The 115,343-nt window shown below is 55.4% G+C and carries 102 protein-coding genes (1 of these 102 running past the window's edge); 41 read left to right on the top strand and 61 right to left on the bottom strand.

From position 1 onward, the window contains the following. Positions 1–294: 294 nt before the first annotated feature. Positions 295–855: a D-glycero-beta-D-manno-heptose 1,7-bisphosphate 7-phosphatase gene (gene gmhB / locus AAE045_RS16480; protein ID WP_455548654.1), complete on the bottom strand. Its 561-nt coding sequence runs from the start codon at positions 853–855 to the stop codon at positions 295–297. 189 nt (positions 856–1,044) lie between these two features. Here gmhB and metN point away from each other — a divergent pair, with 189 nt between their 5' ends. The 6 genes from metN (at position 1,045) to proS (ending at position 6,636) form a co-directional block, all read left to right on the top strand. Further along, complete coding sequence (metN, locus tag AAE045_RS16485; protein WP_455548655.1) at positions 1,045–2,076, top strand: methionine ABC transporter ATP-binding protein MetN; 1,032 nt, start codon at positions 1,045–1,047, stop codon at positions 2,074–2,076. After that, positions 2,069–2,722: a methionine ABC transporter permease MetI gene (locus AAE045_RS16490; protein ID WP_202301073.1), complete on the top strand. Its 654-nt coding sequence runs from the start codon at positions 2,069–2,071 to the stop codon at positions 2,720–2,722. The genes metN and AAE045_RS16490 overlap by 8 nt, the downstream gene beginning before the upstream one ends. Before the next feature lie 44 nt (positions 2,723–2,766). Next, positions 2,767–3,582 carry a methionine ABC transporter substrate-binding lipoprotein MetQ gene (metQ, locus tag AAE045_RS16495; RefSeq protein ID WP_202301074.1) on the top strand — a complete coding sequence of 272 codons (816 nt, stop codon included), beginning with the start codon at positions 2,767–2,769 and terminating at the stop codon, positions 3,580–3,582. 113 nt (positions 3,583–3,695) lie between these two features. Continuing rightward, positions 3,696–4,100: an Rcs stress response system protein RcsF gene (rcsF, locus tag AAE045_RS16500; protein ID WP_455548656.1), complete on the top strand. Its 405-nt coding sequence runs from the start codon at positions 3,696–3,698 to the stop codon at positions 4,098–4,100. Further along, positions 4,097–4,804 (top strand): tRNA (N6-threonylcarbamoyladenosine(37)-N6)-methyltransferase TrmO, encoded by a 708-nt coding sequence (gene tsaA / locus AAE045_RS16505; RefSeq protein WP_455548657.1) that lies wholly within the window; start codon positions 4,097–4,099, stop codon positions 4,802–4,804. Before rcsF ends, tsaA begins: the two co-directional genes overlap by 4 nt. 113 nt (positions 4,805–4,917) lie before the next feature. After that, entirely contained in the window at positions 4,918–6,636 is a 1,719-nt protein-coding gene (gene proS, locus AAE045_RS16510) for a proline--tRNA ligase (protein WP_455548658.1), read from the top strand. Between the two features lie 166 nt (positions 6,637–6,802). Here the strand turns inward: proS and nlpE are convergent, their stop codons facing one another. From nlpE to AAE045_RS16525, 3 genes are read right to left on the bottom strand one after another with little or no spacing between them, the layout of a single operon-like run. Continuing rightward, positions 6,803–7,498 (bottom strand): envelope stress response activation lipoprotein NlpE, encoded by a 696-nt coding sequence (nlpE, locus tag AAE045_RS16515; RefSeq protein WP_455548659.1) that lies wholly within the window; start codon positions 7,496–7,498, stop codon positions 6,803–6,805. Positions 7,499–7,534: 36 nt separating this feature from the next. Then, entirely contained in the window at positions 7,535–7,954 is a 420-nt protein-coding gene (arfB, locus tag AAE045_RS16520; RefSeq protein ID WP_455548660.1) for an alternative ribosome rescue aminoacyl-tRNA hydrolase ArfB, read from the bottom strand. Continuing rightward, entirely contained in the window at positions 7,954–8,496 is a 543-nt protein-coding gene (locus AAE045_RS16525) for a YaeQ family protein (RefSeq protein ID WP_455548661.1), read from the bottom strand. The genes arfB and AAE045_RS16525 overlap by 1 nt, the downstream gene beginning before the upstream one ends. A 203-nt stretch (positions 8,497–8,699) precedes the next feature. On the opposite strand from AAE045_RS16525, the gene AAE045_RS16530 reads away from it, so the two are divergent. Further along, positions 8,700–8,900: a YaeP family protein gene (locus tag AAE045_RS16530; RefSeq protein ID WP_435955140.1), complete on the top strand. Its 201-nt coding sequence runs from the start codon at positions 8,700–8,702 to the stop codon at positions 8,898–8,900. Next, the gene (rof, locus tag AAE045_RS16535; protein ID WP_455427015.1) at positions 8,887–9,147 is read left to right on the top strand and encodes a Rho-binding antiterminator; all 261 of its coding nucleotides are present in this window, start codon (positions 8,887–8,889) and stop codon (positions 9,145–9,147) included. Before AAE045_RS16530 ends, rof begins: the two co-directional genes overlap by 14 nt. Positions 9,148–9,198: 51 nt before the next feature. On the opposite strand, the gene AAE045_RS16540 is transcribed toward rof, so the two are convergent. The 21 genes from AAE045_RS16540 to rpsB form a co-directional block, all read right to left on the bottom strand. Next, positions 9,199–9,510, bottom strand: a complete 312-nt coding sequence (locus AAE045_RS16540; protein ID WP_455548662.1) for a c-type cytochrome — start codon at positions 9,508–9,510, stop codon at positions 9,199–9,201. After that, the gene (tilS, locus tag AAE045_RS16545) at positions 9,507–10,817 is read right to left on the bottom strand and encodes a tRNA lysidine(34) synthetase TilS (RefSeq protein WP_455548780.1); all 1,311 of its coding nucleotides are present in this window, start codon (positions 10,815–10,817) and stop codon (positions 9,507–9,509) included. Before tilS ends, AAE045_RS16540 begins: the two co-directional genes overlap by 4 nt. A 63-nt stretch (positions 10,818–10,880) precedes the next feature. Then, entirely contained in the window at positions 10,881–11,270 is a 390-nt protein-coding gene (locus AAE045_RS16550; protein ID WP_455548663.1) for a VOC family protein, read from the bottom strand. A 60-nt stretch (positions 11,271–11,330) separates the two neighbouring features. Next, complete coding sequence (locus AAE045_RS16555) at positions 11,331–13,469, bottom strand: lysine decarboxylase LdcC (RefSeq protein WP_455548664.1); 2,139 nt, start codon at positions 13,467–13,469, stop codon at positions 11,331–11,333. A gap of 116 nt (positions 13,470–13,585) precedes the next feature. Beyond that, positions 13,586–14,545: an acetyl-CoA carboxylase carboxyltransferase subunit alpha gene (gene accA / locus AAE045_RS16560; protein WP_455427011.1), complete on the bottom strand. Its 960-nt coding sequence runs from the start codon at positions 14,543–14,545 to the stop codon at positions 13,586–13,588. Between the two features lie 12 nt (positions 14,546–14,557). After that, complete coding sequence (gene dnaE, locus AAE045_RS16565) at positions 14,558–18,040, bottom strand: DNA polymerase III subunit alpha (protein ID WP_455548665.1); 3,483 nt, start codon at positions 18,038–18,040, stop codon at positions 14,558–14,560. A 38-nt stretch (positions 18,041–18,078) separates the two neighbouring features. Beyond that, positions 18,079–18,675 (bottom strand): ribonuclease HII, encoded by a 597-nt coding sequence (gene rnhB / locus AAE045_RS16570; protein WP_455548666.1) that lies wholly within the window; start codon positions 18,673–18,675, stop codon positions 18,079–18,081. Continuing rightward, positions 18,672–19,820, bottom strand: coding sequence for a lipid-A-disaccharide synthase (gene lpxB / locus AAE045_RS16575; RefSeq protein WP_455548667.1), 1,149 nt, complete (start codon positions 19,818–19,820; stop codon positions 18,672–18,674). Before lpxB ends, rnhB begins: the two co-directional genes overlap by 4 nt. Next, entirely contained in the window at positions 19,821–20,609 is a 789-nt protein-coding gene (lpxA, locus tag AAE045_RS16580) for an acyl-ACP--UDP-N-acetylglucosamine O-acyltransferase (protein ID WP_455548668.1), read from the bottom strand. Between the two features lie 3 nt (positions 20,610–20,612). Further along, a complete protein-coding gene (fabZ, locus tag AAE045_RS16585; RefSeq protein ID WP_271121920.1) occupies positions 20,613–21,068 on the bottom strand; it encodes a 3-hydroxyacyl-ACP dehydratase FabZ in 456 nt (151 codons plus the stop codon). A 239-nt stretch (positions 21,069–21,307) separates the two neighbouring features. Beyond that, positions 21,308–22,333 (bottom strand): UDP-3-O-(3-hydroxymyristoyl)glucosamine N-acyltransferase, encoded by a 1,026-nt coding sequence (lpxD, locus tag AAE045_RS16590; RefSeq protein ID WP_455548669.1) that lies wholly within the window; start codon positions 22,331–22,333, stop codon positions 21,308–21,310. A 3-nt stretch (positions 22,334–22,336) separates the two neighbouring features. Then, entirely contained in the window at positions 22,337–22,837 is a 501-nt protein-coding gene (skp, locus tag AAE045_RS16595; RefSeq protein WP_455427005.1) for a molecular chaperone Skp, read from the bottom strand. A 117-nt stretch (positions 22,838–22,954) separates the two neighbouring features. Beyond that, positions 22,955–25,360, bottom strand: a complete 2,406-nt coding sequence (gene bamA, locus AAE045_RS16600) for an outer membrane protein assembly factor BamA (RefSeq protein WP_455548670.1) — start codon at positions 25,358–25,360, stop codon at positions 22,955–22,957. A gap of 33 nt (positions 25,361–25,393) precedes the next feature. Next, entirely contained in the window at positions 25,394–26,746 is a 1,353-nt protein-coding gene (gene rseP / locus AAE045_RS16605) for a sigma E protease regulator RseP (protein WP_455548671.1), read from the bottom strand. An 11-nt stretch (positions 26,747–26,757) separates the two neighbouring features. After that, positions 26,758–27,615, bottom strand: a complete 858-nt coding sequence (gene cdsA / locus AAE045_RS16610; protein WP_455548672.1) for a phosphatidate cytidylyltransferase — start codon at positions 27,613–27,615, stop codon at positions 26,758–26,760. Positions 27,616–27,633: 18 nt separating this feature from the next. Continuing rightward, positions 27,634–28,386 (bottom strand): (2E,6E)-farnesyl-diphosphate-specific ditrans,polycis-undecaprenyl-diphosphate synthase, encoded by a 753-nt coding sequence (gene ispU / locus AAE045_RS16615; protein WP_455548673.1) that lies wholly within the window; start codon positions 28,384–28,386, stop codon positions 27,634–27,636. Between the two features lie 186 nt (positions 28,387–28,572). Then, positions 28,573–29,772, bottom strand: a complete 1,200-nt coding sequence (gene ispC / locus AAE045_RS16620; RefSeq protein WP_455548674.1) for a 1-deoxy-D-xylulose-5-phosphate reductoisomerase — start codon at positions 29,770–29,772, stop codon at positions 28,573–28,575. Positions 29,773–29,903: 131 nt separating this feature from the next. Continuing rightward, positions 29,904–30,461, bottom strand: a complete 558-nt coding sequence (gene frr / locus AAE045_RS16625) for a ribosome-recycling factor (protein WP_455426999.1) — start codon at positions 30,459–30,461, stop codon at positions 29,904–29,906. Positions 30,462–30,623: 162 nt separating this feature from the next. After that, positions 30,624–31,349 (bottom strand): UMP kinase, encoded by a 726-nt coding sequence (gene pyrH, locus AAE045_RS16630; protein WP_034460858.1) that lies wholly within the window; start codon positions 31,347–31,349, stop codon positions 30,624–30,626. A 144-nt stretch (positions 31,350–31,493) separates the two neighbouring features. After that, positions 31,494–32,345 carry a translation elongation factor Ts gene (gene tsf / locus AAE045_RS16635; protein ID WP_455426997.1) on the bottom strand — a complete coding sequence of 284 codons (852 nt, stop codon included), beginning with the start codon at positions 32,343–32,345 and terminating at the stop codon, positions 31,494–31,496. 149 nt (positions 32,346–32,494) lie between these two features. Further along, entirely contained in the window at positions 32,495–33,220 is a 726-nt protein-coding gene (gene rpsB / locus AAE045_RS16640; protein ID WP_167610893.1) for a 30S ribosomal protein S2, read from the bottom strand. Positions 33,221–33,530: 310 nt separating this feature from the next. Between rpsB and map the strand changes: the two genes are divergently transcribed. The 4 genes from map to AAE045_RS16660 all read left to right on the top strand — a co-directional run bounded on the left by map (position 33,531) and on the right by AAE045_RS16660 (position 38,422). Continuing rightward, on the top strand, positions 33,531–34,325 hold the full coding sequence (map, locus tag AAE045_RS16645) for a type I methionyl aminopeptidase (protein WP_455548675.1): 795 nt from the start codon (positions 33,531–33,533) through the stop codon (positions 34,323–34,325). A 62-nt stretch (positions 34,326–34,387) separates the two neighbouring features. Beyond that, positions 34,388–37,060: a bifunctional uridylyltransferase/uridylyl-removing protein GlnD gene (gene glnD, locus AAE045_RS16650; protein ID WP_455548676.1), complete on the top strand. Its 2,673-nt coding sequence runs from the start codon at positions 34,388–34,390 to the stop codon at positions 37,058–37,060. A gap of 37 nt (positions 37,061–37,097) precedes the next feature. Beyond that, positions 37,098–37,922 carry a 2,3,4,5-tetrahydropyridine-2,6-dicarboxylate N-succinyltransferase gene (gene dapD, locus AAE045_RS16655; RefSeq protein WP_455548677.1) on the top strand — a complete coding sequence of 275 codons (825 nt, stop codon included), beginning with the start codon at positions 37,098–37,100 and terminating at the stop codon, positions 37,920–37,922. A 110-nt stretch (positions 37,923–38,032) separates the two neighbouring features. Continuing rightward, on the top strand, positions 38,033–38,422 hold the full coding sequence (locus AAE045_RS16660; protein ID WP_202301116.1) for a DUF3461 family protein: 390 nt from the start codon (positions 38,033–38,035) through the stop codon (positions 38,420–38,422). A gap of 84 nt (positions 38,423–38,506) precedes the next feature. On the opposite strand, the gene cdaR is transcribed toward AAE045_RS16660, so the two are convergent. From cdaR to dgt, 3 genes are all read right to left on the bottom strand, one after another. Further along, positions 38,507–39,664, bottom strand: a complete 1,158-nt coding sequence (cdaR, locus tag AAE045_RS16665) for a DNA-binding transcriptional regulator CdaR (protein WP_455548678.1) — start codon at positions 39,662–39,664, stop codon at positions 38,507–38,509. A 173-nt stretch (positions 39,665–39,837) separates the two neighbouring features. Continuing rightward, complete coding sequence (gene degP / locus AAE045_RS16670) at positions 39,838–41,277, bottom strand: serine endoprotease DegP (protein ID WP_455548679.1); 1,440 nt, start codon at positions 41,275–41,277, stop codon at positions 39,838–39,840. 141 nt (positions 41,278–41,418) lie between these two features. Beyond that, the gene (dgt, locus tag AAE045_RS16675; protein ID WP_455548680.1) at positions 41,419–42,933 is read right to left on the bottom strand and encodes a dGTPase; all 1,515 of its coding nucleotides are present in this window, start codon (positions 42,931–42,933) and stop codon (positions 41,419–41,421) included. Positions 42,934–43,027: 94 nt separating this feature from the next. Here dgt and mtnN point away from each other — a divergent pair, with 94 nt between their 5' ends. From mtnN to AAE045_RS16690, 3 genes are read left to right on the top strand one after another with little or no spacing between them, the layout of a single operon-like run. Continuing rightward, positions 43,028–43,726 (top strand): 5'-methylthioadenosine/S-adenosylhomocysteine nucleosidase, encoded by a 699-nt coding sequence (mtnN, locus tag AAE045_RS16680; protein WP_455548681.1) that lies wholly within the window; start codon positions 43,028–43,030, stop codon positions 43,724–43,726. Continuing rightward, a complete protein-coding gene (gene btuF / locus AAE045_RS16685; RefSeq protein WP_455548682.1) occupies positions 43,719–44,519 on the top strand; it encodes a vitamin B12 ABC transporter substrate-binding protein BtuF in 801 nt (266 codons plus the stop codon). The genes mtnN and btuF overlap by 8 nt, the downstream gene beginning before the upstream one ends. Positions 44,520–44,541: 22 nt before the next feature. Beyond that, the gene (locus AAE045_RS16690; RefSeq protein WP_455548683.1) at positions 44,542–45,162 is read left to right on the top strand and encodes a TRIC cation channel family protein; all 621 of its coding nucleotides are present in this window, start codon (positions 44,542–44,544) and stop codon (positions 45,160–45,162) included. Between the two features lie 49 nt (positions 45,163–45,211). Here AAE045_RS16690 and erpA read toward each other — a convergent pair whose 3' ends face one another. Next, positions 45,212–45,556, bottom strand: coding sequence for an iron-sulfur cluster insertion protein ErpA (gene erpA / locus AAE045_RS16695; protein ID WP_455548684.1), 345 nt, complete (start codon positions 45,554–45,556; stop codon positions 45,212–45,214). A gap of 81 nt (positions 45,557–45,637) precedes the next feature. Further along, complete coding sequence (gene clcA / locus AAE045_RS16700) at positions 45,638–47,083, bottom strand: H(+)/Cl(-) exchange transporter ClcA (RefSeq protein WP_455548685.1); 1,446 nt, start codon at positions 47,081–47,083, stop codon at positions 45,638–45,640. A gap of 138 nt (positions 47,084–47,221) precedes the next feature. Here clcA and hemL point away from each other — a divergent pair, with 138 nt between their 5' ends. Next, a complete protein-coding gene (gene hemL / locus AAE045_RS16705; RefSeq protein ID WP_455548686.1) occupies positions 47,222–48,502 on the top strand; it encodes a glutamate-1-semialdehyde 2,1-aminomutase in 1,281 nt (426 codons plus the stop codon). Positions 48,503–48,563: 61 nt separating this feature from the next. Here the strand turns inward: hemL and fhuB are convergent, their stop codons facing one another. The 6 genes from fhuB to hrpB form a co-directional block, all read right to left on the bottom strand. After that, complete coding sequence (gene fhuB, locus AAE045_RS16710; RefSeq protein WP_455548687.1) at positions 48,564–50,549, bottom strand: Fe(3+)-hydroxamate ABC transporter permease FhuB; 1,986 nt, start codon at positions 50,547–50,549, stop codon at positions 48,564–48,566. After that, positions 50,546–51,445, bottom strand: a complete 900-nt coding sequence (gene fhuD / locus AAE045_RS16715) for a Fe(3+)-hydroxamate ABC transporter substrate-binding protein FhuD (protein ID WP_455548688.1) — start codon at positions 51,443–51,445, stop codon at positions 50,546–50,548. Before fhuD ends, fhuB begins: the two co-directional genes overlap by 4 nt. Then, positions 51,445–52,242, bottom strand: a complete 798-nt coding sequence (fhuC, locus tag AAE045_RS16720) for a Fe3+-hydroxamate ABC transporter ATP-binding protein FhuC (protein WP_455548689.1) — start codon at positions 52,240–52,242, stop codon at positions 51,445–51,447. The genes fhuD and fhuC overlap by 1 nt, the downstream gene beginning before the upstream one ends. Before the next feature lie 51 nt (positions 52,243–52,293). Further along, on the bottom strand, positions 52,294–54,498 hold the full coding sequence (gene fhuA, locus AAE045_RS16725; RefSeq protein ID WP_455548690.1) for a ferrichrome porin FhuA: 2,205 nt from the start codon (positions 54,496–54,498) through the stop codon (positions 52,294–52,296). Between the two features lie 210 nt (positions 54,499–54,708). Next, positions 54,709–57,252 carry a bifunctional glycosyl transferase/transpeptidase gene (gene mrcB, locus AAE045_RS16730; protein ID WP_455548691.1) on the bottom strand — a complete coding sequence of 848 codons (2,544 nt, stop codon included), beginning with the start codon at positions 57,250–57,252 and terminating at the stop codon, positions 54,709–54,711. A gap of 79 nt (positions 57,253–57,331) precedes the next feature. After that, positions 57,332–59,764, bottom strand: a complete 2,433-nt coding sequence (gene hrpB / locus AAE045_RS16735) for an ATP-dependent helicase HrpB (protein WP_455548692.1) — start codon at positions 59,762–59,764, stop codon at positions 57,332–57,334. 73 nt (positions 59,765–59,837) lie between these two features. Here hrpB and thpR point away from each other — a divergent pair, with 73 nt between their 5' ends. From thpR to panD, 9 genes are all read left to right on the top strand, one after another. Next, complete coding sequence (gene thpR / locus AAE045_RS16740; protein ID WP_455548693.1) at positions 59,838–60,377, top strand: RNA 2',3'-cyclic phosphodiesterase; 540 nt, start codon at positions 59,838–59,840, stop codon at positions 60,375–60,377. Next, positions 60,378–61,082, top strand: a complete 705-nt coding sequence (gene sfsA / locus AAE045_RS16745) for a DNA/RNA nuclease SfsA (RefSeq protein WP_455548694.1) — start codon at positions 60,378–60,380, stop codon at positions 61,080–61,082. 193 nt (positions 61,083–61,275) lie between these two features. Beyond that, the gene (gene dksA, locus AAE045_RS16750) at positions 61,276–61,731 is read left to right on the top strand and encodes an RNA polymerase-binding protein DksA (protein ID WP_121266913.1); all 456 of its coding nucleotides are present in this window, start codon (positions 61,276–61,278) and stop codon (positions 61,729–61,731) included. Positions 61,732–61,794: 63 nt separating this feature from the next. Continuing rightward, positions 61,795–62,691, top strand: a complete 897-nt coding sequence (gluQRS, locus tag AAE045_RS16755) for a tRNA glutamyl-Q(34) synthetase GluQRS (protein WP_455548695.1) — start codon at positions 61,795–61,797, stop codon at positions 62,689–62,691. 57 nt (positions 62,692–62,748) lie between these two features. After that, entirely contained in the window at positions 62,749–64,146 is a 1,398-nt protein-coding gene (gene pcnB, locus AAE045_RS16760) for a polynucleotide adenylyltransferase PcnB (RefSeq protein ID WP_455548781.1), read from the top strand. Then, a complete protein-coding gene (gene folK, locus AAE045_RS16765) occupies positions 64,143–64,622 on the top strand; it encodes a 2-amino-4-hydroxy-6-hydroxymethyldihydropteridine diphosphokinase (protein ID WP_455548696.1) in 480 nt (159 codons plus the stop codon). Before pcnB ends, folK begins: the two co-directional genes overlap by 4 nt. Positions 64,623–64,679: 57 nt before the next feature. Continuing rightward, a complete protein-coding gene (panB, locus tag AAE045_RS16770; RefSeq protein ID WP_455548697.1) occupies positions 64,680–65,474 on the top strand; it encodes a 3-methyl-2-oxobutanoate hydroxymethyltransferase in 795 nt (264 codons plus the stop codon). Between the two features lie 13 nt (positions 65,475–65,487). Then, positions 65,488–66,342 (top strand): pantoate--beta-alanine ligase, encoded by an 855-nt coding sequence (gene panC, locus AAE045_RS16775; RefSeq protein ID WP_455548698.1) that lies wholly within the window; start codon positions 65,488–65,490, stop codon positions 66,340–66,342. A gap of 94 nt (positions 66,343–66,436) precedes the next feature. Then, entirely contained in the window at positions 66,437–66,817 is a 381-nt protein-coding gene (gene panD, locus AAE045_RS16780) for an aspartate 1-decarboxylase (RefSeq protein ID WP_455426972.1), read from the top strand. Between the two features lie 101 nt (positions 66,818–66,918). Here the strand turns inward: panD and AAE045_RS16785 are convergent, their stop codons facing one another. The 4 genes from AAE045_RS16785 to AAE045_RS16800 all read right to left on the bottom strand — a co-directional run bounded on the left by AAE045_RS16785 (position 66,919) and on the right by AAE045_RS16800 (position 70,493). Further along, positions 66,919–68,169: a polysaccharide deacetylase family protein gene (locus AAE045_RS16785; RefSeq protein ID WP_455548699.1), complete on the bottom strand. Its 1,251-nt coding sequence runs from the start codon at positions 68,167–68,169 to the stop codon at positions 66,919–66,921. Between the two features lie 83 nt (positions 68,170–68,252). Further along, on the bottom strand, positions 68,253–68,684 hold the full coding sequence (locus AAE045_RS16790; protein ID WP_455548700.1) for a PTS sugar transporter subunit IIA domain-containing protein: 432 nt from the start codon (positions 68,682–68,684) through the stop codon (positions 68,253–68,255). Between the two features lie 118 nt (positions 68,685–68,802). Then, on the bottom strand, positions 68,803–69,573 hold the full coding sequence (locus tag AAE045_RS16795; RefSeq protein WP_455548701.1) for an ABC transporter permease: 771 nt from the start codon (positions 69,571–69,573) through the stop codon (positions 68,803–68,805). After that, on the bottom strand, positions 69,570–70,493 hold the full coding sequence (locus tag AAE045_RS16800) for an ABC transporter ATP-binding protein (RefSeq protein ID WP_455548702.1): 924 nt from the start codon (positions 70,491–70,493) through the stop codon (positions 69,570–69,572). The genes AAE045_RS16795 and AAE045_RS16800 overlap by 4 nt, the downstream gene beginning before the upstream one ends. Positions 70,494–70,598: 105 nt before the next feature. Between AAE045_RS16800 and can the strand changes: the two genes are divergently transcribed. Next, positions 70,599–71,279: a carbonate dehydratase gene (gene can / locus AAE045_RS16805; protein ID WP_455548703.1), complete on the top strand. Its 681-nt coding sequence runs from the start codon at positions 70,599–70,601 to the stop codon at positions 71,277–71,279. A gap of 53 nt (positions 71,280–71,332) precedes the next feature. On the opposite strand, the gene hpt is transcribed toward can, so the two are convergent. Further along, the gene (hpt, locus tag AAE045_RS16810) at positions 71,333–71,869 is read right to left on the bottom strand and encodes a hypoxanthine phosphoribosyltransferase (RefSeq protein ID WP_455548704.1); all 537 of its coding nucleotides are present in this window, start codon (positions 71,867–71,869) and stop codon (positions 71,333–71,335) included. 193 nt (positions 71,870–72,062) lie between these two features. Between hpt and AAE045_RS16815 the strand changes: the two genes are divergently transcribed. Further along, the gene (locus AAE045_RS16815) at positions 72,063–74,447 is read left to right on the top strand and encodes a glucose/quinate/shikimate family membrane-bound PQQ-dependent dehydrogenase (protein ID WP_455548782.1); all 2,385 of its coding nucleotides are present in this window, start codon (positions 72,063–72,065) and stop codon (positions 74,445–74,447) included. A 74-nt stretch (positions 74,448–74,521) separates the two neighbouring features. On the opposite strand, the gene cueO is transcribed toward AAE045_RS16815, so the two are convergent. Beyond that, positions 74,522–76,105: a multicopper oxidase CueO gene (gene cueO / locus AAE045_RS16820; RefSeq protein ID WP_455548705.1), complete on the bottom strand. Its 1,584-nt coding sequence runs from the start codon at positions 76,103–76,105 to the stop codon at positions 74,522–74,524. Between the two features lie 144 nt (positions 76,106–76,249). On the opposite strand from cueO, the gene AAE045_RS16825 reads away from it, so the two are divergent. The 3 genes from AAE045_RS16825 to speD all read left to right on the top strand — a co-directional run bounded on the left by AAE045_RS16825 (position 76,250) and on the right by speD (position 78,380). Next, positions 76,250–76,597 (top strand): YacC family pilotin-like protein, encoded by a 348-nt coding sequence (locus tag AAE045_RS16825; protein ID WP_455426964.1) that lies wholly within the window; start codon positions 76,250–76,252, stop codon positions 76,595–76,597. A gap of 107 nt (positions 76,598–76,704) precedes the next feature. After that, positions 76,705–77,571: a polyamine aminopropyltransferase gene (gene speE / locus AAE045_RS16830; RefSeq protein ID WP_455548706.1), complete on the top strand. Its 867-nt coding sequence runs from the start codon at positions 76,705–76,707 to the stop codon at positions 77,569–77,571. Between the two features lie 14 nt (positions 77,572–77,585). After that, complete coding sequence (gene speD, locus AAE045_RS16835) at positions 77,586–78,380, top strand: adenosylmethionine decarboxylase (protein WP_455548707.1); 795 nt, start codon at positions 77,586–77,588, stop codon at positions 78,378–78,380. 30 nt (positions 78,381–78,410) lie between these two features. On the opposite strand, the gene yacL is transcribed toward speD, so the two are convergent. The 6 genes from yacL to pdhR all read right to left on the bottom strand — a co-directional run bounded on the left by yacL (position 78,411) and on the right by pdhR (position 91,019). Then, positions 78,411–78,773, bottom strand: coding sequence for a protein YacL (gene yacL, locus AAE045_RS16840; protein WP_455548708.1), 363 nt, complete (start codon positions 78,771–78,773; stop codon positions 78,411–78,413). Positions 78,774–78,949: 176 nt separating this feature from the next. Continuing rightward, entirely contained in the window at positions 78,950–81,547 is a 2,598-nt protein-coding gene (gene acnB / locus AAE045_RS16845; protein WP_455548709.1) for a bifunctional aconitate hydratase 2/2-methylisocitrate dehydratase, read from the bottom strand. Between the two features lie 2,358 nt (positions 81,548–83,905). Then, the gene (gene lpdA, locus AAE045_RS16850; RefSeq protein WP_202301171.1) at positions 83,906–85,330 is read right to left on the bottom strand and encodes a dihydrolipoyl dehydrogenase; all 1,425 of its coding nucleotides are present in this window, start codon (positions 85,328–85,330) and stop codon (positions 83,906–83,908) included. Between the two features lie 218 nt (positions 85,331–85,548). Beyond that, complete coding sequence (aceF, locus tag AAE045_RS16855) at positions 85,549–87,432, bottom strand: pyruvate dehydrogenase complex dihydrolipoyllysine-residue acetyltransferase (RefSeq protein ID WP_455548710.1); 1,884 nt, start codon at positions 87,430–87,432, stop codon at positions 85,549–85,551. Positions 87,433–87,447: 15 nt separating this feature from the next. Next, complete coding sequence (gene aceE / locus AAE045_RS16860) at positions 87,448–90,111, bottom strand: pyruvate dehydrogenase (acetyl-transferring), homodimeric type (protein ID WP_455426955.1); 2,664 nt, start codon at positions 90,109–90,111, stop codon at positions 87,448–87,450. A 143-nt stretch (positions 90,112–90,254) separates the two neighbouring features. Continuing rightward, complete coding sequence (gene pdhR / locus AAE045_RS16865) at positions 90,255–91,019, bottom strand: pyruvate dehydrogenase complex transcriptional repressor PdhR (RefSeq protein ID WP_455548711.1); 765 nt, start codon at positions 91,017–91,019, stop codon at positions 90,255–90,257. Positions 91,020–91,573: 554 nt separating this feature from the next. On the opposite strand from pdhR, the gene aroP reads away from it, so the two are divergent. The 3 genes from aroP (at position 91,574) to AAE045_RS16880 (ending at position 95,492) form a co-directional block, all read left to right on the top strand. Beyond that, positions 91,574–92,947, top strand: coding sequence for an aromatic amino acid transporter AroP (aroP, locus tag AAE045_RS16870; RefSeq protein ID WP_455548712.1), 1,374 nt, complete (start codon positions 91,574–91,576; stop codon positions 92,945–92,947). Between the two features lie 164 nt (positions 92,948–93,111). Next, positions 93,112–94,518, top strand: a complete 1,407-nt coding sequence (locus AAE045_RS16875) for a glycoside-pentoside-hexuronide (GPH):cation symporter (RefSeq protein ID WP_455548713.1) — start codon at positions 93,112–93,114, stop codon at positions 94,516–94,518. Then, positions 94,518–95,492, top strand: a complete 975-nt coding sequence (locus AAE045_RS16880; protein WP_455548714.1) for a glycoside hydrolase family 43 protein — start codon at positions 94,518–94,520, stop codon at positions 95,490–95,492. Before AAE045_RS16875 ends, AAE045_RS16880 begins: the two co-directional genes overlap by 1 nt. Here AAE045_RS16880 and ampE read toward each other — a convergent pair. Next, positions 95,489–96,343 carry a beta-lactamase regulator AmpE gene (ampE, locus tag AAE045_RS16885; RefSeq protein WP_455548715.1) on the bottom strand — a complete coding sequence of 285 codons (855 nt, stop codon included), beginning with the start codon at positions 96,341–96,343 and terminating at the stop codon, positions 95,489–95,491. The two genes, AAE045_RS16880 and ampE, sit on opposite strands and share 4 nt — an antisense overlap. Beyond that, complete coding sequence (gene ampD / locus AAE045_RS16890) at positions 96,340–96,903, bottom strand: 1,6-anhydro-N-acetylmuramyl-L-alanine amidase AmpD (protein ID WP_455548716.1); 564 nt, start codon at positions 96,901–96,903, stop codon at positions 96,340–96,342. The genes ampE and ampD overlap by 4 nt, the downstream gene beginning before the upstream one ends. Before the next feature lie 81 nt (positions 96,904–96,984). Here ampD and nadC point away from each other — a divergent pair, with 81 nt between their 5' ends. The 4 genes from nadC (at position 96,985) to hofC (ending at position 101,105) form a co-directional block, all read left to right on the top strand. Beyond that, a complete protein-coding gene (gene nadC / locus AAE045_RS16895) occupies positions 96,985–97,875 on the top strand; it encodes a carboxylating nicotinate-nucleotide diphosphorylase (RefSeq protein ID WP_455548717.1) in 891 nt (296 codons plus the stop codon). A 188-nt stretch (positions 97,876–98,063) separates the two neighbouring features. Beyond that, a complete protein-coding gene (gene ppdD / locus AAE045_RS16900; RefSeq protein ID WP_455548718.1) occupies positions 98,064–98,519 on the top strand; it encodes a prepilin peptidase-dependent pilin in 456 nt (151 codons plus the stop codon). A gap of 2 nt (positions 98,520–98,521) precedes the next feature. Then, complete coding sequence (gene gspE / locus AAE045_RS16905; protein WP_455548719.1) at positions 98,522–99,907, top strand: type II secretion system protein GspE; 1,386 nt, start codon at positions 98,522–98,524, stop codon at positions 99,905–99,907. Then, the gene (gene hofC / locus AAE045_RS16910) at positions 99,900–101,105 is read left to right on the top strand and encodes a protein transport protein HofC (RefSeq protein WP_455548720.1); all 1,206 of its coding nucleotides are present in this window, start codon (positions 99,900–99,902) and stop codon (positions 101,103–101,105) included. Before gspE ends, hofC begins: the two co-directional genes overlap by 8 nt. 30 nt (positions 101,106–101,135) lie before the next feature. Here the strand turns inward: hofC and AAE045_RS16915 are convergent, their stop codons facing one another. Further along, positions 101,136–102,179, bottom strand: a complete 1,044-nt coding sequence (locus AAE045_RS16915; protein ID WP_455426944.1) for a guanosine monophosphate reductase — start codon at positions 102,177–102,179, stop codon at positions 101,136–101,138. A gap of 273 nt (positions 102,180–102,452) precedes the next feature. Between AAE045_RS16915 and coaE the strand changes: the two genes are divergently transcribed. From coaE to yacG, 3 genes are read left to right on the top strand one after another with little or no spacing between them, the layout of a single operon-like run. Continuing rightward, complete coding sequence (gene coaE / locus AAE045_RS16920) at positions 102,453–103,073, top strand: dephospho-CoA kinase (RefSeq protein WP_455548721.1); 621 nt, start codon at positions 102,453–102,455, stop codon at positions 103,071–103,073. Then, complete coding sequence (gene zapD / locus AAE045_RS16925; protein WP_455548722.1) at positions 103,073–103,816, top strand: cell division protein ZapD; 744 nt, start codon at positions 103,073–103,075, stop codon at positions 103,814–103,816. Before coaE ends, zapD begins: the two co-directional genes overlap by 1 nt. 9 nt (positions 103,817–103,825) lie before the next feature. After that, entirely contained in the window at positions 103,826–104,023 is a 198-nt protein-coding gene (yacG, locus tag AAE045_RS16930) for a DNA gyrase inhibitor YacG (RefSeq protein WP_455548723.1), read from the top strand. Between the two features lie 140 nt (positions 104,024–104,163). Here the strand turns inward: yacG and mutT are convergent, their stop codons facing one another. From mutT to secM, 3 genes are all read right to left on the bottom strand, one after another. After that, complete coding sequence (mutT, locus tag AAE045_RS16935) at positions 104,164–104,553, bottom strand: 8-oxo-dGTP diphosphatase MutT (protein ID WP_455548724.1); 390 nt, start codon at positions 104,551–104,553, stop codon at positions 104,164–104,166. 64 nt (positions 104,554–104,617) lie between these two features. Beyond that, positions 104,618–107,323, bottom strand: coding sequence for a preprotein translocase subunit SecA (gene secA / locus AAE045_RS16940; RefSeq protein ID WP_455548725.1), 2,706 nt, complete (start codon positions 107,321–107,323; stop codon positions 104,618–104,620). A 66-nt stretch (positions 107,324–107,389) separates the two neighbouring features. Further along, on the bottom strand, positions 107,390–107,893 hold the full coding sequence (secM, locus tag AAE045_RS16945; protein ID WP_455548726.1) for a secA translation cis-regulator SecM: 504 nt from the start codon (positions 107,891–107,893) through the stop codon (positions 107,390–107,392). 22 nt (positions 107,894–107,915) lie between these two features. On the opposite strand from secM, the gene AAE045_RS16950 reads away from it, so the two are divergent. Continuing rightward, positions 107,916–108,425, top strand: coding sequence for a DUF721 domain-containing protein (locus AAE045_RS16950; protein WP_455548727.1), 510 nt, complete (start codon positions 107,916–107,918; stop codon positions 108,423–108,425). A gap of 15 nt (positions 108,426–108,440) precedes the next feature. On the opposite strand, the gene lpxC is transcribed toward AAE045_RS16950, so the two are convergent. From lpxC to murG, 7 genes are all read right to left on the bottom strand, one after another. Further along, positions 108,441–109,358 (bottom strand): UDP-3-O-acyl-N-acetylglucosamine deacetylase, encoded by a 918-nt coding sequence (lpxC, locus tag AAE045_RS16955; RefSeq protein ID WP_455426937.1) that lies wholly within the window; start codon positions 109,356–109,358, stop codon positions 108,441–108,443. Positions 109,359–109,458: 100 nt separating this feature from the next. After that, on the bottom strand, positions 109,459–110,616 hold the full coding sequence (gene ftsZ / locus AAE045_RS16960) for a cell division protein FtsZ (RefSeq protein WP_455426936.1): 1,158 nt from the start codon (positions 110,614–110,616) through the stop codon (positions 109,459–109,461). Between the two features lie 63 nt (positions 110,617–110,679). Next, positions 110,680–111,936, bottom strand: a complete 1,257-nt coding sequence (ftsA, locus tag AAE045_RS16965) for a cell division protein FtsA (RefSeq protein WP_455426935.1) — start codon at positions 111,934–111,936, stop codon at positions 110,680–110,682. Positions 111,937–111,938: 2 nt separating this feature from the next. Then, complete coding sequence (ftsQ, locus tag AAE045_RS16970) at positions 111,939–112,775, bottom strand: cell division protein FtsQ (protein WP_455548728.1); 837 nt, start codon at positions 112,773–112,775, stop codon at positions 111,939–111,941. Between the two features lies 1 nt (position 112,776). Then, a complete protein-coding gene (locus AAE045_RS16975) occupies positions 112,777–113,697 on the bottom strand; it encodes a D-alanine--D-alanine ligase (RefSeq protein ID WP_455548729.1) in 921 nt (306 codons plus the stop codon). After that, complete coding sequence (gene murC / locus AAE045_RS16980) at positions 113,690–115,165, bottom strand: UDP-N-acetylmuramate--L-alanine ligase (protein WP_455548730.1); 1,476 nt, start codon at positions 115,163–115,165, stop codon at positions 113,690–113,692. The genes AAE045_RS16975 and murC overlap by 8 nt, the downstream gene beginning before the upstream one ends. Before the next feature lie 74 nt (positions 115,166–115,239). Beyond that, a protein-coding gene (gene murG / locus AAE045_RS16985; protein ID WP_455548731.1) for an undecaprenyldiphospho-muramoylpentapeptide beta-N-acetylglucosaminyltransferase crosses the window boundary here: on the bottom strand, positions 115,240–115,343 show its 3' end. 964 nt of this gene lie beyond the right edge of the window; only the last 104 of its 1,068 coding nucleotides appear in the window; the start codon falls outside the window, past its right edge — the gene reads right to left on this strand; its stop codon occupies positions 115,240–115,242.

Raw genomic sequence — 115,343 nt, forward strand, 5'->3', positions numbered from 1 at the left:
TTTGCATCCGGAGATGCTGAGATATCAATCCTGCGAGTGCCCACACAGATTGTCTGATAAATTGTTAAAGAGCAGTGAGTTACGCGCTTTCGCTTGCTAACTCGAGGTGGCGTATATTACGCTTTCCTCTTTCAGAGTCAAGCGTTTATTTTCGCTTTCGTCTGACTGACGGGCCGGTTTGTAAGCCGTTGTGCCGTGTCAGTGGAGGCGCAGTATAGGGATTTTTCGGAGGCTGACAACCCCTATTTTCAAAATAATATTCAACCGCGTGTTTTTTAATCGTTACGTTGATTTTTAGCGCGATTTGATGGCTTTCGGCAGGTCGGCAAGGCTATTAATGACTAGATCCGCTGCTGCTTCACCTTCCTCAGTGACTGGTTTACCGGTACGCACCAGCACTTTAGTGCCAACCTGGGCTGCCGCGGCCGCCTGCATATCTTCCAGTTTGTCACCAACCATATAAGAAGAAGCCATATCGATGTTCAGGTACTCGCTTGCGGTCAGTAACATGCCCGGCTGCGGCTTGCGGCAGTCGCAGCTCTGACGGAACTCTTCTACTACGGCTTCCGGATGGTGCGGACAATAGTAGATGCCATCGAGATCAACACCTCGGTCGGCCAGAGACCAGTCCATCCACTCGGTCAGGTTTTCGAAATCATCTTCTGTGAACATACCGCGTGCGATGCCGGACTGGTTAGTAACCAGCACCAGCGCGTAGCCCATCTCTTTTAATTCACGCATCGCATCAATGACGCCATCGATGAATTCAAACTGGTCAACTTCATGCACGTAGCCATGATCGACATTAATAGTGCCATCACGGTCGAGAAAAATAGCGGGAACGGACTGTGCCACGGGGTAACTCCTGAAACTGAATAATTGCGCCTAGTATCGCATGATTTCGGTATTCGGGAACAAGAGAGCATCACGCCCCGATTGATTTAGACGTCTGGATGCCTTAACATCCATATCGATGACGGTCATCACCCGCCATCGGCAGAAGAAAATGCCACGGCTAACCTATATACGATAATAAATAACCTAATGATTAAACTTTCAAACATCACCAAAGTGTTCCAGCAGGGGAATCGCAGCATACAGGCGTTGAACAACGTCAGTCTGCACGTGCCTGCCGGGCAAATTTATGGCGTGATTGGCGCATCCGGCGCGGGTAAAAGTACCCTGATCCGTTGTGTGAACCTGCTTGAACGTCCAACCGAAGGTTCCGTTCTTGTTGATGGTCAGGAGCTGACCGCGCTGTCTGAAGGTCAATTGACCAAAGCGCGTCGCCAGATTGGCATGATTTTCCAGCACTTCAATTTACTGTCATCACGCACCGTGTTCGGCAACGTGGCTTTGCCGCTGGAGCTGGACAATATGCCGCGTGAAGAGATTAAGCGTCGCGTTAGCGAACTTCTGGATCTTGTCGGCTTAAGTGAAAAGCATGACGTCTACCCTGCCAATCTTTCTGGCGGCCAGAAGCAGCGAGTTGCAATCGCCCGTGCGCTGGCGAGCAATCCTAAGGTTCTGCTGTGTGATGAAGCCACCAGCGCGCTGGATCCTGCAACCACCCGTTCAATTCTTGAATTGCTGAAAGATATTAATCGTCGTCTTGGATTAACGATTCTGTTAATCACCCATGAAATGGACGTCGTGAAGCGCATCTGTGACTGCGTTGCGGTCATCAGCGACGGCGAGCTGATTGAGCAGGATACGGTGAGCGAAGTGTTCTCCCATCCTAAGACTCCGCTTGCCCAACAGTTTATCCAGTCCACGTTGCATCTGGATATCCCTGAAGACTACGCCAGACGTCTGAGCGCAGAAAAGCGCGATGACGTTGTGCCTTTACTGCGTATGGAGTTTACAGGTCAGTCAGTAGATGCTCCTCTGCTTTCAGAGACGGCCCGCACTTTTAATGTAAACAGCAATATTATCAGCGCGCAGATGGATTACGCCGGTGGCGTGAAGTTCGGCATCATGCTTTGTGAAATGCACGGTGCGCAAAACGACACGGAAGCCGCTATTGCCTGGCTGAAAGAACAACATGTAAAAGTAGAGGTGCTGGGCTATGTCTGAGCCAATGATGTGGTTGCTGCTTAAGGGCGTTTATGAAACGCTGGCGATGACGTTTGTATCCGGTTTCTTCGGCTTTGTGATTGGCCTGCCGGTTGGCGTACTGCTGTATATCACCCGCCCGGGGCAGATTAGCGCGAATGCGAAGCTGTATCGCAGCATGTCGGCGCTGGTGAACATCTTCCGTTCGATCCCTTTCATTATCTTGCTGGTATGGATGATTCCGTTTACCCGCGCTATCGTCGGAACCTCCATTGGGCTACAGGCCGCTATCGTGCCGTTAACCGTAGGCGCCGCACCGTTCATCGCTCGTATGGTGGAAAACGCGCTGCTGGAGATCCCCTCAGGCCTTATCGAAGCCTCCCGCGCGATGGGAGCAACACCTATGCAGATTATCCGTAAGGTTCTGCTGCCTGAAGCAATGCCGGGTCTGGTGAACGCCGCGACCATTACGCTCATCACACTGGTTGGCTATTCCGCAATGGGCGGTGCCGTAGGCGCTGGCGGTTTGGGTCAGATTGGTTATCAGTACGGTTATATCGGTTATAACGCCACCGTAATGAATACGGTATTAGTGTTATTGGTGGTATTGGTGTATTTAATTCAGCTATCTGGCGATCGTATCGTCCGGGTCGTAACTCACAAATAAGACGTTCAACACAACATCGTTTTTTACTCAAGTAAGGAAGGGATATGTCTTTTAAATTTAAAACCTTTGCAGCTGTTGGTGCTTTGATTGGTTCGTTGGCTCTGGTGGGTTGTGGTCAGGACGAAAAAGATCCGAACCACATTAAAGTGGGCGTTATCGTGGGTGCCGAACAGCAGGTTGCTGAAGTTGCTCAGAAAGTCGCTAAAGAGAAGTATGGCCTGGACGTTGAGCTGGTCACCTTTAACGACTACGTGCTGCCAAACGAAGCGCTGAGCAAAGGCGATATCGACGCGAATGCCTTCCAGCACAAACCTTACCTGGATCAGCAGATCAAAGATCGTGGCTATAAGCTGGTTTCCGTGGGCAGCACCTTCGTTTACCCAATCGCCGGCTATTCCAAGAAAATCAAATCTCTGGATGAGCTGCAGCCTGGCGCGCAGATTGCCCTGCCAAACGACCCAACCAACCTTGGCCGTTCTCTGCTTCTGCTGCAAAAACAGGGTCTGATCAAACTGAAAGATGGTGTTGGTCTGCTGCCAACCGTTCTGGACGTAACCGAGAACCCAAAAAACCTGAAGCTGGTTGAGCTGGAAGCACCGCAGCTGCCACGTTCACTCGATGACGCGCAGATTGCTCTGGCCGTTATCAACACCACTTACGCAAGCCAGATTGGCCTGACGCCTGCGAAAGACGGCATCTTCGTAGAAGATAAAGATTCTCCATACGTTAACCTGATCGTTGCTCGCGAAGACAACAAAGACGCGGAAAACGTGAAGAAATTCGTGCAGGCATACCAGTCTGACGAAGTTTACGAAGCGGCAAACAAAGTCTTCAACGGCGGCGCGGTGAAAGGCTGGTAAGTTTCCTTTCTGCCCTTTTTGCGTAAATAATCTAAGACGGGCTCATGCCCGTCTTGTTATTTGTGCAAGAGATTGCTTCAATAATCCCGGTTTTCATTCATTGAGGAAAAATTATGCGTGCTTTACCGATCTGTTTAGTAGCAGTCCTGCTGAGCGGCTGTTCTGTGTTAGACAGATCCCCCGTTGAACCCGTCCAAAGCACTGCAACCCCAGCCAAAGCAGAACCTGCTAAACCTAAGGCCACGCGCCCGGCTCCGGTAAAAATCTATACCAATGCAGAAGACCTGGTCGGCAAACCATTCCGCGACTTGGGTGAAGTAAGCGGTGACTCCTGTCAGGCGACCAACCAGGACTCACCACCGAATATGCCCACTGCGCGTAAGCGCCTGCAGATTAACGCCTCTAAAATGAAGGCTAACGCCGTTCTGCTGCACAGCTGTGAAGTCACCAGCGGCACGCCGGGCTGTTACCGCCAGGCCGTTTGCGTCGGATCTGCCCTGAACGTTTCGGCTAAATGACAGCATTTAGCTTTGAGCAAATTGGTGTCATCCGCTCGCCTTATAAAGAGAAGTTTGCCGTTCCGCGCCAGCCCGGTCTGGTAGCGGATGGCGGCGGCGAGCTGCATCTCCTGCCGCCGTACAACCAGGCTGATGCCGTACGCGGTCTGGAAGGTTTTAGCCACCTGTGGCTGCTCTTCGTCTTCCATCAAACGATGGAAGGCGGCTGGCGTCCTACCGTGCGCCCTCCCCGTCTGGGCGGCAACGCGCGTATGGGCGTGTTTGCTACCCGCTCAACCTTCCGTCCAAACCCAATCGGCATGTCGCTGGTCGAGTTAAAGGGCGTTCGCTGCCATAAAGATCAGGTGATTCTGCAGCTTGGCAGCCTGGATTTAGTCGACGGCACGCCGATTGTCGACATCAAGCCTTATCTTCCCTTCGCAGAAGCGCTACCGGATGCCGTTGCGGGCTATGCTCAAAGCGCCCCGGAAGCAGATATGCCGGTTTATTTCACGGCTGAAGTCGAACACCTACTGGCAAAGCACGACAAACGTTACCCTAATATTGCGCGTTTTATCTCCCAGGTACTGGCGCAGGACCCACGCCCGGCTTATCGTAAAGGTGAGGACGTGGGGAAAACCTATGCCGTTGCGCTGCTGGATTTCAACGTTCGCTGGCGCGTCACCGAGCAGGGTTCTGAAGTGTTTGCCGTTGAAGCACGCTAATTTATCGCCCTTCTCTTTTGACATCCCTGCCACACTGGTAAACTAAACCACTTTTTTTGAAGCAGGCTGCTCGTGCAGCCGGTTATCCGTCGTTCAAATGGAACCGTAACAACATGCGTACTAGCCAATATCTGCTCTCCACGTTAAAGGAGACACCAGCCGACGCCGAAGTCATCAGCCATCAGTTGATGCTGCGCGCCGGGATGATCCGCAAACTGGCCTCCGGTTTATACACCTGGCTGCCGACAGGTTTGCGCGTTCTGAAGAAAGTCGAGAACATCGTGCGTGAAGAGATGAACAACGCCGGTGCCATCGAGCTATGTATGCCCGTTGTTCAGCCCGCAGATTTATGGCAGGAGAGCGGACGCTGGGAGCAGTACGGCCCGGAGCTGCTGCGCTTTGTCGATCGTGGCGATCGTCCGTTTGTACTCGGCCCAACTCACGAAGAAGTGATCACCGACCTGATCCGTAACGAGCTGAGCTCCTACAAACAGCTGCCGCTGAACTTCTTCCAGATCCAGACCAAATTCCGCGACGAAGTTCGCCCACGCTTTGGCGTGATGCGCTCCCGTGAATTCCTGATGAAAGATGCTTACTCTTTCCATACCACTCAGGAATCACTGCAGGAAACTTACGACGCGATGTATCAGGCCTACAGCAAAATCTTCACCCGCATGGGTCTGGATTTCCGTGCTGTTGAAGCCGATACCGGCTCTATCGGCGGCAGCGCCTCCCATGAGTTCCAGGTTCTGGCTCAGAGCGGCGAAGATGACGTTATCTTCTCTACCGAATCTGACTTCGCGGCGAACATCGAATTTGCTGAGGCAGTTGCTCCGGCAGCGGGTCGCGCGGAACCGACTGCGGAAATGACGCAGATCGATACCCCTAATGCAAAAACCATCGCTGAGCTGGTCGAGCAGTTCAACCTGCCGGTTGAGAAAACCGTCAAGACGCTGATGGTTAAAGCAACCGAAGGCAGCGCCTACCCGCTGGTTGCGCTGCTGGTTCGTGGCGATCACGAATTGAACGAAGTGAAAGCAGAAAAACTGCCGCAGGTTGCCAGCCCGCTGACATTTGCTACCGAAGCAGAAATTCGTGCCGTGGCCAATGCAGGCCCTGGTTCTCTTGGCCCGGTTGGCCTGTCTATTCCTGTGGTGGTTGACCGCACCGTTGCTGCGATGAGCGATTTCGCCGCAGGTGCAAACATCGATGGCAAGCACTTCGTGGGCATTAACTGGGAGCGCGACGTCGCCCTGCCAGAAGTCGCGGATATCCGTAACGTGGTGGAAGGCGATCCAAGCCCGGACGGTAAAGGCACGCTGCTGATTAAGCGCGGTATCGAAGTGGGTCACATCTTCCAGCTCGGCACCAAGTACTCTGAAGCGATGAAAGCTTCGGTACAGGGAGAAGACGGTCGTAACCAGACGCTGACCATGGGCTGCTACGGTATTGGGGTAACCCGCGTTGTGGCTGCGGCTATTGAGCAGAACAACGACGAGCGCGGCATTCTGTGGCCGGACGCCATTGCACCGTTCCAGGTGGCCATTCTGCCAATGAACATGCACAAATCTTTCCGCGTGAAAGAACTGGCGGAAGAGCTGTACGCGACCCTGCGCGCCAAAGGCATTGACGTGCTGATGGACGATCGCAAAGAGCGTCCGGGCGTGATGTTTGCGGATATGGAGCTGATTGGCATTCCGCATACCGTGGTTATCGGCGACCGTAACCTCGATAGCGAAGAAGTTGAATACAAAAATCGCCGCGAGGGCGAGAAGCAGATGATTAAGACCGGCGAAATCATTGATTTCCTGCTGGGCCAGATCCAGCGCTAACTCTCTCTTCACAAACAAAAAGGCCCTGCTATGCAGGGCCTGATTCAGCGGTGGATGGCGCTTACGCTTATCCACCCTATAAAACCCAGGCTCTAACTCTTTATCGTAGGTCGGATAAGCGTAGCGTCATCTTCCCCCACAAAACCTGAGCTTCCACTCTTTATCCTCAATTTGAGCAATCTTTCCCGGCTTCAAACTTCGCGGACTTATCGGCCACCAGCGTTTTTTGCAGTTCGCCGCTGTCCGGGTTGGCCTCAAGCGTGAAGTGCGCCTCTACTTTCAGCAGCACCGGCTGCATATCTTTGCCACGGGCGGCAGCATAACCACGTTCCAGCTCAGCGTTGCTGGTTACCGCAAAAGTACGGCCTGTTGCGCAGTCCTGGAAGATAGCGGCGTCAGCCATGTATTTGTACATCCCTTTCATAGCCATTGGCGTAGCTGGTAACGCATCACGCGTTGGCTGCAGCGTGTAGTTAAGCTGGGACTCTATCGGATTACCTTCGATGTCGAGCATCTCCAGCGCGTCACCCTTCGGACGGAAGTAGCGTTTTTCACCGTCACTTTCGGTCAGCACTAGTTTATCTGCCGTACGCGCCCAGCTTCCGTAAGAAGCAAATACCGAAGGAGATGCCGCGCCCTGATATCGCTGATTCATGACCCAGGTGCCGTCCTTCTCGAGGAACAACGACGTTTCTATTCCTTCGCAGTCTGCACAGGGCAGTAAGCCTTTATAGCTCTGCTGCATTGGCTTGAGTTCAGCGGCCTGAGCTGGCTGCAGCGTCTGGACTTCGGCGCGGTTGTTACAGCCAAAAAGCGCAAACAGGCTAAAAGCAGCCGCTGCGGGTAAGAGTAATTTCTTCATCGTCTGTTCCTTATGCTGATGACCTGACAGCCCCTGTCATTCTGGGCGTCGGACTTTACCGCGTAATGATTTTGTCGTCGACTTCTGCGACTTTGAGGCCAGCCTGCGCTCTTTTGAGGCCCGCGTTGGCCGGGTCGCCCTGCGGCTTTTCTGCTCTGCGGTTAATTCTTTTATCAAAGAGACCAGGCGGGCAACGGCGGCCTCGCGGTTCATCTCCTGACTCCGGTATTCCTGTGCTTTTATGACCACCACGCCGTCCGGCGTAATCAAATGGTGGCTGGCCGCAAGCAGCCGCTCTTTATAATATTCAGGCAGGCTGGAGGTGCGAATGTCAAAACGCAGGTGAATCGCCGTCGAGGTTTTATTCACGTGCTGACCACCCGCTCCCTGCGCCCGAATAGCCGTGATCGTCACTTCCTGATCGGGAATTTCTACCGATCGTGAAATCGCGATCATTAGTGGCGAAGCCAGGGAGTGAAGTGAATTTCGACGTTATTCTCCGCGTCCGACAGCCAGATAGCCCCGTCCTGAATCGTTGCCTGCAGATTCATGCTGCGGGTGCCGAATGCGCTCAGCTGTGCCAGCTGTTCGTCGTCCAGATACCAGATGCTGAGATTTTTAAACTGGCTCAGCTTGTTCTGGTTTTGCTGCCACCAGACCTCCGCTGCACGACTATTGTAGGTAAAAAGCGCCACCTCAGCCGACTGGCTACAGGCTTTTTTTACACGGCGTTCGTCAGGCAGGCCGAGCTCAATCCACAGATCGATACCCATGTGGTCATTACGCTGCCAGATTTCCGGCTCTTCTTCGGCACTTAGCCCACGGGAGAAGACCAGCCGCTCGTCGGCGTATTTGATCCACGCCAGCAGGCGCAGCATCATGCGTTCCTGAGTTTCAGAAGGATGGCGCGCCAGCGTCAGGTTGCTATCCATGAACTTGTTGCGATCGAGGTCGGCCACGTTGACCAACGCTTTATAAATTGTCGCTTTTAACGCCATCACACTTCTCCACACTGATTTGGCGCTCATTGTAACGAAAAGCTCGCTAAAACGCTGTTATCTATTAGCCCCGCCGAAGATATGCACAACTGATATCGGTTTCATGGCTGTGGTATAGTCACCTTGCTAAACAGAGTTTATCCTCGTAGGCTTAAGTTGCATCCACGAGTAAGTCTGAAGTCGAGACTCTGACAGGAGGGCATGTGGAAAAGTATTGTGAACTCGTTCGACAACGCTACGCGGAGATCGCGAGCGGTGATTTAGGTTATATTCCGGATGCGCTAGGTTGCGTCCTGAAGGTGCTGAATGAAGTGGCCTGTAATGAAGCACAGCCAGAATCAATCAGGGAACAGGCGGCCTATGCTGCCGCGAACTTACTGGTGAGCGATTATGTCAATGAATGATGCCTATCAACCCATCAATTGTGATGACTATGACAATCTCGAGCTCGCCTGCCAGCAGAATTTATTACTGACGCTGGAGTTAAAAAGCGGGGAAGTACTGAAAGCGAAAGCAAGCGACCTGGTGTCTCGTAAAAACGTCGAATATCTGATTATCGATGATGCGGGTAGCACGCTTGAGGTTCGCCTCGATAAGATTGCCAGCTTCAGTAACCCTCAGATTGGCACTGTTGTGGTGAGCGAAGAGTAAAATATTCATCGCTAAAATACCAAGCGGGCGGCCTGATGGCTGCCCGTTTTTTTATGGTTTCATGGAAGAATAGTACGCCGCCAGGTTGCTGATATCCTCATCGGATAAACCGCTGACGTAGGCCTTCATAATTTCCGCCTGCCCGCCGCTGCGCTCGCCTTTTTTGTACGCCTGGAGCGAGTGCTCGAGATACTTTTCGTTTTGCCCGGCCAGGTTTGGATACATTGGCACAGAGACTTTACCGGTTGCGCCATGGCACGCGACGCACATTGCTGCTTTCTGCTCGCCGGCCTGGGCATCGCCGTTCGCCAGCGCAGGCAAACTGCACGCCATCAGCCCGATCAGCATTACTGCTTTTTTCATTGCTGCTTCTCCTTTTGCCAGTCTATATGCCAGCATGATTGATTCGTTGCCTGACCCTCGCGGGTGACAAATATGCCCGGGGCGGTGATGAGCCGTTCGCCGTAAAAGATCAGCGGCGTGGTGTCCCGCTGCCAGGAGGGAATTTGCAGCTCCTGCCAGATTTTTTTCAGCGTTCTGCCCCGCTCGCGCCCGACGATGTGCAGATTGCCGCTCGCTCTGAATCTTACGCTAACAGGCTCATCAGCAAGCGGCGCGCGAACAGCCTGCCCTGTCTCACCAATATTTAGCGTACCTAGACCTGCGGGAAGCACTAACGGTGCAAATGGAGTTTTCCAGTTCAATACCGTATCCCCCTGCCCGTCGACCAGCGGCACCCAGTATAGCGCTCCTTGAAAACGGCGCACCTCGTGCTCGCCCAGTCTTAAACGCGGATTGGCATCCTCGCGGCTTAAGGCAATTTCATCCCAGACGCGCAGTAGCGCCGCACGGGAAGGCATTACGGCCCGGTGAAATGCAAACCAGCGCCGTATGAGCGCCGCGCGGCGAATGTCGCTAAGCCCGGTAAGTGGCGCAACAAGCAGAGCACCATCGGGCAGCATCATGGACGAGAGCTGTTCCGCGAGCAGTTCATCAAGCAACGCCTCCTGCTCTCCGCAAAGTTCAGCGCTGCGCACAACGCTGCGGGAGAAGTGCGGCCAGCGCTGCTGAAGTACCGGCAGGACGCGCAAACGCAGGAAATTCCTGTCATAGGCATCATCCTGATTGCTTTCATCTTCGATCCACGCCAGCTGATGAGCATTCGCCCATGTTTCCAGCTCCTCCCTGCTCTGGCCGAGCAGGGGCCGCAGCAAGCTGGTGCCTGAAAAGTCGAGTTTCGCAGGCATGGCCGCCAGCCCGGCCGGGCCGCTACCGCGCTTAAGCGCCAGCAGGAACGTTTCGCACTGATCGTCCTGGTGCTGCGCTGTCAGCAAAACTTCCCCCGGCAGCAACGCTCCCGAGAGCGCCTGATAGCGTGCCGCACGAGCCTGAGCTTCTGTCCCCTGTCCGTCATCCGCCAGCTGCACATGGGCCACCTCCAGCGGGACATTCCAGCTCGCGCACAACCGCCGGCAATGCTGTACCCATTCGTCCGCGTTCGGGCTGAGCCCATGGTGGACATGCATAGCGCGCAGATTGAGTTCAGCTGCGAGGGTGTCGCGAAGTGTGACCAACTGATGCAGCAGAACGGTGGAGTCCAGCCCACCGCTAAACGCCACCAGCAGATTGCGGTGCGGATAGAGTGATGAAAGTAACGGACGCAGATCCATAGTCAGCAATTTACGTAAGGGTTTGCCCGGCACGTTACCGGGCAACGGCAAGAGAGGCAAGCGTTACTGCTGGTAAAGTTCCAGCGGCAGGCCGTCCGGGTCGGCAAAGAAGGTGAAACGTTTGTCGGTGAACGGATCGATGCGAATCTCTTCGCAGTTCACGCCATGCTTTTCGAGATGCTCCACGGCCCGATCCAGATCGTCAACGCTGAATGCAAGATGGCGTAAGCCGCAGGCTTCCGGGCGGCTTGGCCGTGCCGGGGGGAACGGGAAAGAGAACAGCTCGATGACATACTGGCCGTTCAGCGCCAGGTCGCCCTTCCAGGAGTCTCTTGCCTCCCGGTAGGCTTCAGCCTCAAGCGTAAAGCCCAGGATATCGCAGTAAAAATGCTTACTGAGCTGATAATCCGAGGCGATGATAGCGATGTGATGAACCTGCTTTAAACCCAGCATAGGTGCTCCTTTGTCTTTTGGGGCACGTTAACCAGCGCGCCCCGGCAAATCAAGAGGCTACTAGTTTTTTAAGACTCGTACCCTGTAGATGCCATCCTCACCCAGCTTCGCGCCGTGAATGTCGGTTTCGAAGCCTGGGTAATGTTCGCCTACGGAGCAAAGCATCAGCAGGAAGTCGAGCACCGCCCGGCTTTCGCTGGTGATCATCTCCCCCGGCATAACGACCGGTACGCCCGGAGGATACGGCAGGATCATGTTGGCGGACACCCGGTTAATCAGCTGTTCGATCTCCACGGTTTCCACGTTTCCCTTGACCTGCTGCTGGTAGGCCTCGTGCGGCGTGAGCTTCATCTCCGGCAGAACGTCAAACGCCCGCAGCATCAGGTCTGGCAGATTATGCTGTTTGATAAGCTTATGGATCCCCTGCGCCAGATCCTGAATACGCATGTTGCGATAAAAATCAGGATCCTCCGCATAAAGATCCGGCAGCATGTTTTTGACCCGCAGATTAAGATCGTAGGATCGTTTGAATTCCGTCAGGCCACGCAGCAGGCTGAGGGCTTTGGTTTTATCGATCCCAATGCTGAACAGAAACAGAAGGTTATACGGCCCGGTTTTCTCGACCACCACGCCACGCTCGTCCAGGAACTTCGCCACCAGCGCGGCGGGGATCCCTTCGTCAGCCATTTCACCCAGCTCGCTCATGCCCGGCGTCAGAATCGTGACTTTAATCGGATCGAGATACATATGGTCGGCATCGGCATCTTTGAAACCATGCCAGTCTTCTTCGCCCGGGGAGATGGGCCAGCAGGCCGCTTCGTCCACGTGTTCCGGCTGCCAGATATCAAAGAACCAGTCTTCCGACTCCTCGCGCAGCCGCTGCACTTCACGACGAAAATGCAGCGCGCGCTCTACGGAGCGGTTAATAAGACGCTTACCCGGGTTGCCACGCAGCATGGCGGCGGCGGTTTCAATCGATGCGACTATCGGATAGCTCGGCGAAGTGGTGGTGTGCATCATGTACGCTTCGTTAAACGTATCCTCGTCGTAATCCCCTTTGATATGGATAAGCGAGGCCTGCGATAGCGCCGCCAGAAGTTTATGGGTGGACTGCGTCTCGTAGATCACTTTTCCCGGCACGCGGTCGCCGCTCATGCCGCTTTTACCCTGATAAATCGGGTGGAAGTTGGTGTACGGCACCCAGGCGGAGTCAAAGTGGATGGAGGGAACGTCCAGCGTATGTTTGATAAACTCGGTGTTGTAGAGCAGGCCGTCATAGGTGGAATTAGTAATTACCGCATGAACGGGCCACTGGGCATCCGGCGTGGCGGCCACCTTCGCTTCAATACTTTCACGAAGGAATTCGCGCTTCGGTATGCCGCCTAATATCCCCAGCGCGTTGCGCGTCGGCTTCAGCCAGATGGGCACCAGGTCCGTCATCATCAGCAGATGCGTGAGGGATTTATGGCAGTTACGGTCGATTAATACGGTGCTGCCGGACGGGGCGGCATACATGCCGACAATCTTGTTCGAGGTAGAAGTCCCGTTGGTCACCATGTAGCTCTGCTCCGCGCCAAAGGTGCGGGCAATGTACTCTTCGGCCTCAAGGTGCGGGCCGGTGTGATCCAGCAGCGATCCCAGTTCGGTCACAGAGATCGACACGTCCGCCTTTAACGTATTGCCGCCGAAGAAATCATAGAACAGGCAGCCAACCGGGCTTTTCTGGTAGGCCGTCCCCGCCATGTGTCCGGGCGTACAGAAAGTATATTTACCCTCTTTCACGTAGGTGAATAAGGCTTTGGTCAGCGGCGGAGTGATGTTGTCGAGATACTCGTTGGTGTACTGCTTAATGCGCTGAGCAATATCTTCCGCCGCGCTGAGGGCATATTCGAAGAACCACAGCGCCATGCGCATTTCGTTAACGCTGACGTCCAGCGACGAGTGGGTGTTGATAAACGCGTACAGCGGCAGGTATTCGTTCAGCAGGTTGATGTCGCTGCACAGGTCGAGACTGTATTCGTCCCAGTCAAAAATCACGCCGCAGACGCGCGGATTATGTTCAATTAGCTTAAGCAGGTCGGTGCTGTTGGTGGGGTAGATGGGCTGAAAGCCTTGTTTTTCAAGCTCCTGGTGCAGCTCTTTGATCGGCTCATCCTTATAAAAAACGCCCTGCGGCCCCATGATGGCAATGATATTCACAGCTTACCTCCTGGAAAAAGTCTCTGGTAAGCATAGCGTAATGCGTTTTTCATTGTTTCTTAAAACGCAAAAAGGGCCGGAAAATCCGGCCCTTAACGTCATTCTGGCTAATGAGATCAGGCGTAGCCGTAGCTCATCAGGCGCTGGTAACGACGGTTAAGCAGCTCGTCTTTGTTCAGCACGTCGAGATCCGCAAGGTCGGCCAGCAGCTGCGCTTTCAGAGACGCGGCCATAGCCTGCGGGTTACGATGCGCGCCGCCCAGGGGTTCAGGGATAACGGTATCGACCAGCTTCAGCTCTTTCAGGCGCGGGGCAATAATGCCCATCGCTTCTGCGGCCAGCGGTGCTTTATCGGCACTTTTCCACAGAATAGAGGCGCAGCCTTCCGGGGAGATAACGGAATAGGTGCTGTACTGCAGCATATTCACTTTATCGCCCACGCCAATCGCCAGCGCGCCACCGGAACCGCCTTCGCCGATTACCGTACAGATGACCGGCACCTTAAGGCGGGACATTTCACGCAGGTTGCGTGCGATAGCTTCGGACTGACCGCGCTCTTCCGCGCCCACGCCAGGGTATGCCCCAGGGGTGTCGATGAAGGTGATGATGGGCATATTAAAACGCTCAGCCATCTCCATCAGGCGCAGCGCTTTACGGTAGCCTTCTGGTGCTGGCATCCCGAAGTTGCGGCGAATTTTTTCTTTGGTTTCACGCCCTTTCTGGTGGCCGATGATCATCACCGGACGGCCATCAAGACGCGCGATACCGCCGACGATAGCTTTATCGTCGGCATAAGCACGGTCACCCGCCAGTTCGTCAAACTCATCAAAAGCCAGACGAAGATAGTCGAGGGTGTACGGGCGCTGTGGATGGCGCGCCAGCTGAGCAATCTGCCATGCTCCTAAATCGGCGAAGATCTTACGGGTGAGCTCTACGCTTTTTTCACGCAGACGCTGCACTTCTTCGTCCAGATTAATATCCAATTTTTCATCCTGACGGCTAACGGCGGTCAGGGAATCGATTTTCGCTTCCAGCTCTGCAATCGGCTGTTCGAAATCAAGGAAATTCAGACTCATAGTATTCCTGTATTAGTCAAACTCCAGTTCCACCTGCTCCGAACCTACCAGCGTTCTGAGATCGTTAAGTAAACGATCGCTGGGGGAAACACGCCACGCCGCGCCAAAACGCAAACGTGCTCGTGCATCCGCCCTCTGATAGTAGAGATGTACTGGAATTGTCCCCGAACGGTGGGGTTCCAGAGACTGACGGAGACGGTTTAAAAGCTGGTCATCAATTTGCCTGTCCGTCAGCGAGATAGCAAGCCCGCGCGCATACTTTTCACGGGCCTCGTCAATGTCCATCAATTCGCGAGCGGTCATTTTAAGGCCGCCGCTGAAGTCATCAAAGCTGACCTGTCCGCTGACGATCAGGATACGGTCTTTTTCCAGCAGATGCTGGTACTTTTCTAACGCATCTGTGAATAACATCACTTCCAGACGACCAGAACGATCGTCGAGAGTACAGATGCCAATGCGATTGCCTCTTTTGGTCACCATGACCCTGGACGCAATCACCAGACCCGCAGCCGTGGTCATTTTACCACGTTCTGTCGGGTGCATCTCTTTCAGGCGCATGCCACCGACATAGCGCTCAATTTCTTTCAGGTACTGGTTGATGGGGTGCCCGGTCAGATACAGCCCCAGGGTTTCCCGCTCACCGTCCAGCACCGTGTGTTCCGGCCACGGGATGACGCTGGCGTAAGACTGCTCAACGACCTCCGGCTCATCGGCCAGCACACCGAACATGTCTGCCTGCCCGATAGCCTCTGCTTTCGCATGCTGATCGGCGGCCTTCAGCGCATCGCCCAGCGCGTTCATCAGCGCGGCGCGGTGCGGTCCCAGGCGGTCAAACGCCCCGGACATAATCAGTTTTTCCAGCACCCGGCGGTTGAGCTTTTTGGTATCCGTACGGGCGCAAAGATCGAACAGCTCCCGGAAGTAGCCGCCTTCGTTACGCGCTTCAATAATCGCTTCGATAGGGCCTTCGCCCACGCCTTTAATAGCGCCGATACCGTAAACAATCTCGCCTTCGTCGTTGACGTGGAAATGGTACTGCCCGGAGTTAATATCCGGCGGCAGAATTTTCAGCCCCATGCGCCAGCACTCATCCACCAGGCCCACGACCTTCTCGGTGTTGTCCATATCGGCGGTCATTACCGCCGCCATAAACTCAGCCGGGTAGTGCGCTTTCAGCCATAACGTCTGGTACGAAACCAGCGCGTAGGCGGCGGAGTGAGATTTGTTAAAGCCGTAACCGGCGAATTTCTCTACCAGATCGAAGATCTTAATCGCCAGCTCGCCGTCGATGCCGTTCTCTTTCGCTCCGTCTTCAAAACTGGAACGCTGCTTGGCCATCTCTTCGGGTTTCTTTTTACCCATTGCGCGACGCAGCATATCCGCGCCGCCGAGGGTATAACCCGAAAGAACCTGGGCAATCTGCATGACCTGTTCCTGATACAGGATGATGCCATAGGTCGGCTCCAGCACCGGCTTCAGGCTTTCATGCTGCCACTGAATATCAGGGTAAGAGATGGCTTCGCGACCGTGCTTACGGTCGATAAAGTTATCAACCATGCCGGACTGCAGCGGGCCCGGACGGAACAGGGCCACCAGGGCGATCATATCTTCGAAGCAGTCGGGCTGCAGACGTTTGATCAGATCTTTCATGCCGCGGGATTCAAGCTGGAAGACCGCGGTGGTCTCCGAGCGCTGTAGCATATCGAAGCTTTTCTTATCTTCGAGCGGGATGGCGGCGATATCTATCGGCTCCAGCCCCTGCTTTTCCCGGCGCGGGTTAATCATCTTCAGCGCCCAGTCGATGATGGTCAGCGTACGCAAGCCGAGGAAGTCAAACTTCACCAGGCCCGCGTATTCCACATCGTTTTTATCGAACTGGGTGACCGGGTTTTGCCCCTGGTCGTCGCAATATAGCGGCGCGAAATCTGTAATTTTGGTTGGCGCGATAACCACGCCACCGGCGTGTTTACCGGCGTTACGCGTGACGCCTTCGAGCTTGCGCGCCATGTCGATCAGCGCTTTAACTTCTTCGTCTGCTTCGTAGATTTGCGGCAGCTGCGGTTCGGCTTCAAAAGCCTTCGCCAGCGTCATACCCGGATCCGGTGGGATCAGCTTAGAGATACGATCGACAAAGCCGTACGGGTGACCCAGCACGCGTCCCACGTCACGGATAACAGCTTTCGCCGCCATCGTACCGAAGGTGATGATCTGCGATACCGCGTCACGACCGTACATTTCGGCTACGTGATCGATTACGCGGTCACGCTTCTCCATGCAGAAGTCGATATCGAAGTCGGGCATCGAGACACGTTCCGGGTTCAGGAAGCGTTCGAACAGCAGGTCAAACTCCAGCGGATCCAGATCGGTAATCTTCAGCGCATAGGCGACAAGCGACCCCGCACCGGAACCACGGCCAGGACCTACGGGCACGCCGTTATCCTTCGACCACTGGATGAACTCCATGACGATCAGGAAGTAGCCCGGGAAGCCCATCTGGTTGATAACCTGAAGTTCGATATCCAGACGCTCGTCATAAGGCGGGCGTTTTTCAGCACGTACTTCCGGGTCCGGGAACAGAAATTCAAGGCGCTCTTCCAGACCTTCTTTCGATTTCACAACAAGGAAATCTTCGGTGGTCATCTCGCCCGTAGGGAACTGCGGCAGGAAGTATTCGCCGAGCCTGACGGTAACGTTACAGCGGCGGGCAATCTCTACGCTGTTTTCTAACGCTTCCGGGATGTCCGAGAACAGCTCGCACATCTCTTCTTCGCTGCGCATATATTGCTGCGTGGAGTAGTTGCGCGGACGTTTCGGGTCGTCAAGGGTGAAGCCGTCGTGGATCGCCACGCGGATCTCATGGGCGTCGAAGTCGGTCGCATCGATAAACCGCACATCGTTTGTTGCCACCACCGGCAGGCCGCGCTCTTCGGCAAGCGCGACGGCAGCGTGCAGATAGTTCTCTTCATCGGCACGGCCGGTACGGATCAGCTCGAGGTAGAAGCGATCGGCAAAATACTGCTGGTAAAACGCCAGGCACTGATCGACCTGAGCATGATTGCCACGCAACAAGTTTTTGCCAATATCCCCCATCCGCCCGCCGGAAATCAGGATCAAACCTTCATTCAGTTCGGCAAGCCAGCCACGGTCGATAATCGGACCGGCCGCGCCGTATCCGCGCTGATAGGCCTTTGAAATTAAAAGGGTCAGATTCTGATAGCCAACGTTGTTGGCCGCAAGCACGGTCAGATGGCTGAGCTCATCGCCCAGCAGTTCGTTGGCTACGTTAAAGTCCGCGCCAATAATCGGCTTGATCCCCGCACCGTGGGCTCCGCCATAGAACTTAACCAGGCCACACAGGTTGGTAAAATCGGTGATCGCCAGCGCAGGCATGTTCAGCGCCGCGACCTTTTTGACCAGCGGCCCGATTTTTGCCAGCCCGTCGATCATGGAATAGTCACTGTGCACCCGCAGGTGTACGAAACGTGGTTCAGCCATTTCTCATTCCGATTAAGTGTGTGCCAGAAACCCGCAGGTCAGGACGCAAGCCCAAGGGCGCGTTTGACCGGGGCGAAGCTGCGGCGATGATGCTCGGTGGCACCATGCTCTGCAAGCTTTTCGAGATGGAAGGCGGTTGGGTAGCCCTTGTGCTGCGCAAACCCGTACTGCGGGAAGCTAAGATCCAGCGTCGCCATTTCCCGATCTCGCGTGACTTTAGCAAGGATGGAAGCGGCGCTGATTTCTGCCACCCGGCTGTCGCCTTTGACAACCGCCAGGGAAGGCATCGGTAGCGCAGGGCAGCGGTTACCGTCGATCAGCACATACTCAGGCACAACGGCCAGGCCGGCCACCGCGCGCTGCATTGCCAGCATCGTGGCATGCAAAATATTGAGCTTATCAATTTCTTCCGGCTCGGCGCGTCCCAGGCTCCAGCATAATGCTTTTTCGACGATCTCGTCATAAAGGGCGTTGCGACGCTTTTCGGAAAGCTTTTTGGAGTCTGCCAGCCCGACAATGGGTTTTGCCGGGTCGAGAATGACCGCTGCCGTAACGACAGCGCCAACCAGCGGGCCACGGCCCACTTCATCCACACCCGCAACCAGCTGCGTGTGCGGATAAATGAATTCTATCATTTTGCTAACTCCAGCACGGCGTCTGCCGCCTGTTCGTCCGCGTTACAGCGAATTTGTTCGTGCAGATGGCGGAAGGTATCGTGCATCTGGTGGCTCTGCGCCCCATCTTCCAGCAGCGGCTCAAGCGCGGCGGCAAGCCCGACAGGCTCACACTCCTCCTGCAGCAGCTCTTTTACCAGCTCACGTCCGGCCAGCAAATTTGGCAGCGAAACGTAATCGGTTTTCACCAGCCGCTTTGCCAGCCAGAAGGTGAACGGCTTCATGCGATAGCCAACGACCATCGGGCATTTCGCCAGCATACATTCCAGCGCCGCCGTGCCTGAAGCCAGCAGCGCCGCATCGCTGGCGACCATCGCCTCGCGGCCCATCCCGTCGAGCAGATGAGCATGAAGCTCGGGAGCAATTTCTGCTTTGATGCGTTCGAACTGCTCGCGTCGTTTAGCGTTGACCAGCGGAACCACGATTTCGAGATCAGGGAAGCGCTTGCGCAGCAGCTGTGCCGTACGCAGAAAATCTGCGCTCAGCATTTCGACTTCCGCCCCGCGGCTGCCCGGCAGCAGGGCCAGGCACTTCACGTCAGGGGAGATACCCAGCGTTGCGCGCGCCGCGTTTTTATCCGGATCCAGCGGCATGGCATCCGCCATGGTGTGGCCGATAAAGCGGCAGGGAACGTTGAATCTGTCGTAAAACGCTTTTTCGAAAGGCAGAAATGCGAGCACCAGGTCGGTGGCTCTGCCAATTTTGAAAACGCGTTTTTGACGCCAGGCCCAGACGGACGGGCTGACGTAATGAATCGTGCGAATGCCCTGCTTCTTGAGGTTACCTTCCAGCGTGATGTTGAAATCAGGCGCATCGATGCCCACAAAGACATCGGGTGCAAGCTCGGTGAAGCGGCGGGTAAGATCGGCGCGAATAGTTAACAGACGACGCAGACGACCGAGCACTTCAACAATGCCCATTACCGCCAGCTCCTCCATCTCATACCAGGCTTCGCAGCCTTCTGCCTGCATGCGCGGCCCGGCGACACCCACAAAGCGGGCGTCCGGGTGGCGAGCTTTCAGCGCGCGAATCAGACCGGCACCAAGAATATCGCCGGAAGTTTCTCCGGCGACCAGGGCAATCGTGAGGGGACGACCAGGCTTCATTTAGCGAATCAGGCCGCGCGTGGAGCGGGCAAAAAATTCAACAAATGCGTTTACTTCCGGATGCTGTTTAGCAAGCTCAGCGATTTCCGGCTTAGCCTCGTCGAGGGTTTTGCCGCTGCGGTACAGCAGTTTGTAGGCGTTGCGAATAGCATGCAGCGCTTCTTTACTGAAGCCGCGACGCTTCAACCCTTCGAAATTGACGCCAAACGGCGTCGCGTGGTTGCCCTGTGCGATAACGTACGGTGGAACATCCTGTGCTACACCGGAGCAGCCGCCAACCATCACGTGCGCACCAATAATGCAGAACTGGTGCACCGCGGTCATGCCACCGATAATCGCGAAATCATCGACGGAAACGTGGCCAGCAAGCGTTGCGTTATTTGCGAGGATACAGCGATTTCCTACGGTGCAGTCATGCGCCACGTGGGCGTTGATCATCAGCAGGTTATCGCTGCCCACCTTCGTCAATCCACCGCCCTGCTCTGTACCACGATGGATGGTGACGCTTTCGCGGATGCGGTTGCGATCGCCAATTTCCACGCGGGTCGGCTCACCGGCATATTTAAGGTCCTGGTTAACTTCACCAATGGAGGCGAACTGATAAATCTCGTTGTCACGGCCAATGGTCGTATGACCATTCACCACGACGTGAGACTTCAGAACGGTACCCTCACCGATCTCAACATGCGGACCAACCACACAAAACGGGCCAATGTGGACGTTGGCGCCAATGACGGCACCCTCTTCCACAATGGAGGATGGATGAATAAAGGCGGATTTATCAATCACGTATCAGCTCTCCCGGCTGCGGGCACACATCATGGTTGCTTCGCAGACAATTTTACCGTCAACGGTTGCCACGCCTTTAAAGCGCGTCAGACCACGGCGGGTTTTCTCGAAAGTTACTTCCATGATCATCTGATCACCAGGCACGACCGGGCGCTTAAAGCGCGCTTCATCGATACCTGCAAAGTAATACAGTTCGCCAGGTTCCAGTTTACCAACACTTTTAAACGCCAGAATGCCTGTGGCTTGCGCCATTGCTTCCAGAATCAAAACGCCCGGGAAAATGGGTTTGCCAGGGAAATGGCCCTGGAAAAATGGCTCGTTAACGGAGACATTTTTTACTGCGCGCAGAAAACGACCTTCTTCAAAATCCAGCACGCGATCAACCAGTAAGAACGGGTAACGGTGCGGCAGAAGCTCTAAAATCTCTTCAATGTGCAGAGTATGAGTGTCGGTAGTCAAAATACTCTTCCTGTCCAAATGTACTAAATGACAATAATAACACGGCCTGCGGCTATCAGAGATAGCTTGCAGGCCGCAAATCACTCTACTCGTCATACTTCGAGCTGCAGGGGTAATGGCTGCACTCACTTACCCGAATCACTTACTTGAGTAAGCTCATCGGGATAAGCTCCCTGGCCGCCTACCTGCAACTCAAATTATTTAGAGTAGGTTCAAGATGCATCAAGGGCTGGTGACGATCAGTCTTGTTGATTGACCTTACGCTCGATGGCTTTTAAGCGTTTGCTCATCTCATCGATATTCATCACCAGCGCGGCGGTTTTACGCCACGCTTTATTCGGCTGCAGCGGGATGCCCGAAGAATAGACGCCGGGCTCCGTGATTGGGCGCATAACCATACCCATACCGGTTACGGTGACCTTATCGCAGATCTCCATATGCCCGTTGATGACGCTGGCCCCGCCAATCATGCAGTAGCGCCCAATTTTGAGGCTGCCTGCCATGATGACGCCGCCCGCGACGGCAGTATTGTCGCCAATCACAACGTTATGTGCAATCTGGCACTGGTTATCAATGATAACACCATTACCGATAATCGTATCATCCAGCGCGCCACGGTCGATGGTGGTACAGGCGCCGATCTCAACGCGATCGCCAATAATCACCCGGCCTAACTGAGGGATCTTCACCCAGTTGCCGCGATCGTTCGCGTAGCCAAAACCGTCTGCACCGATAACCGTGCTTGACTGGATTAGGCACTGCTCACCAATCTGGATTTCATGGTAAACGGAAACGTTCGCCCACAGGCGGGTTCCGGCCCCAATTTTGGTGTTTTTACCGACAAAGCAGCCGGGACCGATAATCACGTTATCGCCCAGCACAACGCCGGATTCGATAACGGCATTGGCGCCAATCGCTACGTTGCTGCCCAACGTCGCAGTCGCATCTACCACCGCGCTTGGCGCGATGTTTTGTGCCGGCTGCGGCGTAGAGTCTAAAATTTGTGCCATACGGGCATAGGTCAGGTAGGGATTCTTCACTACCAGTGCCGCACCTTTCGCGAAAGGTAAATCGGCTTCAGTCATTACGACGGCAGAAGCCTGGCAAGAAGCCAGTTGCTCATGATAACGCGGGTTAACAATGAACGTGATGTGGCCTGCCTGGGCCGTTTGCATAGATGCAACGCCGGTGATGACGAGATCGCCATCACCGTGCAATTCTGCATCCAACTGCTGGGCTAATTCAGCCAGTCGAATTGAAGACATTACTTATTTAACCTGTTTCAGTACATCTGCAGTGATGTCTTTCACGTCGCTACCAGCATAAGCAACGGTGCTGGTGTCCAGCACAACGTCGTAGCCTTTGTCGTCAGCAACTTTCTTCACTGCGCTCTGGATACGAGTAACCAGTTTACCGCGCTCTTCACCAGAACGACGCTGACGATCCTGCTCAAAAGCCTGCGCTTTTGTGGAGAACGCCTGGCGCTGGGCCATTACGTCTTTTTCCAGTTTGCTACGATCGCTGGCTTTCATGGTGGAGCCATCGCGCTGCAGACGTTGCATTTTGGTTTGCAGGCTGCTTTCCATACCCTGAAGCTCAGAGGCACGGCCTTTGAACTCGTTTTCCAGAGTTTTGGAGACACCGGTGTTTTGTGCAACTTGTTGGAACAGGTTGCCCATGTTTACAACAGCGATACTTTCAGCAGCCTGAACGCTGGCTGAGGCCGCCATAGCGAGGCCAAGACCTGCAGCAAATAACCACTTTTTCACAATAAACTCCTTACCATCCCATATGTGTCCGAAGACACTGTTTTTTGCGTGTACCAGCCGGGTAAACCGACCGGTATCATCGCGTCACTGCGTATCGCATTCCTTCGCGCCGAACAATTACCAGGTTTTACCAATGTTAAACTGGAACTGTTCCGCTTTGTCGCCATCGTATTTCTTGAACGGCTGGGCATAAGAGAAGACCAGCGGTCCTAATGGTGACATCCATTGCAATGCTAAACCTGCGGACATGCGAATGTTGCTTGGGTCGCCGTAATCCGGTACGCCAGCCGCTTTCGTCTCTGCGGTATTTTCCCAGTTGGTATCCCACACGGTACCCGCATCCACGAAGAGCGAAGTACGAACTGAGTTAGCGTACTTCTCGCTCAGGAATGGCGTCGGGGTGATCAGCTCAAGGCTTGCCACACCCATGGCGTTACCGCCCACCGCATCGTCGGAGTTACAGACGTTGCCCGTTCCGCAGTTGTCCTGGTTTGGTCCGTAGTAAACCGCTTTCGGACCGATGTTGTTGGACTGGAAGCCACGAACCGTGCTGGAACCACCGGCATAGAAGTTTTCATAGAACGGCAGCTCTTTACCGCCAAGCCCGTCACCGTAACCCCAGCGGGTACGGCCCAATACGACCCAGGTATGGTCTTCATCAATTGGGAAGTAGCTCGCCGTGTCCAGCGTCACTTTATAGAACTCGTTGTCGGAGCCCGGTACGGTCACTTTACCGTTCAGGTTGACGCGTGAACCCTGGGTCGGGAAGAACCCGCGGTCCAGTTTGTTGTACGTCCAACCATAGTTCAGGGTGAAGTCATCTGCCGCAAAACTGTTGTCGTCAGACGTCTTATCCGTGTTCTGGCCCACAGAATCGAGATAACGCCACATCGCAACCTGCGGCTGCATGTTGGACAGGTCGTTATGCACGTAGCCCAGGCCCAGACGCAATGTGTTGTACTCGTTGACCGGGAAGCCCAGCGTGCCGTCTACACCGTAACTCTTGTTGGTGTAGTCAGACAGATCTGCGTCATCCGCTTTAAAGTCGTTGTAGAACACGCGTCCACCGAGGCTTACGCCATCAACGGTGAAGTACGGGTCCGTAACGGACAATTCAGCATAGGTCTGGTAGTCGTTTTTGGTGCCGTTGATGCCAACAGAGTAGCCGGTACCTAACCAGTTATCCTGCTGTACACCCACCTGGAAGCTTACGCCGCTTTCAGTACCGTAACCGATACCGAAGTTGAAGCTACCGGTGTTACGTTCTTTAACCTTGTAAACAACGTCCACCTGGTCCGGGCTACCGGATACGCGCTGGGTGTCGACATCGACGGTTTCGAAGTAGCCGAGACGGTTAAGACGCTCTTTACCGGCATCAACCATATCGCTGCCCAGCCAGGCTCCTTCCATCTGACGCATTTCACGACGCAGAACGGAGTCTTTACTGGTGTCGTTACCCTCGAAGCGGATTTTACGCACGTAGTAACGGTTACCGGAATCAACGCTGACGTGCAGCTTAACGGTCTTATCTGCATCGTTGATTTCAGGCTGAGTTTGCACGCGCGGATAGGCATAGCCATAACGACCCAACAGTTTCTTGATGTCGTCTTCCATCTTGGTGACTTTGGTGCCGTTGTACAGCTCACCCGGTTTCATCTTGGTCAGGCTCTCGATTTCCGCTGAGTGCCCTGCCAGATTACCGTTTACCGAAACGCCGGCAATTTTGTATTGCTCGCCTTCGGTGATGTTAATCGTCACGTAGATGCTTTTCTTGTCCGGCGTCAGGCTGACCTGAGTGGAGTCGATGTTAAAGCGTGCGTAACCGCGATCCAGGTAGTAGCTGCGCAGGGTTTCGAGGTCGCCCGCCAGCTTTTGCTTCTGGTATTTACGGTCGCCCACCACGTTCCACCACGGCACTTCATCGCGCAGCTGGAAGTGGGAGATCAGTTCGTCGGTGGAGAACGCATGGTTGCCAACGATGTTGATCTGCTGAATTTTGGCGGAGACGCCTTCCTGGAAGACCAGTTTCAGATCGACACGGTTACGCGGCAGCGGCGTGACCACGGCTTTCACGCTGGCACTGTACTTACCAACGCTGTAATAGAAATCTTCCAGCCCTTTCTCGATATCGGCAAGGGTGGTTCTGTCCAGTGATTCACCGACACGCACGCCAGAAGCCTCAAGGTTCTGCTTAAGCATGTCGTCCTTCACGGACTTGTTTCCAGAGAAGGTAATACTCGCAATTGTTGGACGCTCTTTTACCTGAACGACCAGCGTTTCACCGTCACGCAACACGCGAACATCTTCGAAGTTCCCGGTGGCAAACAGTGAGCGGATAGTATTACTGATATCCTCGTCAGAGACAGTGTCGCCTACGCGAACCGGCATGCTGAGGAGGGCCGCACCGACGGCGACTCGCTGCAGGCCTTCGAAATGAATGTCCTTCACTACGAACCCGTCTGCACCGTATACGGTGGCGCTGCTGAACAGCAGCGACGCTATGAGCAACTTTTTCATCGCCATCGTTGTTATGCGTTCTTCCTAACCTAATTCTCTCTAAATCCGAGAGAAATCATTGAAAAGTGCAAGCCCCATCAACAGCACCAGCAAAATAGAGCCAATGCGGTAACTAAAGTCTTGAACTCGCTCGGAAACCGGCCCGCCCTTCAGTTTTTCAATCGCCAAAAAGAGCAGATGCCCACCGTCCAGAACGGGGAGCGGAAACAGATTGATGATGCCCAGATTGACGCTGATCAGCGCCAGGAACATCAGGTAGTAAATCAACCCGAATTCCGCCGACATACCTGCCCCTTGAGCTATGGAGATTGGCCCACTGAGGTTATTCAGTTTTACGTCACCGGTTATTAATTTCCCCAACATGTTGACCGTCAGCTTCATCAGGTTCCACGTTTTATCCGTGGCTTCTGCTACAGCAACAAACGGCCCATACTGGCGCACTGTCTTGTACTCAGCTGGCAGCGGGATAACCTTTGGTACCACACCCGCAAACCCTTCAGCCTTCGCTTTACCCGGTTTTGTATCCGGTATCAGCGTTAAAGACAAGGACTGCCCCTGTCTTTCTACTTCAACAGCCAGAGATGTGGCTGGGTTATCACGAACCAGAGTGACAAACTGGGTCCACTGGTTGATAAGCGCACCGTTGACTTTAACGATCCTGTCCCCGGCTTGCAAACCCGCCTTACTGGCTGCTGATTCAGGTTGTACTTCTTCCAGCACCGTTTCGACCTGTGGACCTTTCGGCCTGATACCTATCGAAACAATGGGATCTTCTTTATCGGGCTCAAACTGCCACTGACGTAGATCGAGCGTTTTCTCGCTGCTCAGATTCGTCCCGAAAGGCGCCAGCGTGACGCGCGAGCTTTCGTCACCAATTTTGGCGACGAGAGCGAGACGAACTGCATCCCAGTCAGGCGTTTCGATGCCATCTATCGCTTTAAGTTCCATGCCTGGTGCAATTTGTGCTGTCGCCGCTATCGAATTGGGCGTTATTTCGCCAACAACCGGACGAATACCAGGGACGCCGATGATAAACACCAGCCACCAGGCAAACACGGCAAAGATAAAGTTGGCAATAGGACCGGCGGCAATAATGGCCGCGCGCTGAGAGACAGTTTTATTGTTAAAGGCGTAATGGCGCAGTTCCGGAGTGACGGACTCAACGCGCTCATCAAGCATTTTGACATAGCCGCCCAGCGGGATCAGGGCAATGACAAATTCTGTGCCGTGACGATCGGTACGGCGCCACAGCGCCTTACCAAAGCCGATGGAAAAGCGCTCAACGCGGACGCCACAGCGGCGGGCTACCCAGAAATGGCCAAACTCGTGCACGGTAATCAAAATGCCCAGTGCAACGATAAATGCTGCCAGATTCCAGAGTATGCTCAGCATAAAACCTTCCGTTAAATCGTCCTGAAAACTAACAAAAGCAGACAGGCAAACACCGGCACTGCCGCTGTCAGACTGTCGATGCGATCCAGAATACCACCATGTCCGGGGATCATGTGACCGCTATCTTTAATCCCTGCTTCACGCTTAAACATACTTTCGGTTAAATCGCCCAGCACCGAAGCCAGTGCGGCAACAATCGAACACACCAGCAGAATGACCGGCGCGACGTCCAGATTCGCCCACAGGCTAAACAGCACGGAGATGACGGCTGAGGTAAACAGGCCGCCAATAAAACCTTGCCAGGTCTTACCCGGAGAAACCTTCGGCGCAAGTTTATGCTTGCCGAACATTTTACCAAACAGGTAAGCGCCGGAATCAGCTCCCCATACGAGGATCATCACGTACAGCAACCACATGGCACCCGTGTAGTGGTTAACGTCGTAGTGCCAGTTACGCAGCACGATCATACCCCAGAAGAAAGGTACGATGGTTAGCAGGCCAAAAACAAGCCGCAACGTCTTAGAATTGCGCCACATAGCGGCAGACTCCGGATAAAACAGCACTAACAGCAGCGCCGCTATCCACCAGGCCAGGGAGGCCCAGAGTGAGTACTCAATTACCGGGATATGCACCGTGCGGTGGTATTCCGGCAGGGCGAAAAGCATCGCCGCCAGCAATAGGCCACAAAGAACCGCCAGCCAGACCCGCTGTGAACGCGCTTTAAAACCGGCCAGCTGTCCCCATTCCCAGGCGGCCAACATGCAAACAACCAGCGTGGCGATAGCAAAACCGACCGGCGGCAGTAAAAACAGCGCGGCAATCACCACGGGTATTAAGATCAACGCGGAAATCAGGCGATACTTCAGCAAAAGTGACCCCCAACAGGCTTATTCGCCACCAGGTGCTGTGCCACCAAAACGACGCTCTCGATTCGCAAAAGCATTTAGCGCACCTTCAAAGTCTTGTTCATCGAAATCAGGCCAAAGAACATCGGTAAAGTAAAGCTCTGCATAGGCGATCTGCCAAATCAGAAAGTTACTGATGCGATGCTCCCCACCTGTCCTAATAACTAAATCTACAGGGGCCAACTCATTCATGCAGATTTGCTGACTCAGCATCTCTTCATCAATTTCATCCGGGCGCAATACACCTTCGCGCACCTGTTCAGCAAGATGCCGGACGCCCTGAATAATATCCCAACGGCCACCATAATTCGCGGCAATGTTGAGCGTTAAACCGGTATTAGCTCCGGTCATTGTTTCGGCTTTTCTGATACGTTCCTGCAGACGAGCGTTAAACCGGCTGGTATCACCGATAACCCGCAGACGGACGTTGTGACGATGCAAGCTTTTGACTTCACTGTCTAAAGCCCAGACGAACAACTCCATCAGTGCGGTCACTTCCTGCGCCGGACGATTCCAGTTTTCACTGCTGAAGGCATAAAGCGTGAGCGCCTCAATACCGTTATTTGCTGCAAAACTGACGGCACGGCGGACGGACTTCGCTCCCGCTTTATGACCAAAGACTCTCATTTTCCCTTGTCGTTTAGCCCAACGACCATTGCCATCCATAATAATGGCAACATGGCGTGCGCCATGCGCGGATTCGGTTTCGCTTAATTGTTGGTTTGCAGACAACATAACGCGTAATAATTCCCTGAAAAGAATTTAGCGGTACTTGAGAATGACTTCAGCCTTCGCACAAAAAAGCCGTGCTTTGACACGGCTTACCACCCTTCTCTCTGCCTTAAGCGAGGGAAAGGTGGCGCAGACTATATCACTGAAGCACAACGCTAACAAATAGCGGCAACCCAGCCGATTGAATAATCACCGGTAAGCGACGCGCGTCACCAGACTTCTGGCAACCTCTCGTGCTGTTGCATCCACCGCCTGCACCTCGTCGACACTTTGTGGCTCTGTCAGGTCAACCTGTTCCAGCACCGCCCGGTTAAGTGCAGCAATATCCGTGAAACGCAGACGATCGTGCAGGAAAGCCTCCACCACAATCTCATTTGCTGCGTTCAGTACGGTCGTTGCTGCCTGTCCCTGTTCGAAGGCCTCAATGGCCAGTTTCAGACAAGGATAGCGGTGATAATCTGGCTCCATAAAGGTAAAGGTGCCAATTTTACAGAAATCCAGCGGCGCAACGCCTGAGACAACGCGCTCCGGGAACGCCATCGCATGGGCGATTGGGGTTCGCATATCCGGCGCGCCGAGCTGTGCCAGCACGCTCCCATCGCGGTAGCGCACCATAGAGTGGATAACCGATTGCGGATGGATCAGCACTTCCATTTGTTCCGCGCTGGCGTTAAACAGCCAGCGTGCTTCAATGTACTCAAGACCCTTGTTCATCATGGTGGCAGAGTCGACGGAAATTTTACGCCCCATCGACCAGTTCGGATGGCTGCATGCCTGGTCCGGCGACATCGTCGCCAGCTCGCCTAACGGCGTTTCACGAAATGGGCCACCTGACCCGGTGAGAATAATTGACGATACGCCATTATCTTCCAGCTCAGCGTATCCCAGGTTCTGCTGGATTGTTTCCGGCATACTCTGAAAAATCGCGTTATGTTCGCTGTCGATTGGTAATAATTGCGCGCCGCTACGCTGCACGGCGTCCATAAACAGCCGGCCGCAGGTGACCAGCGACTCTTTGTTGGCCAGTAGCACCTGTTTGCCCGCAGCTATCGCCGCAAGCGTAGGCAGAAGCCCTGCCGCACCTACAATGGCCGCCATCACCTGATCGACCTCATCAAGGGCGGCCATGTCGCAGGCTGCCTTCTGCCCTGAGAGCACTTCCGTCCTGCATCCCTGCTGCTGCAGGATGCGTTTCAGCTCACCAGCAGAAGCTTCATCATCCATTACTGCCCAGCTCGGTCGGAACTCCAGGCACTGCTCAGCCATGCGCGCCACGTTCTTCCCGGCCACCAGAGCCTTGACGGAGAACTGTTGAGGATTATGACGAACGACGCTTAGGGTACTGGTGCCGATAGAACCGGTGGAACCGAGGATGGTCAGCTGCTTCATGAGGGACTCTGAATTGTAGTGGGAATGGTCGGGCAGATAAATCTACACCTGTTCGCGGAAAGCAAAACGCCGTAAACAAAACCCGTGACGTTGATCACGGCCTGTGTACGGCGTTGTCATCAAAAGAGAGCTTAGAACTGCATCAGCTCGGCTTCTTTCTCAGCCAGTGTCGCATCCACTTTCTTGATGGCAGCGTCAGTCAGTTTCTGAACGTCGTCCTGAGAGCGGCGATCGTCATCTTCGCTGATCTCTTTCTCTTTCAGCAGGGCTTTAACTTTATCGTTCGCATCACGACGGACGTTACGTACCGCAACGCGAGCGCCTTCAGCTTCGCCACGCACAATTTTGATCAGATCTTTACGACGTTCTTCGGTCAGCGCTGGCAGCGGTACGCGGATGTCGGTACCGGCAGAGCTTGGGTTCAGGCCGAGGTCGGAAGCCATAATCGCTTTCTCAACGGCCGCGCTCAGAGAGCGGTCAAAAACGTTGATTTTCAAAGTACGGGAATCTTCAACGGTCACGCTTGCCAGCTGGCGCAGCGGCGTTGGCGTACCGTAGTACTCGACGACAATGCCGTCCAGCAGAGAGGGGGATGCACGGCCAGTACGGATTTTACCGATCTGGTTTTTGAAGGCTTCTACGCATTTTTCCATACGTACTTCAGCGTCTTTTCTGATATCGCTAATCACGTTACGAATCCTTGAAAGCAGGTATTTGGGCAGGCCACACAGAGCTCGCGTTGTTTTGCTGCTAAGTATAGCCCTGTTTATTCATGGCGCCCCATCAGGGCTGCCGGGTCTGTGAAGACAGGTATAAAGGTGAATCTTACCCTGAATAGGCCAGCACTGAAATTATTCAGTGATCAGAGTGCCTTCTTTTTCACCCATTACCACGCGGCGCAGTGCGCCAGGCTTGTTCATGTTGAAAACACGAATCGGTAATTTGTGGTCACGCGCAAGCGTGAAGGCGGCCAGATCCATCACTTTCAGCTCTTTATCCAGCACTTCCGTATAGGTCAGCTGCTCGTAAAGAGTCGCGGTTGGATCTTTAACCGGGTCGGCGGTAAACACGCCGTCAACTTTGGTGGCTTTCAGCACCACGTCCGCTTCGATTTCGATACCACGCAGGCATGCGGCGGAGTCAGTGGTGAAGAACGGGTTACCGGTACCAGCAGCCAGGATAACTACGCGGTTGTTGCGCAGCAGGCTGATCGCTTCGGCCCAGCTGTAGTTGTCGCACACACCATTCAACGGAATGGCGGACATCAGGCGGGCGTTCACATAGGCGCGATGGAGCGCGTCACGCATCGCCAGGCCGTTCATCACGGTAGCCAGCATGCCCATGTGGTCGCCCACAACACGGTTCATGCCGGCTTTCGCCAGGCCCGCGCCGCGGAATAAGTTGCCACCACCAATTACCACCCCGACCTGAATACCCAGTTCAACCAGCTCTTTAATTTCCTGAGCCATACGGTCCAGTATGCTCGCATCAATACCGAAACCTTCGGTGCCCTGCAGGGCCTCGCCACTCAGTTTAAGTAGGATGCGTTTATAGACGGGTTTTGCATTGGTAGCCATGTTTCTTTCCTGAGAACAGTCAACGAATGGGGATGGATAAATCTGGCGACATTGTGTCGCATATCAGCAAGAACTGTATCAGATCAGACTGATATTTAAGGCTGGATAAAAAGGAACCGCCAACTGGCGGCTCCTTTTTTAACATTAAGACTGCTTGGACATTGCAGCAACTTCTGCTGCGAAGTCAGTCTCAACTTTCTGGATGCCTTCGCCCACTTCAAAGCGGATGAAGTTAGTTACGTCTGCATTGTGCTCTTTCAGGAACTGACCAACAGTTTTGCTTGGGTCAATAACGAAAGGCTGGCCAGTCAGAGAAACTTCGCCGGTGAATTTCTTCATGCGGCCTTCAACCATTTTCTCTGCGATTTCTTTTGGCTTGCCAGACTGCATCGCGATATCCAGCTGAACCTGGTACTCTTTCTCAACAACTTCAGCAGACACGTCTTCTGGCTTAACGAATTCTGGCTTGCTTGCTGCAACGTGCATTGCAATCTGCTTAACCAGCTCTTCGTCAGCGCCTTTAGCGGCAATCAGAACACCGATGCGAGCGCCGTGCAGGTAAGAACCCAGCACTTCGCCTTCAAGGGAAGCAACGCGACGGATGTTGATGTTCTCACCGATTTTAGCAACCAGGGCAACGCGTTCTTCTTCGAACTGTGCTTTCAGAACTTCAACGTCAGTGATTTTGCCAGCCAGAGCGGCATCCAGCACTTTGTCAGCGAACGCCTGGAAACCACCATCTTTAGCAACGAAGTCAGTCTGGCAGTTAACTTCCAGAATCACACCGTAGTTGCCTTCGATTTTGGTTTTGATCACGCCGTCAGCAGCTACGTTGCCTGCTTTCTTAGCAGCTTTGATCGCGCCAGATTTACGCATATTTTCGATTGCCAGCTCGATGTCGCCGTTAGCTTCAGTCAGTGCTTTTTTGCAATCCATCATGCCTGCGCCAGTACGCTCACGCAGTTCTTTTACCAGAGCAGCGGTAATTTCAGCCATTCTTTAATCCTCGGTTATCTCGTGAAGAGAGATAAGCCCTGGTTCACGTGTGGGCGAACCCTGGCTCAAAATAAAAAGGGGGCCTGAGACAGGCCCCCTAACCAAACTATGCAATACCTGGTTAATAAGGGCTCAGCAGAGCGACCTTATTATTCAGCTTCTACGAAGCTTTCTTCTGCCTGAGCAGCCAGATCCTGAGAACGGCCTTCACGCACGGTAGCTGCAACAGCACCCAGGTACAGGGTAACAGCGCGGATTGCGTCGTCGTTACCTGGGATTACGAAATCAACGCCATCTGGATCGGAGTTGGTATCAACGATAGAGAATACTGGGATACCCAGGTTGTTCGCTTCTTTGATAGCAATGTGTTCGTGATCGGCATCGATAACGAACAGAGCATCCGGCAGGCCGCCCATGTCTTTGATACCGCCCAGGCTGTTTTCCAGCTTGTCCAGTTCACGGGTGCGCATCAGCGCTTCTTTCTTGGTCAGTTTGTCGAAGGTACCGTCCTGGGACTGAGTTTCCAGATCTTTCAGACGTTTGATGGACTGACGAACGGTTTTCCAGTTAGTCAGCATACCGCCCAACCAGCGATGGTTCACGAAGAACTGATCGCAGCTCAGAGCAGCTTCTTTTACTGGTTCGCTTGCAGCGCGCTTAGTACCAACGAAAAGGATTTTGCCTTTACGAGAAGAAATCTTGCTCAGCTCAGCCAGGGCTTCGTTGAACATTGGAACAGTTTTCTCAAGGTTGATGATGTGAACTTTGTTACGAGCGCCGAAGATGAAAGGCTTCATTTTCGGGTTCCAGTAACGGGTCTGGTGACCAAAGTGAACACCAGCCTTGAGCATGTCGCGCATGGAAACAGTTGCCATGATTAAAACCTCTATAAGTAAATTGGGGTTAAGCCTCCACGTATCCCATATTACCGACCCCTGAGGGCACCCCGGAATATGTGTCGATACGTGTGTGTTATTTACACAAAGTGAGAGTGTTGGCCGTACACCGAAAATCGGAGTACAAGTCCGGCGCGCTTTATACCATAAAAGCTGGACGGACTCCAATAGTTGTTCGCGAATGCAGCGACTTCCCATTCTCAATTTGGCAGGGTTAGTACGCCCTGATAACATTGACGTACACCTGCTCAATTATTGTCGAAAAAGTCGACCCCTGCGGACCGAATTAATGGCTATCTCAATTAAAACACCTGAAGAAATCGAAAAAATGCGCGTTGCGGGCGCGCTGGCGGCTGAAGTGCTGGAAATGATCGAAGAGCACGTTAAGCCTGGCGTCACCACTGGTGAACTCGACCGTATCTGTAGCGATTACATCATCAATAAACAGCAGGCCGTTTCTGCCTGTCTGAACTACCACGGCTTCCCGAAATCCGTCTGCATCTCGATTAACGAAGTGGTTTGCCACGGTATTCCGGACGACGCGAAAGTGCTGCGCGATGGCGATATCGTCAATATCGACGTCACCGTTATCAAAGACGAATACCACGGCGATACGTCCAAAATGTTTATCGTCGGTAAGCCGACTATTCTGGGCGAGCGCCTGTGCCGCATCACTCAGGAAAGCCTCTACCTGGCGCTGCGTATGGTGAAGCCAGGCATCCGCCTGCGCACCCTGGGCGCGGCAATCCAGAAATTTGTTGAAGCGGAAGGTTTCTCCGTGGTGCGCGAATACTGCGGTCACGGCATTGGACGCGTCTTCCATGAAGAGCCACAGGTTCTGCATTACGATGCGGATGACGGCGGCGTGGTGCTGCAGGCTGGCATGACGTTCACCATCGAACCTATGGTTAACGCGGGCGACTACCGCATTCGCACCATGAAAGACGGCTGGACGGTGAAAACCAAAGATCGCAGCTTGTCTGCACAATACGAGCATACTATTGTGGTGACGGATAACGGCTGCGAAATTCTGACGTTACGCAAGGATGACACCATCCCGAACGTCCTTTCGCACAGCGAATGATTTGTCTTTAAGACAGCAATCGAAGCCGGCCCTGCGCCGGCTTTTTTTATGGGTGGCTAATAATGAGTCCAACTTTACCCGAGCAGTTTGCCAACACGACGGAACCTGAGATTTCCGGGCAGCCGGACTACCCCAACAGCTGGTCAGACGCCGAGCTGACCTGTCCACAGATCAAAGCCCACTTAGATATTTTCCAGCGCTGGCTGGGAGAGGCCTTTGACAACGGAATTTCCGCTGAGCGGCTGATGGACGCCCGTACCGAATTTATCGACCAGCTCCTGCAGCGCCTGTGGCTCTCATACGGCTTTGGCGAACTGCCGGATGCAGCGCTTGTGGCGGTAGGCGGCTACGGACGCGGCGAGCTGCACCCTCTTTCTGATATCGATTTATTGATTCTGAGCCGCAAACGTTTGACCGACGGCCAGGCGCAGAAAATCGGCGAGCTGCTCACCCTGCTGTGGGACGTGAAGCTGGAAGTCGGCCACAGCGTGCGCACGCTGGAAGAGTGTCTGCTTGAAGGGCTGTCGGATTTAACCGTAGCCACCAACCTTATTGAATCGCGCCTGCTGATTGGCGACGTCGCCCTGTTTCTCGAGCTGCAAAAGCACATCTTCAGCGACGGCTTCTGGCCGTCGGCGAAATTCTTTGCCGCCAAAATCGACGAGCAGAACGAACGCCACCAGCGCTACCACGGCACCAGCTACAATCTGGAGCCGGACATTAAAAGCAGCCCCGGCGGCCTGCGCGATATCCATACCTTACAGTGGGTCGCCCGCAGGCACTTCGGCGCGACCTCCCTGAGCGAAATGGTCGGCTTCGGCTTCTTAACCGAGGCCGAGCGCAACGAGCTGGACGAATGCCAGCACCTGCTGTGGCGCATCCGCTTTGCCCTGCATCTGGAAGTGAATCGCTACGATAACCGGCTGCTGTTCGACAGGCAGCTCAGCGTTGCCCAGCGCCTCAACTACAGCGGCGAGGGTAACGAGCCGGTTGAAAACATGATGAAGGACTTCTATCGCGTCACCCGGCGCGTGGGAGAACTGAACCAGATGCTGCTCCAGCTGTTCGACGAAGCCATTCTTGCGCTGGATGCGAGTGAAAAGCCCCGCCCTCTGGACGATGATTTTCAGCTGCGCGGCACGCTAATCGACCTGCGTGACGAAACGCTGTTTATGCGCGAGCCCCAGGCGATTCTGCGCATGTTCTACACGATGGTGCGCAACCGCGACATTACCGGTATTTACTCCACAACCCTGCGCCACCTGCGCCACGCGCGGCGTCATCTGTTACAGCCGCTCTGCTATATCCCTGAAGCGCGCGAGCTGTTCCTGGTCATTCTTCGCCACCCGGGCGCGGTAAGCCGTGCGCTGCTCCCCATGCACCGGCACAGCGTGCTGTGGGCGTATATGCCGCAGTGGTCGCATATCGTCGGGCAGATGCAGTTTGACCTGTTCCATGCCTACACGGTGGATGAACACACCATCCGCGTGCTGCAAAAGCTGGAAAGCTTCGATAAAGAAGAGACGCGCCAGAAGCACCCGCTTTGCGTTGACCTCTGGCCGAGGCTGGCTCACCCGGAGCTGCTGCTGATTGCCGCCCTCTTCCACGACATTGCCAAAGGGCGTGGCGGAGACCACTCCGTGCTGGGCGCGCAGGACGTATTAAAGTTTGCCGAGCTGCACGGCCTAAACTCAAGGGAAACGCAGCTTGTTGCCTGGCTGGTTCGCCAGCACCTGCTGATGTCCGTGACGGCCCAGCGCCGTGATATTCAGGATCCGGAAGTCATCAAGCAGTTTGCCGAAGAAGTGCAAACCGAAAACCGCCTGCGTTATCTGGTCTGTCTTACGGTTGCGGATATCTGCGCGACTAACGAAACCCTGTGGAACAGCTGGAAGCAAAGCCTGCTGCGCGAACTTTATTTCGCCACCGAAAAACAGCTACGCCGGGGAATGCAGAACAGCCCGGACATGCGCGAACGCGTGCGCCACCATCAGCTTCAGGCGCTGGCACTGCTGCGCATGGATAATATTGACGAGGAAGCGCTGCACCATATCTGGCGTCGCTGTCGGGCAAACTACTTCGTGCGCCACACGCCAAACCAGCTGGCCTGGCACGCCCGGCATCTGCTGAAACACAACCTTAACGAGCCGATGATTCTGTTAAGCCCGCAGGCGACACGCGGCGGTACGGAAATATTCATCTGGAGCCCGGACCGCCCGTATCTGTTTGCCGCGGTTTGCGCGGAGCTGGACAGGCGTAACCTGAGCGTTCACGACGCGCAGATCTTCACCACGCGCGACGGCATGGCGATGGATACGTTTATCGTGCTGGAGCCGGACGGCAGTCCGTTATCGGGAGATCGCCACGAGCTCATTCGCCATAGTCTGGAGCAGGCCATCTCCCAGACCAGCTGGCAGCCGCCGCAGCCGCGCCGTCAGTCGGCCAAACTTCGCCACTTTACGGTCGATACCGAAGTGAACTTCCTGCCGACGCACACCGACAGAAGAACCTTCCTTGAGCTGATTGCGTTAGATCAGCCAGGCCTGCTGGCGCGGGTAGGTGAAGTGTTCGCCGACCTGAATATTTCCCTGCACGGGGCGAGAATTACAACAATTGGCGAGCGAGTAGAAGATTTATTTATAATCGCCACCGCAGACCGGCGTGCTCTTAATAATGAGCTGCAACAAGAGGTGCAACAACGGTTGACAGCGGCCCTTAATCCAAACGATAAATAACAATCTGTTATTTTTGTCACAATCAGGAAATTTATTTATGCAGCAGCTACAAAACGTCATTGAAACCGCTTTCGAGCGTCGCGCCGAAATCACTCCGGCAAACGTAGACACCGTCACACGTGAAGCGGTAAACCAGGTTATCTCCCTGCTCGACAGCGGCGCGCTTCGCGTTGCGGAAAAAATCGACGGCCAGTGGGTGACCCATCAGTGGCTGAAAAAGGCTGTTCTGCTCTCTTTCCGCATTAATGACAATCAGGTCATGGAAGGCGCAGAAAGCCGCTATTTCGACAAGGTGCCGATGAAATTCGCCAACTATGACGAAGCCCGTTTCCAGAAAGAAGGCTTCCGCGTTGTGCCACCTGCGGCGGTTCGTCAGGGTGCATTCATCGCCCGTAACACCGTGCTGATGCCTTCTTACGTGAACATCGGTGCCTACGTGGACGAAGGCTCCATGATTGATACCTGGGCCACCGTCGGCTCCTGCGCGCAGATCGGTAAAAACGTTCACCTGTCCGGCGGCGTGGGCATCGGTGGCGTTCTGGAGCCATTACAGGCGAACCCGACTATCATTGAAGATAACTGCTTCATCGGCGCGCGTTCAGAAGTTGTGGAAGGCGTTATCGTAGAAGAAGGTTCCGTTATCTCTATGGGCGTCTACATCGGTCAGAGCACCCGTATTTACGACCGCGAAACTGGCGAAGTCCACTATGGCCGCGTACCAGCGGGCTCCGTGGTGGTTTCCGGCAACCTGCCGTCGAAAGATGGCAAATACAGCCTGTACTGTGCCGTTATCGTGAAAAAAGTGGATGCCAAAACCCGCGGAAAAGTGGGCATTAACGAGCTGCTGCGCACCATCGACTAAATAAAAATGTTTAAAAGGCGGGGCAACCCGCCTTTTTTGCATCCGGGAGTGGCGGGAAAGGAATTTTCCGTTGATTATCTATAGGTTAATGATATCGAAAAGGTAACGCTATGTACGATAACCTGAAAAGTCTGGGTATTACCAATCCTGATGAAATCGATCGTTACAGCCTCCGGCAGGAAGCCAACAACGATATCCTGAAAATCTATTTCCAGAAGGATAAGGGCGAGTTCTTTGCCAAAAGCGTGAAGTTTAAATACCCGCGCCAGCGCAAAACCGTCGTCGCCGATGGCGTAGGACAGGGTTACAAAGAAGTGCAGGAGATTAGCCCCAACCTGCGCTACGTGATTGACGAATTAGATCAGCTCTGCAAACGCGATCGCACCGAGGTGGATCTGAAGCGTAAGATCCTCGACGATCTGCGTCATCTGGAATCGGTCGTAACCAATAAGATCAGCGAAATTGAATCCGATCTGGAAAAGCTAACCCGCAATAAATAAAGACGCCGTGCCCGATGACGCTTCGCTTATCAGACCTCTATAACCTGGTTATCGGGTCTGATAAACGGTAGCGTCATCTTTCTTTTATCTCTGCTCATCTAACTGCAGCGCCACGTACAGCAGCAGGCGATCGTCGAAGTTCCCCAGATCTAATCCCGTTAATTCTGAGATGCGATTAAGCCGGTATTCCAGCGTGTTACGGTGGATAAACAGCGCTTTTGAGGTCGCAAGCGGCTGAACGTTGTTACGGAACCAGGCGCTAAGCGTTCGGCGTAATAATCCGTTGTTATCCATTGCCTTAAGTCTTGTCAGGGGGCGAGCAAGTTCATTGGCCTGCCAGCCGCCGCGCAGGCTGTCCAGCAGCACGGGCAGCATCAAATCCTGATAAAAATAGCTGCGGCTTTCCGGCATGCGCTGTTTGCCGACCATCATGGTGGTACGGGCGGTGCGGTAAGAGCGGGCGATGCTGCCAGGGCCAGTAAAGAAGTTGCCGAGCGCCACGCGGAATCGCAGCTGGCCGTTCTCTTTCAGGCGGCTGATAAGCTGTTCCACGCGTTTGCGATGGTCCTCCGCGTCCCAGCGGCCAAACTGGTTGAGCGCGGGCTTAAGCACCACCATTTCTGTCAGCGAAACGATGGCAATCAGATTGTTGCGCTCCGGCGTCGTGAGGGCATTCTGCAGCTGCTGAAGCTCCTCCATTGCGCTGTCCACACCGAGCTGACCGCTGTCCACTTCAACCACCGCCACCACGCGGGGCTGGTTGAGGTCGATGCCCAGCCGCTGCGCCCACTCGGTCAGCGCCGGGGTGTGCTCCTCCGCCTGAATCAGGTTCATGACCAGCTCTTCACGCAGGCGACTGTCCTGAGCCAGCAGGTGCATCAGGCGGGACTGCTCCAGCATCATCTCGGCGGTCATACAGACCAGCTCGCCGTATTTACGCAGCGACTCCGGCTCCCCCGTCAGGCCAATGACCCCGACGATTTCGCCTTCAATCCGCAGCGGCAGATTGATCCCCTGGCGCACGCCATGAAGATGGCGGGCAACCGCGTCATCAATATCCACCACGCGCCCCTGCGAAAGCACCAGCAGCGCCCCTTCGTGCAGCTCTCCGATACGCTCTTTATCGCCGCTGCCAATGATTCGACCCCGGGCATCCATGACGTTGATATTGGTATCAATGATGGTCATGGTGCGCGCCACAATATCCTGCGCCATTTTGGTATCAAGATGCCAGCCGGCCATGGTTTACTCCCGTCATCGTGCTAATGGCCCAGCATAGGCGAGATGAAAGCCCCCGGCATTGTGCAAATGCCCAAAGCAGCCGATGAGTATGTGGAGTTGTGGAAAGGCTCACAAAAAAATAGGGGCCGCGATTGCGGCCCCTGGCTACATGGACTAACTCAGTCCGAAAGGGATTACTGCATCAGCAGATAGATGGTGGAGTCACCACGCTGAATGTTCAGCGCCATCACCGACGGTTTGGCATCCAGAATCTTGCGCAGCTCGGCGATATTGTTTACCGCCTGCTGGTTGATACCGATAATAATGTCGCCTTTTTTCAGGCCGATACGGGCAGCCGGGGTGTTTCCTTTCACGGAGTTCACAATGACGCCCTTCTCGTCTTTACCGCTGCGGTTGCTCATTTCAGCGCCCTCAATGCCGGTAAAGATAGTGGCGGAATCCACCTGAGTCTGGCTGCTCTGCTGCAGCTGCAGGCTGACGGAAACTGGTTTGCCATCGCGCAGCAGTCCGAGGGTAATTTTGCTGCCAACCGGCATGGAACCCACTTCCGCACGCAGCGCCGCGAAGCTGCTGATCGCCTTACCGTTCATGGAAACCACAACGTCACCAGCCTTCACGCCTGCTTTCGCAGCGGAAGAGTTAGCCATAACCTGGCTTACGAACGCGCCGCGCTGTGCATCAACCTTCATGGCCTTCGCCAGCTCGGAGTTCAGCTCGGTACCCATTATGCCCAGCTCGCCGCGGCGTACCTGGCCAAATTCCACCATCTGCGCGGTCAGGTTTTTCACCATGTTGCTCGGGATCGCAAAGCCGATACCGATGTTGCCGCCGTCCGGTGCCAGAATCGCAGTGTTAATGCCGATCAGCTCACCGTTCAGGTTAACCAGCGCGCCGCCGGAGTTACCGCGGTTGATCGCCGCATCCGTCTGGATGAAGTTTTCGTAATTTTCGATGTTCAGGCCGCTACGACCCAGCGCAGAAACGATACCGGAAGTCACGGTTTCGCCCAGGCCATACGGGTTACCGATTGCCACGGTGTAGTCACCGACACGCAGCGCGTCGGAGTCCGCCATTTTAATCGCCGTCAGGTTTTTTGGATCCTGAAGCTGCAGCAGTGCGATATCGGAACGAGGATCTTTGCCTACAACCTTGGCGTCAAATTTACGGCCGTCGCTCAGGGAAACCTGAATTTTGGTGGCGTTATCCACCACGTGGTTGTTGGTCACGACATAGCCTTTGGCTGCGTCAATGATGACGCCCGACCCCAGGGCCGCGAATTTTTGCTGCTGGGAGCTGCCGTCACCGCCTGCGCCCGGTCCAGCCTGGCAGAACGGAGAGCTCTGGAACGGAGAACCTTCCTGGCAGAACGGCGAGTTGTCGCCAAAGAACTGCTGGAAGTTGCGTCCCATACGCGGGGTATTCACCGTAGTGCTTCCCTCAACGTTAATGCTTACCACTGAAGGCATTACCTTCTCCAGCATCGGAGCAAGGCTCGGCAGCGGCTGAGCGGCAGAAGCAGAAGAAGCCGTTTCGGCGGCGAAGGCGGACATTGGTCCCAGCGCCAGACCCAGACTTAAAGCCAGCGCACTCATTGCTAAAGTGGTTTTTTTCATGTTGTTCAGTCTCAATTTATAAGTCACGCATAATTACTGTGTAGGCCAATATAGAGTGGCATTGTTAGCGCTTAGTTCCGCCCATAACCCGCTGGAAAAAGTAAAAAATTATTGAGCGTCTTTACAAAACTAAACGGCTTGTTACTCCACTGCCATCAATCGGCGATACTCGTCCCAGGCATATAAATCGGTCATGCCGCTGATATAGTCCTGAATAAGGCGGCAGCGGTAATAGTACTCCCACACCGCATATTCAGGGCCCGCAGGCGCTAAATCACTTACCGCTTCGACATAGGCCAGCCGGTGTTTGGTGGACAGTTTGTGGAAAAGCCGCGTCTCGATTGGCATACGGCGCAGGCTCTCTTTTTCCACCAGTTCGGCAAAATCCTCAGCGGCTATATTGAGCAGCGGACTGTAAATTTCAAGTAAGCCACTGATGACGCGATAGCCCTGTAGCTCAAGCTGTTCCACTTCAGGATGGTTGAAAACATGCTGTACCGCCACCTGCTTATAGAGTTCCAGCAGGCGCGCGAAGGGGCTGTCGTCCTCAAGCAGGGCGTGATTGAACTCGCCGCTGAATATCTCCGGCAGATTATCGATAAAACGCTGCGCGGCGTACGGCACCAGCTGATTAAGCGTGTTGACCCGCAGGTACATAAAGAACTGATCTTCGGTGTTACGGCTCATCTGATTAGTGCTGGATTTGCGCCACGCCTCGTTAACCACCTCTTCAAAAAGATCGCCAGGCTGATGCTCCCCCCAGGCGTCACGCAGATGCTGGTAGAGCTGCTCCACGCTGAAGATCCTCTTTTCCACCGCGTCTTCCAGGTCGGCCACGCAGTAGGAGATATCGTCCGCCGCCTCCATAATCCAGGTCAGCGGGAAGCGGCTGAACTCGCCCAGCTCCAGCTCGGCCCGCAGCCGCCGGATATAAGCCTCTTCAGAAAGGTAGAAGCCCGGTTTCTTCATCAGATAGGCATGGCTTTCCGGCGGCTTACCCACCAGCCAGGCCGGGCGGGTATATTTCAGAATGCAGCCAACCTGCGCCCAGGTGAGGTTCATGCGCAGCAGGCTGTGCACCAGACGAATCCCCTGGGCATTGCCCTCAAACTGGCAGAGATCCTGCCGCACGTTGCGACGCAGCTCGTTCAGTTTGTCCTCCCCTTCCCGCAGGCGCAGCGCATCGACCCTGCAGCGGTCATCGCTGCGCGGCTGGCTGCCCGCATCCGCAGGAAACAGGCGCTGGCGGAACCAGTCGTTAATCGCCGATTCACCAAAATGGCCGAAGGGCGGATTGCCGATATCGTGCATCAGGCAGGCCATCTCAACGATGCTTTCAAACGGCCCGGTCAGTTCGTCCAGCCCGTATTTTTCAAGGCTTTGTTGCTCTTTAAGACGGCTCAGGACCTCTTTGGCGATGTATCGTCCTACCTGCTGCACCTCCAGCGAATGGGTCAGGCGGGTGCGTACCGCAGCATTGCGCTCCAGCGGGAATACCTGGGTTTTCTGCTGCAGGCGGCGGATGGCCGGAGAGTTGACGATGCGGCCACGGTCGCTTTCAAATATGCGCAGGATCTCATGTTCGTTCTTTACGCCCTCGGGCGAGCGGAAGCGACGGTGCCAGTTAATTTTCCTGCGGAAATCGATTTCACTCATGTCTTCTCCCTCGCCCGCGTAAATCGCGGATTAATTCCTGCCTGTCTGCCATGATAGACTATGCCCCTGAACTAACACATTAGCGAGTATCTCTATGAAAGCAGGCATTATTGGTGCAATGGAAGAAGAAGTTACGCTGCTGCGTGACAAAATCGAAAACCGTCAGACGCTGAAGCTTGCCGGGTGTGAAATCTACACCGGCACCCTGAACGGCGTGGAAGTGGCGCTGTTGAAATCCGGCATCGGTAAAGTCGCGGCTGCTCTGGGCGCAACCTTACTGCTCGAGCATTTCAAGCCTGACGTGGTGATCAACACCGGCTCCGCAGGCGGCCTGGCGCCAACGCTGAAAGTAGGCGATATCGTCGTCTCTGACGAAGTTCGCTATCACGATGCCGACGTCACCGCTTTTGGCTATGAATATGGCCAGCTGCCCGGCTGCCCGGCGGGCTTTGCCGCTGACGCGAAGCTGATTGCCGCGGCCGAAGCCTGCATCAGCGAGCTGAACCTGAACGCGGTACGCGGCCTGGTCGTAAGCGGCGATGCGTTCATCAACGGCTCCGTTGCGCTGGCTAAAATCCGCCATAACTTCCCGCAGGCCGTAGCCGTGGAAATGGAAGCAACCGCCGTGGCCCACGTTTGCCACAACTTCGGGACACCGTTCGTTGTTGTTCGCGCCATCTCAGACGTAGCCGACCAGCAGTCCCATCTGAGCTTTGACGAGTTCCTGGCCGTTGCCGCTAAGCAGTCTACCCTGATGGTGGAAAACCTGGTGCAGAAGCTGGCTCGTGCATAACAGGACGTTCTGGCGTGCGGCAAGCGCGCTTGTGTTCTGCCTCCCGGCGCTGCTCTTTGCCGCGCCGCGGGTGATCTCCCTGTCGCCGAGTAACACCGAGCTGGCCTATGCCGCAGGGATTACGCCGGTGGCTGCCAGCGCCTGGTCGGACTATCCGCCGGAGGCGAAAAAGCTTGAACAGGTGGCGAACTGGCAGGGGATGAACCTGGAACGCATCGTGGCGCTTAAACCTGATGTGGTGCTGGCGTGGCGTGCCGGAAACGCGGAGCGCCAGGTCAACCAGCTGGCCGCGCTGGGCATCAGGATTGTCTGGCTGGATCCCACCACCGTGGACGGCGTAATTTCAGCGCTGCGCGAGCTGGGCCAGTACAGCCCCACGCCCGCAAAGGCCACGGAATCAGCCGATAAGCTGGCAGCAGAGTTTGCACAGCTAAAATCGCAGTATGCCCGCAGCGCGAAGAAAAAAGTGTTCCTCCAGTTTGGGCAACATCCTCTCTTTACCACCGGTACAGGCTCCCTGCAGAACGAAATTGTGGAGGTCTGTGGCGGACAAAATATCTTTGCCGACAGCCGCGTTCCCTGGCCGCAGGTCAGCCGCGAGCAGGTACTGGCCCGTAAACCTCAGGCTATTATTATCGCGGGCGATACGGCCCAGGTCCTGGCAGTGCAGCAGTTCTGGCAAAGCCAGCTAAAAATTCCGGTTATTGCCATCAATGATGACTGGTTTAGCCGCTCCGGCCCGCGTATTATCCTCGCCGCAAAACAGCTCTGTCAGGAGCTGGCGCAACAATAACGTCTTGATTTGAGGGTAATCAATGCTGGTCTACTGGCTGGATATTATCGGCACCGCGGTGTTTGCCATCTCCGGAGTGCTGCTGGCAGGGAAGCTTCGAATGGATCCGTTTGGCGTGCTGGTGCTGGGCGTGGTCACGGCCGTTGGCGGCGGGACGATCCGCGATATGGCGCTGGATAATGGCCCGGTATTCTGGGTTAAAGATCCTACCGATCTCGTGGTGGCGATGGTGACCTGCCTGCTGACAATCCTGCTGATACGCCAGCCGCGCCGCTTGCCTAAGTGGATCCTGCCGGTGCTCGATGCCGTCGGCCTTGCCGTGTTTGTCGGTATCGGGGTGAACAAAGCGTTTCTGGCGGGCACCAGCCCTTTGATTGCCATCTGTATGGGCGTGCTGACCGGCGTGGGCGGCGGGATTATTCGCGATGTGCTGGCCCGCGAAATCCCCATGATCCTGCGCACCGAGATTTACGCCACCGCCTGCATTATCGGCGGCATCGTTCACGCCACGGCCTTTTATACCTTCAGGGTACCGCTGGAACAGGCAAGCATGATTGGGATGACGGTCACGCTGGTGATACGCCTGGCGGCTATTCGCTGGCACCTGAAACTGCCAACCTTTGCCCTGGAAGACAAATCCTGAACATAAAAAAGCCGGGTTAACTAACCCGGCTTTTCTTTTCCCGCAGCGGTTACACGCTGAAGGAGGAACCGCACCCGCAGGTGCTTTTGGCGTTCGGGTTGCTCACGATAAAGCGAGAACCTTCCAGACCTTCAGTGTAATCCACCGCTCCGCCCACCAGATATTGCAGGCTCATCGGATCGACGACCAGCGCAACGCCCTGCTTCTCGATGGTCATGTCGCCTTCGTTGATCTGGTCATCAAAGGTAAAACCGTACTGGAAGCCGCTGCACCCACCACCGGTGATGTAGACGCGCAGTTTCAGATTCGGGTTCTCTTCGTCTGCGATCAGGCTCTTAACTTTACTGGCTGCGGCTTCGGTAAACTGCAGGGGCAGCGCTACGTCATCACTCATTTTTTGCTCCCAACGAAATAAGAAATCGGGCAAAGATTAACCCGATCTTTAGGGCCATTATCTAATACCCTGGTAAATCGTTCAAGTATTCTCCCCGCCCGGCGTTAGCTGGGCCTTAGCCTGCTGCTCAGCCTGTTGTTTTGCCTGCTGTTCGGCTTCCTGTTTCGCCAGCGTTCGCTCAAGGATCGAAGAGTACAGAGGCTTGCCGCCGAGGAACTGGGCTAACAGTGTCGCGCCAAGACAGGTAATGATCATTGGCAAAATGAGCTGATAATTGTCCGTCATTTCCAGCACCAGCACGATGCCGGTCAGCGGCGCGCGCACCGAGGCGGCAAACAGCGCCCCCATGCCCGCTATCGCAAAGGTGCCTACTTCAAGATGATAGGCAGGGAACCATGCCGTACAGGCCAGGCCAAACGCCGTGCCGAGCAGCGTACCGAGCGCCAGCATTGGGGCGAATATCCCGCCCGGCGCGCCCGAAGAGAAGCACAGCAGCGTGGTGAGCACGCGGGCAATAAAAATAAACAACAGCATGCCCACGGTGTAGTTACCGGCAGCCGCGATTGGAATGAGATTAAAACCGCCGCCCGCCGCCGCGGGCTGAATCAGCCCCAGCACGCCGCAGACGCCGCCCAGCAGGCCGCCAATCAGCACCCATTTTTTAATATCGCCGCCGTGAATACGCTGGAACAGATCCTGAGTGCGGAAAATCAGCCTGTTAAACAACACGCCAACCACGCCGAATACCATGCCCAGCATCAGGTACAGCCAGAGCGTATTGACGGGAGCATTAGAAAGCTTGCCCACTTCTATAACGGCGCTTTCACCGTTGAAGATGCGGAACACCACGCTCGACATGATAACGCCGATAAACACGGCCTTGATGGAGATAAGGTTGTAGCGAAACTGCGGGCGCATCTCTTCGATGATAAACAGAATCCCCGCCAGCGGCGCGTTAAAGGCCGCCGACAGGCCAGCAGCCGCACCCGTAGCCAGTAAAGAGTGACGAGCTTCGGCACCGCGCAGCCGGAAAATATCCAGCACCATGCGGCCAATGTTTCCGCCCAGCTGTACCGTCGGCCCTTCGCGGCCCAGCACCATTCCTGCGCCGAGCGTTCCCATGCCGCCGATAAACTTCACCGGAATAACGCGCCACCAGCGAACCGGACGAAGTTCTTCCAGCGCGCCTTCGATTTCAGGGATACCTGAGCCTCCCGCTTCCGGCGCAAAACGCCTGACGAGGTAGTAACCCACCATCGCCAGCAGCACCGAGCTGATAAACGCCAGCGGCCAGACAATCAGCGAATAGTCCGCCACGTGAGCGAGCATCGCCAGGCGATTTTGCTGCACCCAGGTCACTGATTTTTCAAACGCCACGCCGACCAGACCGGCCAGAGTTCCAACGATCGCTGCCATAAAAAGAATTGCCACCGGGGTTTTATCCCGGCGGATCAGGCGACGCACCATGTCGCCCCTACGTAAGCGCACGACTTCCTGTGCTTCAAAAGAGGGGTGGGAAGGGTTCATTGGAGTCATCATTAATAAGTATTACAAATTGAGCGGGCATTCTACCCGCTCCGCGCGTTCGGGCAAAACTTTCATAACCGTGAAGGTTTCCCTTAGAATAGCGCGTTGTCCCTATTTCCACGAATCAGGAGCCGATTCATGAGTAAGTCAGAAAACCTGTACGATGCCGCCCGCAAAGTCATCCCCGGCGGGGTGAACTCGCCGGTCCGTGCTTTTACCGGAGTCGGCGGTGTCCCGCTGTTTGTTGAACGTGCCGACGGGGCCTACCTGTACGATGCGGACGGCAAAGCCTATATCGATTACGTCGGCTCCTGGGGCCCGATGGTGCTGGGACATAACCACCCGGCTATCCGCAACGCGGTGATTGAAGCGGTTGAGCGCGGCCTGAGCTTCGGTGCGCCGACCGAAATGGAAGTGAAAATGGCGGAGCTGGTGTGCGAGCTGGTGCCGACCATGGACATGGTCCGCATGGTGAACTCCGGAACCGAAGCCACCATGAGCGCCATTCGCCTGGCGCGTGGCTTTACCGGCCGCGATAAAATCATCAAGTTCGAAGGCTGCTACCACGGCCACGCCGACCACCTGCTGGTGAAAGCGGGCTCCGGCGCGCTGACCCTGGGCCAGCCGAATTCACCGGGCGTACCGGCTGATTTCGCCAAACATACCCTGACCTGCACCTATAACGATCTCGCCTCCGTGCGCGAAGCGTTTGAGCTGTATCCGCAGGATGTGGCCTGCATCATCGTTGAGCCGGTTGCGGGCAACATGAACTGCATCCCACCAAACGCGGACTTCCTGCCGGGCCTGCGCGCGCTGTGCGACGAGTTCGGCGCGCTGCTGATCATCGACGAAGTAATGACCGGCTTCCGCGTCGCGCTGGCTGGCGCGCAGTCTTACTACGGCGTTGAGCCCGACCTGACCTGCCTGGGTAAAATTATCGGCGGCGGAATGCCGGTGGGCGCCTTCGGTGGTCGTCGCGACGTTATGGAAGCGCTGGCGCCAACCGGGCCGGTTTACCAGGCGGGAACGCTGTCCGGTAACCCAATCGCCATGGCGGCGGGCTATGCCTGTCTGACCGAGGTTTCCCGCCCGGGCATCCACCAGACGCTGACCGAACTGACCGAAATGCTGGCCAGCGGCCTGTTAAAAGCCGCAAAAGCAGAAAACATCCCGCTGGTTGTCAACAACGTAGGCGGCATGTTCGGCCTGTTCTTTACCGATGCGCCAACCGTGACCAACTATCAGGACGTGATGGGCTGCGACGTGGAGCGCTTTAAGAAGTTCTTCCATCTGATGCTGGAAGAAGGCGTGTACCTGGCACCGTCCGCGTTTGAAGCGGGCTTTATGTCGGTTGCGCACTCGAAGGAAGATATTCAGAAGACCATCGACGCCGCACGTCGGGTGTTTGCGAAGCTGTAATACTCTCCCCTCACCCCGGCCCTCTCCCTTTCAGGGAGAGGGTTAGGGTGAGGGTCCTGAATCAGCGGCTCTGCTTACGCAGCAGGTAAACAAAGTAAGGCGCGCCGATAAAGGTCGCCAGCAGCCCGGCAGGGATTTGATCCGGGAACAGCACCATCCTTCCGCACCAGTCTGCCGCCACCATCAGCATGCCACCAATTAATGCAGCCATCATCAGCTGCGGCATCGCACGCCTGAAGCCCAGCATCCTGGCAATATGCGGCGCCATTAAGCCCACAAAACTCAACGGCCCAACGGTAAGCGTAGCGGCAGCGGTCAGCGTTGCGGCCAGCAGCAGCAGGGCAAAGCGGGACGGGGTCAGCGCCATGCCCACCGCACGGGCGGTTGCGCCACCCAGCGGCAGAATCATCAGCCAGCGGCGGCACAGCGGCGTAAGCGCAAACAGCACTACCATCAGAATCAGCGTTTTTACCGCCTGCTCGCCCGTGACGTTATAGGTCGAACCGGAAATCCAGGTGAGGATCCCCGCCATCCTCGGGTCGCCGCTTGCCATCAGCAGCATAAGCAGCATGGTAAATGCGGTGCTGAGCGCCATCCCCGCCAGCAGCATGCGCTGCGGTGAAAAGCCCCCTCTTCCGGCTGCGATCATGATCACCAGCAGGGTGATTGCCGCCCCCAGGCTGCCCGCCGGGAACAGCCAGCCGAAAGCATTACCGGGTACGATAAACAGCATCACGACCACGCCAAACGCCGCGCCGGAGCTTATCCCCAGCACTTCGGGGCTGGCCATCGCGTTCCCGGTCAGGCGCTGTATCACGCAGCCCGCTACCGCCAGCATCATCCCGGCGGTCAGCGCCGCCAGCATACGCGGCCAGCGCCACGGCAGCAGGTCGTGGAACATTTCGCCGTTCACCCAGTTCCAGCCGTGGGCATCGCGCCCCAGGGTAAGCGCGGTGACGATAACCAGCGCCAGCAGGCCCCCCGCAACCAGAACCCACCAGCCAATATGCTGGCGTTCAGCCGGGACGTTATCCCCCGCGTTCAAAGCAGGCGTGCCGACGGTACGCAGGCGCGGCAGCAGCCACAGCAACAGTGGAGCGCCAATCAGGGCGGTAACCGTGCCGGTAGAGATTTCACGCCACGCGCCGGTCAGCCAGATGACAGCCTGATCCGAAAGCCAGAGGATCAGCGCGCCAATCAGCGGGGCCAGGAAAAGCCGGGCCGCAAGGCGTCGTGCGCCGAGCATCTTCGCCAGCAAAGGGGCAAACAGGCCGATAAAGCCAATGATGCCTACCGCGTTAACCAGTAAGGCACTGATGGCGATGGCCAGAATTAATGTCGCAAGGCGGACCAGCGAAAGCGCCAGGCCCAGATTACGGGCAACGCCGTCATCCAGCCCCATCAGCGTAAGCGGACGCAGCAGCAGGAGCGTCAGCAGCATCCCGCCCACCAGGCGCGGCCACAGGCCGTTAACGATGCTCCAGTCCGTCTGGTTCAGCGCCCCGGTGCTCCACAGGAACATGTTTTGCAGCTGGTCATGGTGGAAAATTGCCAGCAGCTGGTTCACCGCGCCGCAGTAAAGGCTGACGACCAGCCCCGCAAGGATCAGCGTGACCGGTGAGAGGCGCTTGCCCCACGCCACGCCAAAGACCAGCAGGCCGACCACGCCCGCGCCAATCAGCGCCGCAAACTGTTGCGTTTCGAAACCGCCCGGCAAGGCCCAGAGGGTAGCGACGGTAACGCCGAGCTGCGCCCCGCTCGCCACGCCAAGGGTCGTCGGTTCAGCAAGGGGGTTACGTAATACCTGCTGGAACAGCACGCCCACCAGCCCCAGTCCGGCCCCGACCAGCAGCGAAATTGCCAGGCGAGGCAGGGAGCTGTAATGGAACAGCATCTGGCTGATATCGTCGATATTCGGCTGCCACCAGGCTTTTGACCATTGTGCCGAAGGCAGCTGGCTATCCAGGTTATGCAGCGTCAGCCAGAGGGCCGCGATAAAAAGCAAAGCCAGCAGCACGACCGGAAACAGGACATGATGACGTTTCACGCTTCGCTCCCTACGGCTTTTGCCAGCATCGTTGTGAAGTTCATGGCGGAGATGGTTGCGCCGTACAGCCACACGGCAGGCACGCGCTGAAAACGCTGCTGACGCACGAACGGCATCGCTTTCCACAGCGGGGTTGCCATGACTTTTTCCATTTCGGCATCGTTGTTGTGATCGAAGCAGATGACGTCCGCATCTTTGATGGCGGCAAGCCGCTCAAGGCCGACCACCGCCGTGCCCCAGAAGTTGGTTTCGCCATGCCAGGCATTTTTCACCCCCAGCAGATCCATGACCTCCTGGAACAGGCTGTTTTCGCCGACCACCAGCGCATGGCGAGGGTCGAGCAGCGTCATCAGCAGCACCGGCGTATCGCCCCGTGCGGCAAAGCGCGGCTTCATATCGGCAATAAAACGGTCGAACTTCGCCAGATGCTCGGCTGCGGCCTGCGGCCTGCCCAGCTTCACACCGAGCTCAGCCAGCGATTTGCGGGCCACGCTCAGGGGTTTGCCCGATCCGTCATTGAAGTTAAACCCCATTCCCGGCGCGATGCGGGCCATTTTATCGGGCGACGGACCGTAGCCTGCGGAGTAGATAATCAGCGACGGTTTGAGCTGGGTAAGCAGCTCGAGATTCGGCTCCGTACGCAGCCCGACGTCAATAACCCCGTCGGGCAGCTTCGGTTCGCCTACCCAGGCGTGATAATTAAGTTTGTCCGCCATCGCCATCGGCGTGACGCCTAACGCCAGCAGGAGCTCAACGGGCAGCCATTCAAGGGCCACAACGCGGCTGGCATCAACCGGGGCCGCCTGGGCAAAACCTGCCTTCAGCAGGAGCGGCGAAAGCGCCAGCGCAGTCAGCAGCTGACGACGGCTCACAGGGGAATTGAGAAGTTCAGGCATCAGTAAACGAAGCTCACCGGTGCAGCCCCTGCCGGGTGCGGCAGGATGCCCATCGGGATACCGTAAATATGCTCCAGCGTTTCGCTTTGCATAATCTCAGCCGGATTTCCCTGGGCAATCATTTCCCCCCCGCGCAGCGCGACCAGATGGTCACAGTAGCGGGCGGCCATATTGATATCGTGGAGAACGGCGATCACCGTCAGGCCCCGCTGCTGGCTCAGACGATGAATCAGCGCCAGCACGTCCACCTGATGGGCGATATCCAGCGCGGAGGTTGGTTCATCCAGCAGCAGGCAGCGGCTGTCCTGGGCGACCAGCATGGCAATCCACGCGCGCTGCCGCTCGCCGCCCGAAAGACTGTCCACCAGACGGTGGGCAAAGGGCTTAAGGCCCACCAGCGAAATCGCCTCTTCAACAAGCTCGCGGTCCGCCGCGCCAAAGCGCCCCAGCGCCCCGTGCCACGGGTAGCGACCTATCGCCACCAGCTCACGCACCGTCATGCCTTCTGCGGCAGGCAGCTGCTGCGGAAGATAGGCCACCTGGCGGGCGAACGCCTTGCTGTTCCAGTCGTCCAGAGGCCGATCGTTGAGCAGGATCTCCCCGTCCGACGGCTTCTGGTGGCGGCCAAGCATTTTCAGGAGCGTGGACTTACCGGAACCGTTGTGGCCAATCAGGCCCGTGACTTTCCCCACCGGGAAGGTGAACGAGAGAGGATGGAGCAGCGTACGGCCCGGCACGCGGAAGGTGACGTCAGAAAGGCTGAATGTGGTATCGGGATGGGGGTGTTTGTCCTGCATGGGAACCCAACTTGTTGATGGATGCGGCGAACCGCCGCATCCTGAGAGCGATTAGAAGCGGAAGGTCGCGGTCGCAACCACCTGACGTTCTGCACCCCAGTAGCAGGCGTAGTCGCGGTAGCAGCTGGAGACATACTCACGATCGAACAGGTTGTTAACGTTCACCCCAACGGACGAGCCGGGCATACCGAAGCGCGCCAGATCGTATTTCACCATCGCATCCGCGACCGTATAGCTCGCTACGTTGAAGGCTTCGTTAGTCTGCGGGCCAGTGGTGTAGAAGCTGGACGTAGAGCCAACATAGCGCGCGCCTGCGCCAAAGGTTAATCCGCTGAGCGCCGTTTCGTGGAAGGTGTAGTCAGCCCACAGGGAGGCCATGTTGCGCGGCACTTCCGCAGGACGCTTGCCTTCATACAGCGTGTCGTGGGTGTATTCGGCGTCGGTGAAGCTGTAGGCCGCGGTCACGTTGATGTTTTCGTTTACGGCTGCCTTCGCTTCCAGCTCAAAGCCGCGGGAGCGAATTTCACCGCCCTGGGTGCTGAATGTAACATCACGCGGATCAGGCGTGAGGTTTTTGTCTTTCGTCAGCTGGTACACCGCTGCGGTAATCACAACCGGCAGATCTTTCGGCACATATTTCACGCCAGCTTCGTACTGTTTACCCATTGAAGGATCAAATGGTTTTTTGTCCAGGCTTGCACCCGATACCGGCTCGAAAGATTCGCTGTAGCTGATGTACGGCGCGATACCGTTATCGAACACGTAGTTCAGGCCGCCGCGCCAGGTAAACTGCTCGTCATTAATTTCCGCAGTGGTATTGCTGGAGCGCGTCAGAGTAGACGTTTTCGCGAAGTCGTAACGCCCACCCAGGGTCAGTACAAACTTGTTCCATTCTGCCTGATCCTGTACGTACAGGCCGGTCTGCTCCTGACGGTTAAGCACTTCGTACGGGAAGAAAGTCACAACGTTCGCGTTACCGTACTGCGGGTTATGCATATCGATTGGGCTGGCAGAGCCATAATCCGCATCGATATCGTTACGCATACGCATGTAATCCACACCGGTTAACAGGGTGTGGTCGACCGCGCCGGTTGCAAATTTAGCCTGCGCCTGGGTATCAACGGTGAAGTTGTTCAGGTCTTCATCGGAACGCACGTAGGCGCGGCTGATTTTGCCCGGGGAGATATAGCCGTTGCCGTACACGGAGTCGTACAGCGTATGAACCTGGGTGTAACGCAGGTTCTGGCGCACGGTCCAGGTATCGTTAAATTCATGTGCGAAGCTGTAGCCCACCATCTGCTGACGACGCGCCAGCTTGTTGCTGTCTTCGCCTTCGTTGAAATCAGTTGGCAGCTTGTGTTCGTTACCGTTCGCGTCTTTATAAGGCACCACGGTGCCTTCACGCGGCAGCCAGCCGTAGTAACCCGCATGCGGGTCGCTCTGGAAGTTGCTCAGGAAGGTGAAATCGGTTTTGTCATCCGGACGCCAGCTGAAGGAAGGGGCGATAGCGTAGCGGTTAGATTTCACCATCTCCTGCTGTGCGTTTTCACTGCGGGCAAGGCCGGTCAGACGATAGGAGTACACGCCGTCATCGTCCAGCGCGTCGCTGAAGTCAAAACCAGTCTGCCACAGGTTATCGGTACCCATTTTGAACTGGATTTCTTTCAGCGGCTCGGTAGTCGGACGCTTGCTGACCATGCTGACAACGCCGCCCGGGTTGCTCTTCCCGTAAAGGACGGATACCGGGCCGCGCAGCAGCTCAACGCGCTCAAGGAAGTACGGATCCATGGAGGCTTCTGAGTAGTTATCGCCCTGAAGCTTCATGCCGTCCAGATACTGGTTGGTATTGACGGTCGAAGAAGTTGTGAAGCCACGGATAGACACAACGTCGTAGGCAGAGGAGCTGCCGCGAGTAGAGAAGACGCCCGGCGTATAGCTCAGCGCGTCTTTAACGGTCTGCGGCTGTTTGGTTTCCATTTCTTCACGTGTCACAACAGAAATAGACTGCGGCGTCTTTTCAATTGGCGTGTCGGTTTTGGTGGCGGTCACGGTACGTTTTGCCGCAACGGTCGCAGCAGGGCCCAGCGGATCTTCCTGCGCTACAGGTGCCGCAATAACGGTAATGGTGTCTTCTTTCTTGGTTGCGGTATCCGCGGCGAAGCTCGATACGCTGACGCCGCCCAGGGTGGCCGCAACGAACAGTGCAAGTTGACGAACGGAGGTGTTAACTGGAAGTCCCACGAGTGAACGCGCCATTGTATAATCTCTGATGAAGTGAAGAATGATAACCTAAACGATAATTATTATTATGCCGCAGAATAATAGACGAAACGGAAAGCGCATAGCAAGCGGATCACAACCCTGACGGGACTGAGGGAATAATAATTAACCAGAGGGATTGTGCGGGGATAGAAAAAAGAAAAGCCCCCGTGAGTAACGAGGGCTTTGTGGGCATATCAGGCCTGATTATTTACTGCCAAACATGTCCTTGATCCAGCCGGCAACGCCGTCGCTCTCTTCCTGCTTCTGAGGCTGCTGCTGTTGCTGCTGTTGTGGCTGCTGCTGAGGCTGCTCAGAAGACTGGTCGAACGGGTTGTTCGTCTGCTGCTGTTGCAGGCTCTGCTGGCAAAGCGCATCCGGGTTCGTTGTCCAGACAGGCAGGGTACGCGTCTGACCGCCGCTGCACTGGAAGTTACCCGCGTCATCCACGCCCATATCCACGATATCTTCCGGCTGCGTTAGCGTCAGCGGGATCGGCGTTTGCGCCGCGAGATAACGCTGATAAAGCGCCATCGCACCGCTTGCGCCGTACAGCTTCGTTGGCTGGTTGTTATCGCGCCCTACCCAGGTGATGGTCACTTCTTTGCCATCAATGCCCGCAAACCAGGTATCCACGTTGTTGTTGGTGGTCCCCGTTTTACCGGCCAGGTGAAGCTTTGGATATTTACTGCCCAGCGCACGCCCCGTACCACGGGCCATAACCTGCTGCATGGTATAGAGCGTCATGTACGCCGCCTGCGGTGGCACCGCCTGCTCTGCCTGCGGGAAGCTCTGATACAGCACCGTGCCGTCTTCGGAAATAACCGAGCGCAGCGCGGAAAGCGTTGCACGGCTGCCGCCGCTGGCGATGGTCTGGAACGCCTGTGCGACCTGAATTGGCGTCAGGTTCAGCGCCCCCAGAATCATGGCCGGTACCGGGTTCAGCTGGTCTTTCGGCACGCCCAGTTTAGTCCAGGTATCCGTGATGGCAGGCAGACCAATCGCCATGCCAAGGTTAACCGTTGGCACGTTCATGGAGCGCGCTAGCGCATCCACCAGCATAACCTGGCCGCTGAAGCGCTTATCGTCGTTCTGCGGGGACCAGACCTGGCCGTTAGGCTGGCGCAGGGAGATTGGCGCATCCGCAATCCAGGTATTCAGGCGATAGGTATCCGGCTTGCTTAACGCGGTCAGATAGGTCGCCGGTTTCGCCAGCGAGCCGATTGAACGGCGCGCCTGCATGGCGCGGTTAAAGCCTGCAAACTGCGTTTCCGCCCCGCCGACCATCGCGCGCACTTCGCCGGTATAGCGGTCAACGATAACCATTGCCGCTTCCAGATCCTTCAGCTTACGGGAGGCGCGCAGAACCGGTACGCCTTCGCTCACCGCTTTTTCCGCCGCATCCTGAGACACCGAATCGAAGGTGGTGAAGATCTTCACGCCGGAGAGATCTTTCACTTTGTCGCCCAGCTTCGCCTGCAGCTCGTTACGCACCATCTGCATAAACGCCGGCTGCGGTGAAATCACCCCGCCGCGCGGCTGCACGCCCAGAGGACGCGCGCTCAGCATGTCGTACAGCTCCTGATCGATAACCTTCTGCTCCTGCAGCAGGCGCAGCACCAGGTTGCGACGCTCAAGCGCCAGCTTCGGATTACGCCACGGGTTATAGATCGACGCCCCTTTCACCATGCCCACCAGCAGCGCCTGCTGATCGAGGCTCAGCTCTTCAACCGGGCGGCCGAAGTAGTAGAGGCTCGCCAGCGGGAAACCACGGATTTCGTTGTCGCCGCTCTGGCCGAGATACACCTCGTTCAGGTACAGCTCGAGGATGCGATCTTTGCCGTAGCGGGCATCCATGATCAGCGCCATGTACGCTTCGTTCGCCTTACGCCAGTACGTTCTTTTGCTGGAGAGGAACAGGTTCTTCACCAGCTGCTGCGTCAGGGTACTCGCCCCCTGCACCGTACGGCCTGCCGTCAGGTTCGCCAGCATGGCACGGCCGATAGAGTAAAGGCTGATACCGTCATGCTCGTAGAAGTGACGGTCTTCGGTGGCAATTAGCGTGTCCACCAGCAGGTCCGGGAAGCCCGTACGCGGCACGAACAGACGCTGTTCGCCGTTTGGCGAAGAGAGCATGGTGATCAGGCGCGGATCCAGACGGAAGAAACCGAAGCTGCGGTTGTTATCCATGTTCTGGATCGACTCGAGGCGGTCGCCGTCAAAGACGAGGCGCGCGCGGATCTGCCCTTCTTTGCTGTCCGGGAAATCAAAGGGCCGACGGATCATCTCGATGCTGTTGGCCTGCACGGTAAACTCACCCGGACGCGTCATGCGCGTGACCTGGCGGTACTGGGTGGCTTCCAGCAGGTTCACCATCTCTTTTTTGCTGTACGGCATGTCCGGCTCAAGGTTCACCATGCGGCCATAGACCGCCGCAGGGAGCTGCCAGACTTTACCGTCGATGCGGCTGCGGATCTGCTGGTCCAGATAGACCCCGTAGATCACAAACAGCACCACAAAGACGACGAACAGCTTCAGCAGGAACCATAGCCAGCGGTGTTTCTTCCGTGGCGGACGGCCGTTACCGCCCCCCTTCCCTTTACGTGGTGGCATCGGTTCCTCGTCTTGATAATCATCTTCGTAATCATCGTCATACTCTTCTTCCCTGACCCGACGACGGCTTACTTTTTCTTTCGCGGGACGAGAGGGTTTCCCCTTGCGTCCAATAGGTTCGCGGTCATTCCCCGCCATTGCTTTCTCCACCAAATATAAGGCGCACGGCCTGATTCTCCTTTCTTCCACGGCTTGCGGAAGAAGAAATCTCTCAAAGTCACTGGTACTTTTTGGTACGCCTTGTCGGCAGCGCATCGGCCGGAGAGTCCGGCCATACATGCTTCGGATAGCGCCCTTTCATCTCTTTTTGCACCTCCCTGTAGGCCCCGTTCCAGAACGCGGTCAAATCACGCGTGACCTGTAGCGGACGCTGAGCGGGAGAGAGCAGCTCAAGCACCAGCGGGACGCGCCCCCCGGCAATCACCGGGGTTTGCGCTTCGCCAAACATTTCCTGCATTCGTACCGCCAGCGCGGGAGGGTTGTCCTCATCGTAACGAATGGCAATCTGGCTTCCGGTCGGCACAGTGTAATGAGTTGGCAGCGCAGTATCCAGACGTTGACGCTGTGACCAGCCGAGCCAGTTTTGTATCGCCCTGGTAAGGTCGATATTTTTCAGGGCGCGCAGCGAGTGGACGCCGTTCATTTCCGGCAGCAGCCAGCCCTCTAAATCACGCAGCAGCGCCTCGTCGCTCATTTCAGACCATTCTTGCTCAGGCAGCCATTTTGCCGCGCAGGCCAGCCGAATACGCAGCTGCTGCGCCTGCGGCGTCCAGTTCAGCACGCTCAGCCCCCGCTCGCGAATACCGTTGAGCATCGCCCGATGCAGCTCCTCTTCCGACGGTTTCGCCAGCGGCCGCACTTTTACCACCAGCTGGCCAATCTGCTGGCGGCGAAACGCCTTCAGCGTGCCCTGCGTTTCGTCCCACTCCACGGAGTCGCTTTGCCCGAGCAGCGCAGGCACGCTGGCAATGAGATTGTCGATGTCCAGCGGCAAAGCCTGAAGCATTCGCGCATCCGGCGTCTGGCTGCCCTGTAAAAGCAGCGGCGCTAACAGCCATTCATAGCGGGTGAGCGCATCATCCTGATTTAACATTGCGCCCATGCCGTTCGCCAGCTGGTAGCGACCTTCCTGCCCACGCCTGCGGGCAATGCGGTCGGCAAAGGCCCGGGCGAGCAGCGGCCCTGCCAGCGAGATATCCGCCTGACCGCCACGACTGTTTAGACGCTTCAGAAGCCTGGCGCTGCGCTGCTGCCAGTTATCCTGACGGCGGCTGAAGGCGTTGCGTAAATCGCTGTCCTGACCGCGCGGCGGCTCTTCCAGAATTGCCGCCAGCCTGGCCGCAGTGGCCTGCTCATCGGGTGTTCTGGCGGCAATCAACATCGCCGCTAAACGGGGATCGTTGCCGAGCTGCGCCATTTTCTGGCCCGCCGGGGTCAGGTGCTCCTGCTCATCCAGCGCGTTCAGCTGCCGCAAAAGCTTCCGTGCCGCATGCAGATTAGCCGCAGGCGGCAGATCCAGCCAGGTAAGCTGCTCCGGCTGCTGGCAGCCCCACTGTAAAAGCTCAAGCAGCAGGCCGGAAAGATCGCTTTGCAGGATTTCCGGCTCGCTTTGCGCGGCGGCGCGTTCGGCCTGCTCCGCGCTGGTGAGATGCAGGCAAATACCCGGTTCGAGACGCCCGGCACGGCCCGCGCGCTGGGTCATGGAGGCCTGGCTGATGCGCTGGGTCACCAGGCGGGTCAGCCCGGTTCGCACGTCAAAACGGGCTACACGCTCCTGGCCGCTGTCCACCACCAGGCGGATGCCTTCAATCGTCAGGCTCGTCTCGGCAATGTTGGTTGCCAGCACGACCTTGCGCGTGCCCGGCACGGCCGGAAGTATAGCTTTACGCTGTTCGCTCAGCGGCAGCGCACCGTACAGAGGGCAAAGCTGAACGTCGCTGGCTACGCGCTCCCGCAGCTGCTCCTGCACGCGCTGGATCTCCCCGACGCCCGGCAAAAACAGAAGCAGCGACCCCGACTCTTCACGCAGCAGGTTTGCCACCGCGACCGCGACGGCTTCGTCAAAACGTTGATGGGTAGCCAGCGGGCTATAGCGCCGCTCGACAGGAAAAGCGCGGCCTTCGGAGCTGATGACGGGCGCGTCCGGCAGGCATTTTTGCAGGCGCTGGTTATCCAGCGTGGCCGACATAATCAGCAGCTTCAAATCTTCACGCAGCCCCTGCTGCACGTCCAGCAGAAGCGCGAGCGCCAGATCGGTCTGCAGGCTGCGCTCGTGGAATTCATCAAGGATAACCAGCGCGATGCCGGTGAGTTCAGGATCGCGCTGGATCAGGCGGGTCAAAATCCCTTCGGTCACTACTTCCAGCCTGGTATCAGGCCCGACGCAGGTTTCCGCCCGCATCCGATAGCCGACCGTTTCGCCGGGCTTCTCGCCAAGAAGCTCCGCCAGGCGCTGGGCAACGTTGCGGGCGGCGAGGCGGCGCGGTTCAAGCAGCAGAATTTTTCCGCTCAAACCGCCCTCTTTGAGGATTTGCAGCGGGAGCCAGGTGGATTTCCCTGCCCCGGTAGGCGCGTTAAGCAGCACCTGCGGCGCGACTTGCAGCGCGCTGAGAACATCGGTTAGGACCGCGGCGACAGGTAATGACGACACAAACAGCTCCAAAGGGTTAACATACGCAATCGCGCATTGTAGCATTCCGTACACACATAACCGAGAAACCCCCATGGCCGACACTCGCCGTCTGTTCTTCGCCCTCGATATGCCCGCCGTGGTGCAGCGGCAGATCGTCAGCTGGCGTGCTGAGAACTTTCCCGCGGACGCCGGACGCCCCGTTGCGGCAGCGAATCTGCACCTGACGCTCGCTTTTTTGGGTGACGTCAGCGCCGAAAAACAGCGTGCGCTAAGCCGGCTGGCGGGACGTATCCAGCAGTCTGGCTTTACGCTAACGCTCGACGATGCCGGGCTGTGGGCGCGCTCAAAAGTCGTCTGGCTCGGCCCACGCCATGCGTCGCTGGGGCTTATCCAGCTGGCCAATATGCTGCGCGCCCAGGCCGCGCGTAACGGCTGCTACCAAAGCCCGCAGCCTTACCATCCTCACGTTACGCTCTACCGCAGCGTGACCCAGTCCGTCGCCATTCCACAGCCCAACTTCCGCTGGCAGTTTAAAGTTGAGGAGTTTGTGCTTTACGAGTCAGTTTTCAGCCAGGGCCGCACCCGTTACCAGCCGCTGGAGCGCTGGCCGTTACATAATAAGGAAGAGTAAATGGAGTTTTCCCCGGCGCTGCAGCCAGCCACTTTAATTCAACGCTATAAGCGCTTTCTGGCGGATGTGGTCACCCCCCAGGGTGAATTGCTGACGCTACACTGCCCGAATACCGGCGCGATGACCGGCTGCGCCACGCCGGGTGATACCGTCTGGTATTCCACCTCGGCCAATCCGAAGCGTAAATATGCCCACACCTGGGAAATTACCGAGACGCAAAACGGCGATTTTATCTGCGTGAATACGCTGCAGGCGAATAACGTGGTGAAGGAAGCGCTGGTCGAAAATCATTTTTCAGAATTAAGCGGTTACACAAAAATCCTTAGCGAAGTGAAGTACGGCGCAGAGCGCAGCCGGATCGATTTTATGTTACAGGCGGATAACAAAGTTAACTGCTATATTGAAGTGAAATCGGTCACGTTATCCGAACAGGGAAGTGGCTTTTTCCCTGATGCTGTGAGCCTTCGCGGGCAGAAGCATCTGCGGGAATTGATGAGCGTGGTCAGGCATGGAGAGCGCGCAGTGCTGCTGTTTGCGGTGTTACACTCCGCCATCACTCGTGTCTCCCCGGCACGCCACATCGACGCAAAATATGCGCAACTATTGTGCGAGGCGCAGGAATGCGGGGTGGAAATATTGGCCTTGCGGGCAGAACTTTCTGCCAGAGGGCTGACGCTAACCTCGCCGTTACCTGTCTGTTTATAACATCTCATTTACAAAGAACGGTTAACGCTTTTTGTATGTTTTGTGTTCTGGTCGCTCGCGTAAATACGCTTTTCCTCACAGGGTTGTCAATAGCGAAATTTATATAATTGCCATCCTGAAAAGCATCTGCTATTTATAGCGACCTGATTTTCCCCCAACAGGGGACCGATAGTGCGTGTTAAGGAGAAGCAACATGCAAGAAGGGCAAAAGCGTAAAACATCGTCCCTGAGTATCCTCGCCATCGCTGGGGTGGAGCCTTACCAGGAGAAAGCGGGCGAAGAATACATGAACGAAGCCCAGCTGTCGCACTTCAGGCGTATTCTTGAAGCCTGGCGTAACCAACTTATGGACGAAGTTGATCGCACCGTCACGCACATGCAGGATGAAGCTGCTAACTTCCCGGACCCGGTCGACCGTGCCGCCCAGGAAGAGGAGTTCAGCCTGGAGCTGCGCAACCGCGATCGCGAACGTAAGCTGATCAAGAAGATCGAGAAGACGCTCAAGAAAGTAGAAGACGAAGATTTCGGCTACTGCGAATCCTGCGGCGTTGAGATTGGTATTCGCCGTCTTGAAGCACGTCCGACAGCTGATTTGTGTATCGACTGCAAAACGTTGGCAGAAATTCGCGAAAAACAGATGGCTGGCTAACAGCACGCGATTTCACCACTTTCAAAGGCGGGAGTCTCTCCCGCCTTACTTATTTGTAGACTCATGACAGCTCCCCATTACATCGGGCGATTCGCCCCCTCACCCTCCGGTGAACTTCATTTCGGCTCGCTGATTGCCGCCCTCGGTAGCTATCTGCAGGCCCGGGCTAACCATGGCCGGTGGCTGGTGCGCATCGAAGATATCGACCCGCCCAGAGAAGTGCCGGGTGCTGCCGATACGATTCTGCGCCAGCTTGAACATTATGGTTTGCACTGGGATGGTGACGTTCTCTGGCAGTCCCGGCGCCATGAGGCCTATCGCGAAGCGCTGGCCTGGCTACGCGACCAGCATCTCAGCTATTTCTGCACCTGTTCCCGCAGCCGCATTCAGCAAATCGGCGGCTTCTACGACGGCCACTGCCGGACGCTGAATCACGGTCCGGAAAACGCCGCCGTGCGCCTGGTGCAACAGCATCCGGTATTAAGTTTTGAAGATAAACTGCGCGGCACGCTGCTGGCGGACGAACAGCTTGCGCGGGAAGACTTTATCATTCACCGCCGCGACGGCCTGTTTGCCTATAATCTGGCCGTGGTGGTGGACGATAACTTTCAGGGCGTGACGGAGATTGTGCGCGGCGCGGATTTGATCGAGCCTACCGTACGTCAGATTTCGCTGTACCAGCAGTTTGGCTGGCGGGTGCCGCAGTACATGCATCTGCCGCTGGCGGTCAACGAGCAGGGCAATAAGTTATCCAAGCAAAACCACGCTCCGGCGCTGCCGCAGGGCGACCCACGTCCTGTACTTATCAATGCGTTAGCATTCTTAAATCAGCCGCTTATTCCCTGCTGGCAGGATCTGTCGCTGGACAGCCTGTTAAGCGAAGCGGTAAAAAATTGGGCGCCGGGTGACATTCCACTTAAGGCTCCCGTGAATACGTCATTCTCAAATGCGCCGCACTGAGCTATGATTAGCCGCTGTTTTTTTTGTCCCTAATGATTGACACTGCCGAGGTGGACCATTTTTACCCGAGTCGCTAATTTTTGCCGCAAGGTGCTTAACCGCGATGATGTCGTGGCTGAGGAGAAAGAAGATCTCCCGCAAATCACGGTCATTCCGCGTGACCAGCATGCTATCTCCCGCAAAGATATCAGTGAAAACGCCCTGAAGGTGCTCTACCGTTTGAATAAAGCGGGCTACGAGGCATACCTTGTTGGCGGCGGCGTGCGTGACCTTCTGCTGGGCAAAAAACCGAAAGATTTCGACGTCACCACCAGCGCCACGCCGGATCAGGTTCGTAAACTGTTCCGTAACTGCCGTCTGGTTGGCCGCCGCTTCCGCCTGGCGCACGTCATGTTCGGGCCGGAAATCATTGAGGTCGCCACCTTCCGTGGCCATCATGAAGAGCAAAAATCCGATCGCCAGACCTCGCAAACCGGTCAGAACGGCATGCTGCTGCGCGATAACATCTTCGGCTCTATAGAAGAAGATGCCCAGCGCCGCGACTTCACCATCAACAGCCTTTATTACAGCGTGGCCGATTTTGCCATCCGTGATTACGTTGGCGGTCTGCGTGACTTACGTAACGGCGTGATTCGCCTGATTGGCGATCCGGAAACGCGCTACCGTGAAGATCCGGTACGTATGCTGCGCGCCGTGCGCTTTGCCGCCAAGCTGAACATGACTATCAGCCCTGAAACCGGCGAACCTATTCCACGCCTGGCAACGTTGATTAACGACGTTCCTCCTGCCCGCCTGTTTGAAGAGTCTCTCAAATTGCTGCAGGCAGGCCACGGCTATCCGACCTACGAACTGCTGCGTGAATACCAGCTGTTCCAGCCGCTGTTCCCGAGCATCACCCGCTGCTTTACCGAGCAGGGCGACAGCCCGATGGAGCTGATAATTGCCCAGGTGCTGAAGAATACCGACAACCGTATCCAGAACGATATGCGCGTGAATCCGGCGTTCCTCTTCTCCGCCATGTTCTGGTATCCGCAGCTGGAGATGGCCCAGAAGCTCACCCAGGAAAGCGGCCTTGCCTATATGGACGCCTTCGCCCTGGCGATGAACGAAGTGCTGGACGAAGCCTGCCGCGCGCTGGCGATTCCGAAACGTATTACCACCCTGGTGCGCGATATCTGGACGCTTCAGCTGCGCCTCTCCCGCCGCCAGGGCAAGCGCGCCTGGAAGCTGATGGAGCATCCTAAATTCCGCGCCGCGTACGATCTGCTGGCCCTGCGTGCCGAAGTGGAAAATAATCAGGAGCTGCTGCGTCTGACCAAATGGTGGGGCGAGTTCCAGGTTGCCGCGCCGCCGCTGCAGAAAGGCATGCTCGACGATCTGGGTGACGAACCGGCAGCGCGCCGTCGCCATCGCCGTCCCCGCAAGCGTGCGCCACGCAGTGGTGGCACCGCGTGACCCTGGCGTTTATCGCCCTCGGCAGCAACCAGGCGTCACCGCTTGAGCAGGTCGCTCAGGCTCTTGACGCCATCGCAGCCATTCCGCACAGCCGGGTGGTTGCCACTTCCTCTTATTATCGCACCCCGCCGCTCGGCCCGCAGGATCAGCCCGATTACCTGAATGCCGCAGTGGCGCTGGAAACCGATCTTTCAGCCGAAGAGCTGCTTGATCATACCCAGCGCATCGAGCTGGAGCAGGGGCGCGTTCGCAAAGCCGAACGCTGGGGCCCGCGCACTTTAGATCTGGATCTCATGCTGTTCGGGGCAGAAACGATCGCCACTCCGCGCCTGACCGTCCCCCACTACGATATGAAAAACCGCGCCTTTATGCTGGTTCCCCTGCTGGAAATCGCCCCTGACTGCGTTTTCCCGAACGGCGAAAGAGCGGCCGACGTGCTGGCCACGCTGTCCCGCGCGGGCATTTCGTACTGGTAACGCCCAATTTTTTGATAAAGTAGCAATCGATTCCCCCTTCCTTATCCAGGGACCGCCATGAAACCAATCACGATGTCTCAGCTGCGCCAGTGGAAACAGGCCCAGCGTAAATTCGCCACCATCACCGCCTATGACTTCAGCTTCGCCAAACTGTTTGCCGAAGAGGGCATCGGCGTGATGCTGGTTGGCGATTCGTTAGGGATGACCGTTCAGGGGCACGACTCCACGCTGCCGGTAACCGTAGAAGATATTGCCTACCACACGCGTGCGGTACGACGCGGTGCGCCGCACTGCCTGCTGCTGGCCGACCTGCCGTTTATGGCTTATGCCACGCCGGAACAGGCTTTTATCAACTCCGCAGAAGTGATGCGTGCCGGGGCAAATATGGTAAAAATCGAAGGCGGAAAATGGCTGGTTGAAACTGTTAAAATGCTTACCGAGCGTGCCGTGCCGGTTTGTGGTCACCTGGGGCTGACGCCGCAGTCGGTGAATATTTTCGGCGGCTATAAGGTTCAGGGACGGGATGAACAGGCAGCTCAGACGCTGTTTGACGATGCCGTCGCTCTTGAAGCCGCTGGCGCACAGCTGCTGGTACTGGAATGCGTGCCGGTGGCGCTGGCGAAACGCATCACCGAAGCGCTGACCATTCCGGTCATCGGCATCGGCGCGGGTAACGTCACGGACGGGCAGATTCTGGTAATGCACGACGCGTTCGGCATTACCGGTGGCCATATTCCGAAATTCGCCAAAAACTTCCTGACCGAAGCGGGTGACATGCGCGCCGCCGTGCGCCAGTACGCCGCTGAAGTTGAGTCCGGCAGCTATCCGGGCGAAGAACACAGTTTCCACTGACAGGAGAAAGGTTGTGCTGATAATCGAAACGTTACCGCTGCTCCGCCAGCAAATCCGCCGCTGGCGCCAGGAAGGCAAGCGCATTGCGCTGGTGCCGACCATGGGTAACCTGCACGACGGCCATATGACGCTGGTTGAAGAAGCGAAGGCCGTGGCTGACGTGGTTGTGGTGAGTATTTTTGTTAACCCAATGCAGTTCGACCGCCCGGACGATCTGTCGCGCTATCCGCGCACGCTGCAGGAAGATTGCGAGAAGCTTAATCGCCGTAAGGTCGATCTGGTGTTTGCGCCCGCTCCTGCCGATGTCTATCCGCAGGGCCTGGACACCCAGACCTACGTTGACGTGCCGGGCCTTTCCACCATGCTGGAAGGCGCAAGCCGCCCGGGCCACTTCCGCGGCGTCTCCACCATCGTCAGCAAGCTGTTTAATCTGGTTCAGCCGGACGTCGCCTGCTTCGGGCAGAAGGACTACCAGCAGCTGGCGCTGATCCGCAAGATGACGGCGGATATGGGCTATGACATTGAGATTGTCGGCGTGCCGACCGTGCGTGCGAAAGATGGCCTCGCGCTCAGCTCCCGCAACGGCTACCTGACCGCCGAACAGCGTAAAATTGCCCCAAACCTCAGTAAGGTCATGAACTCCATTGCCGATAAGCTGCGCGCGGGTGAGCGTGATACGGAAGAGCTGCTGGCGATTGCGGCAACCGAGCTTAACGAAAAAGGCCTGCGTTCTGACGATCTGCAAATCCGTGACGCCGACACGCTGCTGGAGCTAAGTGACGGCAGTAAATGCGCCGTCGTTCTCATGGCCGCATGGCTTGGTCAGGCGCGTCTGATTGATAACATTCAGGTTGATTTAGGGCAGTAGACAGCCCTGTAAAAACGGGCAATACTGCGCCAATATATTCATGGGATCGATGAAAATCGGTCCGGTTTAAGCCCAGACACAAAGGTTTAATTTTATGATTCGCACCATGCTGCAGGGCAAGCTCCACCGCGTGAAAGTGACCCAGGCGGACTTGCATTATGAAGGCTCCTGCGCCATCGATCAGGACTTCCTCGAGGCGGCAGGCATTCTGGAATATGAAGCCATCGATATCTATAACGTGACCAACGGTAAGCGTTTCTCAACTTACGCGATTGCCGGTGAGCGCGGATCGAAAATTATCTCTGTTAACGGCGCGGCGGCACACTGCGCAAGCGTGGGTGACATCCTGATTATCGCCAGCTACGTGACGATGCCGGACGAGCAGGCGCGCAGCTGGCAGCCAAAAGTCGCCTATTTTGACGGTGACAACGAGATGAAACGCCTGGCGAAAGCCGTACCGGTTCAGGTGGCGTAAGAAGTTTTCCCCTCACCCTAACCCTCTCCCCAAAGGGGCGAGGGGATCGATCGAGCTGTTTCCGTTATTCACCCTCTCCCTTTCGGGTTGAGGGTATAAACTCAGGACTCCGGCTGATTCGTTATCAACCGTGACATCGTCTCCAGCGAGTCCGTCCGCAGAATATAAAGCCGCTTCAGCAGGAACGGATTATCTCCCGGCTTGACCTTGCCCCTTACCGTGGTGACCGCCATATGGAAGCCCGCGTCGTTCGCAGCCCTCACCGCCTTGTCGTCATAGCCACCAAACGGGTACGACACATACAGCACGTGCGGGTTGAACTGCGCCAGCGCGCGTCGGGAATGTTTAAAATCGAACAGGATATTGTGGTAGCTGCGGCTCAGCAAAATGGGACGGCGATAGCCGTCAACGCGGTGCAGGAAGTGGGTGTGGGACTGCACGTCGAACACATCCTGGCTGGCCTGCAGTTCCGAAACGCTCATAAACTGCAGTGATTTAGGATTCCACTTCTGGGGATGACGCTTGATGCGCGACGAGATAATAAACGACGTCGCTTTAAAGCCGTACTCTTTCAAAATTGGGTACGCATAGCGGTATACGGACTTCAGCCCGTCATCAAACGTAATCACTACCGAGCGTGCGGGCAGATTCATGCGGTTGCGCACGTAGCCTTCCAGCTGATACATCGTCAGCGTGCTGTAGCCTCTGTCGCGCAGCCAGGTCATCTGGTTGCTGAACGCCACGACGGAGGTTGTCGTTGAGGTATGACGAAAACGCGTGTTTTCTTCATCGCGCAGGATGTGGTGGTAGGTCAGCACCGGAATGCCGTTATCCTGCTGCGCGTCCAGGCTGCTGACGTAGCCCAGACGGTTGCCGATGCGGATCTGAAACCAGGTCTGGTTCAGCCGGTCTTTCAGCTTAGCGCTGATGGGATAGCGGATGTTGTCCGCCAGGGTACCAAAGGGAGCGCTGCCGCTGTTCGGCGCGTTATAAACCTGCACATCCCGGAAGGTCAGCAGATTCTGGTTGCTCAGCGGCTTGTTTAAATCCCCTAGCCTGTCCTCAACCCTCTGTTTTCCTGCCACCGGCCCCAGGTGGCTCTTATCGATAAACCCGGTGCCGAAGCCGAAGCGAAACTCGTAATAATCCGCCGCCGTCGGGACAACCGCCAGGATCTGTCCTTCCTCGATGGTGCCAACGGAAATGACTTTATCCCCGACCTGCGCCCAGATATCGGCATCTTCTGTGGTCTGCATATACTGTGCGGGGATTTCATGGCTGCTGAGCAGGCTGGCGTGGGCCTGGGATGCACAAAACAGTGCCATCAGGCAAAACATGAGGCGGGTTAACATAGCGGATTAAATAGCACTTTTTGCACATCCAGAGAGGGAGGCGGCTATTTTAGCATTTACGGCGTCAATACCAACCTTTCAGATCAATATTGATGCAGTAAGACAAACGGCGGGTTTTTACTCTGCTGATGCCAGAGGCTGGTGACCGCCTCTCCGCCCTGCCCGACGATGAGCTGGCGAAAAGCTTCGCTGCTCAGCTTATCGCGCTGGTCGATAATAGCCGTCAGCAAAGGTAGCGTAACGCCGGAAATAACTTCGCAGTGGGAATGAGTGTGGCTCAGCTGGGCGGCGGTACGGTAGGGAGCCGCGCCCGTTTTATCGGTAAGAAAAATGACGCCGTCGCCGGAGTCACAGTTATAAAGCGCGTCGCACAGCATGCGGCTCAGCATATTGGTGCTTAACCCTTTCCAGAAGTTCACCGCACAGCACTGGGCCTGCGGGCCGAAGCGCTTTTCAAGCGCGTCCAGCATATCCTGAGCATAATAGTCGTGACCCGTGATCACCCATCCCAACATCGCGTATCTCCCGTAAACGAGAGGGTAGTCTGCCAGAAAGATCGTCGCGCGGGCTGACGTTCGTCAAATGAGTGCGGGAAAAATCTGAAATGCTTCCCCCGCAGGGGAAGCGAAACGATCAGGTACGCAGACCGCGACCGCGCTGGATGAGGTACCAGCACAGCAGGTAGAACGCCGCAATAAACGCCACCAGCACGACGACGGTAAACAGCAGCGGAACGTCGCTGATGCCGAGGAAGCCGTAGCGGAAGCCGCTGATCATGTAGACGATCGGGTTCAGGTGCGACAGCGCCTGCCAGAACGGCGGCAGCAGGGTCAGAGAGTAGAACACCCCGCCCAGATAGGTCAGCGGCGTCAGCACGAAGGTCGGGATCAGGCTGATGTCGTCGAACGTTTTGGCAAACACGGCGTTAAGCAGGCCCGCCAGCGAGAACAGAATCGCCGTCAGCACCAGGGTCAGCGCGACGAACAGCCACGAGTGCACCTGGAACGGCACGAAGAACAGGGAAATAGCCGTTACCAGCACGCCAACGCACAGGCCGCGCGCAACGCCACCGCCCACGTAACCGGCGATAATCACGTGCGTTGGTACGGGCGCAACCAGCAGCTCTTCAATGTTGCGCTGGAACTTGGCGCTGAAGAACGAAGATGCGACGTTGGCGTAGGCGTTGGTGATCACCGCCATCATGATCAGCCCCGGCACGATGAACTGCATGTAGGTGAAACCGTGCATTTCACCGATGCGCGAACCGATCAGGTTACCGAAGATAATGAAGTAGAGCGTCATGGTGATAACCGGCGGCACCAGCGTCTGGATCCAGATGCGGGTGAAGCGGTGGATCTCTTTGGTCCAGATACTTTTTAACGCTACCCAGTAGAGATGCATCATGCCTGGTCTCCTTGTTTATTTACCAGCGTGACGAACAGCTCTTCCAGACGGTTGGCCTTGTTACGCATACTTAATACCTGAACGCCCTGCGCGCTTAGCTGGCTGAACACGCTGTTAATGCCCTGTTCGCGCAGTACTTCTACCTCAAGCGTGGAGGTGTCCACCAGGCGGTACTGATAGCCATCGAGCTTTGGCAGCGGGCTTTTCGGCGCTAGATCCAGGATGAACGTTTCTGACTTGAGCTTAGAGAGCAGCGATTTCATCGAGGTGTTTTCTACCAGCTCACCGCTCTGGATAATGCCGATATTACGACAGAGCATTTCTGCTTCTTCCAGATAGTGGGTGGTCAGAATGATCGTGGTGCCCTTATCGTTCAGGTCTTTTAAGAAGCCCCACATGGAACGGCGAAGTTCGATGTCCACCCCGGCCGTCGGCTCATCAAGGATCAGCAGCTTTGGTTCATGCATCAGCGCACGGGCGATCATCAGACGACGTTTCATGCCGCCGGATAGCATCCGCGCTCTTTCGCTACGCTTTTCCCACAGGTCGAGCTGTTTGAGATACTTTTCGCTGCGCGCTATCGCTTCGTCACGCTCAACGCCATAGTAGCCAGCCTGATGAACGACAATCTGCTGCACCGTTTCAAACGGGTTGAAGTTAAACTCCTGCGGGACCAGGCCGAGCTGGCGCTTGGCGTTCACTACATCGCTTTGCAGGTCGTAACCGAAGACGCGTACCTTGCCGGAGGTTTTGTTTACCAGCGAGCTGATGATGCCGATGGTGGTCGACTTGCCTGCGCCGTTCGGGCCAAGCAGGGCGTAGAAATCTCCCGCCTCGACACTAAGATCGATGCCGCGCAGCGCTTTAACGCCGCCCGCATAGGTCTTGGTGAGTTTTTCCAGTTCTAATGCAATGGTCATTGTTTGGGGTTACCTTTCGCGATGCACTTGTTATCAGTATAAAAATTTTCCGAGTTGCCCTATATTACCTTAACGCATTTCTCCGGTTACAGGTTGTTAGCCTCCATGAATGATATAGATACCCTCATCAGCAATAACCAGGTTTGGTCAAAGCTGATGGAGGATGAAGACCCTGGCTTTTTTGAACGTTTGTCCCAGGCGCAAAAACCCCGTTATCTGTGGATTGGCTGTTCCGACAGCCGTGTACCGGCAGAACGCCTGACCGGCCTTGAACCCGGCGAGCTTTTTGTTCACCGTAACGTGGCCAACCTCGTTATCCATACCGACTTAAACTGCCTTTCAGTGGTGCAGTACGCGGTGGACGTGCTGGAAGTTGAGCACATCATCATCTGCGGTCATTACGGCTGCGGTGGCGTACAGGCGGCGGTAGAAAACCCGGATTTAGGGCTGATCAATAACTGGCTGCTGCACATCCGCGATATCTGGTTCAAGCATAGTTCGCTGCTGGGAGAGCTCCCGCCGGAACAACGCCTGGATACGCTGTGTGAGCTGAACGTGATGGAACAGGTCTACAACCTGGGCCACTCCACTATTATGCAGTCCGCCTGGAAACGCGGGCAGAAAGTGACCATTCACGGCTGGGCCTACGGCATTCATGATGGCCGCCTGCGCGACCTGGAAGTAACCGCCACCAGCCGCGAATCGCTCGAGCAGGGTTACCGCAGCGGGATTTCCAACATGAAGCAGGCCAACACCAGCCACAAGAATAGAACGCCTTCCCAGTAAATCAGATAGCAAAAAGGGCCTTAAAGGCCCTTTTTCACTGCCCTGCGCCCTTACTACTCATCTAACAGGACGACTTTGCCGACGTACGGCAGATGGCGATAGCGCTGGGCGTAGTCGATGCCGTAGCCCACCACGAATTCATCAGGAATGGAGAAACCCACCCATTCAACGTTGACGTCCACTTCGCGGCGCTCAGGCTTGTCGAGCAGCGTACAGATAGCCAGTGACTTCGGCTGGCGCAGGCGGAGGATTTCACGCACTTTGCTCAGCGTATTGCCGGAATCGATGATGTCTTCAACGATCAGCACGTCTTTGCCGCGAATGTCTTCATCCAGGTCTTTGAGGATTTTCACATCGCGGGTGGTGGACATGCCGCTACCGTAGCTGGAGGCGGTCATAAAATCGACTTCATGGGGTACATGAACTTCACGGCACAGGTCCGCCATAAACATAAACGAGCCGCGCAGCAGGCCTACCAGCACCATATCACTGCCGCTTTCGCGGTAATGTTCAGTTATTTCACTACCCAGTTGCGCGATACGGGCCTTGATCTCCGCTTCCGGGATCATTACTTCTACAGTATGTTTCATATCTATAACCATATGATTTTAAAACAAATCATTGAGTGCCAGCTCAGCGTCGGCCAGCACAAAATATTCAGGCCAGCAGTATAACAGCAAAACACATTGCCATGCGCTATCGGTAAAAAAGCCATTTATGTGATGTATATCACACTTGTTAATAACTATAATTAATTGCTATCAAACTTTTAAGAGCGTGATAATTGTGAAAACAAATAAATCAGGATCGCGGGTGATCGCGACCTTATCAGCCCTGTTTGCCGTACTTACAGGACTGTATTTACTTATTGGCGGGATATGGTTAGTCGCAATTGGTGGGTCGTGGTACTACCCAATTGCAGGGGTGGTGATGCTCGTCACCGCATGGTTACTCTGGCAACGTAAAGCGCTGGCGCTCTGGATTTACGCCGCGCTGCTGCTCTGCACCGTTGTATGGAGCATCTGGGAAGTTGGTTTCGACTTCTGGGCGTTGACGCCGCGTTTAGATGTTCTGTTCTTCTTCGGCGTGTGGCTGGTGCTGCCGTTTGTCTATCGCCAGTTCATTCTGCCTTCCGCAGGCGCGGCTCCGGCGCTTGGCGTTGTGCTGGCCGCCACCGTGGTGGTGCTGATCTGGGCAGTGTTCAACGATCCGCAGGAAATCAACGGCACCCTGAGCGCCGAGGCTTCCGCACCTGCCGCAGCCTCGTCCACCATTCCTGATGCCGACTGGCCTGCCTATGGCCGTAACCAGGAAGGCCAGCGCTGGTCCCCTCTGAAGCAGATCAACGACAAAAACGTTGGCCAGCTGAAAGAGGCCTGGAGATTCCAGACTGGCGACCTTAAGCGCCCTACCGATCCGGGTGAAATCACCAACGAAGTCACCCCGATTAAAATTCGTGACACGCTTTACCTCTGCACCGCGCACCAGCAGCTGTTCGCCCTGGATGCGGCAACCGGTAAGCAGAAGTGGAAATTCGACCCGCGTCTGGATACCAACCCTTCCTTCCAGCACGTGACCTGCCGTGGCGTTTCGTATCATGAAGCGACAGCAGATAACGCCAGCCCGGATGTGGTATCCAACTGTCCGCGTCGTATTCTGCTGCCGGTAAACGATGGCCGCCTGTTTGCGCTGAATGCCGATAACGGCAAACTGTGCGAAAGCTTCGCCAACAAAGGCATTCTGAACCTGCAAACCAACATGCCGGTGACGACGCCGGGCATGTACGAACCAACGTCTCCGCCGATCGTTACTGACAAAGTGATTATCATTGCGGGCGCGGTAACGGATAACTTCTCTACCCGCGAGCCGTCCGGCGTCATTCGTGGTTTTGATGTGAATACCGGCAAGCTGCTGTGGGCCTTCGATCCGGGTGCTAAAGACCCGAATGCGATCCCGAGCGACGAACATCACTTCACCATCAACTCACCGAACTCCTGGGCACCGGCCGCGTACGATGCCAAACTGGATATGGTTTATCTGCCGATGGGCGTCACCACGCCGGACATTTGGGGCGGTAACCGTACCCCTGAGCAGGAGCGTTTCGCCAGCAGCATCGTGGCGCTGAACGCAACCACCGGTAAGCTTGCGTGGTCCTATCAGACTGTCCACCACGATCTGTGGGATATGGATATGCCTTCCCAGCCGACGCTTGCGGATATCCAGGATAAAAACGGTAACGTTGTGCCTGTGATTTACGCTCCGGCGAAAACCGGCAATATCTTCGTGCTGGACCGTCGTGACGGCAAGCTGGTTGTCCCTGCCCCGGAAAAACCGGTCCCGCAGGGCGCGGCTAAAGGTGACTACGTGACGCCTACCCAGCCGTTCTCCGATCTGAGCTTCCGTCCGAAGAAAGATCTGAGCGGCGCGGATATGTGGGGTGCGACGCTGTACGACCAGATGGTCTGCCGCATTATCTTCCACAAGCTGCGTTATGAAGGCATCTTCACGCCGCCTTCCGAGCAGGGCACGCTGGTGTTCCCGGGTAACCTGGGGATGTTCGAATGGGGCGGTATTTCAGTCGACCCAAGCCGCCAGGTAGCGATTGCTAACCCAATGGCGCTGCCGTTTGTCTCTAAACTGATGCCGCGTGGTCCTGGCAATCCTATGGAACCGCCAAAAGACGCGAAAGGTTCAGGCTCCGAGAGCGGCATTCAGCCGCAGTACGGCGTGCCGTATGGCGTAACGCTTAACCCGTTCCTGTCGCCGTTCGGCTTACCTTGTAAGCAACCGGCATGGGGCTATATCTCCGCATTGGATCTGAAAACCAATGAAGTGGTATGGAAAAAACGTATCGGTACCGTACGCGACAGCTCGCCGCTTCCGCTGCCGTTCAAAATGGGTATGCCGATGCTGGGCGGTCCGATTTCTACCGCGGGTAACGTGCTGTTTATTGGCGCAACCGCAGATAACTATCTGCGCGCGTACAACATGAGCAACGGTGACAAGCTGTGGGAAGCGCGTCTGCCGGCCGGTGGCCAGGCAACGCCGATGACCTATGAAGCGAACGGCAAGCAGTACGTCGTGATCTCCGCGGGTGGCCACGGCTCCTTCGGGACGAAGATGGGCGACTACATTGTTGCTTACGCTTTGCCGGACGACGCTAAGTAATAAAAAAAGCGGGTAACACATGAACGTGTACCCGCCTGAAAATGGCGGATGAGCTAAAACCTCATCCGCCTTTTTTATGCCACGGTAAAGCCAAGCATCATGCCGGTGTCTTCATGCTCCAGCAGATGACAGTGGGCCATATAGGCATGCTCTTTCGAGGCTTCGTGATCGAAGCGTACTAACACCTCGCTACGCGCCCCTTCCACACGAACCGTATCTTTCCAGCCCTGACGATGGGCAGCAACCGGCTGACCGTTCTCGCTCAGAATGCGGAACTGCGTGCCGTGGATGTGGAACGGATGCAGCATCATGTCCCCTTCCCCGGAAATGGTCCATTTCTCGTATTTCCCCTTCTGCGCGGCGAACGCCGGGGTGGCCATATCAAAGGCCTTGCCGTTGATCTTGTTGGCATTGTGGAAGTCGAAACCCTGGCCCATCTGACCATGATTCATCTTGCCGTGATCCATACCGCCATGTTTCATGCCGCCATGCCCGCCCATGTTGCCATGCCCGCCCATGCTCATGCCCGCCATCGCTTTATCGCCGTATTTCTTCATCAGCGCCTGCATGCCCATCATATCGAGCATCGGGTCCATCATCAGCTGCAGCCAGCGTTCGGTCAGGCCATCAAGCGCAGGCAGAGCGGGAACCTCCACCAGCTTATCCGGGAGTTCGCCAGAAGAGGCAATGCGCACCGGTTGAATACGCACAATGGGCTGCGGCTGGTCGAACGGCGCGACGGTCATGCCCATTTGCTTCACTGGCAGGGTCACAATATCAAACGGTTTACCATCGCTGGTGTCCACCAGCACTTCAAAACGCTCGCCCATCAGCAGCGGTAGCTCGGTGACTTTAACCGGTTCGGCCAGCAGGCCGCCGTCGCTGGCGATGACATACAGAGGGCGATTGTCGCTGGCGGCAATGTTCAGCGATCGGGCGTTGCAGCCGTTCAGCAGACGTAAACGCAGCCAGCCGCGAGGATTGGCGTGCTGCGGGTAGTTAACGCCGTTACACAGCAGCATGTCGCCAAACCAGCCAACGGCGGCGCTCATCACGTCCAGCTTGTAATCAATCTCGCCGTCGGCGCCAAAACGCTTGTCCTGAATGATGAGCGGGATATCGTCGATGCCCCACTGCTTCGGCAGCATCAGCTTGCGGCTTTCGATGTCTTCGATCAGCACCAGCCCCGCAAGGCCCATCGCCACCTGATGCCCGGTTTTCCCGTGCTGATGGGGATGGAACCAGCAGGTGGCTGCGCGCTGCTGAGGCGTAAATTTGACGGTGCGCCTACCCCCGGCGGCAATCACGCCCTGCGGGCCGCCGTCCACGTCGCCGGGCACTTCCAGACCGTGCCAGTGCACCGTGGTTTCCTCAGCCAGGCTATTATGAATATCTACGGTAACGCTTTCCCCCTGGGTAAGCCGCAGTGCGGGTCCCAGCAGGCTGCCGTTGTAGCCCCAGGTTGTCGCCATTTTGCCGCCGAAGACGGTTTTCCCGGCCTGGGCCGTAAGACGAACGGTATTTCGGGCATCCGGCAGTAATAATTCAGGGACAGGTAAAGCGGGACGGTCCGCCGCCAGGGCCGCACGGCTCCAGAGCGGCAGCGCGCTGAACGCGCCAAAAGCAGCGGAATATTTTATAAAATCACGACGGTGCATGTTCAATTCCTTTAGTGAGCAGGCGTGCCGAAAAGCATAAACCCTTCCCCAACGGGAAGGTCAAGTTTGCAGCAAAGAATAAATATCGTCGTGCCGCATTTAACTGTGTTAACGTTTCGTATCTGATGAAAAGTGGTAGGTGTGATGAAGACGGGAGTTAAGGCATTAATGTTGGGTGTTTTGCTGGCATTTTCTACCAGCAGTCAGGCACTTAGCGAATCTGAAGCAGAAGATATGGCCGATCTGACTGCGGTATTTGTCTTTTTAAAAAATGATTGCGGCTACCAGAACCTCCCGAACGGTCAGATCCGCCGCGCGCTGGTCTTTTTTGCTCAGCAGAACCAGTGGGACTTAAGCAATTACGACAGCTTCAACATGAAGGCGCTGGGTGAGGACAGCTACCGCGATCTCAGCGGCATCGCCATCCCGACGGCAAACAAATGTAAATCGCTGGCCCGAGACTCGCTAAGCCTGCTCGCCTACGTTAAGTAATCCTCTCTCCCAGCCCCTTTGCTGAAATAATAGCCGTGCACCCACGGCTGTTGTTGGCTATGATGTTGCCCCCGTTTTGCAAAAGTGTTACCAAAGAGGTGCCCTCCATGACCGAGAAAAAAGTGTGGCAGGAAACGCTGCATGACGAGTTTGGGCAGTACTTTGCAATCGACAACGTGCTGTACCATGAAAAAACCGATCATCAGGATCTGGTTATCTTCGAAAACGCCGCTTTTGGCCGCGTAATGGCGCTGGATGGGGTGGTACAAACCACCGAGCGCGACGAGTTTATCTATCATGAAATGATGACCCACGTGCCGCTGCTGGCGCACGGCCGGGCAAAACACGTGCTGATCATCGGCGGCGGCGACGGCGCCATGCTGCGTGAAGTGACCCGTCATCAAAGCATTGAAACCATTACCATGGTGGAGATCGATGCGGGCGTGGTCTCCTTCTGCCGTCAGTATCTGCCCAATCACAACGCAGGCAGCTACGACGATCCCCGCTTCAGCCTGGTCATCGACGACGGCGTTAACTTCGTCACCCGGACCGCACAAACCTTTGATGTCATTATCTCTGACTGCACGGACCCCATCGGGCCGGGCGAAAGCCTGTTTACCTCCGCGTTTTATGAAGGCTGCAAGCGCTGCCTGAACCCGGGCGGGATTTTCGTGGCGCAGAACGGCGTCTGTTTCCTGCAGCAGGATGAAGCGCTGGACAGCCACCGCAAGCTCAGCCATTACTTTGCAGATGTGAGCTTTTACCAGGCGGCCATTCCGACCTATTTCGGCGGCATCATGACCTTTGCCTGGGCGACCGATAACCCAGCCCTGCGTCATCTGCCCACGGAAACGCTCCAGGCGCGATTCCATAAAGCCGGGATAAAGTGCCGCTATTACAATCCGGCAATCCATACGGCAGCCTTTGCTTTGCCGCAGTATCTGCTGGATGCGCTGGTGAACCAGTCATCCTGAGGAGGTGATAAAAATTGAAAAAACTGAAGCTGCACGGCTTTAACAACCTGACCAAAAGCCTGAGTTTTTGCATCTACGACATCTGCTACGTCAAGACCGCCGAGGAGCGGGACGGCTACATCGCCTACATCGACGAGCTGTATAATGCCAATCGCCTGACGGAGATCCTCAGCGAAACCTGCGCGATAATCGGCGCGAATATCCTTAATATCGCCCGCCAGGACTACGAGCCGCAGGGGGCAAGCGTGACTATTCTGGTCAGCGAAGAGCCTGTCGACCCGCAGAGCATTGACCAGTCCGAGCACCCCGGTCCGCTGCCGGATGCCGTCGTTGCCCACCTGGATAAAAGCCACATCTGCGTGCACACCTATCCGGAAAGCCACCCTGAGGGCGGCTTATGCACCTTCCGGGCCGATATAGAAGTGTCGACCTGCGGAGTCATTTCACCGCTGAATGCGCTGAACTACCTCATCCACCAGCTCGAGTCCGATATCGTGACCGTGGATTACCGCGTGCGCGGCTTTACCCGCGACGTGCACGGGAAAAAACACTTTATCGACCACGAGATTAATTCGATTCAAAACTTTATGTCTGCCGACATGAAGGCGCTGTACGACATGATGGACGTCAACGTTTATCAGGAGAACATCTTCCATACCAAGATGCTGCTGAAAGAGTTCGACCTGAAGCATTACATGTTCCATACCCGCCCGGAAGATCTGAGCGAAGGGGAACGAAAGGCTATTACCGACATGCTCTGGAAAGAGATGCGCGAAATTTATTACGGACGCAATATTCCGGCGCTGTAAAACGCATTCAGGCCCCTGCGGGCCTGAATATTAACGACCGGCGATAAATTCCCGGTAGGCGTTCATGACCTGCAGGAAATCCTCCACCCCGCAGAACGACAGGCTTTCTTCATCGTAGTAGTTCATCCCTTCTTCCATCTCGTCGCCGGATATTTCCAGCTGATTGGCGCGGATAATCACTTCTTCGCCGTCGAGCCACAGGGTGTATTCGTGCCCAATCCTCTGCCACTGGCGCTCGCTGCCCTTCACCGACGCCATTGCCTGCTCCACTTCATCAAGCAGGCCCGGGTTGTCTTTGACTTCCTCGTTGAACCAGTGGCCCACCACTTCGTGGCCCATCGACATACGCACCTTCACAAGTCCTGTGACATCGCGCAAAAATTCATATTCCATGGTGTTTTCCTCTGCCTGCTGAGGGAAAGCCAGCACCCTCATCGCGTATAGGGTAAGTATCGCAGTAAAGACGGCGAAAAACAGCGTGGAAACCTTCAGACAGAGAATAAAAAAAGGGGTGAGAGCCTGATGCCCTCACCCCCAGCCCCTCTCCCACAGGGAGAGGGTAGCGTTCACTAGACCGCGGTCTGGAAAATCACGCCGTCTGCTTTCTCGGTGTACTGGGAAAGCTGGTCGAAGTTCAGGTAGCGATAGGTATCCACCGCCGTTTTATCGACCTGCGCCATAAAGGTCTGGTATTCCTCAGGCGTCGGCAGTTTGCCCAGCAATGAGGCAACTGCGGCAAGCTCTGCGGAGGCCAGGAAGACGTTCGCCCCGGTCCCTAAACGGTTCGGGAAGTTACGGGTAGAAGTCGATACCACCGTTGCGCCGTCTGCCACACGCGCCTGGTTACCCATGCACAGTGAACAGCCAGGGATTTCGATACGCGCCCCGCTCTTGCCGAAGACGCTGTAATAACCTTCTTCGGTGAGCTGTGCCGCATCCATACGCGTTGGCGGTGCAACCCACAGACGGGTTGGCAGCTGGCCTTTGTGGCTGTCCAGCAGCTTGCCCGCCGCGCGGAAGTGGCCGATGTTGGTCATGCAGGAGCCGATAAACACTTCATCGATTTTCTCGCCCTGAACGTCAGACAGCAGACGCGCGTCGTCCGGGTCATTCGGTGCGCACAGGATCGGCTCTTTGATATCGTTCAGATCGATTTCGATGATCTCTGCGTATTCCGCGTCTGCGTCAGCTTCCAGCAGCTGCGGATCCGCCAGCCATTTTTCCATGCCCTGGATACGGCGCTCCAGCGTGCGGCGGTCGCCGTAGCCTTCGGCGATCATCCACTTCAGCAGCACGATGTTGGAGTTCAGGTACTCTTCGATCGGCTCGCGATCCAGCTTGATGGTGCAACCCGCAGCGGAACGCTCTGCGGAAGCATCCGTCAGCTCAAACGCCTGCTCGACTTTCAGCGTTGGCAGACCTTCGATTTCCAGAATACGACCGGAGAAGATGTTTTTCTTACCTTTCTTCTCAACGGTCAGCAGGCCCTGCTTGATGGCGTACAAAGGAATGGCGTGCACCAGGTCACGCAGGGTGATACCCGGCTGCATTTTACCTTTGAAGCGCACCAGCACCGACTCAGGCATATCCAGCGGCATAACCCCGGTTGCAGCGGCAAACGCCACCAGACCGGAACCAGCCGGGAAGGAGATGCCGATAGGGAAACGGGTGTGGGAGTCACCGCCGGTACCAACGGTATCCGGCAGCAGCATGCGGTTCAGCCAGGAGTGGATAACGCCATCGCCCGGACGCAGCGACACGCCGCCACGGTTCATGATGAAGTCAGGCAGAGTGTGGTGTGTGGTCACATCCACAGGCTTAGGATAAGCCGCGGTGTGGCAGAAGGACTGCATCACCAGGTCGGCGGAGAAGCCCAGGCACGCCAGGTCTTTCAGTTCATCACGGGTCATTGGACCGGTGGTGTCCTGAGAGCCGACGGACGTCATTTTTGGTTCGCAGTACTGGTTAGGACGGATGCCGTCCACGCCGCAGGCACGACCAACCATTTTCTGCGCCAGAGAGAAGCCACGGGTGCTGGCCGCCACGTCTTTCGCCTGCACGAAAACTTCGCTGTGCGGCAGGTTCAGCGCTTCACGCGCTTTAGTCGTCAGACCGCGACCGATGATCAGCGGAATACGGCCACCGGCGCGCACTTCATCAAGCAGCACGTCAGTTTTCAGTTCGAAATTAGCGATAACTTCGTTGGTGTCGTGGTTACGCACTTCGCCTTTATACGGATAGATGTCGATAACATCGCCCATGTTCAGGTCGTTAACGTCCACTTCAATCGGCAGCGCACCGGCATCTTCCATGGTGTTAAAGAAGATTGGCGCAATTTTACCGCCCAGCACCACACCGCCACCGCGCTTATTCGGCACGTTAGGAATGTCGTCACCCATGAACCACAGCACGGAGTTAGTGGCGGATTTACGGGATGAACCGGTACCGACAACATCACCAACATACGCCAGCGGGAAGCCTTTCTTATTCAGGGCTTCGATCTGCTTGATTGGACCGACGCTGCCCGGCTGATCCGGGTCAATGCCTTCACGGGCGTTTTTCAGCATCGCCAGAGCGTGCAGTGGGATATCCGGACGGGACCAGGCATCCGGCGCAGGAGACAGGTCATCGGTGTTAGTTTCACCGGTCACTTTGAAGACGGTAACGGTGATTTTCTCGGCCAGCTTTGGACGAGACAGGAACCACTCGGCGTCAGCCCAGGATTTCAGAACCTGCTGCGCGTGGGTGTTGCCCGCTTTCGCCTTCTCTTCTACGTCATAGAAGTTGTCGAACATCAGCAGCGTATGAGACAGCGCTTTGGCAGCAATAGCAGCCAGCTTTTCGTTGTCCAGTGCGTCAATCAGCGGGTGAATGTTGTATCCGCCCTGCATGGTACCAAGCAGCTCGACTGCTTTTTCAGGGGAGATTAATGGGGAGGTGGCGTCGCCTTTGGCGAGGGCAGCCAGGAAACCGGCTTTAACGTAGGCGGCTTCATCGACGCCTGGCGGAACGCGGTTGGTAATCAGATCTAACAGAAATGCTTCTTCGCCTGCAGGCGGATTCTTCAGCAGCTCAACCAGTGCGGCCATTTGGGTTGCATCTAATGGTTTTGCAACAATCCCCTCGGCGGCACGTTCAGCTACGTGCTTACGGTATTCTTCTAGCACGACGGTTCTCCTCGCTCTCATTGTCATATGGCGCCACCAGGCTAATCTCTTCACGCTCCTGTGAGACAGCAGTTTGTAGGGTAAATGCCCGATACCGCGTCGGGCAGCATAGCAGGATTTTCAGGGGGAGTTAATCTGTTTACAAAAAAGCAACATACTATTTTTGCTGAATCGTTACGGATAAGGTTTGCCCTTCCGGAAATGAATTTTGCTCACAAAAAAACCGCCTTTCGGCGGTTCGTTTGTCTCTGCAAGGTGGTAGCACACGATGCGGAGAAGTGTTTTGTGGCAAGCTCAGTACATGAAGGATTTTGCATCCAAATTTTTAACCGTGCAAGACCAATTGTTTATTTTGCGTACTGCCACCAGAAAACGTATGTAACTTGCTGCAAACCGAAAATGGCTGTTTATCAGCATCCTTTTCTGCTCTACATTCGACGGCGGCCTGCTTCGCTGGTGTAGCAGCCAGTCACCGGGCACGGAAGCAGTTCATCTGCTCTACGTGGCAAGCTCAGTAAACTTGCCTGGTTCTGCCTTTCCCGGTGAAGAAGGGATCGCCGTAGTTTTTACGGAAACACGCAATGGAAATGCGTCTGCTCTACGCGCTTATCCTTGTGTTAGGTTCGGTTATCGCGCTGAGTCAGGGTGGCTGGAATATTTCAGACATCACGGTTCTGCTGGTGCTGAACCTGGGCAATTAAGCTACTGGCCGCCCGCAAGGGCGGCCTTTTCGTTTGGCTACAAAAAAACCGCCTTTCGGCGGTTCGTTTGTCTCTGTAAGGTGGTAGCACACGATGCGGAGAAGTGTTTTGTGGCAAGCCCCAAACGCAGATGAGATTACACACAAAATTATTCACCCTCAAGCCATTATGCTTATATTGCGAGCAACTTTATAAAAATCGATGCAACTGCCTGCAATTCAAGAATCCAGTTTCCAACCGGTTATTTTTTACTCTAAATTCGTCTACGGCCTGCTTCGCTGGTGTAGCAGCCAGTCACCGGGCCCGGAAGCAGTTCGATTCCCCTACGTGGCAAGCCCCAAACAGCTTGCCTGGTTCTGCCTTTCCCGGTGAAGAAGGGATCGCCGTAGTTTTTACGGAAACACGCAATGGAAATGCGTCTGCTTTACGCGCTTATCCTTGTGTTGGGTTCGGTTATCGCGCTGAGTCAGGGTGGCTGGAATATTTCAGACATCACGGTTCTGCTGGTGCTGAACCTGGGCAATTAAGCTACTGGCCGCCCGCAAGGGCGGCCTTTTCGTTTGGCTACAAAAAAACCGCCTTTCGGCGGTTCGTTTGTCTCTGCAAGGTGGTAGCACACGATGCGGAGAAGTGTTTTGTGGCAAGCCCGATACAAGAAGGATTTTGCATCCAAATTTTTCACCGCGCAAGGCCAATTGTTTATTTTGCGTACTCCTGCCGGAAAATGAATGTAAAACTCTGCAATCACAAGATCTCCGTTTATCAGCATCCTCTTTTACACTACATTCAATGGCGGCCTGCTCCGCTGGTGTAGCAGCCAGTCACCGGGCCCGGGAGCAGTTCATACGTCCTACGTGGCAAGCCCGATATGCTTGCCTGGTTCTGCCTTTCCCGGTGAAGAAGGGATCGCCGTAGTTTTTACGGAAACACGCAATGGAAATGCGTCTGCTCTACGCGCTTATCCTTGTGTTAGGTTCGGTTATCGCGCTGAGCCAGGGTGGCTGGAATATTTCAGACATCACGGTTCTGCTGGTGCTGAACCTGGGCAATTAAGCTACTGGCCGCCCGCAAGGGCGGCCTTTTCGTTTGGCTACAAAAAAACCGCCTTTCGGCGGTTCGTTTGTCTCTGCAAGGTGGTAGCACACGATGCGGAGAAGTATTTTGTGGCAAACCTAATACGAAAACTATTTTGCCTCCTGAAATCATCAGGCGCAAGTTAGATTGTTCATTTTGTGCACAAATGCCGAAAAGTGGATGCAACTCTTTGCAAACATTAAAACGCCATATTCAAGCACACCGCTTTTATCTATATTCACCAGCGGCCTGCTTCGCTGGTGTAGCAGCCAGTCACCGGGCCCGGAAGCAGTTCATCCATCCTACGTGGCAAATCTAATACGCTTGCCTGGTTCTGCCTTTCCCGGTGAAGAAGGGATCGCCGTAGTTTTTACGGAAACACGCAATGGAAATGCGTCTGCTCTACGCGCTTATCCTTGTGTTGGGTTCTGTTATCGCGCTGAGTCAGGGTGGCTGGAATATTTCAGACATCACGGTTCTGCTGGTGCTGAACCTGGGCAATTAAGCTACTGGCCGCCCGCAAGGGTGGCCTTTTAGCCCAAAAAAAACGGCCCCGCAGGGCCGTTTCGTCAAACTCGAAAAGTTACTTTTTCTTCGCTTTCGGGTTTGGCAGATCGGTGATGCTACCTTCGAAGATCTCGGCGGCCAGACCCACTGACTCATGCAGAGTCGGGTGCGCATGGATGGTGAGCGCGATGTCTTCTGCGTCACAACCCATTTCGATAGCCAGGCCAATCTCACCTAACAGCTCGCCGCCGTTAGTCCCGACAATCGCACCACCGATAACACGGTGAGTCTCTTTGTCGAAGATGAGCTTGGTCATACCGTCTGCGCAGTCGGAAGCGATAGCACGGCCAGAAGCAGCCCACGGGAAGGTGGCGGTTTCGTAGCTGATGCCTTTCTCTTTCGCTTCTTTCTCGGTCAGGCCAACCCACGCAACTTCTGGTTCGGTATAAGCAATCGATGGGATCACTTTCGGGTCGAAGTAGTGCTTCATGCCGGCGATAACTTCTGCGGCAACGTGACCTTCGTGAACACCTTTGTGCGCCAGCATCGGCTGACCGACGATATCGCCGATTGCGTAGATGTGCGGCACGTTGGTGCGCATTTGTTTGTCGGTACGGATGAAGCCACGGTCGTCAACTTCAACGCCGGCAGCGCCCGCGTCCAGCAGCTTACCGTTAGGTACGCGGCCGATAGCAACCAGCACCGCATCATAACGCTGCGCTTCTGCCGGGGCTTTTTTGCCTTCCATAGAGACGTAGATCCCGTCTTCTTTGGCTTCAACGGCGGTCACTTTGGTTTCCAGCATCAGGTTGAACTGCTTGCTAATACGCTTGGTGAACACCTTAACCACGTCTTTATCGGCGGCAGGGATAACCTGGTCGAACATCTCAACCACGTCAATCTCTGAACCCAGCGCATGGTAAACGGTACCCATTTCCAGACCGATGATCCCGCCGCCCATAACCAGCATGCGTTTTGGTACGGATTTCAGTTCCAGAGCGTCGGTGGAATCCCATACGCGCGGATCTTCATGCGGAATGAATGGCAGCTGAATCGGACGGGAACCCGCCGCGATAATCGCGTTATCAAAGTTGATGGTAGTCGGGCCGTTTTCGCCTTCGACAACCAGAGTGTTAGCGCCGGTAAATTTACCCAGACCGTTAACGACCTTAACTTTACGACCTTTCGCCATACCGGACAGGCCACCAGTCAACTGGTTGATAACCTTTTCTTTCCAGGTACGGATTTTGTCGATGTCGGTTTTCGGCTCGCCGAAAACGATGCCGTGCTCGGCCAAAGCTTTCGCTTCTTCGATAACTTTAGCAACGTGCAGCAGAGCTTTAGAAGGGATACAGCCAACGTTCAGACAAACACCACCAAGGGTGCTGTAACGTTCAACAATGACGGTCTCCAGACCTAAATCAGCGCAACGGAATGCAGCGGAGTAACCAGCAGGACCAGCCCCAAGTACCACGACCTGAGTTTTGATTTCAGTACTCATCATGACCTCTTAATTTATTTCCGGCGGGTCTGACGTTATTTTTCTGATGTATCACAACGCCCATCATCCACCGGGACGTTCTATCCGCGTGCAGTTTACAAAATTGTTAACAATTTTGAAACAACAAACGGCAAACGTTTTGTCCTATGCAGCAGATAATCCCAGACAGCATCATGAGATTATCAGAAAAAAGCCGACCAGCAGGCCGGCTTTTTGGCTTACATCACCAGGCGACGAATATCTGCCAGGGTGTTGTTGATGATGGTAATAAAGCGCGCACCATCTGCACCGTCGATCACGCGGTGGTCGAAGGAGAGAGACATTGGCATCATCAGACGCGGCACGAACTCTTTACCGTTCCACACAGGCTCCATCGCGGACTTGGAGACACCGAGGATAGCCACTTCCGGCGCGTTAACGATTGGCGCGAAGTGAGTTGTCCCGATACCGCCCAGGCTTGAGATAGTGAAGCAGCCGCCCTGCATTTCGCCAGCGGTCAGCTTACCGTCACGGGCTTTCTTGGAGATAGCCATCAGTTCACGGGACAGCTCGGTGATGCTCTTCTTGTTCACATCTTTGAACACCGGAACCACCAGGCCGTTTGGCGTATCAACCGCCACGCCGACGTTGATGTATTTCTTCAGCGTCAGCTTCTGGCCGTCTTCGGACAGGGAGCTGTTAAAGCGAGGCATCTGCTCAAGTGCAGTTGCAACAGCCTTCATGATGAACACCACAGGAGTGAACTTCACGTCCAGCTTACGCTTAGCCGCTTCTTCGTTCTGCTGCTTACGGAACGCTTCCAGATCGGTGATGTCGGTTTTGTCGAAGTGGGTAACGTGCGGGATCATCACCCAGTTACGGCTCAGGTTGGCACCAGAAATTTTCTGGATGCGGCCCATTTCCACTTCTTCGATTTCACCAAACTTGCTGAAGTCGACTTTTGGCCATGGCAGCATGCCAGGCAGACCGCCGCCCGTCGCTGCCGGAGCAGTTTCAGCACGTTTAACAGCGTCTTTCACGTAAGCCTGTACGTCTTCGCGCAGGATACGGCCTTTACGGCCAGTGCCCTTCACTTTCGCCAGGTTTACACCGAACTCGCGCGCCAGGCGGCGAATCAGCGGAGTCGCGTGGACGTAAGCGTCATTTTCAGCGAATTCAGTTTTGCCGGAAGCCGCAGCTGGTGCAGCCGCTGGTTTATCAGCTTTTGCCGCAGGAGCCGGAGCCGCTGCCTCTTGCTTAGCCGCCGGAGCTGGCGCTGCGCCTTCAACTTCGAAGACCATGATCAGGGAGCCGGTAGACACTTTGTCGCCGGTGCTGATTTTGATTTCTTTAACTACGCCCGCAAACGGAGCCGGCACTTCCATAGAAGCTTTGTCACCTTCAACGGTGATCAGCGATTGTTCAGCGGCAACTTTGTCGCCCACTTTCACCATCACTTCGGTAACTTCTACTTCGTCGCCGCCGATATCAGGCACGTTCACTTCTTTCGAGCCGGATGCCGCTGGCGCAGCTGCTGCCGGAGCGGCTTCAGCTTTGGATTCTGTAGCAGCAGGTGCAGCACCCGCCACTTCGAAGACCATAATCAGGGAGCCGGTAGACACTTTGTCGCCGGTATTGATTTTGATCTCTTTCACAACGCCTGCGAACGGCGCCGGGACTTCCATAGAAGCTTTGTCACCTTCAACGGTGATCAGAGACTGCTCTGCTTCTACTTTGTCGCCAACTTTAACCATGATCTCGGTAACTTCTACTTCGTCACCGCCGATGTCCGGTACGTTCACTTCTTTTGCTGCCGCAGCTGCAGGAGCGGCCGCCGGCGCTGCTTCTTTCTTCTCTTCTGCCTGAGCAGGTGCAGCGGCTGCTGCACCTTCGGCGGAATCGAAAATCATGATCGGTGAGCCCGTAGCCACTTTGTCGCCAACGGAGACTTTAATCTCTTTAACGACGCCAGCCTGAGGTGACGGAACTTCCATAGAGGCTTTGTCGCCTTCTACGGTGATCAGCGACTGTTCAGCTTCAACTTTGTCGCCCACTTTGACCAGGATCTCGGTGATTTCAACTTCATCAGCCCCGATGTCCGGTACGTTGATTTCGATAGCCATTATCTTCTTTACCTCTTACGCCAGACGCGGGTTAACTTTATCTGCATCGATATTGAATTTGGTGATGGCTTCCGCTACCACTTTCTTATCGATTTCACCACGTTTAGCCAGCTCGCCCAGCGCGGCAACAACCACGTAGGATGAGTCAACTTCGAAGTGGTGACGCAGGTTTTCGCGGCTGTCTGAACGACCGAAGCCATCAGTGCCCAGTACGCGGTAGTCGCTTGCCGGGATGAAGTTACGGATCTGCTCAGCGAACAGTTTCATATAGTCAGTAGATGCCACCGCTGGTGCATCGCTCAGAACCTGAGCAACGTACGGTACGCGTGGTTCTTCAGTTGGGTGCAGCATGTTCCAGCGCTCACAGTCCTGACCGTCACGGGCCAGTTCGGTGAAGGAGGTGACGCTGAATACGTCGGAGCCTACGCCGTAGTCTTTAGCCAGGATCTGCGCTGCTTCACGTACGTGACGCAGGATAGAACCGGAGCCCATCAGCTGAACTTTACCTTTGCTACCTTCAACGGTTTCCAGTTTGTAGATACCTTTACGGATACCTTCTTCCGCACCCTGCGGCATCGCAGGCATGTGGTAGTTTTCGTTGAGCGTAGTGATGTAGTAGTAAATGTTCTCTTGCGCTTCACCGTACATACGCTCCAGACCGTCATGCATGATGACAGCGACTTCGTAAGCGTAAGAAGGATCGTAAGAGATACAGTTCGGGATAGTCAGAGACTGAATATGGCTGTGGCCATCTTCGTGCTGCAGACCTTCACCGTTCAGCGTGGTACGACCGGAAGTCCCGCCTACCAGGAAGCCACGTGCCTGCTGGTCACCTGCTGCCCAGCACAGGTCGCCGATACGCTGGAAACCGAACATGGAGTAGTAGATGTAGAACGGAATCATCGGCAAGTTGTTGGTGCTGTAAGAGGTCGCAGCAGCCAGCCAGGAAGAACCTGCGCCCAGCTCGTTGATACCTTCCTGCAGGATCTGACCTTTCTCGTCTTCTTTGTAGTAAGCAACCTGCTCACGGTCCTGCGGGGTGTACTGCTGGCCGTTCGGGCTGTAAATACCAATCTGACGGAACAGACCTTCCATACCGAAGGTACGCGCTTCATCGGCGATGATTGGAACCAGACGGTCTTTGATAGACGGGTTCTTCAGCATCACGTTCAGAGCACGAACGAAGGCGATGGTGGTGGAGATCTCTTTGTTCTGCTCTTCCAGCAGCTGGCTGAAGTCTTCAAGCTTAGGCAGCTCAAGCTTCTCGGTGAACTTAGGCATACGAGAAGGCAGGTAGCCGTTCAGCTTTTCACGCTGGCCGTGCAGGTATTTGTACTCTTCGCTGCCTTCTTCAAACTTAACGTACGGCAGTTTTTCGATGTCGGCATCAGCCACAGGCACATTGAAACGATCGCGGACATAGCGCACGCCGTCCATGTTCATTTTCTTAACCTGGTGAGCGATGTTTTTCCCTTCGGCGGTGTCACCCATGCCATACCCTTTGATGGTATGAGCCAGGATCACGGTTGCTTTGCCTTTGGTTTCCTGTGCTTTTTTCAGTGCAGCGTAGACTTTCTTCGGATCGTGGCCACCGCGGTTCAGCGCCCAGATCTGCTCGTCAGTCCAGTCAGCAACCAGTGCGGCAGTTTCCGGATATTTACCGAAGAAGTGCTCACGCACGTACGCGCCGTTCTTGGATTTGAAGGTCTGATAGTCGCCGTCAACGGTTTCGTTCATCAGCTGAATCAGTTTACCGCTGGTATCTTTACGCAGCAGTTCGTCCCAGCGGGAACCCCACATGACTTTGATAACGTTCCAGCCAGCGCCCGCGAAGATGCCTTCCAGTTCGTTAATAATTTTGCCGTTGCCGGTGACCGGGCCATCAAGACGCTGCAGGTTGCAGTTGATGATGAAGCACAGGTTGTCCAGCTTTTCACGGGTAGCGATAGTGATGGCGCCTTTAGATTCTGGCTCATCCATCTCGCCGTCGCCCAGGAACGCGTAAACGCGCTGAGCAGAGGTGTCTTTCAGACCACGGTGTTCCAGGTATTTCTGGAATTTAGCCTGGTAAATCGCGCCGATTGGACCCAGACCCATAGAGACGGTCGGGAACTGCCAGAACTCAGGCATCAGTTTCGGGTGCGGATAAGAAGACAGGCCGTTGCCGTGGACTTCCTGACGGAAGTTGTTCATCTGCTCTTCAGTCAGACGACCTTCCAGGAAGGCACGCGCGTACACGCCCGGAGAGATGTGGCCCTGGAAGTACACCAGATCGCCGCCGTCTTTTTCTGTGCGAGCACGGAAGAAGTGGTTGAAGCACACATCATAGACAGTTGCGGAAGACTGGAAAGATGCCATGTGGCCGCCCAGCTCGAGGTCTTTTTTAGACGCACGCAGCACGGTCATGATGGCATTCCAGCGGATAGCAGAACGAATACGACGTTCCAGCTCCAGATTGCCCGGGTATTCCGGTTCATCTTCAACGGCAATAGTGTTTACGTAGTTGGCTGCACCTGTGCCAGCTGCCACTTTAACGCCGCCTTTGCGGGCTTCGGACAGTAACTGGTCGATGAGATACTGAGCACGCTCAACACCTTCTTCACGGATGACCGATTCGATCGCCTGTTGCCAGTCGCGAGTTTCGATCGGATCCACGTCATTTGGGAAACGTTCTGACATGGGTGGTATTCCTTATCTGTGTCTAATACGTTGATTATCTGGAACCTGTCCCATTGTGCTTTTCCTGAAAAAGCACAATAAGACAGGTTCTGCGTTTAGTTGCCGCGCTCTAAGATTGGCGCTTAGAACCAGAAATCTGGCCCTTATTCCTTACGTTGCTGAAGGCGGCGCAGAGAACGTTCACGACGGCTCTCCTCACGGCTGCGATCCAGCAATATTTCCTCAATAAACGCCAGGTGACGGTGCGACGCTTCACGCGCCTGCTCCGGCTGACGAGCCATAATCGCCGCAAAAATGCTGGCGCGATGGCTGCTCACTTGCGCCAGCATTTCACGGCGCGCGTAGAGCAATTCAAAATTCTGACGAACGTTTTGTTCGAGCATGGGCGACATGCAGCGCAACAAGTGTAGTAGCACAACGTTGTGTGCGGCTTCAGTTACTGCGATTTGGTACTGCATAACGGCATCGGATTCGACGTCTAAATCGCCTGATTCCTGGGCCTGCTGAATCGCTAAGTGGCAGTCGCCGATACGCTTAAGGTCTTCGTCCGTCCCACGCAGTGCGGCGTAGTAAGCGGCGATCCCTTCGAGGGCATGGCGGGTTTCAAGCAGGTCAAACTGGGATTCGGGATGGTCAGAAAGCAGTTCTACAAGCGGATCGCTTAAGCTCTGCCAGAGGCTGTTTTGGACAAAAGTGCCACCGCCCTGACGACGAAGCAGGAGTCCTTTCGCCTCGAGACGCTGGATAGCCTCGCGCAGGGAAGGACGAGAAACGTCAAACTGCTTTGCCAGTTCACGTTCGGGTGGAAGTTTTTCGCCGGGACGCAAGGTGCCCTCAAGGATGAGAAACTCCAACTGCTGCTCAATCACATCGGATAATTTTGGTTGGCGGATTTTGCTGTAGGCCATTCTTCCCTATCTCTGCCATTTAGCCCAGAGTCAATTGGTATGACCAATTTCACATTCGTGACGCTAAAGTAACAAAGTATTCACCTTCTGTCCATCCTGGTTTTGATTGAAATCATTAAAGCGGACACATTTTAACAACATTACAGAACCGCCTTTTCAAACCTGTAACTTTGCACAAATTATGTGTTTACCACGGCGGGAAGCTATTTAACGTTTCGTAAACGACAATATTTGCGTTTTCTTGCAGCCTGAACCGATTCAACAGCTAAAAAGATGAATATAAATTCAAAAAATGCCGCTTATATTCCAGGAATAATGGACAGGCGCTTCAAGGCACGGTTCTCACACTGCTCTCTTTTTATCCAACCGGTCACGACTGCTACAGAAAGCAGGTGCAAACGCTGCCGCTTACCACTATTCTTGGCGCTGCGGTACCCCTTTATCAAAAATACTGGAATCAAAAACCGTAAAATAAAGACTACACCTTACGGAATCACAAAATTACACACGCCGTTACGAGCGTATAAGAACAACCACAATCACGAGGTTTATCGATGGATGGTCATCAGCAGGGCGGCGACACGCTAAAGCGCGGCCTTAAAAACCGCCATATTCAGCTCATCGCGCTAGGTGGAGCAATCGGCACAGGCCTGTTTCTGGGCAGCGCGTCCGTCATCCAGTCGGCGGGTCCGGGGATCATTCTCGGCTACGCCATCGCAGGATTTATCGCGTTTTTAATTATGCGCCAGCTCGGCGAAATGGTCGTTGAAGAGCCCGTTGCCGGTTCATTCAGCCATTTTGCCTACAAATACTGGGGCGGGTTCGCAGGTTTTGCCTCCGGCTGGAACTACTGGGTGCTTTACGTGCTGGTAGCCATGGCAGAGCTGACCGCCGTGGGCAAATACGTGCAGTTCTGGTGGCCTGAAATTCCAACCTGGGCTTCCGCTGCCGCCTTCTTCGTGCTGATCAACGCCATCAACCTCACCAACGTCAAAGTATTTGGCGAAATGGAGTTCTGGTTTGCGATCATCAAGGTTGTTGCCGTTGTAGCCATGATTCTCTTCGGCGGCTGGCTGCTGTTCAGCGATACCGCTGGACCGCAGGCTACGGTACGCAATTTGTGGGAACAGGGTGGGTTCCTGCCCCACGGCATGACGGGGCTGGTCATGATGATGGCCATTATAATGTTCTCTTTCGGCGGCCTCGAGCTGGTTGGGATTACCGCCGCTGAAGCGGACAATCCTGAGGTCAGCATTCCAAAAGCCACTAACCAGGTTATCTACCGCATCCTGATTTTCTATGTGGGCTCGCTGGCCGTGCTGCTGTCCCTGATGCCGTGGACTCGCGTTACCGCAGACACCAGCCCGTTTGTTCTTATCTTCCATGAGCTGGGCGATTCATTCGTCGCCAACGCGCTGAATATCGTCATTCTGACGGCAGCGCTGTCCGTGTATAACAGCTGCGTCTACTGCAACAGCCGCATGCTGTTCGGCCTGGCACAGCAGGGCAACGCCCCGAAAGCGCTGCTGAAAGTTGACCGCCGCGGCGTGCCGGTAACCACGATTCTGGTTTCCGCCATTGCAACCGCCCTCTGCGTGCTGATTAACTATCTGATGCCGGGCGAAGCCTTCGGCCTGCTGATGGCGCTGGTGGTTTCCGCGCTGGTGATCAACTGGGCGATGATTAGCCTCGCGCACATCAAGTTCCGCCGTAAGAAAGATCAGCAGGGTGTGAAAACGCGTTTCCCTGCCCTCTTCTATCCGTTGGGGAACTGGGTTTGCCTGCTGTTCATGGCCGCGATTCTGGTGATTATGGCGATTACGCCGGGGATGGCGATTTCCGTCTGGCTGATCCCGGTTTGGGTACTGATCCTGGCCGTCGGCTACTGGATTAAAACTCAGCAGAGCCGTAAATCCGTAAAAGCCTGATATTCAGGCGGTGAAAAGCGCCCGGCCAGCCCGGGCGCTTTGTTATCTGCTTCACACTTTCCCCCTCATGACACGATTGTCCATCCCTTTGACGGTTTCCTGCTGCGCATTTCTGAAGCTTCGGCACAATAATCTTGTCCATATCAAGTTCTGGAGTGGTAGCGATGGAAAACAGTAAATTATCTGTCCGTGAAAAAATCGGCTACGGGATGGGGGATGCTGGATGCAACATGATTGGCGGTGCCATCATGCTGTTTCTTAATTATTTTTATACTGATGTATTTGGGCTGGCCCCGGCGCTGGTCGGCGTGCTGCTGTTATCCGTGCGGGTGATTGATGCCGTAACCGACCCGATTATGGGAGCTATCGCCGATCGTACTACTTCACGCTGGGGGAGATTTCGTCCCTATCTGCTGTGGATTTCCCTGCCGTATGTTCTGTTTAGCGTGCTGATGTTCACCACCCCGGAGTGGAGCTACAATAGCAAGGTTGTCTATGCCTTTGTGACCTATTTCCTTATGTCACTCACCTATACCGCCATCAACATTCCTTACTGCTCGCTGGGCGGCGTAATAACGGCCGATCCGCATGAGCGCGTGGCCTGCCAGTCTTACCGCTTCTTTATGGTGGGTATTGCGACCCTGATCCTCTCCTCCACCCTGCTGCCGATGGCGGACTGGTTTGGCGGCGCGGATAAGGCCAAAGGGTATCAAATGTCGATGGGCGTGATGGCGATCATCGCGCTCTTCATGTTCCTGTTCTGCTTCGCCACGGTGAAAGAGCGTATTAAGCCGGCCATCCCGTCGAAACATGCTTTGAAGGCCGACCTGAAAGATGTGTGGAAAAACGACCAGTGGGTGCGGATCCTGCTGTTAACCTTCTGCAACGTGTGTCCCGGCTTTATTCGTATGGCCGCTACCATGTACTACGTGACATGGGTGATGGAAAAATCCACTTCATTTGCGAGCATGTTTATCAGCCTTGGCGTGGTCGGCATGATGATTGGTAGCGCGCTGGCAAAACCGCTTACCGATAAATACTGCAAGCTCAAAGTGTTCTTCTGGACCAACATCATCCTCACCCTTTTCTCCTGCGGCTTCTATTTCCTTGACCCGCATGCCACGACGCTGATTCTGGTCGCCTATTTCGTACTGAACATCCTGCATCAGCTCCCTTCCCCGCTTCACTGGTCGCTGATGGCCGACGTAGACGATTACGGCGAGTGGAAAACCGGCAAACGCATCACCGGGATCAGCTTTTCCGGCAACCTGTTCTTCCTTAAATGCGGCCTGGCCGTAGCGGGCGCGATGGTTGGCTTCCTGCTCTCCTGGTATGGTTATGATGCGAGCTTAAAACAGCAGGGGCCGGAAGCGCTTAACGGCATCGTGATGCTGTTTACTATTATCCCCGGCGTGGGCTATCTCATCACCGCGGGCGTGGTCCGCCTGCTGAAAGTCGATCGTGAATTAATGAAACAAATTCAGTTGGATCTGGAAAAACGCCGCATCAGCTACCGCGAGCTAAACGATCGCCCGGAGCTCCACCCAACTGAAAACCTGAGGAACGTGTAATGAGTAACTGGGCAAATCCTTTTATCGAACAGCGGGCCGATCCGTTTATTCTGCTCCATGACGGCTGGTACTATTTTATTGCTTCGGTACCAGAATACGATCGGCTGGAGATCCGCCGGGCCTCGTCGCTGGAAGCCCTGCCGCAGGCAAACCCGGTTGTGGTATGGCGTAAACACGAAAGCGGGCCGATGAGCGAGCTCATCTGGGCACCTGAGCTGCATGTTATTGAAGGCAAGTGGTACATCTATTTCGCGGCAGCCCACACCAAAGCGTTCGATTCGCTGGGGATGTTCCAGCACCGCATGTTTGCGCTGGAATGTGCGGATGCGGACCCGCTGACGGGAAGATGGGTTGAGAAGGGCCAGGTAAAAACCCAGTTCGATACCTTCTGTCTGGACGCGACGACATTTAACCATCAGGGCAGGCAGTGGTATTTGTGGGCGCAAAAGTCCCCGCACATACCGGGCAATTCAAATATCTATCTCGCCGAAATGGACACGCCGTGGTCAATAAAAGGCGAGCCTGTCATGCTGAGTAAGCCAGAGCATGAGTGGGAATGTCGGGGATTTTTGGTTAACGAAGGGCCAGCGGTTATCACGCACGGGGAGAAACTTTTTGTGAGCTATTCCGCCAGCGCCACCGATGAGAACTATTGTATCGGGCTGCTGTGGATTGATATGGCGGCGGACCCCACAAAAGCGGAAAACTGGCACAAATCCCCGCAGCCGGTATTCACCACCAGCTACGAAAACAAGCAGTACGGCCCGGGCCACAATAGTTTTACCAGAACGAAAGACGGTGAGGACGTGCTGGTTTATCACGCAAGAAACTACACGGAAATCGAGGGCGACCCGCTTTACGATCCGAATCGCCATACTCGTCTGAAAATCATTAGCTGGAGCGATGACGGTATTCCCGTATTTGGCGTACCGCCTGCCGATAGCCACCGAATAAAATCATACGGTCTCTCTTAAACGAGAGTCCCGTATATCGTCAGCAAAGCCACGACTACAACCACCACAAGCGACGCTTTCTTAGCCATAGAAACCGCCGCTTTTGGCGTTTTAACCTTGTCCAGATGGGGTTCGCGGGCCAGCGAATACTGCGCAAGCTGCGTCAGAACCTGATACTGCGGGGTATGGCGGTCAGCAAGCGAAGCAAACCAGGCAGGCAGCGCCTTCTCACCGTGGCCAATCAAGGCATAGACCACGCCGACCAGACGTACCGGCACCCAGTCGAGCACATGCAGTATCGCGTCGATGCCCGAAAGCAGACGCTGGTGCGGCGTATGGTGCCGCGCAAGCCATGTTTGCCAGGCGCGCAAAAACGCATAACCCGCAAGCGTAACCGGCCCCCACACGCCGCCTACGACAAACCAGAACAGCGGCGCCAGGTAATAGCGAAAGTTAATCCACAGCAGGCCGTTTTGCAGCTCTTTCAGATACTCACGTTCGTCACACTCAGGAGGAATGCCGTGAATCAGCGTTAGCTCCCCGGCCATCTCGTCTCTGGCATGCAGATCGTCATGGCCCGCAGCCTTCAGATACTGATGATAATGCATACGAACCGGGCCTGCGCCGATGCACAGGACGCCCAGCGCAATCCAGAACACCAGCAGCGGCACGTTGAAGAACAGCCCCTGCAGCCCCCGGATACACAGGTAAACAACCAGCATGCAGAGTGCCGTCATCAGCAGCGTGCGGAACAGCGAAAAGTGCTTCACGCGTCCAAACACCACCTCCAGGCGATGATCCAGCTGCCAGTGCTGCCCCATCTTGAACAACCGTTCCCAGATAATGACCAGCAAAAGGGTAAACAGCGTCATCTCATCTCCTTATTCGCCTTAATTTCCACCGACTGGCGAAAACGCGGCCAGTCAAAAGAGGGGCCCGGATCGGTTTTTCGTACGGGCGCAATATCACAGTGGCCTGTCATGTTATCCACCATAGCGGGGTAAGATGCGATTAACAGACGGGTAAGCGCGGCAAGCTGCTGATATTGCTCGTCAGTGTAGGGGACGGTATCCGTTCCTTCCAGCTCTATGCCGATGGAAAAATCATTACAACGTTCGCGCCCCTGATAAACTGAGACTCCCGCATGCCAGGCTCGCTTATCAAACGGAACATACTGCACAATCTCACCGTCGCGGCGAATCAGGCAATGCGCGGAGACGCGCAAATGTGAGATATCGGCAAAATAGGGATGTGCGTCAGGATCCAGCGTGCCGGTAAACAGCGCGTCAATCCATGGACCACCAAATTCACCCGGCGGCAAACTGATATTATGCACCACCAGCAGCGAAGGGGATTCATCCTCCGGTCGGCAATCAAAATGGGGGGAAGGTACATGCTTCACGTCCACCAGCCAGCCGTCTAAAAGCTGCATGCGGGGTTCTCCTTTGAGTGGTACTCGACGTCGCATCAGAGTAGCATGTTTCGACCTTAACTTTGCCATTTCGGAGTTTTTATGCCGCCCCGCCGTTATAACCCAGACCGCCGACGTGACGAGCTTCTCGACCGTATCAGCCTTGATATCCCACAGGCCGTTTCCCTCGCCCTGCGCGAAGACCTGGGTGGAGACGTTGACCCGAACAAAGACATCACCGCTCAGCTGCTGCCCGAAGACCACTTATCCCATGCGGTGGTCATTACCCGTGAAGATGGCGTCTTCTGCGGCAAGCGCTGGGTTGAAGAAGTCTTCATCCAGCTCGGCGGCGACGTAACGGTGAAATGGCACGTTAAAGACGGGCAAAAAGTGACGGCAAACCAGCCGCTGTTCGAACTCGATGGCCCGTCGCGCGTGCTGCTTACCGGCGAACGTACCGCGCTGAACTTCGTGCAGACGTTGTCTGGGGTAGCAAGCGAAGTCAGCACCTACGTTGACCTGCTGGAAGGGACGAATACCCAGTTGCTGGATACCCGCAAAACCCTACCGGGCCTGCGTACCGCCCAGAAATACGCCGTACTCTGCGGCGGCGGCAGCAACCATCGCCTGGGCCTGTCGGACGCCTTCCTGATTAAAGAAAACCACATTATCTCTTCGGGTTCGATTCGCCAGGCCGTAGAAAAAGCGTTCTGGCTGCATCCCGACGTGCCGGTTGAGGTTGAAGTCGAGTCGCTTGACGAGCTGGAGCAGGCCTTAAAAGCCGGGGCCGATATCATCATGCTGGACAACTTCGACGTTGAGCAAATCCGCCAGGCCGTCGCGCTGACAGCGGGTAAAGCCCGGCTGGAAGTCTCCGGCAACGTCACGAAAGAAACTATTCGTGAATTCGCCCTGACCGGGGTTGATTTTATCTCCGTTGGCGCGCTCACCAAGCATGTCCGAGCCCTCGACCTCTCCATGCGTTTCCGCTAACGCTTCTCCTTCAGATGGGTCATATGGCCCGTCTGAACCTCTCGTTTTGCGTAATGCTTCGCACAGTTTCTGTCAGCTTCTGCAACTCGTGAAAAAAGGCTGGAAGGCCTCTTCCTGAAGTCCCTTTTGCTTATCGCCAGAGGAAATCACCATTGGCAAAGTGTCGTCTCTTTCACAAGGAGCGACATATGCAAAAACAGCAGGGATTTACCCTCATCGAACTGATGGTCGTCATTGGCATCATTGCCATTCTGAGCGCTATTGGCATACCTGCCTATCAGAACTACCTTCGCAAAGCGGCGCTCACCGATATGCTGCAAACCTTCCTCCCCTATCGAACGGCGGTAGAGCTTTGCGCCATCGACCGGGGAAGCGTCACGCCGTGCAATGCAGGCAGCAACAGCATTCCAGCTGTGAAATCCACGCGTTATGTCAGCAATATGACTGTTAATCAGGGCGTGATCGCTTTGAGCGGACAGGAAACCCTCAACGGCCTTTCCGTCACGCTGACGCCCGTCTGGTCAAATGCCGAGGGCGTGAAAAGCTGGACCCGCGCCTGCACCGTGGCGGACGACGGCTCGCTAAAACAGGCCTGCGAAGAAGTCTTCCGTTTTGACAACGAGCCAGCGCCAGCAGGGGAATAACCATGCAGACCAGCCCGCAGATCCTCGCTTTATGCTCGAAGTTCAACGCTGTGCTGCTGGCCGAAGAGGAGACTCGCCTGAGGATAGCAGCCGCGCCGAATCCTCCGGCCCAGATGTTTGAAGCGCTCCGTTTTGTCTGCGACAAGCATATTGAGATTGAAGTCTGGCCCACGGAGCGGCTGGAAAAGGCCAGGCACCTTGCCGGTAGGGCAAAACCCGCCACGTCTCCGGAAGGCGGCCAGACGGTTGTGACGTTACTGAATGAGACGCTGCAAAAAGCTATGGCGCTGCGGGCGTCTGATATTCATTTTGAGCCCACGGAAGAGCATTACAGGATCAGACTGCGGGTAGATGGCGTATTGCAGTTACAGCCCGCTCTGCCCCTCCACCTCTCTGCTGCCTTTACGGCCAGGCTTAAGGTGCTTGGTAATCTTGATATTGCTGAACGTCGCCTGCCGCAGGACGGGCAAATGGACATGGATATCGGAGGCAGCAAAGCCTCCTTCCGTATCTCAACCCTTCCGGTTCGCTATGGGGAAAAGGTCGTCCTGCGACTTTTACAGCAAACCGAACAGCCGCTGGATATTTGCGCGCTGGGAATGTCGTCTCGCGATACTAAACTGTTCCAGTCGGAGCTGGCCTGGCCGCAGGGCATGATCCTGGTGACCGGACCAACGGGCAGCGGCAAAACAATTACCCTCTACAGCGCGCTCAATGCGTTAAACCAAACGGGTATCAACGTCTGCAGCGTTGAGGATCCGGTAGAGATTCCGCTGCCGGGACTCAACCAGACTCAGGTCAATATCAAGGCCGGGCTGAATTTTCAGAACGTGCTCCGCGCCCTGCTGCGCCAGGATCCCGATGTCATTATGATTGGGGAGATACGCGATGGCGAAACGGCAGAAATAGCGATCGAGGCCGCCCAGACGGGACACCTTGTTCTCTCAACGCTGCATACCAACTCAACAATCGAAACGGTGATTCGCCTTGAACAGATGGGTATCGCCCGCTGGCTGCTGGCCTCTGCGCTTAATCTGGTGATTGCCCAGCGCCTGGTGCGCAAACTCTGTCCCCACTGTAAAAGAAGAGGAACACATAAAACTATTCTGCCGCCGGATACCTGGCCCGATCCCCTTCCAGACCTGCATGCCGCAGGCTGCGAGCGTTGCTATAGCGGATATTATGGCCGTACCGCCCTGTTCGAAATCCTGCCGATAGATAGCGCACTGCGTACCGCTATTGCCAGCGGAGCGCCAATGAGCGAACTTGAAAGTATCGCCCGCCAGCGGGGTATGGTCAGCCTGTTTGAAAGCGGCTGCCTGGCCGTGTCGCAGGAGCAGACAACGATGGAAGAGGTCTACCGCGTGCTGGGTGTATCCCGTGGCTAAAGTGGTTATCTGGCACTGGAAAGCCGTCGATCAACACGGGCAGCTTCAGGAGGGCGCAACCCTTGCAGAGGATCGGGCCGGGCTGGTAATGCAACTGCTGGAACAGCGGCTGCAACTAATTAGCCTACATAAAAGCGATCGCGCGCGACGCGGTTGCTGGCATATCCAGCAGAAAATCCAGCTCTTTCGGCAGCTTGCTACGCTTCTCCAGGCGGGTATCTCGCTTGCCGATGGGTTAACACTGATGGCAAACCAGCATCCTTACCGCGAGTGGCGAGCGCTGCTGCAGCGAATTGGTCAGCAAGTCTCACAAGGAATGTCTTTCTCGGATTCACTACGCCAGTGGCCTGGGATATTTCCGCCACTGTTTATCGCGCTGGTTCACATTGGCGAACTGACAGGCAAACTTGATGAATGCACCCGTCGCCTGGCAGAGCAACAGGAGCAGCTTTATCAACTGCATAAAAAAGTGAAGAAAGCGTTGCGCTATCCGCTCTTTATTATGGCTGTGGCCATAGCGGTTACGGCGGGCATGATGGGATTTGTGCTTCCCGAGTTTGCTGCAATATATCGTTCGTTCAATGCACCGCTACCCGTCATCACGCTCGGGGTAATGGCGATTTCAGGATGGGTGATATCGCAGGGTGCATGGTGGCTTACGGGGCTGATACTGCTGGTAGCATCCTGGATGGTATTGAGGCAGCAGAAGCCACACTGGCAGGAGCAAGAGCAAAAGCTGTTGCTCAGGCTCCCTCTGGTTGCGCCTTTGTGGCGGGGCCAAATGCTCAGCCAAATCTATACCACGCTCTCGCTTTCTCAGCAGGCAGGTATTCCACTGCTCCAGGGACTGGCGGCCGTGGAACAGACCATTCCCGCGATTTTCTGGCAAAAGGTAATGAATCAGATTGGTCGCCAGGTCGCGCAGGGCATGCCCTTCTGGCAATTAGTGAGTTCAGCCGGATGCTTTTCGCCCCTGTGCGCACAAATGATACGCATCGGAGAAGAGTCAGGCGCGCTGGATTTAATGCTGGAAAAGCTGGCTGCCTGGCACCATGGTCAGACGCAGGATCTTGCCGACAATCTGGCTGCGGCCCTTGAGCCCGTCATGATGATAGTCATTGGACTGATCGTAGGCACGCTGGTCATCGCCATGTATCTGCCGATATTTCAACTGGGGGATGCAATGAACGGAGGATAATGGCGCAGCGGGCGCTGCGCCATACTTAACTTACAGGCTGTTAAATACGCGGTTTTCCTGCTCCGCAACGCGGATAAAGGTCGTGCGTTTAGTCAGCTCTTTCAGGCGAGATGCGCCAACATAGGTACAGGCTGAACGCAGGCCGCCCATAATATCACGAGCCGTGTTTTCAACTGGGCCACGCAGCGGCAGCTTAACAGTTTTACCTTCAGCCGCACGGTACTGCGCAACGCCACCAACGTGACGGGTCATCGCGGACTCAGAGCTCATGCCGTAGAACAGCATGAATTTCTCACCGTTCTCTTCAACCACGGTACCGCCGCTCTCTTCATGACCAGCCAGCATACCGCCGAGCATCACGAAATCTGCGCCGCCACCGAAGGCTTTTGCAACGTCGCCCGGAACGGTACAACCACCGTCACTGACGATCTGTCCGCCAAGGCCGTGCGCCGCATCGGCACACTCAATGACAGCAGACAGCTGAGGATAACCGACGCCGGTTTTTACGCGCGTCGTACAGACGGAACCAGGGCCGATGCCAACTTTCACAATGTCTGCACCGGAGAGAATCAGCTCTTCACACATCTCACCTGTCACAACGTTACCCGCGCAGATGGTTTTGTCCGGCCATGCTTCACGCGCTTTGCTGACGAACTGAGTAAAGTGTTCAGAGTAGCCGTTAGCCACATCGATACAGATAAAGGTCAGGCCCGGATGCAGCGCCAGAATCTGTTTCGTCTTGTTGAAATCGGCTTCAGACGTGCCGGTAGAAACCATCACGTGGCGCAGAATATTTTCGGGGACAGATTTAACGAAGCTGCTCCACTGCTCGACGGAGTAGTGCTTGTGTACAGCAGTGAGGATATCGAAGGAGGCCAGCGCTTGCGCCATGCCGAAGGTACCCACAGTATCCATGTTTGCCGCAATAATCGGCACACCAGACCATGCAATACCGGAATGTTTGAAAGTAAACTGGCGCTCAAGCTCTACATCAGAGCGGCTTTTCAGCGTGGAACGTTTCGGGCGAATCAGAACGTCTTTAAAACCTAACTTCAAATCTTCTTCAATACGCATGTTGCGGATTCCTGGTAATGGCGATGGACGCGGGAACGTTATCGGCGGTACAACTGCCAACTCCAGTGACGCTATCATACGCACTAATAATGGCTCCGCAAGACTGCGAAAACAGTCTTTTTTACGCTACAATCGTTAAAATTTACCCGAGAAAGAGCAAAGCGGTGACAGGAGATTCTTAATTTTCATTCATGCGTTTTTTTTTGCTTTACTAACTCCGGTCAGAAAATGTTATATCTCTTCGATTAAACATAGACTTAAGGTCCTGCATTTATGGTTTATACGGTGGCATTAACAGGTGGAATAGGCAGCGGAAAAACGACCGTCGCCAACAGTTTTTCCCACCTGGGTATCGCCGTAATAGACGCTGACGTCATTGCCCGTCAGGTTGTAGAACCAGGGCAGCCTGCTTTGGGTGAAATTTCGGCACATTTTGGTCACGAAATATTACTGCCGGACGGCTCGCTCAATCGCCGACTGCTGCGCGAGAAAATCTTTGCTAACGCGCAGGAGAAGCAGTGGCTCAATGCCCTTTTACATCCGCTTATCCACCAGCGTACCCAAACAGAACTCCGCAACGCCCGTTCGCCCTATGCGCTATGGGTGGTGCCGCTATTGGTTGAAAATCACCTCCAGCACAAAGCGGATCGCGTGCTGGTCGTAGATGTATCACCAGAAATACAAATCGCGCGAACCACAGGCCGCGATAAGGTTAGCCGCCAGCATGCCGAGCAGATCATTGCCGCACAGGCAACCCGTGAACAGCGCCTGGCCGTTGCCGATGATGTGATTAATAACGACGGCTCTCCGAATGAGGTAGCCGTACACGTTGACCGTTTGCACCGCCAGTACCTGAAGCTGGCGAGTCAGGCCGCACAACTGGACAAAAAATAATGACCACTCAGATCCTTTATGAGCACCCCCTGAATGAAAAAATGCGCACCTGGCTGCGTATTGAATTTCTGATCCAGCAGTTCGAAACTGCACTGCCCATTACAGACTCTGCCAGCGCCCTGCATTTTTTCCGCAATATCGGCGACCTGCTGGACGTGTTCGAGCGGGGTGAGATCCGTACCGATATTCTGAAAGAGCTTGAGCGCCAGCAGCGCAAGCTGCTGAACTGGGCAGAAGTGCCGGGCGTCGATATGCAGCTTATAGACTCCTTGCGCGGCCAGCTGAAAGAGCGCGGCAGCGTGTTAATGTCAGCGCCGCGCATCGGGCAGTATTTGCGTGAAGATCGCCTTATCGCCCTGGTTCGTCAGCGTCTCAGCATCCCCGGCGGCTGCTGCAGCTTCGATCTGCCTACGCTGCATCTGTGGCTGCATCTGCCGCAGGCTCAGCGCGACGAGCAGATTGAACTCTGGCGTAACAGCCTGCAACCGATAAAGAGCTCGCTGGATTTACTGCTTGATATCATTCGTAATTCCGCACCGCTACGCAAACAGACCAGCCTTAACGGCTTCTACCAGGACAACGGTGATGACGCCGATCTGCTGCGGCTGCGCATGGAACTGGTGGATCAGGTTTACCCGCAGATCTCAGGCCATAAGAGCCGTTTTGCGATCCGTTTTCTGCCGCTGGATAGCGAGCACGGAACTATTCCCGAGCGTCTGGATTTCGATCTGGCGTGCTGTTAAGGAGGCGTAATGTCTGAACAAACCGTTGTAAACTGTCCTGGCTGCGGCAGAGCCGTGATCTGGAATGAAACCAGCCCTTACCGTCCATTTTGCAGCAAGCGCTGCCAGCTGATTGATTTAGGCGAATGGGCTGCAGAAGAAAAACGCATCCCCAGCAGCAGCGACCTTTCCGACAGCGACGGCTGGAGCGAAGAACAGCATGACTGATGCCTTACCTCAAACGTTTGAGAAACAATGAGGTATAACCAGAGAAATAAACCACGAAATTCAATTCATTGCTTTTCGGCTAATAACCACAAAGCAGGAAAACCACGCTTTCTCCTTCTTTGTCAGCAATCTCAGCAGCCTTAAGGCTGCTGAAGTTTTTTAACGACGGGTTCGTTGGCGGGAGGGAATTCGCTGGCGACCAGTTCATTCACCGCAATCCATTGCCCCTGCTGTCCTTCTCTGCCCCAGGGCTCGCCCTGCCAGCCGTCCACCATAAAGAACCAAAGCGTGATATGCAGCCCATCTTTTTCCCAGACGATGGTTTCATAGCGCGAAAAGCTCGTGGCTGTGATACCAATTTCCTCTTCCAGCTCTCTGACCAGCGCCTGCTCGGGCGTTTCATCGGCTTCAATTTTGCCGCCCGGGAATTCCAGTTTATTCGCCATATGCACATCGGCGGGACGTCGCGTGATAAAAACTTCACCCTGCGGATTGCGAATTATCCCGGCGGCAATTTTCAACTGTTTCATTTTTGTTCAGATGATCCCTGTAAAAAAGGCGCAGCAAGCTGCGCCTTTATCTTTCAGTAGGTGCTTAGCTCAGACGGCCGTGGCACTGCTTAAATTTCTTACCGGAACCGCATGGGCACGGATCGTTACGGCCCACTTTGCGCTCACCGGATTCTGCTGCCAGTTCCTGTGCTGCCTGTGTTTCTGAGTCGACGTGGCTCAGCTGCTGCATCTGGGCCAGACGCTCGGCCTCTTCGCGGCGCTGCTGCTCCATCGCCTCCACTTCTTCCGGCATGCGAACCTGGACTTTACACAGCGTGCTGATGACTTCGTACTTCAGCGATTCAAGCATGGCCGCAAACATCGAGAAGGACTCGCGCTTGTATTCCTGCTTCGGATCCTTCTGCGCGTAGCCGCGCAGGTGGATACCCTGACGCAGGTAGTCCATTGCTGCCAGATGCTCTTTCCACAGGGAATCCAGAGTCTGCAGCATGACGCCTTTCTCAAAGTGACGCATCATCTCGACGCCGACCACTTCCTCTTTACGCTGATAAACTTCTATCGCGTTCTGCAGAATGCGCTCACGCAGCGTCTCTTCATGCAGCTCTGGCTCTTTGTCCAGCCACTCTTTGATTGGCATATCGAGGTCGAAGTCATTTTTCAGACGCTCTTCCAGACCCTGTACGTCCCACATCTCTTCCAGCGACTGCGGCGGGATGTGCGCATCAATCGTGGTTTTAAACACATCTTCACGGATGCTGCTGATGGTTTCGCTAACGTCGCTCACGTCCAGCAGTTCGTTACGCTGGGAGTAAATCGCGCGACGCTGGTCATTTGCCACGTCATCGTATTCCAGCAGCTGCTTACGAATATCGAAGTTGCGGCTTTCTACCTTACGCTGGGCGTTAGCAATCGCTTTGGTGACCCACGGGTGTTCAATCGCTTCGCCAGGCTTCATACCCAGTTTGCGCATCATGCTGGAAACGCGATCTGAGGCAAAAATACGCATCAGGGCGTCTTCCATCGACAGGTAGAAACGAGAAGAACCCGCATCACCCTGACGACCAGCACGGCCGCGCAGCTGGTTATCGATACGGCGGGATTCGTGACGCTCGGTACCAATGATGTGCAGACCACCGGATGCCAGAACAGCGTCGTGGCGAATCTGCCAGTCGGCTTTGATCTGGGCGATTTGCTCAGGGGTTGGATCTTCAAGCTGAGCAACTTCTTCCTGCCAGCTGCCGCCCAGTACGATATCCGTACCACGACCCGCCATGTTGGTTGCGATAGTCACTGCCGCCGGGTAACCCGCCTGGGCAACGATGCCTGCTTCGTTAGCGTGGAATTTGGCGTTCAGAACGTTGTGCTTGATACCTGCTTTCGTCAGCTCAGCGGAAACCACTTCGGATTTCTCGATGGAGATGGTACCCACCAGAACGGGCTGGCCGTTGGTAGTCCGCTCTTTGATGTCTTCGATGATAGCGCCGATTTTATCCAGCTCGGTCATGTAGACCAGGTCAGGCATGTCCTTACGGATCATCGGACGGTTCGTTGGCACCACGATGGTATCAAGTTTGTAGATCGAGCTGAATTCGAACGCTTCGGTGTCCGCGGTACCGGTCATACCGGCCAGTTTCTCATACAGACGGAAGTAGTTCTGGAAGGTGATAGACGCCAGCGTCTGGTTTTCGTTCTGGATATCCACGCCTTCTTTGGCTTCGACAGCCTGGTGCAGACCATCAGACCAGCGGCGACCCTGCATGGTACGGCCGGTGTGCTCATCAACGATGATGACTTCGCCATCTTTGACGATGTAGTCAACGTCGCGGGTGAACAGCACGTGGGCGCGCAGCGCGGCGGTTACATGGTGCATCAGCATAATGTTAGTTGGCGAGTACAGAGACTCGCCCTCTTCCATCATGCCTTCGTTCATCAGCAGCTCTTCAATCAGAACCAGACCGCGCTCGGTGAGGTTAACCTGACGAGATTTTTCATCCACGGAGAAGTGGCCTTCACCTTCGAAGGTGTCGGAATCTTCTTTTTCCTGACGGATCAGGTGCGGGATGATTTTATTCACTTTTTTGTACAGCTCGGAGCTGTCTTCGGCCGGGCCGGAGATGATCAGCGGCGTACGGGCCTCATCGATAAGGATTGAGTCAACCTCATCCACCAGCGCGTAATGCAGTTTGCGCTGCACGCGCTCTTCCGGGCTAAATGCCATATTGTCGCGAAGATAGTCAAAACCGTACTCGTTGTTGGTACCGTAGGTGATGTCAGCTGCATAAGCTTCACGCTTCGCCGGTGCTGGCATGCCTGGCAGGTTGATGCCAACGCTCAGCCCAAGGAACTCGAACAGCGGACGGTTGTTTTCGGCATCTCGCTGGGCAAGATAGTCGTTCACGGTAATAACGTGTACGCCTTTACCGCTTAACGCATTCAAATAGGCAGGCAGCGTCGCAGTCAGCGTTTTACCTTCACCCGTACGCATTTCCGCGATGCAGCGGTCGTTCAGCACCATACCGCCAAGCAGCTGCACGTCGAAGTGGCGCATGCCGAACACACGCTTACTTGCTTCACGCACAACGGCAAAGGCCTCTGGAATTAAAGTTTCCAGCACTTCGCCCTTTTCAAGACGGGCGCGAAACTCAACGGTTTTCGCCTTCAGCTCATCGTCGGTGAGCTTTTCCATGGTCGGTTCCAGACCGTTGATCATGGTCACAACTTTACGCATACGACGTAAAGTACGGTCGTTCCGACTACCAAAGACTTTAGTTAATAACTTGATTAGCATAATAAATTCTCAAACGCCTGCTCAAAGCAGATCGACAAATGGTGTTATAATATAAGGATATTTTGTTTAGCTGAGGCGTTCGGGACCGGCGCGGATCCCCTGCACCTGGCTTATCCACAGCGCGGGCATAAATGTCGCGACTGCGGGGCGCTGCCAGAGTGAAATGCGGCGGACAATGACGGGTGGCTTGCTTTCCTGGGTAAGCAACGCGTTGAGCGTATCCAGTAAAGCGAGATGCTGAGCCTGAAGGGGCAGACTCTCTTCCACAGGTAGCACCTGAGGCGCCATGGCAAAAGAGAGGTGGCGAATAACCGTACGAATGGCATGCTGATGCCAGTAATCCACGGTAAACGTCGGTCGCCGGGTGCTTTCCTGCAATAATACAAGGCTATTGAAGCTGACCTGGTTAAGATAGTCCTGCGAGCTGGCAGAGGTTTCCGCCGGGGTTGCATGTTCGGTATTTCCGCTGAGCGCAGGCATGCCAAAACTCGCCGCGACCATCCCCAACAGGAGATGCGGCCAGAAATAACGTCTGCCAAATTGTCGCCAACGATTTAGAATACCAATCACTTTTTCCGCCGGAGCTTAATGTATGCGCGATAGTCGCCCGCAATCTTTAGAAATTCTGTTCGACGAGGCCGGTGCAAAGAGCGTTTTACAAAACGTACAGCAGCGCGCGACGGCCTTGCTGCGGCTCAACCATGCAGTGAGAGGCATATTGCCTGCTCAGTTGCATCCCTGGTGCCGGGTTGCAAACTTCCGACAGGGAGTTCTCGTTATCGAAACGGCGAATGCCAGCTGGTTGATGCGATTACGCTATGAACAATCCACGCTGCTAAGTGCATTACGCGCACAAATACTACCATCATTGACGTCAATCGACATCAGGATTAATCCCTCGCTGGCGGCAATTGGCAATGATTCCGTACAAGAAAACAGCATTCAGATGCCAAACGGACAGTTTGAGGTCAATCGGGAATTAAGCGAGCAGAGTGCGGAGGCATTACGAGAGGTGGCTAAACGTAGCCCGGAAAAACTGAGAGCAGCGATAGAACGACTGGCTTCATTGGCCGGAGAGAGTACCAATAAAAACCAGTCGTAATCGTGAGCGTTGGCGTTACGCCAGCACCATAGTCGGTGCTTTAAATGCCAGCGGAAGTTCAGCGTCGTCTTCGAAGGTTGCCCATTCCCAGGCTTCCTGCTTCGCTAACACTGCCTGCAACAGTTTGTTGTTCAGGGCATGACCCGATTTATAGGCGGTAAACGCGCCGATAATATTGTGGCCACACATGAACAAGTCACCGATGGCATCCAGCATTTTGTGACGAACGAATTCGTCTTCAAAACGCAGGCCGTCTTCGTTCAGTACGCGATAATCGTCAACAACGATGGCACAATCGAAGCTGCCGCCCAGGCACAAACCACGGGACTGCAGATATTCGATATCACGCATAAAACCGAAAGTACGAGCACGGCTGATCTGGCGCATAAAGGCGTCAGCAGAGAAGTTCATGCTGTAACGCTGGGTGCTGGCATCAATCGCCGGATGGTTAAAGTCGATGGTAAAGTCCAACGAGAAACCATTGTACGGTCTGAATTCAGCCCATTTATCGCCATCTTCAACGCGAACCGTCTCTTTGACCCGCACAAATTTCTTCGCGCAGTTCAGTTCGTCAATCCCGGCATCAAGCAGCAGGTAGACAAACGGCGCCGCACTACCGTCCATGATTGGAATTTCTGGCGCATCGACTTCAATAACAATATTGTCGATACCCAGCCCAGCCAGGGCGGCGTTAAGGTGCTCAACGGTAGAAATCCGCACATCGTGCTCGTTCACCAGGCAAGTACAGAGCATGGTATCACGCACGGATTTGGCATCTGCCGGAAAATCTACCGGAGGATTCAAGTCAGTGCGACGATAGATGACCCCGGTATTGGCCGGCGCAGGGCGCAACGTCAGTGTGACCTTTTTGCCGGTATGTAAACCGACACCAGTCGCCTGAACGATACGTTTAAGTGTCCTTTGTTTGATCATCGTTTAATCTCGCCAAATTAACTATCCAACCGAAGTGTATATCACTAACGGTGGGCCAGTTTAGCACAAAGAGCGGAGATGCCCAACTTCCGGTTTATTCTTAATCAGCTTGCTTACGCAGGAATGCTGGAATATCCAGGTAATCAGGTTCTTTCGCGGTCTGTGGCGTATTGTCGTTAACCACTTTCGCAGCTGGTTTTTGCTCCTGAGTCAGGGGTGCCATACCGTGCTGCTGGTAGCGATCCATAACAGGCTGCTGAACCTGCTGCTGCTTGTTGGTTACCAGAGTAATTTCTGGACGCTTGTCCATACCAATACCGGTAGCAACTACGGTCACGCGCAGTTCGTCGTTCATCTCTGGATCCAGAGAGGTACCGATAACCACGGTAGCGTTATCAGAGGCGAATGCACGGATAGTGTTACCCACGGTTTCAAACTCATCCAGACGCAGGTCGAAGCCAGCGGTGATGTTAACCAGCACGCCGCGCGCGCCAGACAGGTCGATATCTTCCAGCAGCGGGCTGGAGATAGCCATTTCGGCCGCTTCTTCTGCACGGTCTTCACCGCTGGCAACGCCGGAGCCCATCATGGCATAACCCATTTCGGACATCACGGTACGCACGTCAGCGAAGTCGACGTTCATCAGACCCGGACGAGTAATCAGTTCTGCAATACCCTGCACCGCCCCTTTCAGCACGTCGTTTGCCGCACCGAATGCATCCAGCAGAGAGATGCCACGACCCAGCACTTTCAGCAGCTTGTCGTTTGGAATGGTGATCAGGGAGTCCACATGCTTGGACAACTCGGCGATACCCTGCTCCGCAAAAGCCATGCGCTTCTTACCTTCGAAGTTGAAAGGCTTGGTCACAACGGCAACGGTCAGGATACCCAAATCTTTTGCTACTTCGGCAACAACAGGTGCTGCACCAGTACCGGTACCACCGCCCATGCCCGCAGCGATAAATACCATGTCAGCCCCTTCGAGAGCTGCACGTAACGCATCACGGTCTTCTTCCGCAGCGGTACGGCCCACTTCAGGGTTGGCTCCAGCGCCCAGACCTTTGGTAACAGCATTACCAATCTGGATAGTCTGGCCTACAGCAGTCTTACGTAACGCCTGCGCGTCGGTATTGACTGCGAAGAATTCAACGCCTTCGATGCGCTCGCGCACCATGTGTTCAACGGCATTACCGCCGCCGCCACCGACGCCGATGACTTTAATCACCGCGTCGTTGGTCAGTTCCATAGGTTCAAACATAGTTTCTCTCCGTTTTGTGCCTGTCGCCTGAGACCGCTAATTTTGTCCGGTCTCTTATAAAATTTAAAACTCTTTTCTCAGCCAGCTGTTGAATCGCTTAACCCACGAGCTGACGGAGGTGCGTTTTTCCACTTCTGCTTCACCACTGAGATGAGACTCCTTCCCGTAGTGCAGCAAGCCAACGGCAGTCGAGTAGTACGACTCCTGGGCGTAATCAGTCAGGCCAGTAATATTTAACGGCTGTCCTATACGTACCTGCGTATGGAACACGCGTTGAGCACAGGCCGCAAGGCCTTCAATCTGTGCCGCGCCGCCGGTTAACACAATCCCCGCCGCCAGGTGGTGCTTCACACCCTGCTGGCGAAGCTGCTCTTGTAACTGCAATATCTCTTCATTGACCAGGTTTAACAGCTCGGTATAGCGCGGCTCAATGACTTCAGCAAGCGTCTGACGTTGCAGGCTGCGAGGGGGACGCCCACCCACGCTTGGCACCTCTACGTTCTCGTCTTTGCCAACAATCGACCCCAGCGCACAACCGTGGCGGACTTTAATGGCTTCGGCATCGCTTGGCGGCGTACCGAAGGCATAAGCGATATCACTGGTCACCACGTTTCCTGCATAAGGGATAACTTTGGTGTGGCGCAGCGCGCCGCCAGTGTAAACCGCGATATCCATTGTACCACCACCGATATCAACTACGCAGACACCTAATTCACGTTCGTCTTCTGTTAATACGGCATAGCTTGCTGCCAGTCCGGCGAAAATGAGTTGGTCAACTTTAAGACCACAACGTTCAACGGCTTTAACAATGTTTTTTGCCATATCGTTATGGCAGGTGATCAAATGCACTTTGGCCTGCATGCGCACACCCGATAACCCTACCGGATTTTTGATCCCTTCTTGATAATCGATGGCGTATTCCTGCGGGATAACATGCAGAACGCGATGTTCGTCACGAACGCGCACCGATTTTGCGGTATGAACGACGTTTTCGACGTCTTCCTGCGTCACCTCTTCTTCAGAGATAGGCACCATACCAATTTCGTTCTGGCAGCTAATATGTTTGCCTGACAGCGCCAGATAGACCGAAGAAATCTGGCAGTCCGCCATCAGTTCCGCCTGGTCAATCGCGCGCTGCACGCATTTCACGACCGATTCAAGATCGTTTACGCCACCTTTGTCCATACCACGGGATGGACAGCTACCCACACCGATAATATTGACCATACCGTCGGGCAGAACTTCCCCTACTAAAGCGGCGACCTTCGCGGTCCCGATCTCCAGTCCTACTACCAGTTTTCTGTCCGTCGCCTTGATCATTGTTATTCTGCCTGTGCCTGATTCTGTTGCTGATTAGGATTAGCGTCCTGTACGGGAGCGGGCTGCCAGCCCACCGCCGCGCCAGAGTCATACCGCAAGTCGACGTAGCTTACCTGCTTGCCATCGGCTTGTTCCTGCTGTTGCAGAATGGGATACAATTCCACAAAGCGACTCAGGCGTTTCATCGTATCGCCCCGGCCAAGATTAAGTTTGATGCCGTTGTTCAGCGTCAGCTGCCAGGAACGACGAGCGGTCATTGCCGCTTCTTTCAACGTAAATTTATCCTTTGCCAGCACTTCGCCCATTGCGCGATAGCCCTGCAACACTTCACCTTCACTCCCTTCCGGGCCAGATAACATCGGTAAAGTCTGCTTTCCTGTGCGTTCTGCCGGCACGCTGAAGGAATTACCTTCGGCGTCAATCATATGCTGATCATTCCAGCGCGCGATGGGAACAAATTCAACCAGATGAATCTTCAATTCGTCCGGCCACTGCTTTCTTACACTCGCCTGTTTAATCCACGGCAGACGTTCGATCTGCTGCTGGATGATATTCACATCCTGGGTCATAAAGGTGCCCGGGGGCCCCAGCGCCAGGATGGACTGGCGAATATCGTCGTTGCGCGTGTAGTGTCTGTCACCCGTGACAACCAGCTTAGAGAGCGGCAGACGCTGAGCATCTTCCATCCAGCCGACCACAATCCAGCCGCCGATAAACACCGTAAACAGCACCGCGCTCAGGAAGATAATGCCTGCCAGGCGCCCGCCGTTACTGCGACGACTGCTGCTGGCTGCTTGTTCTTCCTCGCGGTTACGCGCATTCAGGGCTGCCTGTGACATATCAGTTCGCCAACGCCAGAATACGTACTACCAGCTGCGAAAAGGTCATTCCAGCCTCGCGTGCCGCCATCGGCACCAGGCTATGGCTGGTCATGCCCGGAGATGTGTTCACTTCCAGCAGATAAAACTGCCCGTCGCTATCGAGCATGACGTCTACTCGTCCCCAGCCGCTACAGCCTAAAACTTGCCATGCCTGCAGCACTAATGCCTGCAATTCTTGCTCTCGCTGTTCGATTAAACCGCTTGGGCAGAAATACTGAGTTTCATCAGAGAGATACTTCGCCTCATAATCATAGAAGGTTCCTGCCGGTTGAATACGAATTGAAGGTAATATTTCCTCACCGAGGATCGCTACCGTGTATTCAGGGCCGCTCAGCCACTTCTCGATCAGCACTTCTTCATCATGTTTAAAGGCCAGCTCCAGCGCTGCGGGCAGCGCTGCCACGTCATCGACCTTAGACATGCCAACGCTTGAACCTTCGCGGCTCGGCTTCACGATAACCGGCAAGCCTAGCTGCGCGATGCGTTCCACCGTGGTCGCTGTAATGCCCGCTTCTACGTCGCGGCGCGTTAACGCAACCCACGGAGCAACCGGCAATTCAGCGCCCTGCCAGAGCAGTTTGGTGCGCAGTTTATCCATGGTGATGGCCGAAGCCATTACGCCGCTGCCGGTATAAGGTAACTCCAGGAACTCTAACAGCCCCTGTAAGGTGCCGTCTTCGCCGCCACGCCCATGTAAGGCGATGAATACTTTGTCAAAACCCTGATTTTTGAGTTCAGTTACGGCAGTCTCTTTGGGATCGATGCCATGGGCATCAACACCGCCTTCTTTCAGCCCGGCCAGCACTGCGGCCCCCGACTGCAAAGACACGTCACGTTCAGCGGAAGTTCCACCCAGCAAAACAGCAACTTTATCAGCCATGATGGTCCTCCTCTTTAGCCTGAGGCTGTAATTTGATTTCAGCCAGGTTCTTAGCCACTTTACCGACGTTACCCGCCCCTTGCACGATGATCAGGTCATTTCCGGTTAATACCGGTGCCAGCATATCGGCGACCTGGAGCGCATCCGGCACCAGAATCGGGTCAACTTTACCGCGGCCGCGAATGGTACGACACAGCGAACGGCTGTCAGCACCAGGAATAGCAGCCTCACCTGCAGCATAAACGTCCAGCATCAGCAGAGAATCTACCTGAGACAGGACGTTAGCAAAGTCGTCATACAGGTCACGCGTGCGCGTAAAGCGATGCGGCTGGAAGATCATAACCAGATTTTTATCCGGCCAGCCGGCGCGAGCAGCTTTAATCGTCGCATCCACTTCCGTCGGATGGTGACCGTAGTCGTCCACCAGCATTGCGCTACCTTCTTTGCCATTGACCGGCGCAAGAGGATATTCGCCCAGGAAATCAAAACGACGCCCGGTACCCTGGAAGCTTTCCAGCGCGCGCTGAATGGCTTCGTCTTCAATACCTTCTTCCGTAGCCACAGCAACCGCCGCCGCTGCGTTCAATGCGTTATGGCGTCCCGGTGCGTTCAGCGTTACATGCAGCTCAGGCAAATCCCGGCGCACGATGGTGAAATGACCCTGCGGGCCTTTCTGCTGGTAGGACTCAATGCGCACGTCAGCATCGTCGCTGAAGCCGTAGGTCGTTGTCTGGCGGCCTACGCGTGGCAGCAGCTCACGGATAACCGGGTCGTCCACGCACATCACTGCCCGACCATAAAACGGCAGATTGTGCAGGAAATTAATGAACGTCTGCTTTAAATTTTCGAAGTCGCCCTGGTAGGTATCCATATGGTCAGCTTCGATGTTGGTGACAACAGAGACCATCGGCTGCAGGTGGAGGAATGACGCATCGCTCTCATCCGCTTCCGCGATCAAATAACGGCTGTGCCCCAGGCGAGCGTGGGTTCCCGCTGCTTTTACCAGACCGCCGTTAACGAACGTTGGGTCCAGGCCAGCTTCTGCATAAATGCTTGAAACCATCGCGGTTGTGGTGGTCTTGCCGTGCGTTCCCGCAATGGCAATGCCGTGGCGAAAACGCATCAGTTCGGCCAGCATTTCAGCGCGACGGATGACCGGAATACGAGCTTCATGAGCGGCAACGATTTCCGGGTTATCCTGGGAAATAGCCGTTGAAACCACCACAACGCTCGCATCACGCACGTTTTCCGGGCGATGATTAAAATAAATAGTGGCACCCAGTGCCGACAACTGCTGCGTGACCGGATTCGGCGCCAGGTCGGAACCGCTAATCTGATAGCCTTCATTGGCCAGAACTTCGGCAATACCGCCCATACCGGCGCCGCCGATGCCAATGAAGTGAATGTGCCGGACGCGACGCATCTCGGGCACGATAGAACGCAGTTTCGCCAGTTGTTGTGTATTCATTCTCTAACCTACAGCGCATTGCGCCATTACATCAAAAATTCACGGACGGCTTTCCGCCCACAACCTTTAAATCTTTACGCCAGTGCTGCGGCGCTTACTTCTTTGGCTACCCGCTCGGTGGCGTCAGGAATGGAGGCAGCGCGCGCACGTTCGGCCATCGCCAGCAACGTTGCCCTGT

Source organism: Dryocola clanedunensis (assembly GCF_038405435.1).
GTDB classification, from domain to species: Bacteria; Pseudomonadota; Gammaproteobacteria; order Enterobacterales; family Enterobacteriaceae; genus Dryocola; species Dryocola clanedunensis_A.

Bases quoted from the DNA above. Each gene is read 5' to 3' on its own strand.
- lpxC (WP_455426937.1), bottom strand. From the start codon at position 109,358: ATGATCAAACAAAGGACACTTAAACGTATCGTTCAGGCGACTGGTGTC.
- bamA (WP_455548670.1), bottom strand. From the start codon at position 25,360: ATGGCGATGAAAAAGTTGCTCATAGCGTCGCTGCTGTTCAGCAGCGCC.
- rpsB (WP_167610893.1), bottom strand. From the start codon at position 33,220: ATGGCAACTGTTTCCATGCGCGACATGCTCAAGGCTGGTGTTCACTTT.
- AAE045_RS16825 (WP_455426964.1), top strand. From the start codon at position 76,250: ATGAAGACGGGAGTTAAGGCATTAATGTTGGGTGTTTTGCTGGCATTT.
- glnD (WP_455548676.1), top strand. From the start codon at position 34,388: ATGAGTCCAACTTTACCCGAGCAGTTTGCCAACACGACGGAACCTGAG.
- degP (WP_455548679.1), bottom strand. From the start codon at position 41,277: ATGAAAAAAACCACTTTAGCAATGAGTGCGCTGGCTTTAAGTCTGGGT.
- dnaE (WP_455548665.1), bottom strand. From the start codon at position 18,040: ATGGCTGAACCACGTTTCGTACACCTGCGGGTGCACAGTGACTATTCC.
- clcA (WP_455548685.1), bottom strand. From the start codon at position 47,083: ATGAACCCTTCCCACCCCTCTTTTGAAGCACAGGAAGTCGTGCGCTTA.
- nlpE (WP_455548659.1), bottom strand. From the start codon at position 7,498: ATGAAGAAATTACTCTTACCCGCAGCGGCTGCTTTTAGCCTGTTTGCG.
- AAE045_RS16490 (WP_202301073.1), top strand. From the start codon at position 2,069: ATGTCTGAGCCAATGATGTGGTTGCTGCTTAAGGGCGTTTATGAAACG.
- yacL (WP_455548708.1), bottom strand. From the start codon at position 78,773: ATGGAATATGAATTTTTGCGCGATGTCACAGGACTTGTGAAGGTGCGT.
- lpxB (WP_455548667.1), bottom strand. From the start codon at position 19,820: ATGAAGCCTGGTCGTCCCCTCACGATTGCCCTGGTCGCCGGAGAAACT.
- ftsZ (WP_455426936.1), bottom strand. From the start codon at position 110,616: ATGTTTGAACCTATGGAACTGACCAACGACGCGGTGATTAAAGTCATC.
- AAE045_RS16800 (WP_455548702.1), bottom strand. From the start codon at position 70,493: ATGACCATTGCATTAGAACTGGAAAAACTCACCAAGACCTATGCGGGC.
- panD (WP_455426972.1), top strand. From the start codon at position 66,437: ATGATTCGCACCATGCTGCAGGGCAAGCTCCACCGCGTGAAAGTGACC.
- AAE045_RS16875 (WP_455548713.1), top strand. From the start codon at position 93,112: ATGGAAAACAGTAAATTATCTGTCCGTGAAAAAATCGGCTACGGGATG.
- AAE045_RS16975 (WP_455548729.1), bottom strand. From the start codon at position 113,697: ATGGCTGATAAAGTTGCTGTTTTGCTGGGTGGAACTTCCGCTGAACGT.
- dapD (WP_455548677.1), top strand. From the start codon at position 37,098: ATGCAGCAGCTACAAAACGTCATTGAAACCGCTTTCGAGCGTCGCGCC.
- AAE045_RS16550 (WP_455548663.1), bottom strand. From the start codon at position 11,270: ATGCTGGGTTTAAAGCAGGTTCATCACATCGCTATCATCGCCTCGGAT.
- thpR (WP_455548693.1), top strand. From the start codon at position 59,838: ATGGCCGACACTCGCCGTCTGTTCTTCGCCCTCGATATGCCCGCCGTG.
- tilS (WP_455548780.1), bottom strand. From the start codon at position 10,817: ATGGATCTGCGTCCGTTACTTTCATCACTCTATCCGCACCGCAATCTG.
- AAE045_RS16950 (WP_455548727.1), top strand. From the start codon at position 107,916: ATGCGCGATAGTCGCCCGCAATCTTTAGAAATTCTGTTCGACGAGGCC.
- AAE045_RS16525 (WP_455548661.1), bottom strand. From the start codon at position 8,496: ATGGCGTTAAAAGCGACAATTTATAAAGCGTTGGTCAACGTGGCCGAC.
- ispU (WP_455548673.1), bottom strand. From the start codon at position 28,386: ATGTTGTCTGCAAACCAACAATTAAGCGAAACCGAATCCGCGCATGGC.
- AAE045_RS16880 (WP_455548714.1), top strand. From the start codon at position 94,518: ATGAGTAACTGGGCAAATCCTTTTATCGAACAGCGGGCCGATCCGTTT.
- aceE (WP_455426955.1), bottom strand. From the start codon at position 90,111: ATGTCAGAACGTTTCCCAAATGACGTGGATCCGATCGAAACTCGCGAC.
- pdhR (WP_455548711.1), bottom strand. From the start codon at position 91,019: ATGGCCTACAGCAAAATCCGCCAACCAAAATTATCCGATGTGATTGAG.
- AAE045_RS16785 (WP_455548699.1), bottom strand. From the start codon at position 68,169: ATGTTAACCCGCCTCATGTTTTGCCTGATGGCACTGTTTTGTGCATCC.
- ftsQ (WP_455548728.1), bottom strand. From the start codon at position 112,775: ATGTCACAGGCAGCCCTGAATGCGCGTAACCGCGAGGAAGAACAAGCA.
- ampE (WP_455548715.1), bottom strand. From the start codon at position 96,343: ATGACGCTGTTTACCCTTTTGCTGGTCATTATCTGGGAACGGTTGTTC.
- ampD (WP_455548716.1), bottom strand. From the start codon at position 96,903: ATGCAGCTTTTAGACGGCTGGCTGGTGGACGTGAAGCATGTACCTTCC.
- yacG (WP_455548723.1), top strand. From the start codon at position 103,826: ATGTCTGAACAAACCGTTGTAAACTGTCCTGGCTGCGGCAGAGCCGTG.
- rseP (WP_455548671.1), bottom strand. From the start codon at position 26,746: ATGCTGAGCATACTCTGGAATCTGGCAGCATTTATCGTTGCACTGGGC.
- AAE045_RS16690 (WP_455548683.1), top strand. From the start codon at position 44,542: ATGCTGGTCTACTGGCTGGATATTATCGGCACCGCGGTGTTTGCCATC.
- map (WP_455548675.1), top strand. From the start codon at position 33,531: ATGGCTATCTCAATTAAAACACCTGAAGAAATCGAAAAAATGCGCGTT.
- aceF (WP_455548710.1), bottom strand. From the start codon at position 87,432: ATGGCTATCGAAATCAACGTACCGGACATCGGGGCTGATGAAGTTGAA.
- aroP (WP_455548712.1), top strand. From the start codon at position 91,574: ATGGATGGTCATCAGCAGGGCGGCGACACGCTAAAGCGCGGCCTTAAA.
- secA (WP_455548725.1), bottom strand. From the start codon at position 107,323: ATGCTAATCAAGTTATTAACTAAAGTCTTTGGTAGTCGGAACGACCGT.
- AAE045_RS16795 (WP_455548701.1), bottom strand. From the start codon at position 69,573: ATGATGCATCTCTACTGGGTAGCGTTAAAAAGTATCTGGACCAAAGAG.
- tsf (WP_455426997.1), bottom strand. From the start codon at position 32,345: ATGGCTGAAATTACCGCTGCTCTGGTAAAAGAACTGCGTGAGCGTACT.
- metN (WP_455548655.1), top strand. From the start codon at position 1,045: ATGATTAAACTTTCAAACATCACCAAAGTGTTCCAGCAGGGGAATCGC.
- rnhB (WP_455548666.1), bottom strand. From the start codon at position 18,675: ATGATAGAATTCATTTATCCGCACACGCAGCTGGTTGCGGGTGTGGAT.
- gspE (WP_455548719.1), top strand. From the start codon at position 98,522: ATGCAGACCAGCCCGCAGATCCTCGCTTTATGCTCGAAGTTCAACGCT.
- AAE045_RS16915 (WP_455426944.1), bottom strand. From the start codon at position 102,179: ATGCGTATTGAAGAAGATTTGAAGTTAGGTTTTAAAGACGTTCTGATT.
- hemL (WP_455548686.1), top strand. From the start codon at position 47,222: ATGAGTAAGTCAGAAAACCTGTACGATGCCGCCCGCAAAGTCATCCCC.
- gluQRS (WP_455548695.1), top strand. From the start codon at position 61,795: ATGACAGCTCCCCATTACATCGGGCGATTCGCCCCCTCACCCTCCGGT.
- erpA (WP_455548684.1), bottom strand. From the start codon at position 45,556: ATGAGTGATGACGTAGCGCTGCCCCTGCAGTTTACCGAAGCCGCAGCC.
- proS (WP_455548658.1), top strand. From the start codon at position 4,918: ATGCGTACTAGCCAATATCTGCTCTCCACGTTAAAGGAGACACCAGCC.
- hpt (WP_455548704.1), bottom strand. From the start codon at position 71,869: ATGAAACATACTGTAGAAGTAATGATCCCGGAAGCGGAGATCAAGGCC.
- speE (WP_455548706.1), top strand. From the start codon at position 76,705: ATGACCGAGAAAAAAGTGTGGCAGGAAACGCTGCATGACGAGTTTGGG.
- mtnN (WP_455548681.1), top strand. From the start codon at position 43,028: ATGAAAGCAGGCATTATTGGTGCAATGGAAGAAGAAGTTACGCTGCTG.
- coaE (WP_455548721.1), top strand. From the start codon at position 102,453: ATGGTTTATACGGTGGCATTAACAGGTGGAATAGGCAGCGGAAAAACG.
- arfB (WP_455548660.1), bottom strand. From the start codon at position 7,954: ATGATCGCGATTTCACGATCGGTAGAAATTCCCGATCAGGAAGTGACG.
- ppdD (WP_455548718.1), top strand. From the start codon at position 98,064: ATGCAAAAACAGCAGGGATTTACCCTCATCGAACTGATGGTCGTCATT.
- dgt (WP_455548680.1), bottom strand. From the start codon at position 42,933: ATGAGTGAAATCGATTTCCGCAGGAAAATTAACTGGCACCGTCGCTTC.
- rof (WP_455427015.1), top strand. From the start codon at position 8,887: ATGTCAATGAATGATGCCTATCAACCCATCAATTGTGATGACTATGAC.
- ispC (WP_455548674.1), bottom strand. From the start codon at position 29,772: ATGAAGCAGCTGACCATCCTCGGTTCCACCGGTTCTATCGGCACCAGT.
- metQ (WP_202301074.1), top strand. From the start codon at position 2,767: ATGTCTTTTAAATTTAAAACCTTTGCAGCTGTTGGTGCTTTGATTGGT.
- fhuA (WP_455548690.1), bottom strand. From the start codon at position 54,498: ATGGCGCGTTCACTCGTGGGACTTCCAGTTAACACCTCCGTTCGTCAA.
- ftsA (WP_455426935.1), bottom strand. From the start codon at position 111,936: ATGATCAAGGCGACGGACAGAAAACTGGTAGTAGGACTGGAGATCGGG.
- fhuD (WP_455548688.1), bottom strand. From the start codon at position 51,445: ATGCCTGAACTTCTCAATTCCCCTGTGAGCCGTCGTCAGCTGCTGACT.
- dksA (WP_121266913.1), top strand. From the start codon at position 61,276: ATGCAAGAAGGGCAAAAGCGTAAAACATCGTCCCTGAGTATCCTCGCC.
- fhuC (WP_455548689.1), bottom strand. From the start codon at position 52,242: ATGCAGGACAAACACCCCCATCCCGATACCACATTCAGCCTTTCTGAC.
- cdaR (WP_455548678.1), bottom strand. From the start codon at position 39,664: ATGGCCGGCTGGCATCTTGATACCAAAATGGCGCAGGATATTGTGGCG.
- sfsA (WP_455548694.1), top strand. From the start codon at position 60,378: ATGGAGTTTTCCCCGGCGCTGCAGCCAGCCACTTTAATTCAACGCTAT.
- pyrH (WP_034460858.1), bottom strand. From the start codon at position 31,349: ATGGCTACCAATGCAAAACCCGTCTATAAACGCATCCTACTTAAACTG.
- mrcB (WP_455548691.1), bottom strand. From the start codon at position 57,252: ATGGCGGGGAATGACCGCGAACCTATTGGACGCAAGGGGAAACCCTCT.
- mutT (WP_455548724.1), bottom strand. From the start codon at position 104,553: ATGAAACAGTTGAAAATTGCCGCCGGGATAATTCGCAATCCGCAGGGT.
- zapD (WP_455548722.1), top strand. From the start codon at position 103,073: ATGACCACTCAGATCCTTTATGAGCACCCCCTGAATGAAAAAATGCGC.
- lpdA (WP_202301171.1), bottom strand. From the start codon at position 85,330: ATGAGTACTGAAATCAAAACTCAGGTCGTGGTACTTGGGGCTGGTCCT.
- AAE045_RS16790 (WP_455548700.1), bottom strand. From the start codon at position 68,684: ATGTTGGGATGGGTGATCACGGGTCACGACTATTATGCTCAGGATATG.
- nadC (WP_455548717.1), top strand. From the start codon at position 96,985: ATGCCGCCCCGCCGTTATAACCCAGACCGCCGACGTGACGAGCTTCTC.
- accA (WP_455427011.1), bottom strand. From the start codon at position 14,545: ATGAGTCTGAATTTCCTTGATTTCGAACAGCCGATTGCAGAGCTGGAA.
- rcsF (WP_455548656.1), top strand. From the start codon at position 3,696: ATGCGTGCTTTACCGATCTGTTTAGTAGCAGTCCTGCTGAGCGGCTGT.
- AAE045_RS16540 (WP_455548662.1), bottom strand. From the start codon at position 9,510: ATGAAAAAAGCAGTAATGCTGATCGGGCTGATGGCGTGCAGTTTGCCT.
- AAE045_RS16660 (WP_202301116.1), top strand. From the start codon at position 38,033: ATGTACGATAACCTGAAAAGTCTGGGTATTACCAATCCTGATGAAATC.
- can (WP_455548703.1), top strand. From the start codon at position 70,599: ATGAATGATATAGATACCCTCATCAGCAATAACCAGGTTTGGTCAAAG.
- murC (WP_455548730.1), bottom strand. From the start codon at position 115,165: ATGAATACACAACAACTGGCGAAACTGCGTTCTATCGTGCCCGAGATG.
- cueO (WP_455548705.1), bottom strand. From the start codon at position 76,105: ATGCACCGTCGTGATTTTATAAAATATTCCGCTGCTTTTGGCGCGTTC.
- panB (WP_455548697.1), top strand. From the start codon at position 64,680: ATGAAACCAATCACGATGTCTCAGCTGCGCCAGTGGAAACAGGCCCAG.
- tsaA (WP_455548657.1), top strand. From the start codon at position 4,097: ATGACAGCATTTAGCTTTGAGCAAATTGGTGTCATCCGCTCGCCTTAT.
- lpxD (WP_455548669.1), bottom strand. From the start codon at position 22,333: ATGTCTTCAATTCGACTGGCTGAATTAGCCCAGCAGTTGGATGCAGAA.